The sequence below is a fragment of the Kistimonas ophiarachnellae genome (assembly GCF_057552235.1).
In genome coordinates this window covers 115,343-230,685 of sequence record NZ_BAAJPA010000001.1, presented here as the reverse complement: position 1 = coordinate 230,685, position 115,343 = coordinate 115,343, and the positions used below count along the sequence as shown (strand labels likewise).

The window sequence follows — 115,343 nt, the reverse complement described above, 5'->3', positions numbered from 1 at the left end:
CGCCGACAACCAGGATGACATAGGGTTTACGGCTTTCATCAATCACCAGCGGCTTGTCCGCCGGCTCAAGGATTTTGGCCAGTTCAACCTTGAGTGCCGCCATCAGGGCATCGGCGTCATCCAGCTCCTTATACTTAACCCGCTCCGTCAGGCCGGCCATGATGTCACGGGTGGCTTCCACCCCGACATCCGCCATCACCAGTTCGGTTTCCAGGTCTTCCAGCAGCTCGTCATCGATCTCTTTCTTACCGATGAAGAGCGTGGCCACACCTTCTACCAGGGAAGCACGGGTTTTGCTCAGTCCCTTCTTCATCCGGCTGAAGAAGCTACTGCCCGCCGTTTCTGGCTCCGGTTCAGTCTGGGGAGCCGGTTCAGTCTGGGGAGCCGGTTCCGGTTCAACCTGGGCAGCCAACTCTGGTGCCTTTTCAGGCTCAACGGGCTGGGCAGACTGCACAGGGGCCGGCGGTATCTCCGGCTCCACGGGTTTCGGCGCTACCACTTCCGCAGGCTGTTCAGGCGCTTTTTCAGCGACGGTGGGTTCTGCCGGAGCGGCAGGCTGACTCTCAACGGCCGTCTCACGCGCCTCAGACTCTGCCACTGAAGGCTGGTTTTCCGCAGCAGTGGGTGATTCCGGCGCTACAGGCTGTTCAGTTTCCGGCTGGCTCTCGGGCGCCGGTTGCGGTGCGACGGTTTCGTCTTTCTTGCCCCAAGGCCAGAAACGGCGTTTTTCCGCACCTTTTTCGTCTTTTTTGCCAAACATCGTCGTTACTTGATCATCGAGCTGAGTGGACGTTGCTGCGAACCCGGAATCGACGCAGATTCAGCGGCAGGCAGAAACAACGTGGGAAATAACCCGAATCATACCATTTGTGCCGCCAAGGGATGAAATTTATAACGTACGATCACTGACAATCTGCACACCCCGGAAAACACGTACACACCACACACTTGTGAACAACCAATACCAATATGCATGGCACTGAACTTTTGCTTATTGCCAGTGACAAATGTGTCGACATTTTAAATTTACAACCGAAAAGCATGTTTATATGGCCAGTTCTATCAGCTCCACTTCCCTTCAAACCGCTTCCCCGACCGAACCCTCCACATCTGGTAGGCTTAGAGCTTTATCGGATAAACAAGAGACCAATTGGTACCAATCTGAATTTGCGAACCTTCCTTTGGAATCGCTTCCGGAGCCTGTATATCCTCACCTGACCTCATGCTTCAGCCTGAAAGACCTAGCTGAACTTGGAAGAGTATCTAGAACAACAAGGGTTATTGCCATGGAAGCCATTTACAGGCGAGATGAAATTGATAAAGGTAAAACACTAAAGGCATTTCATACCAAGCAATTTGAACACCGTTTTCAGGATGCATTCAAGAGAGAAGTAAAAGATAAACGCCTCACAATGAACGAAATGGCTATTGCCAAAACATCATGCTATCGCTTAGCTTCACTTTGTCGAATCCATAGTATTTTGCCCGATAAATTCGCTAGCGGGTGCACCTTCACACTACGCCAAAACGCCCACACTTGTGAGTGGCTACATCCTTTAGGTGACGGTCGCCTGGCCGTATTGAGTAGCCATAAGGATTTGAAGGATCACACTGCAATACTGAAAGGTAACTTGAGCATTCTTTCTGGAGTTGGCAAACAGAGCGTTTTGTCATTTGAAGAGACAACGAATGCAGACGCAAGTAATGGGCCTTTCTCGCCTGCCGTTGTATTAGACGATGATCGTATAGCATGGTCTGACAGGAAAGGTATCAGTATTTGCAACTTCACGAAAAGGCAGGAAAAAATAACGTTCAATCCCATTAAATTTAATGGCAGCCCTCTGATAGAAAAGCTATCCAGTGATAAATTAGTGACGCATAACATGGAGGTTTTCCAAGTAGAAAAAAATGACCAAGTGAATCGGATACCTGGCTCATATAGAGATGTTTATTACGACCCTGAAAGTGATGAACATGAGAGAGATAATACGCTGAAAGGTGGCTACGATGTCGTCACACCAATGCCAGAAGGAAACAAATTCGTAGTGGCTACCAATTCATCTCATGGGAATCATCACTTCATACTTGAGTATGATCCTGAAAAGAATCGATGGAAACCACCACCGTTAAAACTGACAGAAGGAGATGCCTTTTTGCCTTGCACAAATATAATACTATTCATGAATAAAAAACTGATGGTTACAGGTCATGACAATGGCCTAATCTATATTTGGAAGTGCATAGAAAGCAAATGGTCACATATAAATTCAATCAATACGTCCGAGTATGTAAAACCACTCTGGCCGCCCTATGATGCAACTGGAATTGAAAGTCCCATAAATGCATTATCTGTTGAAGCCATGTTATCTTTACCGAATGGGGTATTAGTCACTGCAACACGTGGCGGATCCATTCATTTCTGGGATATCAACAAAAAAGAATATCCATTGTTACGTTCAATTGAAACTTATTTTGACAATTCCGATAAGTATTTATGCATAGAGAATCTCAATATCACACCAGAAGGACAATTGCTGGCAAGCTACCTCGATAATGGATCCATCGTCATCAGAGCTTTTGATTACACGGGTAGACCTCATGAGGGTTCACGTGCCACAGATAGCACGGCATGTGCTGCTTCCCCCTCCTTTAAGACAATATATATGGAGATAACCACTCCTGCCGAGAACCGCCCTGTGCCGGGTTTATCACAAGACAATGAGCACCCTGCTCGTTGCATAGACATTAAAAAAAACATCCCTGTTTCCTTGCGAAAGACAACAACGTATGTGGTTAATTTGGTACAGGAGGTTATATCTACCACTCTCTCTGATGAAGAGGAGCTTGATCTATAAACAATCAATAAGAATGCTATAAAAATAATCTTCATACATCTTCCCTGATATTTATTGTGACAAGGAACATTTGAATGTATGAAACGAAAGTGAAGCCCGTTTACAAAAGGTGTTTTCTCAACATTCATAAAACATAAGAGCCAGAACCGTTTTCTTCTATGATTCCAATAAAACATAGTGAGAGGTATCTGGCCTTTTTTAAGCATGGCAGAGGCCTGTCCGGATAGACAATGCGCTTTTGCCGCACAGGGACTTTTCAAGAAAAAGACCGATTCACGTGCGTCCAACCGGCAGATGCCAGTGGTTTGATCACGCTGGCACCCTGACCAATGTGTTCATATCCACTAACACGCCCTGAACGCGCTTAAGAGAAAACATACTAACTATCTAACGGGTTGACTAACTGTGTTGCCAGGAGGTTTTTGCTTAAATCAGGCGCTACCTGCTCGTCAGGACGTAGTCCCCCGGGAAATCTGGTTCATGGCACGCTGTGACTATCCTATGAACCAACGAATATTCAGGCCTGCTCATATCAAACAGGGAGGTACTTCATGGAATCGGAAGTCTTTATACCACAGGTTCGTTCACAGCCTGCTCTTTTGGACAAGGGGGAAAAAAATGAACGGCACGGCTCCGCTGACATACAGCAACACTGCGTCACTCCCAAGGTTGCCAATCAGGCGTCCGGGAAAACAAATACTACAGGCCTGGGTGCAAGAAAAAAGAGCAGGGTGCGTTTTAATTCGCCGTTTTTAGATTGCGAAGACAATAGAGAACAAGCAAAAAAATGGCATGATCACTTTAAGGAAAAGGCTAAGTCGCTTCTCGCATTGAAAGAGAAACTTGATGATTTTCACATGAATCTTTCCCCTGAGGCAATTCGAGGAAGTGGTTTGGCGGTAACGGGGGGGGAAACGATCGCCCACGCGGCAGAAAAATCATCAGAAAAAGACTTCTTCCGAGCATTCAAAGAAATCGTAAGAGACGATCTTTTTGATGCCGATGAAATGAGTGAAATTGAGCGTGCGTTGTGTGAGGCAACCCAATATAACGCTCAAGTTGTTCATGAGTTGCAACGCTTAATTGTCGAGTTATCAAATCGTCATATTAAAATATTGATAGGGGGTTACAATGACCTGAATAAAGTTCTCGTAAATATACTGGGTTCGGAAAAAGCAAAAATACCCGATGCGCCATTATTTATAGGCCGAGTCAATCAACACACCCCAATGTATAACGAAAGGCATGCCTTCTGTTCACCGGCAATCTCTCGTTGTCACCAGGCAATTAATGGCAATGAAGCGTTGCGTCAAAAACTTATAAATATCCTTAAGGAAAGAAAGTATGATAATTGTACACTGGAGGAGCTTGCAGAAAATGGCGAGCTAAAAAGTGAGGAAGTGGAGGTTATACGACGAAGCAGTATTTATGACAAGGAAAGAAAAACAATCATACGGACAACCAGTCGATTAAATAAAGAGCTATCAAGTATGCTGGGTAATATTTCAGCCCCTCGAATCTACGTTAACTCATCGGGTGACAAGACAACGCTTGAGTCAAAAGGTAATCTTTTTAACACATTGAAAGATGATTATAAAAATTTTGACAAGTTTTTCTCTAATATTAGAGTTGGCTTTTTATCGACAGAAAGAATGGCGATAGCTCTGGATGAATTCTGCCAAGAAAATAAAATCAGTTGCCTGGTTAATGTGTTTGCCAGGTCAGGCTCACTTCAGGCAGCGATGAAGAAAATCAATAGCAAGACAAAAGTTATCAGTATTGAAATGACTTCGCCGGATGAAAAAAAAACAGGCTCTAAAAAAAAGCAGGAGCGCCAGAGAGTTTTTTTTGAAAATGATGATAAAGGTGTCACCGTAGTAGAAAATATTTTAACGTATTTAATGGAAAACAAAACAATTATAACTAAGGAAACCTGCCTTTTTTCTGTTCATCCTGATATGTACCTGGAAGAGCCTATTCTTTTTAAGATTTTAAAGTTTTGGGCTGACAGCAATGGGGGGCTGATTATTATACTATCGAATATGCCTGATGAAATGCTGCCAGCTACAATTAAAGTCAATATGATTGAGGATCAAGGGCCATTCATTCGCAAGGTTTTCGAAGAACAGTATTATTACAAACCTAGTGTATTCACCCTGAACTCAAGCGAGGCTGCAGGTGAAAGCCTATCCCGTACACCAGGCTTGACCGGAAAAACGACGAGTCAAGCCAGTTTGAAGGAGGGAGCTTCAAATACTGGTGCTCGTTTCTCGGTGAGATATCAGTTCACCTCACCACTTCTTTTTAAGACACCCTATATATATCAGGATGCTAAGCATTCCTGTGCTGACGTTGAAACCATCTCGGGAAAGAAAACGACGTTTTCGGGAGTGCAAACAGTTTCACTTTTTGAAGAGCTGAGCGAAATCTTGACAAGAATCTCCCTTGAAAAAGAGAGGCTCGATAATTGCTGGGACAGCATGAATAAAATTGCATTGAATATTGACAAAAGCGCCAAAAGAGTGTTAGCGAGTTCAGAGAAAGCTGATAATTCTGCAAGGATGAATGTGAAAGATTTTGTTTATTCATATGTAAAAGCTGCATCTTATTTATTATATGACGCCAATCATCTAGAAAAATTTATACTGTTAATGAATTTGGTGGATAAAAATTGCCATGAGGGCGTTCCCTATTTTTTGGGGAAATATATCAATCTGGCAAAATTACATATTGATCTATTAATGAAGCTGTTTTCTTGCCTGCATGATTTTTTATTGAGCACTTTCGAAGAGGCCAAAATTCATGAAGGGTCTTTATTGCTTGAGCAATTCATGGATTACTGCAATGTATGCCTTACTAGTGAATATTACATATATCCTGAAAAGTTGCTGATATCATCTGAGCGTGGATGGTGGTATGACCAAAACCGAAAATGTGAAGAGGGTCCCACGAGGGATGTTGTTTACACGATTTTTGATTTTGATGAAGAGTTTGTTCAAATCGCAAGGAATAAATATTTTGATTCTAATGCATTAAATCAAGAGACGGATGGATCGGAAGTCAATCTCTTATCGTCTTTGGTGAATTGTAAGAGGAAAATGCAGGGCTTTTTAGAAAAGATCGGTATTAATCTTCCAGTAACCGTCAGGACAGCAAAAGCGATGCATGAATTCTGTAAAAATAATCATATTGAGTGTGTGGTTGATGTGTTCGCAGGTGTTGCCATGCTCCAGGCGGCTATGAAAAAAATAAACAGTGATGTGAAAGTTGTCAGTCTTGACAACCTTTCAGCAATTAGAGAACACCAGGACCATACCCAAAAAGGTGAGTACACAAAAGCATTCTTTCCAACGGATGATAGCGTAGGCGTCACTGTTGTAAAAGATTCTCTGTTGTATCTTGAAAATCACACCGATCTTATCAATAAAAAAAGCTGTTTGTATGTCGCTTTTCCTTTTCCTTTTGCGGAAGGATTAACAACACTTCAGGCTATATTGGCGTTATGGGCTGATAATGGAGGGGGGCTGATCGTTATCATTTCTGAACAGGATAAAGCAACCCTGCTTCCGGCTTCATTCCTTGATTTATACGATATGACTGACAGTCAAGAGCCACTCCCTGAACAGGTTACCGTGGAAATACCTGATATCAAGCCCCTGGTGTTTACCCTGACCCATAAGCCTTATACCGACATGTTTGAACTGGATGAGTGATTGGGGCAGCGACTCCGGCAGGCTTTTCCCGGCGGTTTATCGCTAATGAACGATCAATAGGTGTGAGGATGACCGGATTCTGCAGCCTCATACCCTACCACCAAACGGGCATTTCATACCTGTTCCGAAGCCATGCTAGAATCGCCGCCCGATTGCCAACTGACCTGAACGCAACATGAAACACACACGTGGCCGTCAACACCCCCATACCGGTGGCGGCCAGCTCCGCATTATTGGCGGTACCTGGCGCAGCCGGAAACTGCCCGTGGCCGATGTCGAGGGTCTGCGTCCCACGCCTGACCGGGTGCGGGAAACCCTGTTCAACTGGCTGACCGGCTGGGTCGCGGACGCACGCTGCCTGGACGCGTTTTCCGGTACCGGCGCCCTGGGCCTTGAAGCGCTATCCCGGGGCGCCAGCGAGGCGCTCTTTCTGGAATATTCCCCGAAAGCCGCGCAGACCCTGAAAAACAATCTGCAAACCCTGCATTCTGAAAACGCCCGGGTTGAGCAAACCGATGCCCTGCAGTGGCTCAGCCGCCCTGCCCTGCAGACCTATAACCTGGTATTCCTGGATCCGCCCTTTCGCAAACAACTGCTTCAGCCCGTATGCGAGCAATTGCAAGCCAACGGTTGGCTGGCTCAGGATGCACTGGTATATGTGGAAGCAGAAAAAGAGCTGAGCCCATTACCCGTACCCGCCAACTGGGAACTGTGGAAAGAGAAAAGCGCCGGACAGGTGATTTCCTGCCTCTATCGCGTTGGATAATGTTTTATCAGGCAGTGCGTTGCTCTGCCTGGACACAAGGTTATGGCATCATAACCCCGCAAATAGAAAATCATCCGAATAATCACTGCCAGGACTGCCAGCATGGGAACCTCTCACACTGCCGCTGATGCGCCGTTCAAGCCTGCCTGGTGGCTACCCGGGCCGCATCTGCAGACACTGTGGTCCCCCCTGCTGAAACGACAACCCATGCCTCCACGAACACGGGAAAAGCTGACACTGCCTGACGGGGACTTTATCAACCTGGACTGGTGCGGCGATGACCAGGGGCAACCGCTGATCATCCTGCTGCATGGCCTGACAGGCTGTTCACGCTCAAAATATATTCTCGGCTTGCAGGCTGCACTGCTGGCACAGGGTTATCAGAGTGTCGCCATGAACTTCCGCGGTTGCGGGGGAGAGGTGAATCATCACACCAAAGGCTATCACTCAGGTATTTCCGAGGATCTGGACGCTGTTGCCTGTCTGCTGGCTGAGCGCTATCCCAACCGCCCCTTAGGCGCTGTCGGCTTTTCATTGGGCGGAAATGTCCTGCTCAAATACCTCGGAGAACAACAGTCGGCTACGCCACTGAAGTGCGCTGTCGCGGTCTCCGTCCCCTTTGAACTTTCCCGAAGTTCAGAACGCATTAACCAGGGATTCTCCCGCGCCTACCGCAACCGGCTACTGCGCGACATGATTGGTTACATCTCCAGGAAAAAGCAGCATTTCCACCAACAACAGATGCATGAGCAGTTCAAAACACTGGAGGCACTGGGCGACGTCGAATCAATCAATACCTTTCAGGCTTTCGATCACCAGTTCACGGCGCCGCTGCACGGCTTCGAGAGCGGGGAAGCCTATTATGCCCGCTGCAGCTCCCGCCAGTTTCTGCCCTCTATCGCAATACCGACCCTGATCATTCACGCCAGGGATGACCCGTTTGTTTTCGCATCCTCCATTCCATGCGAAGGCGAACTCTCCAAATCGACGCAACTCGAATTAGCCCCCCGTGGCGGTCATGTGGGCTTCGTCACAGGCTCGCCCCTGAAGCCGCGTTACTGGCTGGAGGAGCGTATTCCTGCCTGGCTGTCAGAACAGTTCTCGCATCACACAGCCAAACACACGGCTGCTCACTTGTAGGTTTTCGTGGGCAGATGAGACTCCACCAGCCAGAGCAGCTTATCGATTTCACGGGACCGTGATGTCAGAAGATCCGCTGATATCACATCGCCCTGTTCATCAACGCTGCTGATGACCCGCACACACTCGCTGGTGAAAAAGGCCAGCCGTTCACTGATGACTTCAATATGCCGGTCAATGGAATCGACGTCATGGGGATAAGGCAATAAGCTGGAATGTTCTGCCGCCATCTGCACCGTGCCCCGGGGCTTAACGCCCAGTTGTGCGATGCGCTCAGCAATATCATCCGCTGTGTCACTGACACAGGTTGCCACCTCATCCAGCAAACGGTGGACAGAGAGAAACTCACGCCCCGCCAGCGTCCAGTGGGATTCCTTGATCTGGAGATAAAGATCTATCCCGCAGTAAAGCAGCTTCTGCAATGCCTCCGATGAGTGCAGCTTTACATTGTCCTGCAATGCTTCATAGGTATGCGTCATAAGACAAACTCCGTCATAACTCCCCCCCATGATCGTACCCAGGCCCATCCTGCGGAATGACAACACGGTTAATTAGCCGTTATCTCAGCGTCGCAAAAGGAAGCATTTAGGAGAAAACAGGCATTTGTGCAAAATAAATCCCTTTGTATCGAGCCAAGGCTACACAGCTGACAACCAATCCAGTGGTGAACGTTTCCTGCTATTAACAACAGATAGCCAGGGATAACACATCGATGAGATCAGTTTCCCGACTGAGAAAAACCACGTTCACTATCGTTGGACAACCACTTCAGGCCTTCGACCGGTCGATGGATGCGGCGTAAGTTTGTCGGTTGAAGAAACGTCCGGTGGCAGTATCGAAACCCCGGAAAACAATAGCGACGCAGGATCACCTCATCTCCCTGGGCAACCATTCAATGCGTTGAAAATGGACAATGTGGGCTTTCACTCAGATGATTCATGCATGAACCACTGGTTGACCGGCACATAGTATTCTTCCAGCAGCGCTTCAAAATCCTTCCGGGCCTCATCCGTGACGTAGGGCTTATCCAGCAGCAGCGCCTGGTAGATAGCTCGACGGATCGTATCCTTGGAAAACTGTCCCGCCCCGGCAGCCAAACCGGAACCGACAAAACTGACCCAGGAAACAATGACCAGCCAGAGATTATAGGCCAGTGCTTCCAGCTCCCGCTCATCAACCACCATCACGCCACTGTCAATCAGGCTGCGATAAATAGTGATAATCCTCTGCACCGCAAAACCGGCCAGTTTTTCATATTCACTGCGAAGTACTTCCTCTGCCGCCAGCCGCTGCATATCCCGATGCAGAAACCGGTAATGCCACATGGCCTGCAACGCTGATTCAAGGTAGTGCCGCTTGACACTGACATCCGCCTTCTGCCCCGGCGATGGCGGCGTCAGGAACGCCTGCACCTCGTTGGCATACTGAACCAGCAGTTCCTTGATGATCGCGGTCTTGTTGCGGAAATGGTAATAGAGGTTCCCCGGAGAGATCCCGAGATGCGCGGCAATATGGTTGGTGGTCACCGCTTTCTCGCCCCGCTCATTGAACAGCTCACGTGCGGCTTCCAGAATCCGTTCCCGGGTTTTAACTGCTCGGTCTGACATCGGGCCTCGTTATTTCAAAGCGATTGTAAGGTCTGTTGACAGTTTAGAGTAATTGCTCTAATTTTCTCAACACTCATGCGTAAAAACAGAACAATAACAAAATAAATGCCTGCACTGACGGCGGGCCGACAACGAGGATCACAGGATGGCAACCACGGCGGAATACCTGCAAACCAGCGAGGAAGAAACGGTGCATATGCAGTCGGTCTTCGCTATCCAGCAAAAAGCCTACCGCGCCAACCCCATGCCCACGGCCGAAGAGCGTATCGCGAATCTCAAGAAGCTCAAGCACGCCATCCTGGATAACCAGGAAGCGATAATCGCCGCCATCAACAAAGATTTTTCCGGCCGTTCCCGCGATGAAACCCTGCTCGCGGAAATCATGCCCATTGCCCAGGATATCAACCACACCATTAAGCGCGTCCGGAAGTGGATGAAGCCCAGCCGCCGCCGGGTAGGGCAACACCTGCAGCCTGCCGCTGCCAAGGTGGTTTACCAGCCACTGGGCGTCGTCGGCATCATGGTGCCCTGGAATTACCCGGTCCAGCTGGGCGTATTACCGCTGGTAGGTGCGCTGGCAGCCGGCAACCACGCCATGGTCAAGATGTCGGAGTTCACGCCTAATACCGCAGAATGTTTCGCCAGGATCATGGCGGACACTTTCCCGGCAGAACATGTGGCCGTCATCAATGGTGATGCAAAAATTGCCGCCGAGTTCTCCAAGCTGCCGTTCGACCATCTGCTGTTCACCGGTTCTACCCAGGTTGGCAAGATCGTCATGCGTGCCGCTGCGGAGAATCTGACCCCGGTAACTCTGGAACTGGGCGGCAAGTCTCCCGCGATTATCGGCGATGACATTCCCATGGAAGATGCTGTAGAACGCATCTGTTTCGGCAAGTCATTCAACGCTGGCCAGACCTGCGTTGCCACCGACTACGTACTGTGCCCACGGGATAAACAAGACGAGTTCATTGATACCTACCGCAGGGTGTTCAACCGCATGTACCCGACCGTGGCGGGTAATGAGGATTACACCAGCGTTGTTAATGAACGCCAGAAGCAGCGTCTGCAGCAACTGGTGACCGATGCCCGCAACAAGGGCGCGACAGTTCATGTGATTGGTGAAGAAAACATTGCCGATGGCAGCCGCCGGATGCCCCTGCATATCCTCACGAATGTCAATGATGACATGCCCGTGATGCAGGAAGAGATCTTCGGTCCGGTCATGCCCGTTATTCCCTACGACAGCCTGGAGCAGGCGCTGGAATTCGTCCGTGACCGTCCGCGACCACTGGCGCTGTACTATTTCAGTTATGACAAACTGACCCAGGAACACGTGCTGAACACCACCCATTCCGGTGGCGTCTGCATCAACGATACCCTGTTCCATGTGGCTGTGGATGACATTCCTTTCGGTGGCATCGGCCCCTCCGGGATGGGTCACTACCACGGCCACGACGGCTTCCTGACCTTCTCCAAGGCCAAGGGGGTATTCCTCAAGCAGAAGTTCAATGCGGCCAAGTTCATCTACCCCCCTTATGGCGGCAAACTGCATCAGCTGGTTCAGAAACTCTTCATTCGCTGATCCATAACCCCGTCGCTCCGGCATGACGCCGGAGCGATTTTTTTGCCGAGATAACAATAATATGAATAAACCGTCCCGGCCTGATGCCGTCACAGAGACAGAGTCCCTGCTGGTCAGCCGTCGCCGTTTTCTGAAAGTCGGCATGGTGGGCAGTGCGGTGCTGGTAACCTCCGGCCTTGCCGTTAACCTCGCACAAAAAGAATCGCCTTCCGCGCATCCCGGCTACCAGTGGTTGCAGCTTCAGGATGTCGCCTTTCTCTCCGCGATTCTGCCCGCTCTGCTGAAAGAATCGATCCCCGATGGGAACGAAGGCAAACCTGCCGTCATCCGAGGACTGCAACAGCTGGACGCCAATATTTTCCGCATGTCTCCCGAGGTACAGAAACTGGTGCGACAACTCTTTGATGTCGCCACCGGCCCTCTGACCAGGGGGATCACTACCGGTATCTGGCAACCGTGGGAACAGGTGACGCCCGCTGAAGCCGAAACCTTCCTGCAGCGCTGGCGCAACAGCCGTCTGTTCCTTTTCCGCATGGCCTACTCATCCATCAATCAGCTCAGCCTGATGGCCTGGCATGAGACCCAGCGCGCATGGCTGCACATCGGTTTTTCCGGTCCGCCGCACAGCAATATCCTGGTGACTGCCACCAATCGCTACTGAAACCACAAAATAACCACCCTGCCCACAGAAGCAGGGGGATTGATTGCCGACGTTTTTTGGGGAGTATGGCATGGCCATCAAAGACCTGTTTGCCGAAGGTGTGAAAAGCGGCTGGAAGGTGCACAACGGATCCCGCATGGAAGACGGGTCACAGTTTGAGGCGGATGTTGCCATCATCGGCACCGGCGCCGGCGGCGGAGTGACCGCAGAGATATTGAGCCAGGCGGGCCTGAAAGTTCTGCTGATCGAGGCCGGCCCGTTGAAATCCTCCAATGATTTCAATATGGACGAGAGCCACGCCTACGCGGACCTTTACCAGGAAGGGTCTGGCCGGATGAGCAAGGACGGCGCCATCACTATCCTGCAGGGGCGCTGCGTCGGCGGCACCACGGTGATCAACTGGACCTCCAGTTTCCGCACCCCATCACAAACACTGCAATACTGGGCCGATAATTTCGCCACCGAAGGCACCAGCGAGGCAGAGATGGCGCCCTGGTTTGCCCGGATGGAAAAACGCCTCAATGTTCAGACCTGGCAGATTCCCGCCAACGGCAACAATGACGTACTCAAGCGCGGCTGCGACAAGCTGGGTTATGACTGGAAAGTGATTCCCCGCAATGTCGCCGGCTGCTGGAACCTGGGCTATTGCGGAACCGGCTGTCCGACCAACGCCAAACAATCCATGCTGGTCACCACCATTCCCGGCGCACTGCAAAATAATGCCGAACTGCTCTATCTGGCCCGGGCGGAACATTTCCGTTTCAATGGCGATGCTGTCAGTGAGCTGGTCTGCGCGGGTATGGATCAGCACAGCGTCCACCCCACCGGTCACCGTTTCACCGTCAAGGCAAAACACTACGTGCTGTCCGCCGGCGCCATTGGCAGTCCCGGCCTGCTATTACGTTCCAATGCTCCCGATCCTTACCAACTGACAGGAAAGCGAACCTTCCTGCATCCGGTACCCATGGTCATGGCCGTCATGCCTGAGAAAATCGAAGGCTACTATGGCGCGCCCCAATCCATCCACAGTGACCATTTTCAGTGGAAAGACGGTGTGTCTGGCCCTGCTGGTTTCAAACTTGAAGCCACCCCGCTACAACCGGGCCTCGCATCGGCCCTGATGAAAGCCCATGGCAAGTTGCTGGCCGACAGCATGGCTGACCTGCCCTACACCGCCTGTACACTGGCCCTGCTACGGGACGGCTTCCACCCGGACAGCCCTGGCGGCCAGGTCATGCTGCGCAACGACGGCACCCCGATCCTCGACTACCAGATGACCGATTACCTCTGGAATGGCGTCCGCCGCGCCCTGCAGACCATGGCGGAAATCCAGTTTGCCGCCGGCGCCCGGAAAGTTCGCCCCATGCATCAGGACGCACCCTTCGTAGATTCTGTGGAAAAAGTCACCGACCTGATCAACACGCTGCCCATGGAGAAATACCGTACCCTGATCGGCTCAGCCCACGTCATGGGCGGCTGCGCCATGGGCGAAGACCGTTACCAAACCGTCGTTAACAGTCGCGGCGAGCATCACTACCTTGAGAACCTTTCCGTCATTGACGGTTCGGTCTTTCCTACCAGCATCGGCGCCAACCCCCAATTGTCGATCTACGGCCAGGCGGCGAGAATGGCCAGCCTTCTGGCTGGCAGACTGACCGGAGCGCCATCCGGCATCCCGGTTCAGCCGGTATAGAACATGAACTGCACCCCGGCGCGCATGAGGCTTCAGGGCGCCGGGCGACTTGTGCTATCGTCTGCCAGTCGCTACCATGCGCAGCCTTGTTATCCGGCGCTCCCCGTAACGGTTTATACTGGGGAGAAGCCAGGACGCAGACGGGCACACCACGAATACAGGACGATAAAGACTGATGAGCACCGTGATATACCCGGGCACCTTTGACCCGATCACCAGGGGACACGGCGATCTGGTCACCAGGGCCGCCAGGCTGTTCGACAAGGTCATCATTGCCGTTGCCGAAAGCCCGAAGAAGAAGCCCCTGTTTGATATGAAAGAACGGGTGGCCATGGCCCGGGACGTGACGTCCCACCTGGGCAATGTCGAAGTCTGTGGATTCAGCTCCCTGCTGGCGGAATTTGTCCGTGAAGCCAAGGCTGATGTCATCCTGCGCGGACTGCGCGCCGTGTCTGACTTCGAGTATGAATTCCAGCTGGCGAACATGAACCGGGTACTGGCGCCGGAAGTGGAAAGCCTGTTCCTGACGCCAGCCGAGCAGTATTCTTACATCTCCTCCACCCTGGTGCGCGAGATCGCTTCACTGGGCGGGGATGTATCCAAGTTTGTTGAGCCGCAAATCGCCGAGGCGCTGAACGAAAAATACGGCAGGGCCTGAACCTGCCGCCGTCCGGCGACCGGCATGAGAATAGAAGACCATGTCACTGATCATTACTGACGACTGTATTAACTGTGATGTCTGCGAGCCGGAGTGCCCGAACAGCGCCATCTCGCCGGGCGATGAGATCTACGAGATCGACCCGAACCTCTGCACCGAGTGCGTGGGCCATTATGATGAGCCCCAGTGTCAGCAGGTGTGCCCGGTAGACTGTATCCCGCTCGATCCCGACAACCGGGAGACAGAAGAGGAACTGATGGAAAAGTACCGCATCATTACCGGCAAGGCGTAAGCCTTGTCGGAGCCCATAGCGCCCGGGACTCCCACCCGCTTAATGCTGTTAGCCAGCTTATTGACAGATAAATCTGTATCAAACCAGCTCCGTTTCTGCCGTATCATCACGGTAGCTTGCTGACCTCGTTATATTCAACTCATTGAGTTTCCCTTTCCAGGCCTTGCGTAGACCGGATGAACACTTGATGCGTCCCAGCTTACACAGTTCAGTGGGTAGATTTTGTCGCAGCCATTCGGCCATGAGATTTTGTGCCCACGGCAATTGCTCAAAGTTTTGCCAGTTCCTTTCGTTTTTGATTGCCTGGAACAGCTCTTTCAACTCCATAAGCTTCTCAGCCATTTGCGTATTTTTAGCTTGTTCATCCCTGTAAGCCCGCCGAAACAGGCATTGCCCTTTCAGAAACTCTGCGGCAGTACGCCTTGGCGGATGAGTTAACAGCGTATGCATTCCCTCACAGATCATTATGAGTGAAGTACTCTCACCGTTAACTGCAGGAATGATTGTCAGCTGACGGCCACTATCGGCGGAAGGCAGACTTTCCCACAGTTCGCCAATTTCTCCTTGTATATTATTATTTTCATTATCTACATCTACCAGTAAGCCTTCGAGAGTAAGCATTGACATATTTTTATCCGGCTTTGTATCTTTCAGAGTGTTAAGATCGACGGAGTCAATTTGCGGACAACTCCACCATTTAACACAGTCTCCATGCACCGTAACAAGCTGACGTAACAGTTTTACTTGTATTGTCAGGTCACGACGGTTCTCATATGCAGCATTCACTTTATTGCAAATTTGCTGTAATTCTCTTTCTTGTTCCTTCTTTTTCAGCATATCCAGAAGAGTGACTTTTGCTGCCCCTCCTTTTGGGGTTGGCAGATCTGACTGACTTTCAGCCGGTTCCTTATAGATAAGTCGATATTTATATTTACCTTTTAATACGGATCCTACCATTTCTATGAAAAAACCTGAGTTTTTGAACTCCTTTTGAAAACTCGTCAGTAAGGTACCTGCTGTAGAATGATCTTCCAACAACACAGCTATCTTTTTATCAAAATCTTCAAACTCTGCTGGCATATGAACTGTTGTCACTCTATCGTTGCCATTTTTATCTTGACCAATAACAAAGAAACCCTTAAGTTCGTCCTTCTCAAGATACCCTCTCAATATATCACCATGAGTTGTATCAGGATCATCTTTTAAATAGCTATTCAAAGCATTAATCACTCTTCGACCAAACTCTTTCTTTTTATATTTATACAAGAGCTTTTCATTTTCTTGTTTTTTTACTGTACGCTCCTTTTCTTCCTTAGCTGTTTTTTTCAATGACATGACAGAACCGCTTAACTTAGTAAGTTGCCCCCCAAGACCTGAACCAGAGGGCTGACCAGAAGAGCTACTCTCACCAACTATGCGAGCATAAAATGCTTCTCCCGTCTTTTTCACACCCGTTAATTTAACAGCCTTCACAACAGATTCCCCAATCCCTCGCGCAACACTTAACCCCTTATCCATAACCAACACCTTCTTCATAAATAGATAAAGCCTCATGTATAAAGTAATCAGAAATATAACAGCAATAACCAATAACAAAGATTTACCAACATTCAACTCTGCACGCCGTTTTTATAAAACTGAACGGTTAGATACTGACAGATCCAAGATTGAAAAACCTGAAACACTGCATTACGAACAGATCAAATATAAATACAGCCAAATCCAAACGATAACAACACTAACATCTATAACTTATGCCGGAAAATAACAATTAACACATGGGATAAAAAATTCACACCAAGAATCAATACATTCAACAAAGATATAGAACCACTTTAAAAAATCACCACCTAACCTATAAACAAGCCATCAACAGACAACCTTTAAAAACCATTAAATACACTGTTACACATTCTCAGAAACACTTACATCAACAACAAAAAACAATTTTAAAAAACTGACATGTTAGTTAACTCAATAAAACCAATTCATAAATTGCGTGGTCATTACTTATGAGAGCTTATTTTCATGATGGTTAACAACAATGCGCAGACTTATGAAACAGCTCATTTGGAGAAATGTGAAAACATATTTGTTTAATCGTAACAGGAGAATGATCTATGCAACCTACTAAAGCATCTGGGCAAGCATACACAAAGATGGCTACACCCGCAGACCCCAAAGGCAAAGAAAAAGACACAACAAAATCTAAAATACCCACCGAATCTAATGAACAAAAACTCTTTAGATTAATGAGAGAATATAAGGTGGCTAGTTCTTACACTAAACATAAACAGCCGATCCTTCGCCAAATACAAGCAATAGAAGATATCAATTGCCGAGATCAAAACGGCCAGACTTTCTTAAATCTCGCAGCAGAACTGGGAGATGGAGATGCTGAAAAAGAGATTGTAAACGCCATAATGGCACAAACCCCCAACACTAAGTTAACTAACAAATTTGGACAAAATGCAATTCACAGCGCTGCCAGCCTGGGGCACACGGGTATACTGCAGCTACTTCTTGAGGACAAAAAAATCAAAGCCACGGTTGACACAAAAGATCTTAAAAAGAACACACCTTTGCAGCTTGCCGTAATGTGTAATCAAGTCGCGGCGGCAGAAATACTACTCCAGTACAAAGTCAATGCATTGAATGTAAACGAGCCCGGAGATACTCCCATACACATAGCCGCAAGAATGGGCTCAGTCGAACTACTTTCAAAGATGGCTGTCAAGCAAGTCCCCTACACAAAAAAAAATGGTAAGGGGGAAAGCGTTATATATGCAGCTTGTTTATCAGGCAGCAATGAGACATTACAATGTATTATAGATAATAAAAAAACAAAAATACCTAAAGATCTTAATAAGTCTTCCAAGCAAAAAAGAACTGCGGCTCATGCAGCCGCGATGTCCGGGAAGATTAAGATTGTGGAAACGCTGGTTAGCAAACAAGCCAGTTTTGCTGTTGCAGACAAGGCCAAGATGACACCACTTCACTATGCAGCTGCCGTACCAAGCCACAGCGCCAATCCCTCTGTTGTGCAAAAGATTTTGACTACGACCGTTAATCCTAACGCGGTCGACGAAAATGGCCAGACAGCACTACACAAGGCAGCCGCCGCTGGTAATGCAGCGTTGACTAAAGCATTGCTTACCAGCAATCTCGATCCCTCACTACGCGATAAGCATTCCCGCAACGCACTGGAAATTGCGATCAGTGAAGGTCATGAAAATGTCGTAAGTGTATTGGTCAGTCCGCAAACAGATATGAATAAGAGAGTTGATGTCAACGCGCAAAATAAAGATCACTATGCTCCGGTACACCAGGTTGTCCTCGCAGCCTCGTATGGTGATGAAGGCTCTTACCCCAAGATTATGACGCTTTTACTCAATGCAGGCGCAAAACCAGATGAGTTCGCCGGAGATGGTAAAACAGCATTGTGTCTAGCCTGTCGCAACGGTATGGTCGAAACAGCAAAAGCGCTTATCAGTCACAGTAGCAACTGTGCAGATATCAACAAGGAAAGCAAGCATGGTTACTCACCGTTGATGACCGCCAGCCTGAAACGACATACTGAATGCATTGATCTGCTTTACAGCTACGGAGCAGCATTCAATGATCTGGATTCACTCGGCAGGTATGTATTGGTCATGGTGTGCCACTCTCTTAGTAATGCGACAGAAGTCGTATCTAAGCTCTTATACTATAGAGCAACAGTTGACGTGGTCAGCATAGGGGATAGCGAGAAAACTCAAGATAAAAAAATCACTCCTTTAGCTGCCGCTCTTTTAGCCAGCCCGATGCAACCTGATGCTGTTTTATTTAATCTCATTGAGCATCATGCAAATGTGGGCAAGGTCATTGATAGCCTGGAAGGAAAAACACCATTGCATCTGGCTGCCGAGAAAGGGCGTTACGAAGTCGTCAAAAAAATGCTGAAATGCTACCATACCGTCAGACCTAAACACGTTGATATGCGCGGTTACACGGCTTTAGCCTATGCTATCGAAAATGGACATCATCACGTTGCGAATCTGTTAAAACCAACGCAAGTGCAACAAAGGTAATTTGATAGAGCATAGTGCCAGATAGATTTCAAAACACATCCTTATACTGAAATTTATCTGGCCTTTTATATCCTCTGGCCACTGGCAACAAATATAGGCTTAAAAATACCAGGACAGCGCTATCTGAAGATAATCATCCTGCCGTATAAATCCCATTTTACGCACACTGTAATAATCAAGAATTTCATCAGCGGCTACATTAATACTGGATTGTGGGGAATTCGGATTAATCAAAGCAGCTAATCTTGCTGCATCCTCGGATTTCAGCTCACGGCTATCCACCAGCACCAGGTTAATATTCAACAGCAGGTTTTCCGTTAACCGGGTATTGGCTTCCAGCGAAAACAAACGCTCATGGGATAAATGATCCCAGAACAGGCCTGCCAGTGCATAGCTGTTGTCGGCATCATTAAAGTTCCAGCGTGTCGCCAGCAGGATATCGTGCTCCATGTTACCCGCTGGCGCCAGGCGCTTGCGATCATCAAAGGCGTATTCGACCACCCAGCCCAGGTCAATACGACTGCCGAGGATACCGACCTGTGTATACTCAACCCCCGTCGTCAGTGCGGTGAAGCGGCGCCCCTGCCCGGAACGGCTGATCGCTTCCAGCTTCAGCACCCAGTCTGACAGGCTGTATTGCAACTCGAGCCCTGTCTGGTCAATGGTTTCATAAACCGGGATAAGCTCTGCCGCTGTCGGTACGCCCTGACCATTATCCCCCACTGCCTGTAACGTGAACCGGGGCTCACGGCTGGTACCGGAAAAATGTGACAGACCGATCTCCAGGTCACCCAGGCTGTGACTCCAGCGAGCGGCCAGATCCAGCCGATGCTGTCCGGCACCTGACGCATAGATCGCATCGTTACTATTCACAGGAACAGGAATTCTCAGTCGTCCGTCATCACCGGGAAAGGTCCGTTCACGAAACCAGGGCAAAACGAAAAGATCAACCAGGCCCCAGTCCCGCTCAAATGACAGGTTGACCATGGGCTGACCGAGCTTTTCCTCACCTTCAAACCCTTCCACCAGGTCCGTCTGGTTAATGATGTCCACCAGGTGAATACCCTCGGTGACACCCCAGAAGACCTTGCGGATACCGGTACGGAGTTCATAGTCATCAGCCACATGAATCCAGCTCAGCTCGCGGATATCCGCATGGGTGCGTTCTTCATCCACACTGTCGAGCCGGCCGAAGACGGAAACATTCAGACTGTCGAAGCCATCATTCCAGTCTTCGTAATAATCCACCGTACCACTGGCCGAGTAATGGCTGCGCGGCTGCCCCTGAAGCCCCTTGTGGAAAAACTGACGGGTCTCCAGTGACAACCTGCCAGACCATTCTTCCCCACAGGCCAGGACACTCCACAACCCGGCCGCCAGGAAAACAGCTATGGATCTGCAACAACCAACAGCACTCACTTATCGGGCACGCTTAAGACTGTTCTTGGTAAAATGCTTTTCTTTCAGCCCAGTGCCAAACGCATAACTGCTGAATAACAGCCGTGTACTTTTGCCCGTTTGATGATTGACCATCAGGCTGGTTTCAGGGCGCCAGAATTTGTCGTTGTACTGTTGATAACCTGACACCGTCATGGTTTTCAGCAGACTGTTCTTGCGATCATAAAAATCGATTTTATGCACACGCAGCTCATCGCGATCCAACCAGACGACCAGGCGTGAATAGCCCGAGTGTTTGTCCAGGGGAAACTGTTCCATAACATGGCAGGTCAGTGCCGACGCATCCTCACTGCAGGACTCCTCCCGCAGATACTTGTAGGTATAGTCATCCACATTCTGTGGATTCAGGTCTTCATAGGAGAACTCACTGCCAACAAACGGACCCGACTTGTTCCGGGAAACAATCCGCTTGACCCGTTTCACCGCGGGCAGATAAAGCCACTGCTCATCGTCATCTTCTTTACTGGCATGGGTCAGCAAGGCAGTGCCTTTCTGGTCTTTCGGAGACAGGAAAACCATCAAAGACTTGTCGTCTGAGTCTTGCCCTTCCAGCGTCATCTGGCGCAACTTTCGATGGTTTTCGTCACCACGGGCATTAATCAGCACCATCTCCAGCTCGGCCTTGCTGTCGACAAAACCATTCCCCCGGGCTTCCGCCTGGTGAGCAATATCCAGTCCTTTCTCTTCCGGCGTCAACGCTGATGTGGATAACACCGGTAACATGGCAGCCATTGCCGCTATCGCCGTAATCCGCTTTCCCATTCCATTCCTCCCAATCACACTTTTTTATAATTCTCGAGGGCTGCCCTGTTCAGGCCTGGTGACAATCACCAATTACGTCGCGGTATCCACTTCCCGGGCAGTGACAGCCGGTGCTGCAGTTTTCTTCGTAAGGGGTTCAGGTTTAGCACCACTTCTGCCCGACTCCAGCATTAACAGCAGGCTCGGCAGAAACAGGAAGTCAAAAAAGAGCGCCACCACGATAGTGATCGCTACCATCAGCCCGGTCAGCATGTTGGCGTTGAAATCCGATAAGGTCAGCACCAGGAAACCTGCGGTCAGGGTAATGGACGTAATGGTCAAGGCGGAGCCGACCTTGTGGAAAACATCGTGGATGGCGTCGGCGGGAGACAACCCGCGCTTTCTTCCCTTAATGTATTTACTGAGGAAATGCACTGTGTCGTCTACAACAATTCCAAGCGTCATACAAAAAACGACGGCAACCGCCAGATTCACTTCCTGTACGGCCATTCCCCAAAAGCCCATGGCCATGGCTGCGGGAAAGGCGTTGGGGATCATGCTCAACAGGCCATAGCGGAACGAACGTAGTGCCAGCATCAAGGTCAGTGAAATCAGAATGACCGCCACCACATTGCCATTGATCATGCTGTGGATATTCCGCTGACCGATATGGGCAAACATCAGTGACAATCCCGTTCCGGTCGCCTGCAGTTCCAGTGCGTTTTCAACAAACCACTGCTGTGCGAGCTGATCCAGGTCGATGATTTCCTGCGCCTTGAGATCCTTGGCAATCACATCCACCCGCAGGGCGGATTTATCAAAGGTCAGCTGGTTACTGAGATCCAATCCAAACGGCAGCGACAATTCATACAGCAGCTGATACTGGGAAGCTTCCTCACGGGTATCCGGCAACCGTTGCCAGGCCGGATCATCACCATGCATATTCCGGTTCAGTCGTTTGATGGTTTCCAGGTAGCTGGTGACATGCACGACGTCGTCCTGCTGCTTATACCACTCCTCGAATGCCTCTGCCTTAGTCAGAAAGGCGGGGTCATTGATACCACCTGACGCACCGGAATCCAGCGAATAGGAAATCACAGTCATACCTGCAACATTTTCCTGCAGGTAATCCGCTGCCTGGCGGATATCCGTGTCCTTGCTGAAATAATGCACAATGCTGTCGTTTAACTCGTTGCGGGGAATAAAGCTGATAATCAGGATGGACACGGCCAGAGTCGCGAGAAACACCGGTCGATGACGTCGGACCACAAAGCGACTGAATCCTGCGAGCAATCTGGCCGTTATATCCTGTGCACCATTCGCCGGCACCTTGATAGGCAGCCAGCGAGACAAGCCCAAGACAATCACCGGCAGCAATGTCAGGCTAAACACAAACGCGCAGGTGACACCGATAGCCGTAATCGTACCCAGCTCCCGGAACGGCGGGCTGTCACTGAAGTTCATGGCCAGGAAGCCAATAGCCGTCGTCAGGCTGGTCAGGAATATGGCCTGAAAATTAATTTCGATGCTCTCTTCGAGGGCAGCGTGCTTTGATAACCCGCTGCGCAAACCTTGCAGAAATACCACGAGGACATGGACACAGTCAGCCACCACCAGGGTCATCACCACCGTTGGCGCCAGGGCATTGACCTGGTTGATGGCCAACCCCATAAAGCCGGTAATCCCCATCGTGGTTGCCACGCTGACAGCAATAATGACAATCGTTGCCAGGGTACACGCCAGTGAGCGCATCAGCACCGTCAGCAGTACCAGGACAATGAGGAACATCACCGGCATCAGTGTGGTTGCGTCGTTCATGGCCATGTCGTTGAACGCCTGGTTCACCGCCGCCATGCCCATCAGGTGAACCTTGATGTCCGGATTTTCCGCTTCCGCCCGGGCCTTCATTTCCTGGGCCATCGCCATCACGCTTTCAATGGGCTCCCGCTGGTCTTCGGGCAGATTCAGGCGAATGTTGATATTGGTCGCCTGCCCGTCCTTTGCCAGGAGACGGTTGATCAGGGATTTCTGCGCCAGTGCCAGGCTCCGGATCCGGGCGGCATCTTCCGGCGTCAACGCCTCGGCATCCTCCACCAGGAACTCAACCAGCAGGTCATCCTCCCCGGCGCGGGTATGCTGATAATTGGTGACGGAGTCTACCCGCTGGCTGTAGGGAATCTGCCAGCTCTCCTCGGTCAACCAGGCAATCGTTCGCAGGGTCTGCGGGGTAAAGACATCCTTGCTGAGTGACTGGATGGTGAAAACGACATTGTCAGAACGGACGTAATCCTGCTCCATGGCGTCATGGGCCATCAGCTGTGGATTGTCGGGTTTGAAAAAAATTCGAAAGTTACTGTCGAAATACAGCCGGCTTATCCCTGTGGATAAAAGCAAACACAGCAGAATGCTGGCCACACCCAACCCTAACCGGTAACGCATCAAAAACCCGGCAAACCACCTGTCCATAAGCACTCCTGAATAAGAACAGGTGTTTTTATTACGAAAATAAAAATTATACATTGACCATTTGGGCAACCCTGCCCTGTCAGGAATTACGCATAACGCCTTCCCAGTGGTGTACTGCCCCTGATTCAAACCAGCGTCACGCCTGACAATCTTGTAATCGTCAGGAACTCTCAGTGAACTCATGGGGTCAGAATACAAACATGTATCTTGAGGCACGAGACAAAGTGAGACCAACAGACAATACAATCAAATCCGCCCCCCTCGAAACACCGCGTTCGTCCAGAGGGTCATCCAGCACCACGCATTCAGCCACGGAGGTTCAGGTCGTCCAACCCACTATGATCTTTCGTGACAGAATAAAATCCATATTCCATGACATATACAATGGTTTTAAGTCTATTTTCTACCGCGGTATCCGGAAAGCACCTCCAGAACAAAAGAACCTGCTTGATGCGCAGGAAGAGAAAATTACGGAATGTGAATCTGGAGTGGCATCTGCCGATGCTTCTGCGGAAGATGATATGCCAGTCGCTAAAACGAACACTGGTCCACTACCCAGTAAAGGCCCGAGTGGGTATCCCCCCAACGATAGCAGCAATGATTACCAAGGTTCAGATTCAGATTCAGAAGAGGTTACAGGGGGGCATGTCTTTGAGGAAAGAACATCAATTCATGCAGGTGGCGGTGCTGAGTCTAATATTCGCCAACTACTGATTCCTGAGGATTTTGACCAATATGTCACTATCAGCAAAATTTCAGTGAGAAAGTATTATGACCCAGATATCGAGCAGCTTGAGCAGCATATTTTTGAAAAGCTTAATGAACTGCCTGTCAATCCTACAGTGGATGACTGGGGGCAATTTACCCATATCATCAAAGGATACTGTGCCAATATGCTCAGATTGAAAGTGACGTTTTTGGAATGGTTATCAAGTTTTATCTGGAAACCCGATCCACAGAAAATGGATTTCTTAACACGGGTTGCGCAAACACTAAATGTATTCACTACCCAGGATAAATTTAAGCAATGGGCAGTTAGCCGAACGGAAGAGACTGACAGTTTATTTCGTGATGTAAACTTTAGGCTCAATCAGGTAGTAAATGAGTTGAATACTCAAGAACAATACGAACTACTTATCAAAACGGCTGAACCCATAGCACTGGATATCAGTGGTGGACAAGTTAAGTCAGAGAATTATGGACAAGATGAAATACAAACACTTGAAGAACATACTATGGAGATGATTGAGGATCAATTTTCAGCCTATATGGAAGCATGTGAGAAATCACCAAATAAAGGCTTGGTGCAATACAGCACATTGAGATTACCCAAAATATTCAATAGGGATATCGCCGGATTATCATACGACTTTCTAAATGAGGACGGTAGCAAGCGTCCCCCACCCAATAATAAGACGTGGGATGAATTAAACTTCGAAGAGAAACAGGCATTTGCCGTTGATGAAATTTCGCGACTCGCTAATGGTGATGAAGAGACAATGCAACATATCTGCAGGTATGCCAATCAGAATCCGACCATTGCCGTACAGAACGCTATTGCCATGGGACTTATGTGCCCGTCATTTGGAGAAGGCACACTGATTGCTGGCAGTGAAGGTTGGTCAATCCAGCTAAGGAAGGAGCAAGAATCCGATAAAATCATTATTACCTACAAAATACAGCGCAAGCCGGTTAAAGTATGGAACACCCTGTTTAATAAGACGCTTGTCATGGCAGATCTGCGCGGTAAAGATAAATGGGAGCATTCCTCGCAGGTAAAATTAAAATTTTCAATTGCCCTTGACCCCAAGGATCACTCCAGCATCACCTGCAGAGGTTTGCAGGGTATATTATTCCTCCCATAATGATTAATTCGCGCACAAATCCAACCAGGGAGAAGCGGGTTCCTGGATCAACTGGAAACCACCCGTTTTACAAATACAGAGTGGCTCAACCGGCTATTGTGCCTGCCGGGTGCCTTTGATGACCTGGATTGCCAGCAACTGATCAGCTGATACGACTGATGCCCCGAAATTTTCCATCCTCATCGTAGCGGATCTCGAACCGGCCGTAGATACCGTGATGAGACACAAACTCCAGCAGGATATCGTAAGGCACACTGACACTCTGCCCGTCGTCTGTATAGGCCTGAACCCGGTTCTTTTGCCCCATGTAAAATTGTTTTACCTGCTCAGCCGTCAGGTTAATCGTAACGATGGCCTTGTTGGTTGCCATGACGCTCCCTGTTATCAATCCTGCCTATCTGTAATCAAGCTTAAAAGAGTGGGCCGCCCCCGCAAACACTAATCAGAACACTGTCTGTGAAAACGGCTGCTTATTTCGAATCGAGATAGCGCAAAAAGTTCAGATTAACGCGACCTGCGGAAAGGATGACGCAAAAGACCTGAGCGGTTTACGTCATCCTGGCATAGTCAAAAAAGAAACCAATCAGCCCAGGGGACGGATACCAACGGCTTGACGTACCTTCGCCAGGCGGGCGGATGCTTCGTTACGGGCCTTGTCAGCCCCTTTGCGCAGCTCCTGTTCGACAAAACCGGGATCTTGCAGCAACTCCTCGTAACGGGCACGGGGACCTGCCAGGTGATCGTTCAGGTATTCAAACAGCTCCTGCTTCAGCTGACCCCAGCCGGCGCCTTCCTCGTACTGACGACGCTTGGCGGCAATCTCATCCGCTGTCGCAAAGGCTGACCAGATCTCAAACAGGGTGCAATCCTCCGGATCTTTCGGTTCACCGGGCTCCAGGCTGTTGGTCTTGATCTTCATGATCAGCTTGCGCAGTTTTTTCTCTGGCACAAACAGCGGGATGGTGTTGTTGTAGCTCTTGCTCATCTTGCGACCATCAAGGCCGCTCAAGACCGCTGTCGTCTCACCCACCACCGCTTCCGGCATGGCAAACAGTTCACCGTAGTGGTGATTGAAGCGACCGGCGATATCACGGGCCATTTCCAGGTGCTGGATCTGGTCCTTGCCCACCGGCACCTTGTTGGCATTGAACATCAGAATATCCGCCGCCATCAGTACCGGATAACTGAACAGGCCCATGGTGATGCCTTTGTCCGGATCCCTGGCGCCGCTTTCTTCATTTTTCTGCACAGCATCCTTGTAGGCATGGGCGCGGTTCATCAGCCCCTTGGCGGTCATGCAGGTCAGGATCCAGCACAGCTCAGGAATTTCCGGGATATCGGACTGGCGATAAAACGTCACCCGGTCAGTATCCAGCCCAAGTGCCAGCCAGGTTGCGGCAATCTCGCGGGCGGATTCATGTACACGCTCCGGGTCCCAGCACTTGATCAGCGCATGGTAATCCGCCAGGAAAAAGAATGATTCCGTATCATCCTGCAGGCTGGATTGAATGGCCGGGCGAATCGCCCCGACATAATTGCCAAGGTGGGGCGTACCGGTTGTGGTGATACCGGTGAGAGTTCTGATCTTGCTCATGGGTGACAATACGTTCCTGTCGCCAGTCGAGAAAGCTCGGAATTATAAGAGAGAGGCCGCAACAACTCCATGCAAAACCCGAAAGACTCGCTGTCAGAACGGATCAGAAAAGACGTCAACCATAGTACGTTATTGCCAAATACCGGAAACGCGCTATAGAGATACATGCATATTGTTTCTTTACTAGCAGGTAAGGCTGCCCGATTTATGATTCACCGTTCCAGATGCAGACAAGGCACTTTAGTCACCGCAGGTGGTCGAGATGCCACGAAGAATCTTATCCATGGCGCCACACCGCATAAGGAGACGAAAAGAGACATCCGGTCAGTGAATAGCTGCCCACTCTTTTTCAATGCCATAACATGGAATCAATTCAAAAATATCCAAAAACGTTCTCGTCAGCAAAAACGAGAATTTCCCGGGAAAATGATTCCTGAAACGATTGTACTGAACCGGTTCATGGCTTTTTCCTGCAACGTTAACAAAGTCGGTTGAGCAATACCTTAATTCCCGGACGGCACGGTTTCCTTGTTCAACACACAGGCAATTTCAGCCGCAAGGCGAGCATTACTTTTAATCAAACCAATATTCGTGGACAAGGTTTTACCGCCACTGGCGGTATGCAGTTTTTTCAGCAACCAGGGAGTAATGGCTTTGCCGCTAATACCCGCACTGGCCATTTGTTCCAGCGCCTGTGCCAGTATGCCCTCGACTTCATCAGCGGCCATTGCCAGCGTCTCATCAACCGGGTTAGCGATGAGTAATCCACCATCCAGCCCCAGTGACCAACGAGCCTGAAGGATGGAAGCAACCGTTGACGGGCTGTCGGCCCGGCAATCAACAGAAAATGCACTGTCACGAACATAGAATGCCGGCAGACTGTCAGTCCCGTAGCCGATGATGGTAACACCATGAGTCTCCAGGTATTCCCGCGTCAGGCCAATATCCAGAATGATTTTGGGCCCTGAGCAGACGACAGCCACGGGGGTTCTGGCCAGCTCCTGCAAATCCGCCGAAATATCAAAGGTTTCCTGTGCCCCCCGGTGAACGCCGCCAATTCCTCCGGTGGCAAATATACGAATACCCGCCAGTGACGCAATGATCATGGTTGAGGCGACTGTCGTTGATCCATTCCCTCCGGTCGCCATCAGCCAGGGCAAATCCCGTCGGCTGGCCTTATGCATACGTTGCCCCTGTCGGCCAATGCCATCGATCTCGGCTTCCGTCAAACCGGCTTTCAGTCGCCCATTCAGAATGGCGGTCGTCGCCGGTATGGCGCCGGCCTGTCGAACAATGGTTTCCACCGCATGCGCCATTTCTGCATTTCTGGGCCAGGGCATGCCATGACTGAGGATCGTGGATTCCAATGCAACCACCGGTCGCCCGGCATCCAATGCTTCGGCCACCTCTGGACTGATATCCAGGTATTCAAAATCCATGGCTGACCTCCATTCATACGGTCTGAAAAAACGCTAGATAAAAAGTGAATATAGGCACTGAATATTATTAGTTTTATCATTTATTGGGTTATCAAAACAAAGAAATGTTCATCAACAAATGATTTTCTGAAGCAATTGTTAATCAATACCTGAAACTGAATACTGACCTTATAAAACATGCAGATTAATTATTAGCACTAACAACCATAAGAGTGCTTTAATTTTTTTCAGTAACAATTAAAAAAATGGAACCGGATAACTTTGTTATTCCGGTGGCTTTTTGCAACCTGAAATAATGGTACGCAGGGACAAGTATGCAAAAAAAAAATACCGTTCGTGGCCGCAGCCGTCATTTTATCGGTCGGTTCAGCAGGCTATTGGATTCACTCCCAGAATAATTCATCCCCTCAGTCACTCTCTCAACAGCAAGAACACCTTTCAAACGATGGTTATAACCAGCCACCAACTGCTGATGGTGCCGAGATTGGAGACAGTGAAATCGCTGAACTCAATCAACTGATTGACAGTTTCAACGATGAACTGGCCCAGACCGTCGATGATGAGCCTTTACAGGATACCCAGTCGTTATCAATTACGCTCTGGACGCCAACCGATAATCTCCCTGCTGATGGCTTGTTAACGCTGCCGGAAGAAGTCACGGACAGGACCGCTATCAACATTGATTCAGACGAGCTTGATGTCATTGCAACCGGCGACAGCATCAACTTCACCCTGCCGGGCAATCATCAGTTTGACGCGGTGATTGAGAAAACAACCTACAACGGTAATGGCGACAAGACACTGACCGGTTATCTGGCCGACACCCAAAGCCCGGATGGTGGCACCTACCCTGTCATCATCACCCAGGGTGAAAACGCCAGCTTCGCGACCATCACCAGCCCTTACGGCAGCTATTCGATGGAAACCATCAACGGACAGGGCTGGATCTACAAGAATCCTCCTCGCTCCATGCTGGAAACCGCAGAGACCGATGCCATAGTCCCAATGGAAAGCGACCATCAGCACTGATGGATGACCCGGGCAGTATCGGACGATACCCGCATGATGTGAAGCCTAAAAAGAATTTCCGGTATTTGATGTCAAAGGAGATGGCCATGCATAACAGACAACACCCACACACTGACAGCCCGGGCATAACAACACGCCCCTGGCGACGACAACTGGCAGCAGGCATTGCCACGATGACGCTGAGTGCTGCACTTGCCACCCAGGCCATGGCCGAAACCTATCTTGACGCGATGATCCTGCATACCCCTGGCCTTAGCGAACGCTACAACGGTAACGCCGACACACGGATCAACCACCTGGTCAGTGTCACCAATAAAATCTATGAAGACAGCGGTCTGGATCTCACCCTGCGCCCTGTGCATATCAGGCAGGTGAGTTACTCCGATACGTCCAACGCCGGCACTGCCCTGAGCGACATGGCAAAGGGCCGTGATGCCGCTTTCTCAGACACCCGGACATTACGGGAACAACACCGTGCTGATGTCGTTATCCTGATGCGCCCCTACAGCAGTGCACACAAAAGCTGCGGCGTTGCCTATGTTGGCGGCATAGGCCGACAGGGTGACCTGTCCGCCTATAAAAAGTACATGTACAGCCACGTGACAGCCACCGTCTGCGGTGACTATGTCACGGCCCATGAAGTCGGGCATAACCTTGGACTCAGCCATTCCCGCGCACAGGGCAGCACCGGTACCTGGGATCACTCGGTAGGCCATGGCGTACAGGGAGACTTTACGACAGTGATGGCTTATCAATCCGCCTATAACGTGAACTACTGGTCTGGAAAAATCTACAAGTTCTCCAGCCCATCCCTCGACTGCCGGGGCAAACCCTGTGGTGTGGACAGAAATGATCCGGCCAATGGTGCTGATGCGGTCCATACCCTCAAGCATACGACACCGATTGTGGAAGCATTCTACCCCACGCTGAAAGCGCCCGACGCCGACCAGCAGGCAGGGCTTCAGGCTGCCGAGAATAAATACAACGAAGCTCGCCAGCGTATGCAGGCACTGCGTAATGAGCTCAGGGAAAGCCGCCAGCGCTTTCGTGAGCACATACAGAGTCTGAGGAATATTTTCAGCCAATGGCGCCGGGGACAATTGTCCTACTACCAGGCCATCAACCAGTGGCGCTCTGCAATCACCAACGCAAGGGAAGCGCTTAAGACCTACCGACTGATTCGCAAGGATCTGGCGCAGCAGCGTAAGGTCTTGCGTGCTGCCCGCATTGCCCTGGCCGAAGCGCGCAGAAACAGCGACAACGTCTGACACCATCGGAACACATCCCCTACCCGGCCGGCTTTTATAGCCGGCTATTTTTTGACCACCTTATTACAGCCTGCGTCTCCAGTACCGCAATCACAGTTATCCACATGTCATCCAGAGGCTTACCCAGCCAAACTGTTTACAACCTGTTCGTTGCTGTTATTGTGCGGCAGACGATCTCTTCAGCAAGGAAACACACCATGCCCGAGTTGCCTGAAGTCGAAACCACCCGACGGGGCATCCTTCCACATGTCTGCCACCACCGGGTGGAACAGGTCATTGTTCGTGAGCCCAGGCTCCGCTGGCCAGTACCGAGTGACCTGCCGGCTTTACTTGAAGGTCAGACCATCCATGACGTGCAGCGCCGGGCAAAATACCTGCTCCTGCCGACTGACAACGGTACACTGATAATTCACCTCGGCATGTCCGGTTGCCTGCGCATTCTCCCGGCAGGAACACCGGTGCTGAAACATGACCATGTTGATCTCCAGCTGGATTCTGGCAGTGTCCTGCGTTTTACCGATCCCCGTCGCTTTGGCGCCATGCTCTGGACAGGGGATAACATCAATGACCACCCGCTGATTCAATCGCTGGGGCCTGAACCCCTCTCTTCCGGGTTTTCAGGCAACTACCTGTACCATAAGTCACGCAATCGCAAACAGGCCATCAAGACCTTCATCATGGATAACCACATCGTGGTGGGTGTCGGGAATATCTATGCCAATGAAGCGCTCTTCAGAGCCGGTATTCGTCCGGACCGCCCCGCCGGACGCCTATCACTGGCCCGGTACCTGCGACTTGAGCAGGCCATCCGGGACGTTCTCGGCAGGGCGATCGAACAGGGGGGCACTACTCTCAGGGACTTCGTCGGGGGGGACGGCAAACCGGGCTATTTCCGCATTGAACTGGCCATGTATGGCCGGTCTGGTGAACCCTGTACTGCCTGTGGCACCGCGATCCGGGAGGTGAGGCTCGGGAACCGCTCAACCTGCTTTTGCCCTCAGTGCCAGCGGTAGTCGCCCGCGGGAACCGGAACACGCCTCTGTGGTCAAATACTCTATAAAGTATGCCGACGCCGTTGCGCCCGATTATGCAGAGAACGATCTTATTATTACTGATAGTTATAGTTAGCCTGGCCAGCACTGTCCGGGCCACGGCGAATAACGACAACCTGCTCATTAATCGTCTTGTCGTCTTTGGTGACAGCTTGTCGGACCAGGGAAAACTGTATCGTAAAATGAGCGCGGCTATCCCTGTCTCTCCCCCCTACTGGAATGGGCGATTCAGTAATGGTCCGGTCTGGACCGACATCCTTGCTGAAAAATACACACTGGTTAATGAAGCGGAAGGCGGCGCCGCAGCCGTTGACTATCGCCGTTTCAGCAGTGACTTGAAATACAAGGTGGCCAACACGCTGGATTACGAAATCGGCCAGTTCCTGAAGCGTTCATCGTTCAAGAGCGATGACCTGATCATTATCTGGATCGGTGGCAATGATTATATGAGCTACCACTGGACAAAGCCGGCTGACATCGAACGGATCGTTCTCGAACATGTTATCCAGATCCGGCGTATTCAACGCCATGGTGCAAAACACATCCTGGTCATCAACCTGCCCAATATGGGCAGGTCTCCGATCGCCCGTAAGGAAGGGGTGTCAGCACTGATGACGGATGTCACTGAATACCACAACACTTATATGAAATCCGTTTTCGAGCAAGCGTTTGATCCGGCCTTTGTCCGGATATTTGACGCCGCAGCGATCTTTGATGATTACTTCAATGCGCCGCAGGATTTCGGCTTTGTGAATGTCAGCAACGCCTGTTACACCGGTGATTACTGGGGGAGCCCCTGGAGCCAGGCTAAATCGTCGCAACCACTCCAACCAGAACAGCAGGCATTTATAGAGCATTTTCAGCCAATCCTTGCATCGCCCCCCCAACACCGGCTGTTTTGGACGAAAACACCCGAATGCCATGGGTACCTTTACATGGATGCCATTCATCCGTCCAAATTTGCCCACGAGCAGGCAGCCAGGCTACTGGATGCCGATATAAGACTACACTACAGCCCTTGATGGCGATCCGCCCTCCAACAAGAAGGCTCAACCAACGTCCTGTTGACGTTGGAAGTAAAACAACAATAACCATACCCGTTTCGTCTTCATACCCGGCGTGGCTATTCCATGATCGTCGTCACACGCGATATCAAACCGGAGTCAGCATTCGATGGGCCGTTCAGTAAGAAGCTATCTTATCGTTGCATGCATAGCATTTGGTTTTCCCCTGCCATCCGTGTCTGACGGCGCAATCATCAGGCGGCTGGTTATTTTTGGAGACAGCCTTTCAGACCAGGGCAACCTGTTTGAACTCTATAATAAACGCGTTCCCGTCTCCCCCCCCTATTGGCAGGGTCGCTTTAGTAACGGCCCGGTCTGGGCGGATAAACTGTCGGCGCATTACACCATAAAGAATATGTCCCAGGGCGGAGCAACGCTGGTCGACTACAAAAAATACAGCCTTGCCCTGACCTATCGCTATATCACTTACCTTGGTGAAGAGATATCCGAATTCCTGAAAAACGATCAATTCCTGCCAACGGACCTTGTCATTATCTGGATGGGGGGAAACGATTACGCCACGTTTAAATGGGTGAGTCCCAGGGACCGGCAACGTGCGATACGGGAACTCTACATTGAAATCCTGCGAATAAAACACAAGGGAGCAAAACAGGTCATCGTGATTAACCTGCCGGATATCGCAGAAACCCCAAGGGTTAAGGATAGCGATGCCGAGCTTTTCCACCGCATCACGCTTGACCATAACCATCGGCTTGTGACCACGCTGACCGGTAAGTTCTCACCCGAATTCCTGAGGATCTTCGATGCATTTACAGCCTTCAAGGATATTCTCGCGGCACCTAATGAATACGGCCTTGTGAATACCGATACCCCTTGTTACACCGGCGGTATATGGCGTCATCATCAGGATATCGGATCAGATAACACTGATGACCCCATCACCTGGCTGAGCAGACAGTTAACCCCATTGGTATTTTCGTCATTCCCACTTTACCGGGAGGGATATGCCTGCAAAAAACATCTCTTCTTTGATGACTTACACCCGACAACGTTAGCGCATGACATTATTGCCAATCAGCTGAAGCGGTTTATACAGGAAAATGACTAACCGGTTCTCAATCAGCCCTCATCATGACTGACAAAACTTGACAATCCATACCGTCGGGCAAGATAACTGATATAATTGAGACATAAATTGAATAATGATCCTATCCGGGCCGGGGAGGCGACAATCCCATGAAAAAGCGATTTCTCGCAGTAGTGACTACTCTTCTGACGACCATCCTGTTATTTACCTCGCCAGCACACGCCAATGAAGGCGACGTTCAAATGCTGGAAGTGAACAAAAATACCCTGCAGGCGCGTACTGAAGATCCCGGTTTCTTCACCATGACAACAGACCTAGTTCTGGCACGGCCTCTTCTGCTGGCAACAACCGCAGTGGGTACCGTGATTTTTATTGTCAGCTCTCCTTTCTCTGCACTGGGTGGCAATATCAACCAGGCCGCAGACAAACTCGTTCTTGAACCTGCCAAAGCCACGTTCGTTCGCTGCCTCGGCTGCTCCTACAAAGAAAACCATGATTTATAATCTGCTTGACCAATGACAATAAAAAGCGGCTTTAAAGCCGCTTTTTATTGTTTCAACGTTATACAGCGACGAGTATCACCAATACTGAAAGCCTTGGAATAGCGGGTTTCCAACCTGCCCTAAATACGCCAAACTACCCAGCCCCTTTCGCAACGCATAACTGATACCCTCATGACAACACCCATTGCCCTGACAATCGCCGGTTCTGACAGTGGTGGCGGCGCTGGTATCCAGGCTGATCTCAAGGCCTTTTCTGCACTGGGCGCTTACGGCTGTTCGGTCATCACCGCGCTGACAGCCCAGAACACACAGGGTGTTCAGGGTATTGCGGACGTCGAACCCGCATTCATCCGCCAGCAGATGGACTCCGTGTTCTCCGATATTGATGTGAAGGCCATCAAGATCGGGATGCTCAGTCGTACAGATAGCATCAATGCCGTCGCTGACGGGCTTGAAAGCCAGCGCAATAAACACATTGTGCTGGACCCTGTCATGGTCGCCACCAGCGGTGACCGGTTGCTGCAGGATGAAGCGATAGCCTCACTGAAACAACGCCTGATCCCGATGGCCAGCTTGATCACACCCAACCTGATGGAAGCCGCTGTCCTGCTCGATTGTCCGGTGCCGGAAACGTCCCGGGATATGGAGAATATGGTTGAACCCCTGATGGCACTGGGCTGCCAGGCTGTATTGGTGAAAGGCGGGCATCTGAAGGAATCTGAGAGTACCGATATTCTGTTCGATGGTACGGATATCTATCATTTACGTTCCCAGCGTATCCAGACCCGGAATACCCACGGCACCGGCTGCACCTTATCCTCTGCGATTACCGCCCTTCTTGCCAGGGACGTCACCCTGGTGGATGCCGTCAAAACCGCCAAAGACTATATTGCCCAGGCCATTGCCCAGGCGGACACCCTGACGATCGGCAAAGGTCATGGTCCTGTACACCACTTCTACCAGTGGTGGAACTGATTCAGTTGTTCACTCCTTATTCCTGACCACATATTCAGGTATGGCATGGTATCTGCATAGTCACTATCCGCCGTACCTGGACAATCTCTCCGGCAGACAAGCCGGCGGATCCTCAAAACCCGCCCGGATACCGTTCCAACACGGCCAACATTCACTGACTACACTCACTCCCCACACAAGAACGGGGCACATGCGCAAGAACCATTGAAAAAAGATGCTCTGACGTTGTGCAGTAGAGCGGGCCTTACCCACCGGCCACTCCGGATTACTCCCGATGATCTGGACATAAGGACAACATGAGGAGATCAGACCATGTCGACGCTTCGCTGTGGACTTATCCAACTGGGCCTGAAAGCAGATACCCGCGAATCACCAGAACAGATTCGTGACATCATGCTGGAGGCACACATTCCCTACATAGAGCAGGCCGGCAAGGCCGGCGTCCGGATACTCTGTTTTCAGGAGGTCTTCACCCAACCCTATTTCTGCCCGAGCCAGGATAGCCGCTGGTACGCAGCTGCCGAGGCCGTTCCCGAAGGTCCAACGACACGGCTCATGCAGGACTACGCCAGAAAACACCAGATGGTCATCGTCGTCCCGATCTATGAAAAGGCGATGACCGGCGTCTACTACAACACGGCGGCGGTCATTGATGCCGATGGCAGCTATCTCGGCAAATACCGCAAGACCCATATCCCGCAGGTCGCCGGTTTCTGGGAGAAATTCTTCTTCAAACCCGGCAGCTCCGGCTGGCCGGTCTTTGAAACCCGATATGGAAAAATCGGCGTTTATATCTGCTACGACCGTCATTTCCCGGAAGGCTGGCGCGCCCTGGCGCTCAACGGTGCTGAGATCATTTTTAATCCCTCCGCCACGGTAAAGGGGCTTTCCCAATACCTGTGGGAGCTTGAACAACCCGCCGCCGCAGCCGCCAATGGCTGTTATATCGCGGCCATTAACCGTGTCGGGACAGAATCTCCATGGGATATTGGTGAATTCTACGGCTCGTCTTATTTCGTTAATCCCCGGGGAACCATTGAGGCGCAGGCCAGCGCCACAGACGACGAACTGCTGATTCATGACCTGGATATGCAACAGGTACAGGATGTCCGTAACCAGTGGCAGTTCTTCCGCGACCGTCGTCCCGGCCAGTACCAGCGGCTGACCCAGCCTGAATAAGGAGACCTGCCATGACACTTTTGATCCGGGGCGGCACCGTCGCCAACCATGACCGTACCTTTCGAGCCGACGTTCTCTGTGAAGCAGACCAGATCGTTGCAGTGAACGATTCTATCGAGCCGCCAGCCGGTTGCGACATCGTTGATGCTGACGGTTGCTATGTCATGCCCGGCGGGATCGACCCCCACACCCATATGCAGTTGCCGTTTATGGGAACGGTGGCCAGCGAGGATTTTTACACCGGGACCTGCGCCGGACTGGCCGGCGGGACAACCAGTATTATTGATTTTGTCATCCCGTCCCCCGGCGAACGCCTGCTGGATGCCTATCACAAATGGCGGGGATGGGCCGAGAAAGCGGCTGCGGATTACACGTTCCATGTGGCGGTCACCTGGTGGGATGACAGCGTTTATGAGGACATGGGAACGCTGGTACGTGACCATGGCGTCAACAGTTTCAAGCACTTCATGGCCTACAAAGGCGCCATCATGGCGCCCGATGACATTCTTGTCGCCAGCTTCAGCCGCTGCCTGGAACTGGGCGCTATTCCCACGGTGCATGCTGAAAATGGTGAACTGGTCTGGCATCTTCAGCATAAACTTCTCAGGGAAGGACTGACAGGGCCTGAAGCCCATCCTCTTTCCAGGCCGCCACTGGTCGAAGGTGAAGCCGCCAGCCGCGCCATAAGGATTGCCGGCACATTGGGCACCCCCATCTACATTGTCCATGTCTCAACCCAGGATGCTGCCGATGAAATCGCCTACGCCCGCTCAAAAGGCATGAAAGTCTTTGGTGAAGTGCTGGCCGGCCACCTGGTGATTGACGACAGTGTTTATCGTGATCCTGACTGGACGACAGCCGCAGCCCATGTAATGAGTCCGCCTTTCCGCAGCAAGGAACACCAGGATGCACTGTGGAAAGCCCTGCAATGTGGCACCCTGCAGACCACTGCCACCGATCACTGCTGTTTCTGCAACGAACAGAAAGCCATGGGGCGGGATGATTTCACCAAAATACCCAATGGCACTGCAGGCATTGAAGACCGCATGAGCGTGTTATGGGATACCGGTGTGGACAGCGGTCGTCTTTCTGTACCTGAGTTTGTGGCAGCTACCTCGACCCACGCCGCGCAGATATTCAATATCTACCCCAAAAAAGGTGTGATTGCAGCAGGTGCAGACGCGGATATCGTGATCTGGGACCCCACCGCGAGCCGCACCATTTCAGCCAGCACCCATCATCAGAATGTCGATTTCAATGTTTTCGAAGGTATGACTGTATCGGGCGTTGCCAGTACGACGATCAGCCGGGGGGATGTTGTCTGGTCTGATGGCGAGCTGCGGGCAGATCCTGGTCGAGGCACTTACATCCAGCGCCCCGCCTACCCTCCCGTCTATGAGGTTCTGAAAAAGCGTGCAGACTCAAGTCCGCTACTGGCTGTCAGTCGATAAGATCAATTGATCTACCACCGGGTAACCTTAAACCAGAGGTTGCCCGGCGCTTAGGCCGTCAACTCAGGGATTGTCTCAGGCACGGTGAGTCCCAACCCTCTCAGCAGGGTTGTCACCAGTGTTCGATGCCCGGCCTGAACCTGTGATTCCCAGGATTGATCCTTCCCCCCCAACAGTTCGATCTGTGCGGCAAAATCCGCAAAGTGCTGGGTGCTGGACCAGATCATGTACATCAGCTGTCGACCATCCACCAGTTCAATCAGTTGATCCCGCTGCCACTGGTCTATTACCGTGACGCACTGATCCAGCCAGGGTTTCACGTCATGGGTAATGTAGTCGCTGACAAAGGGCGCGCCGCTGATGACCTCATTGGCCCAGAGGCGTGAACCTTCCGGGTTCTCCAGGCTGGCGCGGCATTTCTGGGTGATATACAGCATCAGCGACTGTGCCGGGTCATGTTCATAGAGAAATACATCCGCATCCTGCATCCAGGCCTGCGCCGTTGTCTTGAGAACTTCAAGGTAAAGATCCTGCTTGGACGGGAAATAATAATGCACATTCGATTTAGGCAGGTTGATCAGGCGGGCAATGTCACCCGTGCTGGTGCCTTTATAACCGTTGGTAGCGAAACAGCGAGTCGCTGCCGCCAGGATTTTACGAACATTCGCTTCCCGGATTGCCGCTTTGTGTGCAGTCTTCGGTACAGGCAGAACCCCACTTTTTTTTGTCATTATACTGGTGCTCATAATCCATGCCCCGCAACAGGATACGTTAAGGTATGGCTGCACAACGATCAGACAAACACACTGATACGACAACAGCCTGTTCTCTCACGGCACTAGTATTCCTCTTTAGTGATACCAGCGCAATTCCGGCATCACATAATATTCTGACCAGCAACCCGGGAATGGCACGCTACCTGCTTATGATGTTACCCGGGCATTTTGCGTCTATAACTGAAACACCGTGATGACAAAGAAGTGTTCTGATAGCGTCTTAACTCAAGAACAATAACAGGCTTTACACAAGCTGATTTGAGGAGCCTCCCCATGAAAGCCTTTGCGGATATCCGTGGCGGACGACTGGAACCAGCCGAATACGACAAAAACTTCGCCGACATCAAGCCGCCACTAACGACAATGCAGGCACAGGTAGAAAGTAGTCGCTGCCTGTTTTGCTACGATGCCCCCTGCATCAACGCCTGTCCGACAGGTATCGATATTCCCGGTTTCATCCGCAGCATTCAGACAGGAAATATTGACGGTGCTGCCAATACCATTCTGTCGTCGAATATTCTGGGCGCCAGCTGTGCACGTATCTGCCCGGTGGAAATGCTTTGCGAACAGGCCTGTGTCCGCAACCATGAACAGGAGTGTCGCCCGGTGCTGATCGGTCAGCTGCAGCGACATGCGCTGGATCACCGACATGATAAATCAGCACATCCTGCGCGCCGGAGCCCCTCCACCGGTAAGCGCATTGCCGTTATTGGTTCAGGCCCCGCCGGGCTGTCTGCCGCCTGGCATCTCTCCATCAAGGGTCATGAGGTCGTCATCTTTGACGCAGCAGACAAACCCGGTGGTCTGAACAGCTATGGGGTGGCTCGCTACAAGCTGCCACAGGAAACCGCCGATGATGAGATCCGTTTTGTGCTGGGAATAGGTGGTATTGAACTGCGCTGCGGGGTAGCCATTGGACAGGATATCTCGCTGCCGGAACTGCGCGAAGCCTATGACGCCGTATTCATTGCCGCAGGCCTGCAGGCTGTCAATAGCCTGGGGATTGATGGAGAAGCCTGTGAGGCAGCGTGCAACGCCGTCGACTACATCGCCGAACTACGCCAGTGCAACGATCTGGCTGAATTGCCCGTCGGACGACGGGTAGTTGTAATTGGCGCTGGCAATACTGCGGTGGATATCGCGACACAAAGCAAACAACTGGGCGCAGAGGAAGTTCTTATGGTCTACCGTCGTGGACAACAACAGATGTCTGCAACCGACCATGAACAATGTGTCGCCAAAGAACATGATGTCGTAATTCGTTACTGGGCCCGCCCCGTTCGCCTATTGAACGAAAAGGGTTTGGTAACAGGTGTCGAATTCGAACGTACTGAAAAAGATGATCAGGGTAATCTTTCCGGTAGCGGCGAATACTTTACCCTGCCCGCAGACATGGTATTCAAAGCGACCGGACAGGCGTTCACGCCTGAACCGTTCTATGACGGTGAAACCCTGCAACTGTCCAATGGCCGAATCCACATAGACGACCAGTTCAGAACATCACTGAAGAACGTGTATGCCGGAGGCGACTGCGTGGATCGTGATGAAGACCTCGCCGTTGTGGCAGTACAGCACGGAAAACTCGCAGCCCGTGCGATTGACCAGGATATAAAAAACAGGGAGGTACTCTGAACATGGCCGATTTATCCAGCCGTTTTCTTGGCATAGAGTCCCCCAATCCGTTCTGGCTGGCTTCTGCGCCCCCCACTGACAAGGCTTACAACGTCGTTCGTGCCTATGAGGCCGGCTGGGGAGGCGTGGTCTGGAAAACCCTCGGCGAAGATCCACCTGTCGTCAATGTCGCCTCACGCTATTCGGCGCATTACGGGCCGGACAGGCATGTCATCGGTATCAACAATATCGAACTCATTACAGACCGCCCCCTGCAGGTTAACCTGGATGAGATCACGCAGGTCAAACGGGACTGGCCGGACCGTGGCCTCATCGTGTCACTGATGGTGCCCTGTGAAGAAGAAGTCTGGCAGCGCATCCTCAGGCAGGTCGAAGCGACGGGGGCTGACGGTGTCGAACTCAACTTTGGCTGCCCCCACGGCATGCCAGAACGCGGTATGGGATCGGCCGTGGGTCAGGTGCCGGAGTATGTGACCATGGTCACCCGTTGGGCGAAACAACATACCCGCCTGCCGGTGATGGTCAAGCTGACACCCAATATCACCGATATACGCCTCTCGGCCCGCGCCGCCAAAACCGGTGGCGCTGATGCCGTTTCCCTGATCAATACCATTAATTCCATTACCCATGTCGATCTGGACAACATGGTCGGCGCCCCGGCGGTAGGTGGCAAGTCGACCAACGGTGGTTACTGCGGTCCGGCCGTCAAACCCATTGCCCTGAACATGGTGTCGCAGATCGGGCTTGATCCTGAGACGAACAGCTTGCCGGTATCCGGTATCGGGGGGATCAGCAACTGGCGGGATGCGGCAGAGTTCATTGCCCTGGGTGCAGGCAACGTGCAGGTCTGTACCGCTGCCATGCTGCACGGATTCCGCATTGTAGATGACATGATTGATGGCCTGTCCCGCTGGATGGACGACAAAGGCTACCAGTCCATTGACGACTTTCGCGGGCAGGCCCTGCCAAACCAGACGTCCTGGCAATACCTGGACCTGAATTACAAGACCATCGCCCACATTGACCCTTCACAATGTATTGGTTGTGGGCGCTGCTACGCCGCCTGCGAGGATACGTCCCACCAGGCCATTCGCTACACCCACAACGCGGGTATGCGTAACTTTTCAGTTATTGAAACTGCATGCGTGGGTTGTAACCTGTGTCAGATGACCTGTCCGGTGGAAAACTGTATTACCATGGTTGCCCAGGATACCGGCAAGCCCTATCTTAACTGGACGCAACACCCACAGAATCCTTATGCCGGAACGGACTGACAACGGTTAACCCGCTACCCACAGAATAATGAATGACAAGGGAGGCAGTCATGAGCGAACAGCGATCATCCATGAAAGCGCGTGGTGATTTCTTTGAACTGGAGGTTGGCGAGGACCTGAAGCAAAGTCCGCTGTACAACGACGATATTGCGCCAACCCGCCTGGCCGAACGCACCTGGAAGACCGGTCATGTCGCCTCCCTCTGGATCGGGATGGCCATCTGTGTTCCGACGTATACCCTGGGCGGCGTGTTGACGGCCTACTTTGGCCTGTCCGTCACCGAGGCGCTGGCAACCATTCTGCTGGCCAATCTCATTGTGTTGATCCCCCTGGTACTGAATGCCTTCAGTGGCACCCGGTATGGCATCCCGTTCCCGGTTGTACTGCGTTCGTCGTTTGGCCTTAGGGGATCCAACCTGCCCTGCCTGATCCGGGCCGTCGTCGCCTGCGGCTGGTTCGGTATTCAGACCCTGTTTGGCGGGCTGGCCATCCACCTGATGCTGTCAGCCCTGTCCGACAGCTGGGCAGCACTGGGCGGCACCGGTGAAGTGATTGGCTTCTTTTTGTTTCTTACCCTGAACCTGTACGTCGTTATGCGCGGCTCTGAAGCCATACGGAAACTGGAAAGTTTTTCCGCCCCCCTGTTACTCATAGTGGGTATTGGCCTGATGACCTGGGCGTTGCCGAAGGTCGATCTTGGTGCACTGTTTGCCACGCCCGCCAACCGCCTGGAAGGCGACAGTGTCTGGGGTTACTTTTTCGGCGGACTGACGGCAATGGTCGGATTCTGGGCAACGCTGTCCCTGAATATCCCTGATTTCAGCCGTTTTGTGCGTTCCCAGAAAGATCAGCTGCTGGGACAGGCACTGGGACTCCCATTAACCATGTTTTTCTTTGCGGCGCTGGGTGTGGTACTGACCGCAGCATCTCACACGCTGGTAGGCCAGACTATTTCAGACCCCGTCAGCCTGATTGGAAAAATCGACAACACACCAGTGGTGGTTGTTGCGATGCTGATGATTATTATCGCCACCATTTCAACCAATACCGCCGCGAATATTGTGTCACCGTCCAATGATTTCCAGAACATCGCCCCGAAACTGATTAATGAAAAAAGGGGCGTCCTGCTGACGGGCCTGGTGGGCGTCCTGCTGATGGGCTGGGAGCTACTGCGGAAACTGGAACTGATTACGTCTGATACCAGTGTCGAGGCCCTCTACACTGGTTGGCTGCTGGGCTACTCCAGTCTACTGGGTCCCATTGCCGGCATCATGATTGTGGATTACTTCATTATCAGGAAGCAGCAATTAAACCTGGTGGACCTGTATCGGCAGGGTGGCCGCTACCCATCGGTTAACCCGTCAGCCATGCTGGCCCTTGTGATTCCTGTCGCGCTGACAGTCACCGCCCTTGCCACCGGGTCCATGATGTGGTTTTACAACTATGGGTGGTTTACCGGATCCCTGCTGGGTGGACTGCTCTATTATGCCCTCAGCCAAACACAGACACCGATAGAACCCACTCCGAACGATGATGACGAGAATTCCCGTCGAACCGCTTCAGAAACCCGCAGCGAAGCGTTGAGCGCTGAGGTCATTTAAACCATCAGTCGGATTGCCTCACCGGGTAATCCGGCTCTTTTTATACCTTGCATTAATCCGTGCATTTCCCCCTGTTCATGACTAGGATGTCCGGCAACTGCATTGCTGACTGTTCACTCTCACCATGAATGTTTCCGACCTGATCACCGCCAACCAGTCCTTATGGCAGGATTACACCCGGCACGCTTTCGTCCGACAGCTGGGAGAAGGCGCTTTGCCCGATAGCGCCTTTCGCCACTACCTGATCCAGGATTACCTTTTCCTTAAACACTTTGCGCGTGCCTATGCACTGGCAATTTATAAGTGCGACAGTTTTTCTGCGATGCAGCGCCCACTCTCGGCATTGAGGGGCCTGCTGGAACATGAAACCAGCCTCCATGTCGCCTACTGCCAGGAATGGGGTATTTCAGAACAGGATCTGGAAAATATCGAGGAAGACTGTGGCACTGTCGCCTACACCCGTCTGGTGCTGGATATCGGGCAATCAGGGAGCCTGTTAGAACTGTACGTCGCGCTGGCCCCCTGCGCACTGGGTTATGCGGAAATCGGCGCCTGGCTGCCGAAGCAGGCATTTACCGCCCGTGACAATAATCCCTATGTCGCCTGGATCGATATGTACGCCGGGGAAACCTTCCAGCAACTGGCTGTGGATGAAACCCGTTCACTGGATGCCATGATGAAAGAGATTCCTTCTGAAAGTCAGCAGGGACGCAGGCTAAACCGGATATTCCGGGACGCCACCCGTATGGAAATCGCCTTCTGGGAACAGGGTTTACAGCAGGCCTGCTGATCAGGCCGGGCCGTTGGACGTCACGATATTGCGCAGCTCAGGAATCGATTTAATCACATAATCGGGCTGGGCATCGTGCGTCCATGGTTCATTCTGTGGATTAAACCACACAGTACGGATACCCAGCTGCATGGGCGCGAGAATATCGTTCTCCGGGCTGTCGCCAACATGGAGCATTTCGCTTGCTGTCACTGACGCCTTTTCCATCGCCATCTGATACATCAGCGGATCCGGTTTACTGCTGTTGATATCCTCAGCTTTCAAAACGAAATCAAAAAAACGCTCAATGCGTAAATTGGCCATCTCGATATTGCCATTGGTCAGCGCCGCAAGCATGTAATGCTCATTCAGGTATTCGAGGGTTTCCAGCACTCCGGGGTAGTAAGCAATACGCCGCCGCCACTGGCTGAAAACCTCAAAAGCCGCTTCCGCACCACTGACAACTTCTTCCCGGGAATAACCCGCCTGTTCCAGCGCCATCTCCATCGCGATGATACGGGCTCGACTCACCTGGTGCCGAAATTCCGGGTGCCTTTCCCGGAACTGGTTCTTCATGGTATCCAATCCATCAAGATCGTAGTGATCCGCCAGTTTCGGATAGTTGTCGAGTAGCCAAGTGTAACACTGCCGAACCGCTTCCTTGATGACGACCAGGTTATCCCACAGGGTATCGTCCAGGTCGAAGGTAATCAGTTTGATGGTCATTCGTCGTCCTTTTTCCTCGCCCGCGGGTGCGCCTTGTCATAGACATTGGCCAGGTGCTGAAAATCCAGGTGGGTATAGATCTGGGTAGTGGATATATCGCTGTGTCCTAACAACTCCTGCACAGCCCGCAACTCGCCACTGGATTCCAGAAGATGGCTGGCAAAGGAGTGCCTGAGTTTGTGCGGGTGCAGGTTAGCCTCCAACCCCTGTCGTATTCCCCACTCTTTCACCCGGACCTGCACCTGGCGCCGACTGATGCGCTGGCCGCTACGGGCAATAAATACTGCGCTTTCTCCATCCTGCGCCAGGTTACATCGGGCCGTCAACCACTGCTGCAACGCGTTACGCGCCTTGCTGCCAACAGGCACAATACGTTCCTTGTCGCCTTTACCCACAACCCGCACAACCCCTTCATCAAGATCCAGGTCCTTTAGGTCCAGCGTGACCAGTTCCGCGAGACGTAAACCAGAGGAATAAAACAGTTCCATCATGGCATGGTCCCTGAGAAATAAAGGCGAATCAGCCGCAACATCCAACACACTGGAGAGCTGATCCGTATCCAGTGTATCCGGCAGCTTTTTGGGACGCTTCGGAGCCTGTACCTGCAAAGCCGGGTTGTTCTGGCACACACCTTCGCGTATCAGGAAATCAAAAAACTGTCGTACGGCAGATAACCAGCGATGGAGGCTACGGGGGGATAACCCTTCACGCTTCAGTGCCGCCAGACTGCGCCGAAGATGTTCAACCGTCAGTGTCGGCCACGCTTCAACACCCAACGCCGAAGCCAGCCGCAGGAATTTCTGGATATCACGCTGATACGCTTCGCAGGTATTCGCAGCTAACCCTTTTTCATAGCGAAGAAAATCCAGGTAGGCGTCAATGGCACGATTCATCAACGATGAAGCGGCTTTCTGATTGGTATCACCTTCGTTGTTTTTTATTGTGTCATTATGCGTTTCGGCTTTTTCAGAAGCACTGTCCGAGGCTTTGTCCGACGCACTCACATCAACCGTCCAAGGATGCGCCCCAGGGCATCCGCAATAAAACGAACAAAAAGCGTATCAACGCCTGCACGGAACTGGTCGGTCTGCCGGCTGGCCAGTGCCAGGATACCCAGCCGCTCGTGATAGTGAAGCGGAGTCACTGCCGCTGAGGCCACCGTGCTGGCATGACCGGGAAACAGGAAAGTCGCTTCATCAGCACGCAGCTTCCCGCAGACCGTTCGATTGCCCTGCACATTGCGGCTTAACAGATTCTGCACATGCCGGCTGAGATCCCGCTCACGACACACCCGCACCCGCGTTTCCAGGGGATGATCACTGATCAGGATGAACGTGCAGAGATCAATGCGAAAATCGTGCAGCAGACTGTCTTCGAGCGTGTCCGCCACCTCGTCCAGCGTGTCGGATTCCATTAACCCCAACAGTAATCGACGGCACTGTTCAAACAACTGGTCATTATCGCGGGCGATGTTGACAAGGTTACCCAGTCGCTGGTTCAACGTCTGGTTACGTTCACGCAACAGCGTCACCTGTCGTTCAACCAGGGATATTGTATCGCCACGCTGGTGAGGGATAGAGAGTTCGGTCAGCAGGTCATCACGGTGGTGGAAGTAATCCGGATTCTGCCTGAGGTAATCTGCCACCTCGTCAGCCGTCAGCCCTGTGGTTGACGTCTGTTGCCCCTGTTTGTCCATGGATGACCCTGTGTTCCTAACCGTAATGATCAGGGAAAATCATACTGAGGATCAGGTCGTTTTGCATCAAACGGGCTGATTATCGGTGACGTACGTTTATATCAGCAGCGGCGCTTACCATACTTGCCAAATTTCCTGCGGCAGTCTTTATACCAACAGGGCGCCTTAACGTACCAGGGTTTGGGTCAACAACTGCTCCAGTACGGCAAAGCGCTCATCAATCCGAAACAGTAATTTTTCCAACCGGTTGAGTCGCTCCGCCTGTTGATCCAGCCGGTGTTCCAGCTGATCAAAGCGCAGTGCCGACTGACTGCGCGTATCCTCTACAGATGCCATCGACTGTTGTAACTGAACCAGACGCTGTTCAAGCTGGCGGAAATGCTTGTCGACTCGCTGGCCGAACTGTTTGCGCTCATCCAGTAGCTGACGGGTCACTTCCTGTATTAACACGGCGACTTTGTGGGTATCATCGTAATTTACTCCCCGATTCAGGGCGTCACTGTCCTGCGCCATGCCTTCACCTCCGTTGTAAAACCACGCAGTGAGCATAACAAAACGCCACCTTCTGACACTGACGATCAGGTGAGTATCTCTGGCAACTTTCAACCCATGGTCGAGGTGTGAAAACAGTAGGAGCGACAATAATGACGCAACAAGACAGGCATGAAAACAAGAGGATCCTTGACGAAACCGGCGCTTCCCTGAAACCTTTGACTGCTTAAAATCTTCGTCCGGTTCCGACAAGGCCGTTGAATGTATACGGATTAAAGCGGAATTGGCATAACGACCGCGTCAGCCGCCACAACAAACACACCTGCCGGGAAGTAGTTGTTATTGTTACTGCCCGGCAGAGTACTTTAAACGCTACAAACAGTCCCTGGAGCACCTATATACGCGTCTGACCTTCATAAACCCGGGTAGCCGGCCCCGTCATCATGACCGGGTAACCTTCACCTTTCCAGGTAATGGACAGCGAACCGCCAGGCAATGTAACCGTCACGGTTTCTTCCAGCATCCCCCGTAATCGGCCCGCCACAACGGCTGCACAGGCACCGGTGCCACAGGCCAGCGTTTCGCCCACACCGCGTTCATAAACTCGCAGACGTATCTCGGAAGGATTAACGATTTCCATAAAACCGGCATTACAGCGTTCAGGAAAACGGACATGCCGGTGGATCACCGGGCCGAGCTTTTCGACTGGTGCACTGTCTACATCTTCAACCTGCAGCACCGCGTGGGGATTGCCCATGGACACCGCTGCAATCTCCAGCTCCCGTCCATCAACTTCCAGGTTGTAGGTGATCGACTGCCGGTCGGTTTTGAAGGGGATATCCCAGGGGTCCAGTATCGGCTCCCCCATGTTGACGGTAATATCACCGTTCTTTTCGACCCGGAGTTCAATATTGCCCCTGGCGGTTTCAACCCGGATCAGTTCCTTGACGGTCAGCTTCTTATCGCGGACAAACCGGGCAAAACAGCGAGCGCCGTTGCCGCACTGTTCGACTTCGCCGCCATCGGCATTGAAAATCCGGTAACGAAAATCCATCTCCGGCCGGCCGGGCGGCTCCACCAGCAGCAGCTGGTCGAAGCCGATACCGAAGCGGCGGTCGGCCAGGTCACGAATCTGCTCAGGGGACAGACGCACACTCTGGGTGACCATGTCGACCACCATGAAGTCATTGCCCAGTCCGTGCATCTTTGTAAACCGTAACAGCATAAGGTCCCCTTCAGGGCAGCAGAGACTCCGCCGCCAGCAGTGCTTCCAGTGTTTCCCTCTGACGCACCACGTGGTACGCCTCGCCATCGACCATTACTTCCGGCGGCCGGCAGCGCACATTGTAATTGGACGCCATTCCCATACAGTAGGCGCCGGCAGAGTGGATCGCCAGCAGGTCGCCTTCTGTCAGGCTGAGCATCCGCTCCTTACCGAGGAAATCGGTGCTTTCACAAACCGGGCCGACAATGTCATAGCTCTGCGCTTCGCCATCGTTCAGTTTGACCGGCTGGATATCATGCCAGCCGCCGTAGAGCGAGGGCCGGATCAGGTCATTCATCGCCGCATCAACGATGGCAAACTGTTTGTGCTCCGTATGCTTGAGCATTTCAACCCGGGTCAGCAGAATGCCTGCATTGCCAGCAATGGAACGGCCGGGTTCCAGAATCAGTTCAAGATTACGACCGCCCATTCGCTCGCGGACTGCAGCCAGGTACTCACCCGGTGCAGGCGGCTCCTCGTTCTGATAGGTAATACCCAGACCGCCCCCCAGATCCAGGTGACGAATGGTGATGCCTTTCTCTGCCACGCGGTCAATCAGCCCGAGCAGCAAGTCCAGCGCATCCAGAAATGGTGCGATAGTGGTGAGCTGGGAACCGATATGGCAGTCCACGCCACTGACCTCAAGGTTAGGCATGGCAGCTGCTTTTTCATACACCGCCTCAGCCCGCTCAATGGCAATGCCGAACTTGTTCTCTTTCAGGCCGGTGGAGATATAAGGATGGGTCCTGGCATCCACATCCGGATTGACCCGCAGCGAAATGCGGGCCACCTTGCCAGCCTCGGCCGCGACCGCCTGCAGGCGCTCCAGCTCCGGTTCGGATTCCACATTGAAACAATACACACCGGCTTCCAGCGCCCGGGCCAGCTCATCAGCCCGCTTGCCCACACCGGAGAACACCACCCGCGCCGGATCACCACCGGCGGCGATGACTTTCTCGAGCTCACCGACCGACACAATATCAAACCCGGCACCCAACCGTGCCAGCACATTCAGCACCGCCAGGTTGCCATTGGCCTTGACCGCATAGCAGACCATGCCGGGCATGCCTTCCAGCGCCCGGGCGTAGGCGAGGTAACGGGCTTCCAGTTCCGCCCGTGAATAGATGTACACCGGCGTACCAACCGCCCCGGCAATCGCACAGACCGGCACACCCTCGGCGTAGAGTTCGCCGTTCTTATAGGTAAATGGGCTCATGAAACGGCTACTCCCCCCGCAGCGTTACATTGTCCTCCACCGACGCACCGGCCTGCAGAGACTGGGACGCTTCCGGCAGGTAAAGCGGGCCTTTCTGGCCACAGGCTGAGAGCATGAATCCCAGGATCGCCAGCACCATTACGCGTTTCATTGAGGACTCCTGTACATGAATATCGTATTAGCCGTGAAGTATACCTGCCACATTGCGGTGTGGACAGGCATTGCCAGCGGTACGACAAGCGGTTAAGTTTGCCCGCTGATTTGCCGGACAACCGGCCTGTTATGATTACCGTGGCCGGTTCAATACCGGACCGTTAGTGGAGCCCCCTCACCATGATGAGTGAAAATGCCTTCAACCACCGGCTGGATGACCTGATGGTCGCCATTGAAGACGCCATTGAAGAGAGCGGTCTGGATATCGACTATGAAACCTCCGCCGGTATCCTGACCCTGACCTTCGAGAATAACAGTAAGATTATCCTGAGCCGTCAGGGCGCCATGCGTCAGCTCTGGGTTGCGGCCAAAAGTGGCGGGTTTCATTTTGATTTCAATGAAGAGCAAGAAGAGTGGGTCTGCGACAGTAATGGGGAAACACTCACACAACTTCTGAATCGCTGTGCCAGTGAACAGATGGAAGAGACTGTCAGCCTCGTTTTTTAACGAGGCTGGTCATCTGGAAACGAGTAATGTGTCAGTTATGCGATGACTTTAGTCAGTAACATATGCATTTATTCCTGATCACTGATTCTATCCGCCACCCGGCTTAATAACTCTGGCGGCAGGATACTTTCCAGTTCTGCACACGGTTTCAGGATCAGTGACGGACTTTCAGAAATGGCAATCATCCGCTCACCGTGCTTAAGATTCCTAGCTGCCTGAAACGCCAAAGATCCATCAGTCTCACGATTCAATCTGCATACTGGCGATACGACTACCAATGTCCTTTGGTGCAGGTCGGGTATCATTTTTTTAGGTAGAAAACCGGGCAGCACTGCAGCAGGCTCAGGCAATACCACCTCATCCTCTGACATTTCTCCGATGGATAGATCGCCCGGCGCCATCGCCTCATGCTCATTGTCATCAAACTGGTCAATCACCGTGGCCAGTTCAGCCACCGTCAGGCTGTTATGCTCCTGCAGCAATTGAGCAACATAACCTTCGGCGACAACGGGCCGATAGCCTTTCTCAATCAGCACCGGGGTTAAGACGCAGACGACCACTTCCCGATCCTCCCCAACCAGCTGGCAAAGGGGTTGTTTCTCCTGGAGAAGCTCCTCATAGCGCTTGTCACTTAGGCCCGGGGAATCATCACCGAGGAAGAACAAATCATTATCGCCCACATCCTGAAGGAAATTGTCTGCAAAAAATTCGTCCTGATGCACAAAGGCCCTGTTATCACTGTCTCCAGACATCCCCTCTTCCATACCATGCTGGTGATCAGAGAGCGGCCTGGTTTCAGGCATCATTTTCTTGAAGAGCGCAGACATCCGTTTCATGTCATCCCTGTCCGATGTAGGCTGTTTTTCCGGTACGTATCCTTAAATCTAGTGCAGGGTCTGCCAATTGCCTGAGAAATCAGTAGCCTTGATGTCTGGCAAGTTATCCGCTGGCGCTTCTCTTATAATCAGGCCTCCATGACATAAGAGAGAGGCCGTACCATGCTCAGTGAAACGATGATTAGCCGCCTGAATGAGCAGATTAACCTGGAGTTCTACTCTTCCAACCTGTATCTGCAGATGAGCGCATGGTGTGAATTCCACGGGTTCGAGGGCAGTGCCAAATTCCTTCGCTCCCACGCAGCAGAAGAAATGACCCATATGCATCGCCTGTTCAATTACGTGAACGAAACAGGTGCGATGGCCCAGGTGGGTGCAATCAGTGCACCGCCGGTTTCGTTTGAGAATATTGCAGACGTATTCCGCAATACCTATGAGCACGAGTGCCTGGTGACCCGCAAGATCAACGAACTGGCCCATACCGCCTTTACCGAACAGGATTACTCCACATTCAACTTCCTCCAGTGGTACGTGGGTGAACAGCATGAAGAAGAAAAACTGTTCAAATCGATCCTGGATAAAGTGGAAATGATCGGCATGGAAGGCAAGGGCCTGTTCTTCATTGACCAGGAAGTGGGCCGTATGGATACAACACATCCTCACGCTGAACACGCTGGCGCCTGATTATCCTCCCGCCTGCAGAGGGTAAACCCGGTTTATTCTCTGCAAATGCCATGAACGCCCCCCTCGTCCCCGCCCGGGAAAATCCTCGCGTGTGTACGCTGGTATTGCGCGGCTTTTAGTCTTGACAAGGCTTCCAGCGCCTGTTCCTCACCTGATGAAGCACCAGCCTGTTTAACGGGCTGGATTTTAATAGATACTGCTCAATACTTTTCCTTTATCCAGCAGTTACCTTACGCTCTCTGCTTTATCTCCGGCTTCACGTCCCTTATCGTTGAAACCATCACCGTCTATTTTTCGTATCTGTCCAGACAGGTACCTGACAGGGGTAGTGTTTATGTACGACTCGGTTAAAGATTATTACGGCAAGGTGCTGCAGAGCTCCGACGACCTCAAGACCAACGCCTGCTGCACAGGCGCGGAACTACCCGCCTATATCCGTGAGGCACTGAGCGACATTCACGATGAAGTGCTGACCCGTTACTACGGCTGTGGCCTGATTGCACCGCAGCAACTCAAAGGCTGCCATATCCTGGACCTAGGCAGTGGTTCCGGTCGTGACTGCTATGTCCTGTCGAGACTGGTGGGTGAAGATGGCGCTGTCGTTGGCGTTGATATGACGCCGGAACAACTCGAGGTCGCCAACCTCCATATTGATTACCACACCGACAAATACGGCTATAAACAACCCAATGTCCGGTTTCTGGAAGGATACCTTGAGCGGCTCCATGAACTGGATTTGCCGGACAACAGTTTTGATATCATTGTCTCCAACTGTGTCATCAACCTGTCCCCTGACAAACCGGCGGTTTTACGCGAAGCCCTGCGCCTGCTCAAGCCCGGTGGTGAATTGTATTTCTCCGATGTCTACGCCAGCCGCCGTGTACCAGCCGAACTGCTGGAAGACCCGGTACTTTACGGCGAATGCCTGAGCGGTGCGCTCTACTGGAATGACTTCATCACACTGGCGAAACAGACCGGTTTCCTTGACCCTCGCCTGGTGGAAAGCAGCCCGATTACCATTGAAAATCGCGCAATTGAAGAAAAAATCGGGCATATCGACTTCTGGTCCGCTACGTGGCGCCTGTTCAAACTGCCAGAGCTTGAATCAGCGTGCGAGGATTACGGGCAGGCCGTGATTTACAAGGGCACCATTGAACACTGCCCGAAGCAGTTTGTACTGGATAATCACCATGTCATTGAAACCGGCAAGGTGTTCCCTGTCTGCGGCAACACCTGGCAGATGCTGCATGAAACACGCTTCCGGGAACATTTCGAGTTTATCGGGGATATGTCCACCCATTACGGAATCTACGCTGACTGCGGGACACCGGTACCTTTTGAACAACAGGCAACCACCGAAAGCAGCGGCGGTTGTTGCTGACGACGATCTGCGGGCGTGCCACCGGCGGGCTCGCATGCTGCTTCAGGAAAGACGGAAAACGCATGGAATTGATCGCAAAAGAACAAGCCCACGGCCACGACTGGTACTACACGACAGACGGATCACCCAGGGGATATATCGAGCCTCACGCCCTGCGTGAACTGTGGTTTCATACCGGCACGGCCTGCAACCTGGCCTGCCCCTTCTGCCTCGAAGGCTCCAGCCCGGGTGACAACCGCCTGCAGCTGATGAAGCTGGACGACGTGCGTCCGTTTATTGATGAAGCGGTCAACCTTGGGGTCGAACAGTTTTCCTTTACCGGTGGCGAACCCTTTGTTGCCAAAGACATGGTCAAGATTCTTGCCTATGCCAGCCGATTTCGTCCCTGCCTGGTACTGACCAACGGGACAGAACCGGTATTGCAGCGGCTTCACCAGATTGCCACCCTGACCAACAGCCCACATCCGGTCTCATTCCGGATCAGCATTGACTACCCCGACCGAGAACAACACGACAGCGGCCGTGGCAACGGGAGTTTTGATAACGCCCTTAAAGGCCTTAAAGCACTGCATTCGCTCGGATTTCATGTATCCGTAGCCAGACAAATGGCGTCGGACGAAAACACCGATGCCGTCACTGCCGAATACCGGGCACTGTTCAGACAACACCAACTGCCGGACGATCTGACACTGGTCGCCTTTCCCGACTTCATGCCTCCCGGCAGCGCTCCGGAAACACCCCAGATCACCGAACACTGCATGACCCATTACCAGACAGCTGAAAGTCGCCGGCATTTCATGTGTGCATTCAGCAAAATGGTGATCAAAACCAGGGGACTGATGAAAGTCTACGCCTGCACCCTTGTCGATGATGATCCGGAGTACGACCTGGGCAGTACACTGACCGAAAGCCTGAATCAGCGGATCAGCATGAAGCACCATCGCTGCTTCAGTTGCTTTTCCTACGGTTCTTCCTGCAGCGAAATGACAGATTGAGGTGGCCTGTGAAAAAAATGGTTTGGCTCCTGATGCTTTCACTGGCGACACTGGTCACCGGCTGTAGCTGGATGCCCTGGCAGCGAACGTTCCAGCCAGCGTCATTCAGCGATTTACCCGGGTGGAACACAACACAGGCCGAAGGGCTGAAAACCTCGCTGATGCATAGTTGCGCGGTCTATCTAAAACGTTCAGGACCTGTCAGTGACAATGCCCTGTTTGGCACCTATGAACAGTGGCAGCCTCTCTGCGACCAGCTGGCAGAAACCAACGGCAGCGAACTCACAACATTCTTTCAGGGTAACTTTGACGTTTACCGTGTAGCACCCTGGGAAGACGGTCTGTTTACGGGGTACTACTCCCCTCTGCTTTACGGCAGCCGTCAACAGTCAGAACGCTATCATGTTCCACTGATCGACAAACCTGCCGATCTTGTGATGTTCAATCCCAAAGACTTTGGTATGGAAGAAGACGCTGTGCTGAAAGGCAAGCTCAACCGGGGCTGGCTGATTCCCTACGATGACCGTGAAGGCATCAACCGCCGCTTTGCCAAAGGGCATTACCGGGATGATGTCGTACTCTGGGTGGACGATACGGTTGACCGGTTCTTCCTGCAGATCCAGGGCTCCGGCTTTGTGCAGCTGGATACCGGCGAACAGGTTTACGTCCGGATCTCCGGTCGCAATGGTCACCCCTATTATGCCATTGGCCGTTACCTGAAGCGGGAAAGCCTGCTGGAAACCGTCACCATGCAAAGCATCCGGCAATGGCTGAAAGATCATCCGGACCGGCTGGAAGAAGTCCTCTATCAGAACCGGGATTTCATCTTTTTCAGCGAAAGGCCTGAAGGCGGCCCGATCGGTGCACAGGGCGTCGTGCTTACCCCGGACCGCAGCGCCGCCGTTGACCGCAGCGTCATCCCCCTGGGCACACCACTGTGGCTGGAAACCACGCTCAGCAAGGATGGTAGCCACTGGGCCCATGCCATGACGGCCCAGGATGTCGGCTCAGCCATCAAGGGCAAAGTACGTGCTGATATCTTTTTTGGCGCTGGCGATGACGCCGCAGACAAAGCCGGCCATCAAAACGCCGGTGGCAAGCTGTATGTCTTTGTACCGCGAACAGAAGAAAAGTCCCGATAAGCGCTGCCATCGCAGCGCTTACCACGCTGCGAGTCAGGCCATTTCCAGGATTTTATCCACAAGCCGGTTAATACCGGTTGCCGCCTCACTGATACTGCCGGCCAGCATGTAGGCCGGCGTTGTTACCAGTTTATTGTCTTCATCAACCACAATATCGTGTACCGGGCAATCCACATGTTCAGCGCCGGTTAACCGGATCGCTTCGGCGGTTTCACCGTCATTGCCGATCGTACAGCGAACACCTTTTCCAAACAGTTTGCCGGCCATGGCCGGTGCTATACAGATCAGGCCAACCGGTTTCTTCGCCTCTGCAAAGGCCTGTACGGCATTTGATACATCAGCCTGTACGGTCATATCCGCGCCGGTCAGGGCAAAATCCGAGAGATTCTTTGCCGCACCGAAACCACCGGGAACGATCAGTGCATCATAATCTGCAGCCTGGCATTCGGCTAAATCACGAATATTGCCGCGCGCCAGTCGCGCAGCTTCCACCAGTACGTTGCGGGATTCAGGCATCTCCTCACCGGTCATATGGTTGATGACATGGTGCTGGGGAATGTCTGGCGCAAAGCACTGGTACTCCACACCATTCTGGTCGAGCCTCAACAGGGTGATGACTGACTCATAGATTTCTGAACCATCAAAGACGCCGCAACCGGAGAGAATCACTGCAATACGTTTGTTCATAGGGACTCCTCACTTCAAGAGATTGTCTTCAAGAAACGTCAGTAACCGGTCTTCCGCCGCCCTGGCCGAGACCGGATGATAGGAATTCATGGCAGACGGTGCATCAAAGACATGTTCAGCCGTCGGGAAAAGCCGGGTTTCCAGCGGGTAACCACTCGCCTTGTAACGATCGAATACATCAACACATTCCGCGGTATCAATGACGGTATCCTGACCGGCAAGAAACACTAACGTGGGTTGCTTCACCATCCACTCACCGCGAAACCGGGCCGGAAAACCACAATAGGGATAATAGGCCGCCACCGCCCGGACACCGTCCAGTGCCTGCGTATCCTCATCGTCGGAACCATGAACTGGGTCGGGGCCATAAGCCAGGGCGTCCAGCACCGTCCAGCCGCCATGGGAGTAGCCGAGCAGGGCCAGCCGGTCTGCCGCCACGTACGGCAGCTTCCGGACATGCATCAGCGCCGCCCGGACATCCACAACCCGTTCATTCCCCCAGAGCGCATGCCCCTTACAGACCGGACGTGGCGTCAGTTTTCGACCGCTGAAACTGTCCACCAGGATCGCCACATAACCATTATCCCGAAGCCACTCTCCCCGGGGCCTTGAGATTTCTGGTTGCGGCCCGCCACAACCGTGGAACACCAGCACTGTCGGGAATGGCCCGTCACCTTCGGGCATATAAATTTCATACCAGGGCGAAAGCAGGTCATTGACCGCCTCGCGGGTGCGGGACTCAGGAAAAAGCGCACGGGCATACGGCCAGAGACCAGCCACCATTCCGATGATGACCAACAGGAAGAGTCCCACCGCCAGCCTGCGTTTTATCCGATACGTCATCTGAAGCCTGTTCCGCTGTTATTCTGCCAACACCATACTAAATCCCTCTCAAAACAGCCATGTGGGAACCGGTTCCATAGGGCGATTGTCCAATACTCAGACCAGCCTGATACCCCCGGTGATGCACCAAAGGTCAGTACCTCTGCTTCACGAAAGCTGGTAGGCTGTTACCCATTCAGTACAGAGGAGAGAGACAATGGCAGCGGTACGGTGGATACTTGGACGCCTGATTTTACTGCTCAACGCCCTGATTCCCGTGGGCAGTGTGAAGCGGTCGCCAGAGGCACAGGCCATTGTTGACCGGGAAACAGCCAGTCTTGTGCTCTACCAGTTTGAAGCCTGTCCTTTCTGCGTGAAGGTTCGTCGCGGCATGAAACGACTGGGGCTCAAGATCGAAACTCGGGATGCCAAACGCTGTCAGCAGGCGCGTGAAGAATTGCTTCAGGGCGGCGGCAAAGTGAAAGTCCCCTGCCTCCGCATTGAAAAGGAAAATGGTGAAGTCCGCTGGATGTACGAATCCTCTGATATCATCAGCTACCTGGAACAACGCTTTGCACCGGGCCAGGAAACCGTGACTCAGTGCCGGGCGGCCAGCCGCTGAGAAGCGACCGCTTCATCCAGCGAATCCCCTTTACGTGACGTCATGAAGCAGCTGCTTGCCATCGCAATGACAGCTGCGGTCATCATCAGCAGTAAGGGTCCCTTGTCGTACCCCATCTGGCTGAGCAGTTCCAACACGTAAGGGGTTCCCCCACCAAATACACAAACACCAATGTTCAAACTGACCGCTACGCCGGTATAGCGAACCCGTGTGTCGAACAGTTCGACAAGGGCTGCTTCATAGCACCCATTACCAATGGCTGCAGGCAACAACGTCAACAACGCCACCAGCCAGAGCTGTCCATCTTGCAGGGCGTTGAACGCGGGCCAGGCGACCAGCAGCATCAACAAACCACCGGCAAACAACATCCGACGACGCCCCAGGTAATCAGAAAGCCAGCCTGATAGCAGGGTCATCAGAGACAATCCCAACATAATCGCCGTAGAAACCAGGTAAATGGACCCTTCAGACAGGTTCAGATGCCTGCTGGCATAGGGGGTAAGAAACAGATAAAACGACACCATGGTCGCCGCCGAAGCAATCAGTCCCACCCCTACAAGAATTGCACGCCCATGAGACTGGAACAGATCCTTGACCGGTATCCGCGCCACCGTCTGCTCCTGAAGAATACGGGTGAATGCCGGCGACTCTACAATCCCGCGACGGAGGAAATAGCCCAGGATGCCGAGCAGACTTCCAAGGACAAACGGTATCCGCCAACCCCACGTATGAAGCTGCTCGGCCGACAGAAACGCATTCAACAGGACTCCGGTTGTAGACGCCAGCACCAGCCCCAACACGGCTGAAGCAATAATGGCCGATGTGAGCAGCCCTCTCCGCTGGGGTGAAACATGTTCCGCAGCAAAGACCAGCGCGCCGGGTAATTCTCCACCGACAGACAGCCCCTGCATCAGCCGCAATCCTGCCAGAAGGACTACAGCCATGCCCCCAATCGCGTCATAGCCTGGCAGCAGCCCTATGCCCAGCGTTGCAATGGACATCATGATGATAGAAAGCCGGAACAACTTCTTTCGTCCCAGCCGGTCACCAAAATGGCTGAAGATAATACCGCCCAGGGGACGAATGAAGTTTCCACCGGAATAGATGGCAAACATCCACAGGACACCGGTGTCACTGTGAGCCGGCAGGAAGACATCGGCCAACTGGCTGGCAAACAGCAGCAGGATGGCAAAATCAAAGAACTCAAGTACAGCCCCGAGGCATGTAATAAAAACCAGTTTTTTGAGCATTACGGTACTGAAAACGTCAATGAACGGAATTAAAGGCTGGAAAGGGCAATGACAGATACGAAATGAATAGCGTAGTGCAATTACTCAATCTAACACGGTGGCGATGTGAACTGTGCAGAAGGAAGCCTGACGAACAACAGTGTTTCAGCTGTCAACGGCGCTCAGCTGCATGACGTATTTCGTCACGGCGGTGCTTGATCAGCTCTTCCAGAATCGCGATATTGGCGGCATTTTCAAGCATGTGGATATCCTTGTCCAATACGCTCAGGCGCTCCTGGTCCCGGGCCGAGAGGATGGCATCCCGAAACGAAATGACGGCACTGGCTTCCGCCAGCATGCTCTGTTGGTCATGGTGACCATCCGTGTGGTGGGCCCAGTCACTGATTCGCTGAAGAACAGAAAAATAGAATTCATGGTGGGACAACCAGTAAAGCAGGCCGTGATGGGGTTCTTCCGATGATTTCCGGTCGGGCATTTTCATAGCGCCTCCATGCTCATTCTTCTTCAGACAGGCTGACCCGCGAAGGTATGGATGCTGCCGCACCGGTCATCAGGTGGCTTTCAATTTCAAGCCGGTGGGTCTGGATGTCCCGCATCCAACCGGGCAGTTGGGCAGCATGGACTCCCTTGAGTAATCGACGTTCCTTATCCAGAAGTTTTTTCAGGCTGAGCTCAACATCCTCCAGCGTATCGACCAGTGCATCGGCACAGGCTTTACGCTTGGCCAGGAAAACAGCCCCCAGCACCGTTGGCTTGTCACTGACCGGACGACAGCTGTCCCTGAGCGCCTGATCAAACTCATCCATCAGTTGCTTCCGGTCCCTGGCCGCAGCCTGGAAGGCCTGCCAGTGTATTTCCAGCGCCTCATCGGCACTGACCAGCTGTTTTCTGGCCGTTTCATTAATCACAAATTCCGGCAATGAGCGCGCATCAACAGGGCAAGGCATCACCTCGGGCACAGACCGGGGCTGCACTTCAGGCACCAGTGAGGCTGCAGGTGAGACCATTGGCTCAGGTAATTTGGCCGGCAGCTCCGGACTAGGCAGTGTTGCGGCAGGTTCTGATGGGGAAGGGATATCTTCAGACACCTCAAAGAGGTCATCCTCAGGGATGGAGGGGTCGATATCACCCGTGAAAGACAGGCCATTACCCGGCTCCAGGCTATCTGGATGCTCGGCCCCCTCCGGCAACGGACTCTCTCGAAACCAGTTTGTCGGGGCTAATGTTTTTAAAAAATCTTTCATTGCCACGAAATCCCTTTCTACGGGAATCCTGATCCCGCAGATAATCGCTCAACATGCTCACTAAGGGGTTTTCGACAGCAACGCCGGAGGCTTCACCTATTGGTCATGATTCTGAAAATATGTTTCAAAAAGCTGGCGCTTTCCGCCAATGACTACTTTTTCTTATGATCCTTCTGTACTTTTTCCAGACTCCTCTCTACCTCTCGCACTTGAGACTGGATACCACGAACATCAAACGAACCGTCAGTATGCTTGTTTAAGGCATGCAGCACTTGTTTCTCTGTTGTTTTATAGATTTCTAACGTTTTGATGACATCACTGGCAGCCTCGTTCAGCTGGGGGCCCAACTCATCAAGTTGCTGCTTTATGTATTCCATGGTGTCATTCTTTTCTGATGCATCTAACTCTCTATCATTGGGCAGCTTCCGTAACTGCGTCATACAGTCGATGTAATCATCGTATATCATGTCAAAAAACTTCCAGCACGTTACCACTGAATCACTTAATGTCTTCAATTGCTGGTATTGCATTTCTACTGTCAAGGTATCATCACTTGCAAGCTTGGATTCCTTCGTGGATAAGGCAGGACGTCTAGAATCTGAATCACCAGCGTCTGCATTGCCACGCCACCACTGTTTCAGGCGCTTTACCAGTGCTCCCGGCGAATGACGTTGCCACCAGCCCGGCATAGCATCGCTTTTGGCTTCTGGTTCCCTTGAATCAGTTTCAGGTAATTGCTCCGCAACACGAGACGAATTCGCGTTCCGGTTGTCGGTTTCTGATAAATTGCCATCCGTCAGTGGCGAATGCTGAGTCGTTTCAGGCTGATGCTCTGGAACCGCAGATTCTCTGAAAGAACCTGCTGTCTCAGGACTTTCTGCAATAGGATCAGCGATACCGTCAGTTAAGATCCGCTCCGTTTCCAGAGGCTCGCTGGCTGCCGTTTCCCGAGAAAAAGCCCGCTCTAAAACCGCTGCCTCCAGTGCTTCGAATGTTCGAATATTCCTGTCCCGAGAAAGCGATTTCAGCTCATTCGCTACGGTTTGCTCATCACCAGGCGGATACCCAAAGGCTTCCATTCCCGGTTTGAGGATTCGCGCGAGCTCGTGCCACTCCCAATCACCCAGGTTGGCTAACTGCTCATGATGACACTCACGCAGGTTTCGATACGCTTCATCCAACGATACTTCATTGGTCCTGCGCCCTGGTACATAAGGCGTTGATGCTTGCGCAGGTCTCTGCCATTGAGGCGAAGGTTGCTGATAATAGTGAGGTCTTGCTGGTGCTGGAGAAACGGTATGAGAATGCAGGGCGATATTAGGTGGATAGCCGGTTGGCAGTGGCGCAGGAGGCATCAAGTTAACCACCTGGTAACCGGGTAAAACATACAACACCCGTTTATTGCAGGGCATCTGAACCGTTACCACAGTATGGGCAACGGTTGCAGGCTGAAATCCTTGTTGCCCGGTTAATCGTCCCGGGGGCGGGTTAATGCCATATCCACTCATTGCCTTTCCATCCCTGGTATTGGCCACTTCTTCTGATTGTAAGCCAGCCACCGATCATTCAAATACGACTAATGTATTGTTTTTAAAGGACAAATATAATTTCCTGATATAAGAATAATTATTTATTTCTCTCTGTTATTAAAACCCGGGCGTCTGGCCTCCCCGGTCAACAGCTTGTCCCCAAATGTCCGGATATCCCCCCGCCCCTGTCGGTAGAATTTTCAACGAACCAACCTGCCCGTTTTCCGGGCAAAGCATCCATATAGACACACCACAAAAATAACAACGGTGCCGATGTGAATAACAACAAGACCCGAATTATACCGGGACTGACGCTGGCGGCAGTCCTGACCACGCCTCAGGGCGTGGCGCTTACCTTTGAAACCGCTGACGGTGAGATCACCGGTAGCCTGAACACCACGCTAAGTGCCGGCGTCAGCGTCAGCATGCAGGATCCGGACAGCAAGCTCTATACCTACGGGGAAAGTAAAGATCTCGACATCAAGCCCGGCAGCGGCACAGGCCCCAATGCGGACAACGGCCGACTGAACTTCAGGAAAGGGGATGTCATCTCCAACCAGTACAAGGGCCTGACGGAACTGACACTGGAATATCAAAATTACGGTTTCAAGGGCAGCGTCAAATACTGGTACGACCATTGGCTGGAAACCAAAAGCGGCCACTATACCGATTTCGACGACAGCGGTTTTGATGACCTGGCCCGTTTCAGCGGTATTGAAGTACTCGATGCTTACGGCTGGACCTACTTCGACCTGGGCGATATGCCTGTGGATATCCGCTTGGGCAAGCAGGTACTCAGCTGGGGGGAAAGTACGTTTCTGCAGGGGGGCGTCAATGTTATCAACCCTCTGGATGCCGCAGCTTTTAACAGACCAGGCGTTGAGATCAAAGAGGGCTTGCTACCCGTCGAGATGCTGTATGGCAGCATCGGCCTGACACCGGCAGTAACCCTGGAAGGTTTCTACCAGTTCAACTGGCGTCCCACCGTGCTGGACGGCTGCAACACCTTCTTTGCATCAACCGATGCCATCCAGCCGGGCTGTGGCCCCATCTATACCCAGGCAGCCCTGTCTAACGAGGAAGAGGAGAATATCGGTGGTACGGGCGGTAACACCATCATTGACCGTACTGCCGATGACCTGCCCGGTGATAGCGGCCAGTGGGGAGCGTCACTGAAATACTATGCAGAAGCCCTCAATGGCACCGAATTCGGCCTGTATTTCATCAATTACCACAGCCGAAATCCTTACCTGGACGCCACCAATGCAGATCCCTCGCAATACCGTCCGATCGGCATTGGACCTTCTGGCGACATCGACTTCTATGCGCCAACCCACCCCGCTGGCGCCGGATTCATCCAAGGTGCCACCTACAATGCAGTCTTCCCGGAAAACATTCGCCTCTATGGCCTGAGCTTCAATACCAGCCTGGACAGCGGTTGGTCACTGAGCGGTGAACTGACCTATCGCCCGAACATGCCGCTGCAAATCAACATCAATGACCTGCTGGGCGATGCTGCAGCCGGCGGAGATGGCGCAGCTGACTATGGCCAGGCTGCCCAAGGGCATGTGCGTAAACCGGTCACCCAGATGCAAATGACAGCGATCAATACCTTCCCGCAGGTACTGGGTGCGTCCGAACTGGCGCTGGCAGGTGAAGTGGGTTTCATGCATGTCGGTGCGCTGGGTGATGACAACCGTTATGGCCGCTCTGCCCTGTTTGGTCCCGGTGATGATGGCACAGGAATCTGCAATACCAGCGACGATATCACCGATGAATTTTGCACCAATGAGGGCTACACGACATCCGACAGCTGGGGCTACCGCCTCAACGCCACCCTGGTCTACAGCGGCGTAATGCCCGGTGTCACCCTGAAACCTTCGCTGTCGTTCCGGCACGATGTTAACGGCTACGCCTATCAGCCCGGCGGCGCCTTTGAGGAAGGCCAGATGGCCACCACGCTCAGCCTCGGTGCCATTTACCGTGATGACTACAAGGCCACACTGTCGTACACCAGTTTCTTCGGCAACAACAAGTACAGCACCCTGGACGACCGTGATTACATGAGTTTCAGCGTCAGCGCCAGTTTCTGACCATGGGAGAAAAAGAATAATGCAATCTGTCGATACTCTGATTCGAACCGTGATTTCTGCCAGAACGCTGGCGTTAAGCGCTATGCTGGCACTGACACCACTGGCACAGGCCAGCTCAGAAACCTCCGCAATGGATCAACTGGGCCAGTCGCTGACACCGATCGGCGCCGAAAAGGCCGGTAACGCGGCTGGCACCATTCCAGCCTGGACCGGCGGCCTCAAGCCGGAACAGGGCGCCATGCAGGCCGACGGGAATATGGCCGACCCATTTGCCGATGACCCGGTACTGTTCACCATAACGGCCGACAACCTGGATCAATACAGTGATCAGCTGACTCCCGGACAGCTGGCGATGTTCAAGCGCTATCCGGACACCTTCCAGATGAAGGTCTATCCCACCCGGCGCAGTGCCAGCTACCCGGAAGCCGTCTACGAGGCAACCCGCAGTAATGCCGAAAACACGTCACTGCTGGATGGCGGTAACGGTATCACCGGATTAGCGAACGGTGTCGCCTTCCCACTTCCGGAAAACGGACTGGAAGTGATCTGGAACCATATGCTGCGCTACCGTGGTGACAGTATGGATCTGACTCTGAGCCAGGTCATTGCTGAAGCGGATGGTGATTACCGGGAGATTACCAAACAAACTATCTGGAACTTCTTCCCAAGCATTACTGATTTGGAAGACGAGTCAAACCTGCTGTTCCTCTATAAATCCAAGGTACTGGAACCCGTCAGGATGGCCGGTGAAGTGACACTGGTACACGAGCCGATTGACCAGGTAGAAGAACCCCGTCGTGCATGGAAATACCTGCCAGGCCAACGTCGTGTACGTCGAGCACCAAATATCGCTTATGACAACCCGGCTACCAGCAGCGACAACCTGAAAACGTCTGACAACCTGGACATGTTCAACGGCGCGCCAGACAAGTATGAATGGACGATGAAAGGCAAAAAGGAAATATTCATTCCCTACAACAGCTATGCACTCTACGACAAAAACCAGAGTAATGCGGATATCATCCGCCCCGGCCATATCAATCCGGAACTGGCTCGCTATGAACTGCATCGCGTCTGGGTCGTCGAGGCCACACTGAAAGAAGGTCAACGCCATGTCTATGGCAAGCGTACCTTCTACATCGATGAAGATACCTGGCAGGCGTCCATCATTGATCTGTATGATACTCGTGACCAGCTCTGGCGGGTCGGCATGGCCCACGCCATCCAACTGAATCCGCACCAGGTGCCCTGGCTGGTGACAGAAGTCTTCTATGACCTGCACTCCGGCCGTTACATTACCAACGGTATCGCCAACAGTTACAAGAAACCGCTGGTGTTCGGGCAGCTGGCCAGTAAATCCGATTACACGCCGGCCGCCATCCGCCGCTGGGGTCGATAAGCAAACTTTACCGGAGCAGCCCCCTGTGACAGGCGGCTGCTCTAATCGCTCTATGGCTTCCACAATAACCATAAAACAGGTAACCCATGGCAAAGAAACTGCTGATCTCAGGCGCGGTGGTTGCCGGTCTCGCCATTGCCGGTACGCTGCTGAATGACCATCTGAAAACACCGAAAGCCTACGACGTCCCGCCACTGAGTGAATGGCGTCCCGACGGCCCCCGCCATTCCGCACCGGTACATCCCGTGCTGGGTATAAACGACACTTTCCGGTCACTCCATGCCAGCACACGGAATTCGGATGAAGTGCTGACAGCGACGGCGCCTAAAGTCAAGCTGGACTGGGTAGTGGAAAAACATCTGTTTATTACCGAAGGTCCCTCTATCGACCGACAGGGCAATCTATACTTCAGTCCGGTCACGCCTTCGGAGCCTGTGGTACTTGTCAGTCTGGACGGAGAAACCGGTGAACGACGGTGGACAATTACTGGCAAACCGCTGTCACAGGGCGGCGGTACACCGCTGGTGCTGGATGACCCGGATAACCCGGGACAGCAGATTATCTACCTGACACTCTACGAACGGGCACTGGCTGTGCGTCAGGATGGCAGTGTGATCTGGGATGTTCCGACCGGCCTCAAGGAGCCTGTTCTACAACCCGGCGATGATCGTAATACCCATAACTTTGGCGCGAGCTATCACCCCCGGTCAGACAGTATTGTCGGCCTGCTGATGGACGGTTCCGTATTTGCTCTGGATCGTAAAACCGGACAACCCATTCTGGCAGAAGCCTTCACCGTACCAGGCGCACCCGCCAAAGGGGCCTCGACCGGTCGCCCCGGCAAGTGGGTCAGTCAGCGCACCGATAAGGTCATGAAAAAAGTCTTTGGTGAAGATCCCCAGGTCGGTGGACGATTCAGCAAAGTGGCGGATGTGCTGTTTGGCGGCGGTGTAAAAATCGCCAACTATTTTTCCATTGACCCGGTGACAGGTCGTTTCTTTATCGCCGCAACCGCTCCTGATGAGGCCGATGGCACCATTGATGGCCTTGCAGAGAATGGCGCCCTGTACGGCATTGACATGGTACCTGCCGGTAATGGGCAATACCGTCTGGAAGTGGCTGCCAGCACCTGGTTCAAAGGGGGCACCGGTTCGACACCCGCACTGCGGGCTGATGGTACCCGCGTATACGTTTCAGACGACAATGGAAATGTGATTGCCTTTGATCAGTCTCTCAACGAGCTCTGGCGGCAATCAGTGGGTGAACAGATTCTTGCGTCTATCACCGTGGCGTCCGAGAACAATGAACTCTATGCCATCACTGCCGGTGAACTGTTCAAACTTCAGGATCGTGGTGATAAGGCCGATGTCATCTGGCGCGCCAGCCTGGACATGTACCCGGAAGTCTTTGGCCAGAAAAACCTGAATATGCTGACGGCTTCCATAACAGCGAATGGCATTGCGGTGATACTGGGTGCCGGTTTTGAAAAAGGCACTGTGCGACTGCCTGTCTCGGTCGGTGTCGGGTTACTGGATCGTGAAACCGGTCAAGTGCTCTCCTATACCGAAGGTGTGGAAGAATCGGTCGCGACCACCATTACCGGTCCCGATGGCGGTTTCTACATGGCCCATTCTCCGATCCGACGTGCCGTGAGCCGTGCCCTGTTAGGTCCATTGGTAAAACCATTGACAGGCGGCATAGCCCGATACAAACCGGTACGTAACGACCTTCTGGTGCGTGATGCGGTGTGTGCCGCGGCTATACGCCTGCAGAATGCCTCCCGATATCAACAGGATGCCCCTGCATCCAGCGAAGCGGATGCGATTCAGGCGAATGTGTTACTCAGACAGGCCTCTCAGGCCGTTACAGCAGCCATTCAGGAACAGACACTACTCCCTGAAAACGCCACCTCATTGCAAGCATCATTGGCAGCCATCAATGCACAAAACCCGCTTATGGCAGCAGAACAGGCCAATGCCCTTTGTACAATCGTACAGGGTGCTACCGCTGAGCCAGGTTCAATAGTCGCCAGCCTGTAATGTAATGCGGAGAACCCGTCTGGTCGCCCGTGCCAGTGGTATAAGCAAATATGGCCTTCACGCCCCAGGCACCCGTCGGTGCCTCGGTCACCGGGGGTACTGGTCGCCCTGTCTGACGCCATGAACTACCGCGACCGACGCAGCAAGCTTCAAAACCTGCCACAACCGACTTCCGAAGCCCTGCGTCCTGATTATGGCCGAAATCAGAAACGTAAACTGGGGCTTTTGGGTGATACCGCCTTTCAACGCTTCCTGAAAAAAAACAGAAGGCAGCTATCACCGAAAACCTGAAGCTGCACCAGGACTGTTCCATGAAGGAGATCTCACTGGCCTTTTCACTGCCGGGCAATGACGCGCACCTGGAAAAACACCTTCGCAGTTTTGCCAAAAAAAATGGCTGAGAGACCTCCGGCAATTTTCCCGTGAACAAAAACCCAAACAGGATTTTGATACCGTACGAACCCATCCAGAAGACCTAAAAAAGCTGTTGACACAATACGCCATTAAACGGGTGGGAGATGTCGCCCACAATGATATGTTTAGCGCCGGGAAATCCGGAACGACAAGGCTGGCGTTGATTGGGGCATTCAGCGGTATTTTCTTCCTGCCCATGCCGGGGGTTGCGGCTGACGCCCCGTGTGTCGGCCTCAGTGTGTCCAAGGGAGTAGCAGTGCGTGAGCGCCGCGTTTTTACACAGCAACTGACGGATATCATCGAAAAAGAGCCAGACGATGATCCGGAGAAAATCGCCTCGCATAACAGTCTTCACGGTATGATTAACAGCTGGGTCAACCTGTTGTCATCTACTGCATAAATCCTGTGGCATCTGGCATCATGCGTCAGCAGGAGGAGTCTGCTTCTTCGTATACTGAACATACATCTTTGTCAGATCGACTCGGTTACTACCAACAGGCGCGAGAGGTTTAATCCTTATAAGCTTATCTACGCCTGAGGTATCGCCACCGAGTGCATCCAGTTCTAAATTTATGTCCCCCCAAGTCCTATCTGCTATCGCCATAAAATCACCGCCAATTGTCTCTTCTTGATTTGAACTCGGCTTGGGGGTTGTTTCTTTTGGAACCATCAGGAAATACTTATCTTCCTCGTTTGTTTTTCGCGACATGGTGATTCCATGTGACAACTTAACTTTAGCGCGCAATATGTCCATTTTTACAGGATGGCCATCCGTTGTGTAATAAACATCAACATCATTGATTATATCCAGCTGGCCGTACTTTTGCTCATCATAATCAACCATTTTTTGGGTCACGTCTGGTTGACTCGCTTCCAGCGTAGACAATGCGGTCGTCGACACTTTGGTATCCAGACTCTTTGCCGGGGCACCATCCTCAGATTCTGGCCGCCCTGAACCAAGGCACCTTATCTTCAATTCCGGATTGGCGAACATTGCAGAATCATGCAGTACTGCAGTTTCTACAAGGTCTGCCGTAATAGCCCGGGAATTTTCTGAGCCATTCATTTCCCCTTTTTTAAGCATATTAATAATGCAAACAGTATCAGGCACTTTATATTCACCTGTTAACAGTTTTTTGATTACTTCCTGTCTTGTTTCTTCCGCTATTGTTTCTTCCGGCATCGGTTTGTTTTCTTTTTTCGGCGTCTTCGACAAAAGCTTGGAACCAAAAGAGGTTATATTTCTTTTCAAATTACCAAGCCTACGATTGGAACCTGAAGAGGTGCTCTCTTCTCTCAGCTTATTTGACGAAAGCAGGTAACTTAAATAGCGGCTCTCATTTGTAAGGTTCAATACCCTGCTATCTGAAGGTAAGCGGAGTTCAGTCACGACTCTTGCCTGGTTCGCAAACGTTTCATCATGTCTGAAAAGCCGGAACATATCGGAACCATAGTTCTGCCTTAAATCAATCCCTTTTAACCCTCCTATCGTACTACTTTCCAACTTGTCATAGAGTCTTTGAGCGCCTGCAACGTCAGAAGGAAAATCAAACTTTGAGCTTTTTTGAGCCTCCAGTGCCTTTTCACCACCGGCAAACAGATACGTGTTGCCATATGCGCTGATAGCTTCATGGCCCTCAGCATCCACAAATTCATTATATTTCGGAGGAAGCTTGTATGTTCCCCCTTCCATGACCTGATCTGATACAGATGTTGCTGCGTCAGCACCCGCGACACTGCTGGAAGTGTCACTTTGACGATTGGCTTGCGGTTCATCTTGCAGACTGCGAGGTTGTGCCATAGATGCGCTGTTTTCATGGCTGGCTTGTTGCGATGGTTCGCTTGTTGCAGGGATCGCAGTATTTGAAGCGCTCGCATGATTCACATCTATTATATCGTCAGGTGCATCCGATCTTTGGCTTGGTGGAACATCTTGTGAAAGTTGTTCGTCCGTAGTACTTTCAGATTTCTGACTCGTATCATCTTCACCATCAGTACCAGAACCTGTTGCCCTAACCTCTAGATTAAGCCTATCAGGAGCAGCAACCTCCCCAGACTCCAGCACCTCAAAACAATCACCATCACCATCAACAACACCTCTGTCATCTAAACCGTCAGGCTTCTGTTGCCCTTCGAAGGCTGATGACAACTCTGCAAGCATATCGACATCACCAGAAGGCTGTTGTTCAGAACCCACTGCACTTACCTCTGGTAGCTCATTTGGTGCCAAAAAAACCTCTTGTTCATCTGTGAGACTTACTAGTGGCAAGGCTGTTGTTTGCTGATTTTCGGCTTCTTCTTGAGTATCATCTTCCAAAGAATCAATGATCCTGGTACTGCGGCGCGAGATAGACGCAGCATAATTTTCATCGGCTTGTTCTGATAGCAGCCTCAAAATGCCAAGTTCATCCTCCCACTCCAACTCAGCCTCTCCGTCCTCATCAGTAGACAGGCCAGATCTTGACTCTACTAAAGCCGTGGCTAGCTGGCTGAAGGTGCCGGACAAGATGCTACCCACCCCTGATGTTATCCATTTATACGATTTAGCTAACCGCTCCACGACAATAGCTGTTCTTTCAGACGGTTCCGGAAGCTGCGGCTGCACCACCGGGGGAACTGTCACTAAATTCCCCGGCGCCATCATTTCAACACCGTTTTCATTTTGTTCAGGATCTGGATCTGTTTGTGAATTAGCGGGGGTTAAAGATCCATTCTCTGATGGAATGACTTCTTCTTCGCGAAGCGGGGATTCATTCGTAACCTCTTCACTTGCAGCATGCTCTTTTTCCACGCCAGGCACCGGATTGAGAGATGATACTTGCCCTTGCGAGGACTGAGGCTCTGGCGTCTCTTTGTTTTGTGCCTCTTCCGCAACATCAGAGTGAGACATTTCTTCTGGTTGAGCGACAGAGTTAATCTCTGCTTCCTGCTCTGGGATTACTGATGATAATTGAGACTGCGCTACCTCATCAGGAACTGCTTCGATGCCAGGAAATGCAGATAATGCCGTTACAGTCGTAGGTGAATAAGTGGTAGGGCTCGCAACAAACCACCGATTAAGGATTGGCATATTAGAAGCCAGTCTTCTCAACCAGCTGCCCTCTGTTACTGTTGTTATTTCGGGAATCGCCTGAGGCCCAGATTCGGAATTTGCGCGAATCTGTTCCTCAAGCACTTGGTCATCTTCATGATCTTCTGTACTGATTGCAGTTTCTGAGTTGGCGAGGCTTAAAGGTATATTCTCAGTTTGCTCAGGCTCAACACTATGCTCAGCTGGCCCTGCTGGCATAGCAGGCCCGTTTTGTTCAGATCCAGTATCAACCTCTCCATCCTCATTTTGCTGTTCTTCCACGATAGGTGGTAGCTGACGATGAGTTTGGCGATTAGCTGATGTTTGCCCTTGCGAGGACTGAGGCTCTGGCGTCTCTTTGTTTTGTGCCTCTTCCGCAACATCAGAGTGAGACATTTCTTCTGGTTGAGCGACAGAGTTAATCTCTGCTTCCTGCTCTGGGATTACTGATGATAATTGAGACTGCGCTACCTCATCAGGAACTGCTTCGATGCCAGGAAATGCAGATAATGCCGTTACAGTCGTAGGCGAATAAGTGGTAGGGCTCGCAACAAACCACCGATTAAGGATTGGCATATTAGAAGCCAGTCTTCTCAACCAGCTGCCCTCTGTTACTGTTGTTATTTCGGGAATCGCCTGAGGCCCAGATTCGGAATTTGCGCGAATCTGTTCCTCAAGCACTTGGTCATCTTCATGATCTTCTGTACTGATTGCAGTTTCTGAGTTGGCGAGGCTTAAAGGTATATTCTCAGTTTGCTCAGGCTCAACACTATGCTCGGCTGGCCCTGCTGGCATAGCAGGCCCGTTTTGTTCAGATCCAGTATCAACCTCTCCATCCTCATTTTGCTGTTCTTCCACGATAGGTGGTAGCTGACGATGAGTTTGGCGATTAGCTGATGTTTGCCCTTGCGAGGACTGAGGCTCTGGCGTCTCTTTGTTTTGTGCCTCTTCCGCAACATCAGAGTGAGACATTTCTTCTGGTTGAGCGACAGAGTTAATCTCTGCTTCCTGCTCTGGGATTACTGATGATAATTGAGACTGCGCTACCTCATCAGGAACTGCTTCGATGCCAGGAAATGCAGATAATGCCGTTACAGTCGTAGGCGAATAAGTGGTAGGGCTCGCAACAAACCACCGATTAAGGATTGGCATATTAGAAGCCAGTATTCTCAACCAGCTGCCCTCTGTTACTGTTGTTATTTCGGGAATCGCCTGAGACCCAGATTCGGAATTTGCGCGAATCGGTTCCTCAAGCACTTGGTTATCTTCATGACCTTCTGTACTGGTTGCAGTTTCTGAGTTGGCGAGGCTTAAAGTCATACCCTCAGTTTGCTCAGGCTCAACACTATGCTCAGCTGGCCCTGCTTGCATAGCAGGCTCAATTCGTTCAGATCCAGTATTAGCCTCCCCATCCTCATTTTGCTGTTCTTCCTCGATAGGTGTTAGCTGACGACGAGTTTGGCGATTAGCTGATGTTTGCCCTTGTGAGGACGGAAGAATGGTGGGAAGTTGGGTGGCGCCTTGAGCAGGTGCGGTCTCTACTTCCTGAGACGCCTGAACCTGTTTAGCTGCTAGTATGCAATGGATAATGTGGACCGCAACTGGGTCTGGCACCTCATCTTGCTTCAGTTTTGGCACGTTTTCCGGATTCAGTTTTGTGCATAGTTGTTGATATATTGCTAACTGTCGCTCAGTCAGTGAGCTTTTAACTTGATCGAATTTCTTGGCAAATTGAGCCTCTACCGCTTCAGACATTGTTGCTGATGCAGCGGTTTTTTTAGCTAATTCCCCTAGAAAAGTTTGATCCTCTTCGCTCACTTTCATTATCCCTAAAGGTAACGTTTCAGGGATAAACCGACTGAATACCACTATTTCCTGATTTGATAATCCTTCAGTATTTTTTTTTCCAAACAAGGGCTCCAGCGAAGCTTTAATATCCGCAGGACTAAGAGATTTAGATTTAGATTCTAATTGCTCAAGTTCAGCGGTCAGCTGTGCGTCAGTTATATCAGGCACTTGGTACGAAACGGGTCCTTGCTGCGGTGTAACTGTTTCAGTTACCTGGAGAGGTTGTCCAGTACCCTGCCCCCCCCCTGCATTTGATCCAACAGCGACTGCAGCAGGCCTTGTGCGAGAAGGCGCAGTCTGACTACCAGGTGCAGTCGCTAGGCCAGCTTGGTCTTGAGGTTGATTTACCCCGCCAGCTCCCCCAACAGCGCCAATGGTTTGAACGGTTGAAACTGGGATCTGAGGGGGCTGTGGAGTAGTGTCATCACCCTGAGCGTTTTCAGGTAATGATCCATCCGGAGCGCCTGAGGTACCCTGACCACCTTCATCTGGAGTGGGTTGGTGGGTTAATTCTGGATTTTCACGCTGCTGACCTTCGTCTCCTGACTGGAGGAGAGATGTTGCACCAGGTACAGGTGTGGGACTACGATCCCCAAGACGAGTCTCTATGACTTTTGCAAATTCCTCATCTCGATTTTTCTTTCCCAATGCAATGACACTCTCTACATCCTTTTCCACAGATATCGTATATTTGCCACAGCAAAAAAATGTTGCATAAATAAATGTACCCATGACCCTCATTGCACGACTTAACCAACAACTCCCTTCATCTTTACTTAAAACGTTCTTGTAGTTACAAGCTTGCGCAATTGAATACGTTATTGGAGACTTATCCATGCTGTTATTTCACCTCTTGAATGGCAATACCGGATATCAAATCAGAGCCATAAAACATGGCAACTCTATTGATACGACCCTGATAACCAAAACAAGTTCCACCAACATGAAAAACGAGTTACACACTAGATACATTGTCAGAAAGGCTAACCATTGCGTTAGCGATATAAGAGTGGATAAATAGTCAAACACGCAAACAGAGTAAAACAACAAGCACGCATGACCCGAGGACATGCACTGATTAAATGAACTGCATCATTCTGACCTGCAAGTCAGAATTGATCCATATCTGAAAACAGGTTTTAGAATTTATCAACCACTCGTTCTACTCTCAGCATCTGATATTTCATTCAGCACACCCATAACCTGAAGGAAAATAATTGGAAACAAAGACATAAGTAAGCTTACCTGTGTTTGATCCAAAGTATTCAATAATTCTGAGTATTTTCCAAGAATCCCAGCGAACACTACGAGCCCATTTCTCGTTGATGCTACATTTCCAGGTCCCCGTAAAAACAACTGTAACATTGCAGTAATATCAGCCATTGATATTGGCATTTGGCCACCCAGCAAAGATGGAACAAATCTCATCACCTGTTGAACGGCTTCATCTGATATGCCTGGTATAAATGTCCTCAGGTTTGCCTGCATATTTCCACGTATACCTTCCAAAGCAGCCTCTTGCTGTTGGTGTCCAACAGAAGAACCTTCTGCTGGAGCAAGAAAACCCATAATTGTAGCCAAATTGGAAAGCCATTGTACTAAGTCCGGATTTGAATTTGTAATTTTCCCAAGCAAAGTACTTAACTGCTCCACTTGGTTGTCATCCATTGAACCAAACCGATTTGCGTATATATCCAACATATGTGTGCATACCTTAATGGCCTCCTGAACACCACTGCCTCCTAGCAGGCCCGTTAGAGGAATATCTGTGGCAGGGAGAGGAGAGGACATCGTTCCGCCATTGTGACTTGGAATGAAGGACAGCACTAACTGGATTTCTTCATCAGTGATACCCTCAACGTGGGTGCGCAGTTTTTCGACTATGTGTTCTGTCTTACAGGCAATGGACTCTTCACTCTCACTATGAACTTCAGGGAATAAAGTGCCAGCATCTCCTTCCTGGAGCAGCAAACGCCTTTCTGTGGGTACAGAGGTGGTCAAACGATCCTGAATGGATTTTACAAATGCTTCATTAGGATGTTGACGTGCGAGCGCAATAATTTTCTGTACATCTGCCAGCCTGGATACCTTATAACCACAACAAAATACCGCATATAAAAACGTACCTGTAACTTTAAAAGCGGTTAAAACACAGCAATCCCCACTATCTTTGCTTTTAATTTTTTTATAATTACAGGCTTGCGAAATTGAAAATAAAACTGGAGAGTTATGATTCATTTTTTAACCTCTAACATAGAAACAACCAGAAACTCATAAGAGAAACTCTTAACATATAAGATTTAGACATCAACAATCACAAAAATTCCCAACGACTATCAAAGAATCATATTTTACGCACCTATGACAACCCTTAAAGCAACAGATCAGATATTAGTCACAATCAAAAACATTTATGTTAGCGATTCAAACATTCCAAAATACTCAGCAAACTTTTAGGCACTTACATATAAAAGCATAAAGAACAAGCATGCAGTGTAAAACAAACAAGATAGCAAGCTAAATAAACCCTATTATTTCAGTTACACCGGCTCTCTTATTTCAGCTATAAAATACGCTCTATCCCTCAATGTACTCACAAAAACAAGGAGACTTTCATTGCCATGTACGAATTCACCTGAATTAATACTCAGCCATTCATCCACTCTCGCAATATACTCTTTATAATACCTAAACCCTGCTCTCTTAATTTCCATATCTGTAGCAGCTTGTTTAATGTATTTCAGCAGGCTCGCTGCTTTTTCTGAACGGTCTGAAGGAATAGCGTCCCCTGAACGGATTCCAATTCATTCATTAAATGCTTTTACTAACAAAAAAACGGGCTCCAAAAGGAGCCCGGTTTCAATGTCTGGTCAGGCCGGAGAAAGGTAGCCTGACCAACATTTCCGGTTAGATGCGGCTCAGCAGGGTGCCGATCTTGTCTGCGTGGTAAGCCAGGGTTTCTTCGCTGGGCTTCTTGATGCTCTTGTGCGTCAGGTAGACCAGCAGTGCCATCTGGGCAGTCAGGCGGTTTTCGGCTTCGTCGAAGATCAGGGAGCTTGCGCCGTCCATCACTTCACGGGTGCACTCGCGCTGGTCGTTGGCAGGCAGGCAGTGCATGAACAGGCAGTCTTCGCCGGCTTTCTTCATCAGTTCTTCAGTGATCACGTACTTCGGCATGAAGGCTGCCAGACGCTCTTCCTTCTCCGCTTCCTGACCGAACCAGTAGAAGCTGTCCGCGATCAGGATGTCACAGCCTTCCACTTCATCAATGTTGTCAGTCACGGTCAGGCGGCCGCCGGAAGTCTTGATGTTTTCGTTAGCGATATCCTGCCACATCTGGGGCGCCTGGTACTTCTTGGGTCCGATGTGTTTGAAGTGCATGCCGAACTTGGTGCAGGCAAACATCAGGGAAGAGCAGACGTTGGTGGCATCACCAACAAACGCTACGGTCAGGTCTTCCAGCTTACGGCCTTCCGGCAGGTGTTCCATCATGGTGAACAGGTCAGCCATGATCTGGGTCGGGTGCAGCCAGTCGCACAGGCCGTTGATGACCGGAACGGTGGAGTATTCCGCCAGGCCGGCAACGGTCTTGTGATCGTCAACACGGGCCATGATCACGTCGCACATCCGGGACAGAACGCGGCCGGTATCCGCCAGGCTTTCCTTGGCGCCCAGGTGGATATCCTTCGGAGACAGGAACAGACCGTGGCCGCCCAGGATAGTCGCTGCAGTCTCAAAGGACACACGGGTACGGGTGGAAGGCTGTTCGAAGATCATGGCAACAGACTTGCCGGCAAACAGCTGGGGAACCGCATTGGCCTTGCGGGCTTCTTTCAGCATGCCCATCAGTTCCAGGATGTCGGTCAGTTCCTGGCGGGTGAAGTCCTGAGTCTTGAGGAAGTGTTTGAGTTCAGGCTTGTGCAGTTCAGTGGCGCTGGAAGATGGCAGTTTCATGGTAATGCTCCTACTTCTATGGTCTTTAAAGTCGGGATTGTTCGCTTATCAATGACCCGCACTGGTACCGAAGGTCGCCGCTGCCGGTCGTTGTTCGTTCTGTTGGTTCGCATCATAGGCTTTCGATAAAAGTCGATATTGATCGAGATCAAAAGTCGATATTTATTTTAATAATTTTGATAAAACCCCATAACAAACGAAGACCAACTTCGCACAACACTTATAAAAGATACAAAAACAACCTCAATATGATCAAATAGTGAACAAGTAGCCATCATCAACAAAATATAAATCGATTTTTATTGGAAAAATATCGAAATGTGATCTGCATCAAGATTCGATATTTGTGGACATTTATCATGGCTGCCATCAACAAAGAGGCGGCGGCCCACAGATGGACTTCTACCTCTGATGCACGAATTGTCCGGCGTCGGACACCAGGAAAGGATTCAAGGCAAACCAGACCGACGCCAACGGCTTTCTGATCACTGTTCACCTGACTGGAGATGCATGATGAGTACGGAGTCCACGGGAAAAATGGGGCTTGCCAGCCTTACCCTGTTCAGTGTCTGTGCGGTGCTGGTCGTTGACGGCCTCACCGCCTCAGCGTCGATTGGCCCTTCCTCGATTACCTGGTGGTTGATCACCCTGGTACTGTTTGTCATTCCCTACGGCCTGATTTCCTCTGAGCTGGGTACCACCTACCCCGGTGAAGGCGGCATTTATGACTGGGTCAAACGCGCCTTTGGTTACAAGTGGGCCGTTCGCACTACCTGGTTCTACTGGATCAACGTCGGGCTGTGGATGCCGGCGGTTTACATCATGTTCGCGGGCATGTTCGCTGAGATGTTCTTCCCGACCATGAGCCTGCCGATGCAAATCGTCATCTGTATCGCCCTGACCTGGCTGACCATCTGGATCTGCAATATTTCTGTGGATGCCGGTGTCTGGGTCACCAACCTGGGTGCACTGTTCAAGGTGGCAGTGATTGTCGTATTGGGCGTCGGTGGTTTCTGGTATGCCAGTCAGCATGGCGTTGCCAACGAGTTCACCCTCAGCAGCATGACGCCTTCCATTGATTCCGGCCTGGGCTTCCTGCCTGTCATCATCTTCAACCTGATGGGCTTTGAGCTGATCGCCTGCATGGGCAGCGAAATCCGCGATCCCCGCCGGGATATTCCCAAGTCCATCCTGATCTCTGCCGCCATTGTTACCGGCCTGTATGTCTTCGGCACCATCGGCATCCTGATGGCGCTGCCTGTGGAAGAAATCGGCCTGGTTGCCGGCATCATTTCCACCCTGCGCACCCTGTTCGGTGACGGCGCCTTTGGCCAGTTCATGGTGTACGGCATCGGCTCCCTGGCCCTGCTGACCTTTATCGCCAACATGGTGACCTGGACCATGGGCGCCAGCCGTGCCGCCATGGAAGCCGCCCAGGCCGGTGAGCTGCCTGCCATCGTCGGCAAGGAAGATCCGAAACACCGCACCCCGATCGGCGCCAACACCATCACCGGCATTGTCTCCACCGTGGTCATCATCCTCTACGGCCTGAGCTCCGGTGAAAGTGACGAACTGTTCTGGTCCGTCTTTGCCTTCTCTTCCTGCATCTTCCTGCTGCCTTACCTGTTCATGTTCCCGGCTTACCTGAAGCTGCGCATGACCGATCCGGATGCAGAACGCCCCTACAAGGTACCCGGCGGTATGAAGACCCAGGTCGCCCTGAGCGTCATCTGCTTCCTGTTCATCGTCCAGGCCGTCGTACTGTTCATCTTCCCGGACATCGCCAACGGTAACGTCGACTGGGCCTACAGTGCGCCTGTGGCTATCGGTATCATCGCCACCATCGCCATCGGTGAATGGATTCTGGCAGGCGCCGTCAAACGCATGATTAACGCCCCGGCATAAGCCCGGGGTCGTATAACCGAAAACGACAATAGCGACTTATTAAGGAACACAACCATGACCACTACCTACAAGACCACACCACGCGAAGACGGCTTCCGGATGCCCGGCGAACACGAACCCCACGCAGGCATGTGGATGGCCTGGCCGGAACGGACCGACAACTGGCGCTACGGCGGCAAACCCGCACAGCTGGCATTCGTCAACGTGGCCAAAGCCATTGCCGAAGTGACTCCGCTCACCATGGCAGTGTCCGCCGGACAATACGATAACGCCCGCAACCTGCTGCCTGACCACATCCGCGTGGTGGAAATCACCACCAACGATTCCTGGATGCGGGATATCGGACCGAGCTACGTGGTCAACGACAAGGGTGAACGCCGTGGCGTTGACTGGGAATTCAACGCCTGGGGCGGCCTGGTAGATGGCCTCTACTTCCCCTGGGACCGTGATGACCAAGTCGCCCACAAGATCTGTGAAATGGAAGGCGATGGCCATTACCGTGCGCCGATCATCCTGGAAGGTGGCTCTATTCATGTAGACGGCGACGGTACCCTGTACACCACCGAAGAGTGCCTGCTGCACCCTAGCCGTAACCCGGATCTGAGCAAAGAAGAGATTGAGCAGGTTCTGAAAGACTACCTGAGCATCGACAAGGTCATCTGGATTCCACAGGGTCTGTACAACGATGAAACCAACGGCCATGTGGATAACCTGATCCACGTCGTCCGTCCCGGCGAAGTCATCCTGTCCTGGTGCGATGATGAAAATGATCCACAGTACGAAATCTCACAGAAGGCCTACGAGGTATTGAGCAACACTACCGATGCCCGCGGTCGTCAGCTGGTGATTCACAAGATGCACGTCCCCGGCCCTCTGTTCATCCGTGAAGACGAAGCCGGTGGCATTGACGCCTGCGAAGGTATGGAACGTGGCGCCGGTGAACGGTTGGCGGGTTCCTACGCCAACTTCCTCATCACCAACAAACGGATTATCCTGCCCCTGCTGGATCCTGCCCGTGACGACGATGCCCGCGCCCTGCTGGCGGATCTGTTCCCGGGTTACGAGATTGTCGGTGTGGATGCCCGTGAGATCCTGCTCGGCGGCGGCAACGTGCACTGCATCACCCAGCAGGTACCTGCCGTGTAAACCCCGATGCGGAACCGGCCTGCCCGGTTCCGCCTGCTCAACGTTTTTGACCACTGTCGTCAACTGGGAGACCATCATGTCAGCTGCCCGCCGCCTGACCCGTCGAGACATCACGCTGTTCACCATCAGCGCCATCCTCACTATCGACGGCCTGGCAGCGGCGGCGGCCATCGGCATCCAGTCACTGACTTGGTGGCTACTCTCCTTTCTCTGCTTTGCAATTCCCTATGCCCTGATCAGTGTGGAACTGGGCACCTGTCGTCCTTCCCGGGGCGGCATCGTTCACTGGGTAAAACAGGCGTTTGGCCCCCGCTGGGCCGCCCGCACCAGCTGGTTGTACTGGATCAACGTTGCCCTGTGGATGCCTGCTGTCTTTATCATGATGACCGGCGTTTTTTCCCAGCTGTTCTGGCCTGAGATGCCACTCACTGTACAGATTATTTTTGCACTGGTTGCAACCTGGGTAGCCGTCGCGATCTGCTGCCTTTCTCTGGATACCGGCAAATGGGTGCCGAATATTGGCGCCTGCTGCAAGATTCTGATTGTGCTGTTGTTGGGCATCGGTGGTGTCGTCACCGCCCTGCGCGACGGCATTGCTAACGAAATTACCCTGACTGCCCTGATGCCCCAATGGGATGAAGGCCTGCAGTTCTTTCCTGTGATTATTTTCTCCATGGTCGGCTTTGACCTGGTCTGCTGTGCCGGCGACGAAATGAAAGACCCTCGTCGTGATCTGCCAGTATCCATGCTGGCCGCCGGTGTCATTATTACGGTGTTATATCTGTTTGCCGTTTTCGGCATGCTGGTTGCGCTCCCTGTGGACGAAATCGGTTTGATTTCTGGCCTACTGGCGACCCTGGAACGGTTGTTCGCACCATTACCCGGCAGTGACTGGCTGATTATCCTGCTTGGCCTGCTGGCCCTGTTCAGTTTTGTATCCAACATCGTCACCTGGAGCCTGGGTTCCAACCGCGCCGCTGCCGAAGCCGCCCATGACGGGGAACTGCCTGCGGTGTTTGGTATTGAACATCCCCGCCACGGCACACCGCTGGGGGCCAGTCTGTTGACAGGTGTCGTATCATCAGCGGCGATTCTCCTGTACGGTTTCATGGCCGGCTCGGCCGAACAGCTTTACTGGGGATTATTCTCTTTTGCCAGCCTGATCTTACTGCTGCCTTATCTGCTATTGTTCCCGGCGTACCGGGTGCTTAAAAAACAGGCCGGCCACAATCCCGATGGCTGGCAACTGCCAGATAATCCGTGGCTGGTTCGCCTGGTCACCGTGCTGCCCCTGCTGTTTACTGCGCAGGCTGGCGTATTTTTCGTGTTACCCCCGGGACGTTTCGACATACCCCATACCCTGTCGACACTCCTCGGGCTCGTGATTGTTATTGGTATTGGTGAATGGGTGTGTCGGAACGAGGCTTCACCCGGTAAGGAGGTTTTGGGTGAGTGCGCTGTTGATTGAAGCTCATGACATGGACAAGGGCGGAACTGCCAGCAGCCCTGGCCGTAAGCATCAGGCCCGGAGTCTGGAGCGGCGTCTCAAGATTCTGGCGGCCGGCCGCGAGCTGGTGACGTCGGAATCCATTACCAGCCTGTCGTTGTACGACGTGGCACGGGTTGCGGACATTCCGCCGTCATCGGTTTACCATTTTTTCCCCAAACTGGAAACGCTCCTGCAAGCGCTATCCGTGGAAGTGTTCGAAGCATTTGACCAGTGTATTGCTGAACCCATTGAGGCGGATGACATCAAACACTGGAGCGACATTGGTCGCACCCTGGAAAAACGGATGCAGGACTATTACCGCGGAAACGCCATGGCCCGCGCCCTGATTCTCGGCCAGCATCTGCATAGCGATATCCTGGCGGCAGATCATCAGCATGACGATGAAATGGGACGGCGAATTCAGGCTATTTATGCGCAGTTCTACCAGCTGCCACCTCTGCCGGAAAGCTACAATATTTTTGCCATTGCCCTGCAGGTGGCAGACAAAGTTTATGCCATGTCCCACCAGGAATATGGCAATATTACCGACACCATGGCGCGGGAAGGCTGGCGCGCGGCCAAGGCGTACCTGAGCCTCTATCTGCCAGCACACTTGCCGCGTCGCGATACTGTCGGATAATTTATCAGCGAATAATAATAACCGGGTGATCATCGCTGCTGCGACGGAGTTATTGCTATGACGATCCCTTTTACCGGTTCGCCATCAGGCGACAGCGCATTACTCATCACACTGGGTGATGCGATCAGTGATACGGTTAATGATCGTGTGCATCAGGCGGACGAGCTGATCACCCGTGCCCGGATTCCTGCCGTGCTGGAACTGGTGCCGGCTTTTACCACCCTGACCGTGCACTACGATCCCTGTCGACTCACTTATGAGGCATTGTGGTCTGAGATTGAACAATGCCTCAGCCATCTTTCGGATCAATCCCGGCATTCGGCTCGAGTGATTGAGATCCCGGTTTGCTATGACAACGCGTTTGCCCCTGACCTCGCCGAGGTGGCGTACTATAGTGGTCTGACCCCGGAAGACGTCATCCACCGTCATTGCCAGGGTGAATACCGGGTGTATTTTCTCGGATTCTCCCCGGGTTTTCCCTTCCTTGCCGGCATGGATCCCGACATCAGTTGCCCGAGAAAAAAGTCACCACGCCTGAAAATTCCTGCCGGGTCGGTAGGCATTGCCGGCGGCCAGACCGGCATTTATCCCATGGAAACACCAGGTGGCTGGCAACTGATCGGCAGAACACCACTAGAACTGATCAATTTTAACAACCCGGCTCCAACCCTACTGCAACCCGGCGACCAGATTCGTTTCAAGGCGATCAGCCGCGATACCTTTGAACACTGGGAGGATACCTGATGTCCTTAACCGTTGAGGATGGCGGCATACTCACCACCGTGCAGGATACGGGGCGGCCTGGTTTTCGCCATCTTGGGATTCCGGTCTGCGGTGCAATGGATAGCCTGGCAGCTCGCATCGCCAACCTGATGCTTGCGAATGAAGCGTCATCCCCATTACTGGAATACACGCTGACAGGACCAACGCTGCGCTTTAATGATGACACAGTAATCTGTCTGGCAGGGGGGACTGTCACTGCCCGACTGGAAGACCAGCCTGTGCCGTGTTACCAGCCTGTTGTCGTACAGGCCGGTCAAACGCTGAAACTGGGCCCCGTTCGTCAGGGCTGCCGCGGCTACCTTGCGATAAAAGGTGGAGTGCATGTTGATCACATCATGAGAAGTGCCAGCACATACCTGCGTGCAGGTATCGGTGGCTTTCATGGTCGCTCCCTGGAGGCTGGGGATAACCTGCCCTATATCCCTTACTCCTTATCCCCGACACTCAGCATTGACTGGTTCCCAAGCCAGGACTTGATGTACGACACTACTTCTCGACCTGTTCGGATCTTGCCCACAACCGATCATGATCAATTTTCAAACGACAGTTGGCATACATTGTTCAATCAGCCGTTCGGCATTGATAATGCCTCGGATCGCATGGGATACCGGCTGACCGGCCCCACTATTATCCGGCAAGATCAGACAGAAAGGCTGACACAAGGGGTCACTATCGGCACGGTCCAGGTTCCTCATGACGGCCACCCGATCATCCTGATGGCCGACAGCCAGCCAACCGGTGGCTACCCTGTGCTGGGACAGGTGATCAGTGTCGATATCCCCCGACTGGCCCAAATGAAACCCGGCGATAACCTGCGCTTTGAGCCCATCGAGCTGGACGACGCTCAGTCGCTACTAAGAGCACAGGAACAATACCTGCAACGCCTGAGTATTGCGGCAGGCTACAAATGGAAGGACATCGTGAATGCCTGACACGCTGGATATCAACTGTGACCTGGGGGAAGGAGCGGGCAACGATAAAGCCATTATGCCGTATATCAGTTCGGCAAATATTGCCTGTGGTTTTCATGCCGGTGATCCACGCCTGATGGCAGAAACGGTCAAACTGGCACTGGCACACAATGTGGCGATTGGTGCTCATCCCGGGTTTCCGGACAAGGCGGGATTTGGCCGTCATGAGATGTCTATTCCGACAGAAGACATCCGCCAGCAGGTGCTCTACCAGATGGGTGCATTAGCGGCGATTGTTCATGCGGAAGGGGGCCGGTTACACCATGTAAAACCCCATGGCGCGTTGTATAACATGGCCGCCCGTGATACGACGCTGGCCCAGTGCATTGCCCGGGCCATCGCCGATCTGAACCCTGACCTGGTACTGGTTGGGCTGGCTGGCAGTGAACTGGTGAAAGCAGGGAGCGCCCTCGGTCTTAAGGTTGCGCATGAAGTGTTTGCCGACCGAACCTACCAGAGTGATGGACAACTGACGCCCCGCAGCCAACCCAATGCCCTGATAGAGAGCGATGAAAAAGCGCTGGCCCAGATCCACGACATGGTAGTCAATCGTTGTGTAACAACCGTTGATGGCAACACTATCCCTGTCCAGGCTGACACCCTGTGCCTGCATGGTGATGGCGCGCATGCACTGGCTTTCGCCCAGGCAGCCCATGGGTTTCTGACACAGCATAGAATCACGATTCAACCGCCTTTCTGTACATATTCATCGCATTAATAGATGGCTGGACACAGGCAAGCGGCTACCCGATAATCCGCGGCATTTCATGATGACCCCAGACTCCGACATGGCTGAAACAACAGTATCAACAACCACCGCGCCACGTACCCGACGCAAGCCACAGGCGCGCAGTCTGGAACGGCGACGGGCCATACTGGACGCCACCCGCGAGTTGCTGGAAGCCACCACTATCAGCGAACTGTCCCTGTACCAGGTGGCAGACAAGGCGGGCATTCCTCCCTCCTCGCTGTATCACTTTTTCCCCAAAGTGGATGCGCTGCTGGGCGCACTCGTGGAAGAGATATTCACCGAATTCGACACCCTCATGAATAAACCGCTGGATGTTGATGCTATCCATCACTGGACGGATATCACCCGCCAGCTACAGGCGCGTTTTGTCGCTTATTACCGGGAACATAAATATGTGCGGGATCTGATTCTGGGGCAGCACGTGATCAGCACCATCCGCCATGCGGACTATATGCATGATGACCTGCTTGGGCGTCGAATCCGGGAATACCATGAACAGCTGTTCCAGCTTCCCCCCTTGCCAAAAGCCTACAATATTTTCGCAGTCGCCCTGCAGGTGGCCGACAAGGTTTATTCCATCTCCTACCAGGAGTACGGCAATATTACCGGGGAAATGGCGCGGGAAGGACGGCGGGCAGCGCAGGCTTACCTGGGGCTGTACTTACCTGAGGTAATGGCCAAACGTGAATGGCAGCGCGCCTAGTTAATTAACTCGATATGTTTCCCATAAATAGGTATTGATGAGTCACGCTGCAAACTGGCATTTTCAAAATTTTTAGGATCTTCTCTTCGAACATACGCCTCAAGATCAGCCGGTTCGAAATAAGTCGTTATCTTGATAAACTTATGCCGTCGACTAAGTTCATCAAGATCATCGTATATAGATAAATAATAACGGCTATTAACAGGAGGGAAGCGAAAAAGAAATTTTATAGAAAAACCGGATTGATGCTCACGCTCACGCCAACTCTTAATCGAGCAAGCTATTCCACCTTTAGATTTCCATTTCAAAACATTCGCTCTAATTCTTTTTTCCTGCATAGAATTGATGTGATCAAACACGGCTTGCCGCGCAGGATCATCCGGAAAAGCCCAGGTTAATTCGATATATTTCCCATCAATAGGTATTGCTGGAAAACGTTGCAAACCGGATTGTCTAAAGTTTTTTGGATCTTCTCCTTGCACATACGCCTTAACCTCATTCTGTTTGAAATACGTCGTTACCCAAATAAAATTGTACTGCCGACGTAGCTCATTAAGGTCATTGTAGACAGGCAAATAATCACTGCTATCAACAGGAGGGAACCAAAAATGAAATTTTATTGAGAAATCGGATCCCCCCCTAACAGAGCAAGCTATTCCTCCTTCAGGTGTCCATTCCAAAACAGCCGCTTTAACTCTTTTTTCCTGCATAGAACTGATGTGATCAAACGCGGCTTGCCGTGCAGGATCATTCGGAAAAACGCTGGCTGAAGCAGTGGTGATCGCCGGGACAGGAGCACTTCTGACAGGAAGCGGAAGATGCCTGACAGTTCCTTGCATCGCAATCATTGAATCGGTTCCAGGCCGAAATCTGGGGAGTAATGGTCCAGGCATCATTGGAGGCCGTTGACCACCGAAACCTGAATTACTTCCAGGCCGAAACCTGGGACGTAATGGCCCAATCATCATCGGAGGCCGTCGAACACCGAAACCTGAATTACTTCCTGGCCTAAATCTGGGGCGTAATGGTCCAAACATCATCGGAGGTCGTTGACCACCGGGACCTGAATCACTTCCGGGTCTAAATCTGGGGCGTAATGGTCCAAACATCATCGGAAGTCGTTGACCACCGGGACCTGAATCACTTCCGGGTCTAAATCTGGGGCGTAATGGTCCAAACATCATCGGAAGTCGTTGACCACCGGGACCTGAATCACTTCCGGGTCTAAACCTCTGGCGCAATGGTCCAGACATCATTGGAGCCCATTGACCATCAAAACCTGAATTCCTTGCGGGTCTAAACCTCGGGCGTAATGGTTCAGGTATCATTGGAGCCCGTTGACCATCAGGACTTAAATCACTCCCGGATCTAATTCCGGGGAGTAATGGTTCAGCTATCATTGGAGTCCGCTGAGCATCGGCATTAGAGCTAAAGGATACGTGAGTTGGATGCGACGGTCTTGATGCCTGTATTTGGGAAGTCTCCGGTTGCCGACCAGGATGATCCCCAGTCGTTTCGAGAACAGAAGTAGCAGACTGTGTAGATTCTAAACCACTGGATATCTTCATTTCAGACAAGGCAGCTTCCCTGAAAAAGGTGCGCTCCAAATCTTCTACAGCTATTGCAAAAGGCATGGGTATACCTTTGCTCGTAACAGTCGAACCTGTATAAGGTTGAGTCAACGGTCCTGACTGCTGAGAGGAACTGGCTGATGTAAGCCTTACAATATCACCAGAACCCCTGGCCACTGTGTAAATAGGTAGCCCGGATTGCATATGGCCTGCCATTACCGAACCAGACAAGCCAGTAGTACAGTATTGCACAACCTGCTCACCTGTCATGGCTCCCGCACCCGAAGGAAAGGACACGTCTGCTCTTCCTGCATCTCTTTCTACAAACGAAGAACCCCGCGTTTCTGATAACAATAACGGTAAATTGGTTAATGGCTCTGGAGCAGGCGGAGTATCACTCATAGACAGTCGCTGCCAGAAATCTGACATCAAACTTCCTGCAGTCTGCGCACTCGTTAACGCAGTATCTCCCCGGGAGTCACTTGACCTGGGAAATAATTCATACACGGGGTAATCCTGCTGAGCAGCACCTTGATATTCAGGCGCTCCAGCCATGCGCTCATGCTCCGTAATGGCCATATTGTCAGGGATATATTGGAATCGAGAGCGGGTGTTTATGCCCATAGCGCCCCTTTCCTGAAGCCTGATATCCTGCCCTGACGTGGCTCCAGGCCAGAGGAATGCCTGATTAAACCCGGAGTATACACCTGAGGGCTGAGTAGTAGCGGTAGCTGGACTACGCCCAGTTTGATGGTCGATTACTATACGCCTTTCAGGCTGCCGGCTTCCTTCCATATCAATGACTCAAAAATCATCGCGCTTCAAACATTTTTGAATCTACCTGCGCAAGTTCACTGTTCATAAAATAAATCAGGCGACCTGCCCGGGTTTATTCAGCGTTTCCAGAGACTTATTAAAGGTACCAATAATATTATCAAGAATACCTTGATGGAGATCCTTTGCATTATCTCTACACCAGTCCACGACATCTTGATAAAAATCGCGAACGCCCTCACCTTCCTTATTTGCAGCTTCGACATCACCATTCAGATACTGTTCCACGGCTAAACATAATTCATTGGATTGATACTTAATAGAATCAGCATTGTGTTTTAAAACTGCACTGAAAAAATTCACATTAGCTCTATGTACTTCCCTAAGTGGATGATTCATCAATCTATTAATATAATACACACATTGCTTTACTGTACCGCATTCATGCTTTTTTTCATCTTGATATAACTGTTCTCGCCCCACACCCGGGAATACTTCTTCAGATGAACCCAGCCATTCAAACAGGTCCATTATCCTTGATTTCGCAACATTAAGAATTCCCAAAAAATCGGAAACCGCCTCAGAATTTTTTTTAAGCCCCTTCTCTGTACATACATAGAAATTATTTTTACCTTTATAACATATATATTTTGAATTATCTTTCGTATCAAGAGACGACCACAATGCAACAATATCAATAGCGTGATATTTGCTACGCGATTTATCTGGCTTGTCAGTTGGAACCGCTTTTTTAGCTTTATACTGCCGGCTTTTTGGTTTCACTGCCGTATAACCAGGTGTCTTTTTGGGCTCTCTTTTTTTTCTTCCATGTCTTACAGTTGTCCATTCAGACTGCGGCTCAACCTGCTCATCTCCATGGCTTAGCGGCAAAAATTCGCCCACTGCCCCGCCCTCTGCCCTATCCTTCAACGGAGGCTTTTCTTCCTGTGTAACGACCAGCGGCGGGGCGGCTGCGCCAAGCGCTGAGAGATCATCATCCGGTTTCAGGCATGGCGTTTTTTCCTCTGAATCGCCTTTAGACTGACTAATGGACACATAGGCTTCAGCCTCAGCGTGCGGTTCTTCATAATTCACTATTTCACCTGAAAATGCCTGCAATGTTCCACTTATCAAATTAAACGACAGCCCCCTTTCCTTTGAAACCTTTTCACACAGCCTATGCACAGACACCCAATATTTACGCATATTGCTTTCTGAAAAATAGTCATGATACTCATTAAGCACTTCATAAAGAAGATTCAGTAAACTGCCACAAACAGCCTCATCAAGACAAATCAAAGCCTCCATAAAATTCTTTTCATGATTATAGAGTTTCAAGAAAGGCGAGGATTGAATTGATCCCCACTGATCATTAAAAGAACCAATAGAAACAGAATCGCCCGGGGCAGTCGGAAACTGTGTTTTTTTGGCACTTTTCTCATCCAAATCAGACAAACCAGATAAATCGCCAAACCGATTATTGATTTGTGAGATAACATCCACAAACGCCTGTAACTGCACAGGCTTCACCCCAGCACCATAAACGAACTTCCCCTCGACGTCTAAACCAATGTCCCATTCATTTTCAAGCTTCTTGCCTGAATATTCCATTTCAAAAATCTTCACCGACAATGAATCCAAATCACTAAGATAATGTGTACACTCTGTTGCTTTGGCAATTTGTCGCTGGAATTTTTTATAAACAACAGTTGGACTAACTTTTTCAGTCCTGGCACGAACCTGACTTCCTGATGCGGGCGGTCGAGCTGATGCTTTTTTCATGAATCCATACTCCCTGTAAAAACAATGCTATTCGCAAAGCCTACACACGCCACTATTCAGATCACTGACAAATCCGCCAATAACTCTAACTTTTTCACACTCATGTAAAAAAACAGGAAGGCCGTGATCTTTACGACTGGATGTCCAGCCTGCCGCCCGGGCTTTCACCTGCATTCCCCCCTCCACCCGGATGAACTTGTCTATGCTGTTATTGCCGGTCAGGCATCTTCCAAAAACCACAGGATGTAAAGCATGCCAGCATTCGTCTTTTGTTCACGTCCCGTTCCAGGTAACACGCCTCAATCCAGCACACTCAACAACACCATCCCACTGACCCACTGAGAACTGCCCTGACGCCTTATGCTGACCGAACGGAACATTCTCTGTTATTCCGTTGTTCTGGAACTGTTTTTTGGTATCACCGGTATTGTTGTCGCGCTATGCAGTGATTCCCGTGCAGTGATGCTGGATGGGGGCTACTCGCTGCTCTGCACGCTGACGATGCTGGCCAACGTTAAGGTAGCCAGGCTGGTGAACTTACCGATTTCTGCACAACGTCCTTTTGGCTCTGCCACGCTCGAACCCCTGATGCTGCTTTTTGAGTCCCTGATATTGCTGGCCCTGTGCAGTGTGCTCTTGTCGGTAGCCGCCTATCAGATTGTTCAGGGGGGTAACCTGCCCGGGTTTGGCCTGGCACTTATCTACGAAGTGTTCTCAACCCTGGTCGGCGGCGCAACCGCCGTTGTGTTCCTGCATCTTCATCGAAAGATGCCTTCACCGCTTATCTACTTTGAATACCAGGAGTGGGTAGTAGACGCCTCGGTAAGCGCAACCGCCATGGCGGCATTTGCGCTGGCCTGTTTCATGGGAGATACCCACCCGGTTACCCCCTATATCGATTCTGTACTGACCTTGTTACTGCTGGTTTTCCTGATTCGCTTACCCGTGGCAACCCTGCGCAAAAATTTTCGCCAGCTGTTGCTGCAGGATATTGCTGAACCAAAACTCTCCCACGCCCTGGAACAGGCGCTGGCCGCCACGGCATCAGAAATCGGACTGCAGCACTATCAGGCACACATCATCTGGCTGGGGCGCTGGTTATGGGTGAATATTGAAATCGGGATACCTGCAGATAACAGTACGCTGTCCAGCAACGATGTCCATCAGTTTCGGACGGCGGCCGAGCAGACGCTGCTGGCACTGGCAGGCCACTATCAACTCAATATCGTGATGTCGCCACAGCGCTCCGTCATTTCCTCATAAAAAAAACAGGCTAATCGCCTGGAAACGCCTACTTTTATAGTTCTCTGAAACATGTGCATCAACATTCGTTCTGTATATGTCGTTCTCAGGGCTGTGAATAAGCCATTTTATGCAGGGAGACAACGCCAAATGCCTATTTATCCTGCAACGACACATGAGGTCGTCTCAACACTCAATGGGCAGCCTGACCAGTGGACTGATTCCTCTTCATCCGCCCCGTCCAAGGATCATTTTATTCAACGGGATGGCAAAGTATTCGCCGGACAACACCTTATTCTTGATTTGTGGGAAGCCACACCCCTCAACAACCTGGTCGTGATGGACAACACCCTGCGGGAGTGTGTCGATGCGTGCGGCGCTACCCTGCTGCACATCCACTTACACCATTTCACTGTGAATGGCGGAATTTCAGGGGTAGCGGTGCTGGCGGAATCCCATATCAGTGTTCATACCTGGCCAGAAAGGCAGTTTGCCGCCTTTGATATCTTCATGTGCGGTGACGCCATGCCAGAACAGGCCATCGCCATTCTCAAGCGAACCTTTTCTCCACAACGTGTTGATATCCACCAGGCATTACGAGGTATCGTGCAATCATGAACCTGTTTCACGAAACACTGCTGGATGATTACTGCCAGACATTCGCCATTAACAAGCTGCTCTTCGAACGCAAAACCGCACACCAGCACCTGGTAATTTTTGAAAATACCCGCTTTGGACGCATCATGGCGCTGGACGGCATTATCCAGACTACCGAGGGGGATGAGTTCATCTACCATGAGATGCTCACCCATGTCCCTCTCTTCGCCCACGGGAACGCCCGTGATGTCCTGATTATTGGCGGCGGGGATGGGGGCATCCTGCGAGAAGTCGTGAAACATCAGGCCGTTCAGCACATTACCCAGGTAGAGATCGATGAAGACGTCATCAACACCTGCCGGGAATACCTGCCAAATCATAGCCAGGGGGCATTTGATGATTCCCGTCTCGAACTGGTTATTGATGACGGCATGGCGTTCGTCAATCGTACGCGGCAGCGCTACGACGTCATCATTTCCGATAGCACCGACCCTATCGGCCCCGGCGAGGTCCTGTTCAGCTCAACGTTCTATGAAAGCTGCAAACAGTGCCTGAAACCCGGCGGCCTGTTTGTCGCCCAAAACGGTGTGCCCTTCATGCAACCGGACGAGTTAACCACATCCACCCAACGCCTGCAGCCACTGTTTGCTGACACCACTTTTTATACGATTGCTGTACCGACATATGTCGGCGGTCTTATGGCACTGGCCTGGGCAACCAATGATACCTCCCTGCGTGCCACATCGCTGGATACACTGGCATCACGCTACCACTCAGCCGGCATTACAACACACTACTATACGCCGGCGTTACACCAGGCGGCTTTTGCCTTGCCAGCCACGCTCCTGTCGTTGATGGAAACACCATGAATGCAATCACCATTGCCCCGACAGCTGCCGGGGCCAAGTGGAAAAAACTGGTGCATGCTTATGGCTCCCCCTTGATGGTGATTGATTGCGCCAGGGTGCTAAAACAATACCGGCAACTTTGCCAGGCATTACCCGGTGTGCAGCACTTTTTTGCCGTTAAATCACTGCCAAACCTGTCAGTCCTGCAATCGCTGGCGCAGGCGGGCGCCGGTTTCGACCTGGCCAGCAGCGGGGAGATTGATTTACTGCACCAGGTACCCGTCTCTCCACGCCAGACGATTTTTACCCACCCCATCAAACGGGATATCGATATACGGGCGGCGCTCCGGTTTGGCTGTACGACATTTGTTGTTGATAACCCGATGGAAATGGAAAAATTGATTCCCTATCGCCAACGGGTTGCCTTGCTGTTGCGACTGAGTTTTCCAAACCCCTCATCAGCCATTGACCTTTCCAGGAAATTTGGCTGTCCGCCCGAGCAGGTGCCGCTGCTGCTCACTCTGTCACAGCGTATGGGGCTCACAGTAAAAGGGCTTTCCTTTCACGCAGGCTCACAGTGTCCGCATCCGGATAACCATGTCAGCGCCATACTGACCTGCGCCGGACTGATCCGCGATTCTGCACAATATATGAAAGGACGACAGCTGGCTGTTCTCAATATTGGCGGTGGTTTCCCGGTTCCTTACCTTGAGCCCGTACCCGATATTGACACCTTCTGTCGCAAAATACGCACGGCGATGGCGGCACTGCCAGATCATGTGCAGGTCCTGTCAGAGCCCGGCCGTTACCTTGCTGCTCCCGCCGCGACATCTGTCAGTTCAGTGATGGGTATCGCACGCCGGCAAGACAGCTGCTGGTATTATCTGGACGATGGACTCTATGGTTCTTTCAGTGGCCAGATCTATGACCACAGACGCTATCCCCTGACGGTTTTCAGTGATCAATGCCGCAGGGAAAAAGCGGTCTTGTCAGGCCCGACCTGCGACAGTATTGATGTGATCGCCGAAGATATTCTCTTGCCCCGTCTGGCAATGGGAGACCTTGTGACAGGACACCAGATGGGCGCTTATACCATTGCCAGTGCGACAGACTTCAACCTGTTCCCGCGGGCGCGTGATGTCGTCATCAACCCGCCAGGTGAAGCAGGCATGAACCTGTCTCTTTGATTACTCCATCAGGCCGCCGATTAACCAGCCACTATTGCGTCCGGAGGCACCAAACCCGGGATACTCGGCTTCTACAATGGCAATGGTCAGGGAGGGATTGTGTTTCTTCAGGTAGTAAGCGGTCCATAATCCGGTAAACCCTGCTCCTATGATGGCAACATCAACAGACAGCGAGGATTCAAGGCGTGGACGCGCCTGACGCTGGATGGCAGGGTCATCCATCCACAGGCTGATCGGCGTTTTCATCAGCGATACCTCATTATCATTATTCTTTGATGAAACACGGGCTGCCTGCCAGCGTGACTGGCAGGCGGGAACCGGCCTCTACTCTAGCCGGTTCAGCAGATCACACAATTAGCTGGCGCGCTTCGCCTGGTTCCAGGCGCGGGTAACGGTACGAACAATACGCTTTTCCGGTGCTTTTACGACAAACAGCGTATTCAACAAGGTTTCCGTCGGATAGATGCCCGGATTATTACGCAGGGTCTCGTTCACGAACGGTGTCGCCTTCTGGTTGGCATTGGCGTAGGCCACCGTGTTGCTGATATCCGCCGTAACCTTTGGCTCCAGGATATAGTTCAGGAACTGGTAGGCACTGTCAGGATTCGGCGCATCTTTCGGCATTGCCAGAACGTCATACCAGACTGCAGCACCTTCTTTGGGCACAAAGTAACGGATATCCATGCCATGCCCTTTGGCTATTTCAGCGGCCTGCAGCACACCACCGGAATAACCCAGAACCGCGCACAGCTCGCCACTGGCCAGGCCATCCACAAATTGTGAGGAGCTGAAATAACGGACATGAGGCACCAGCTTGGCGAGGTGTTCTCCGGCCTGTTTCCAGTCTTCAGGATTCTCGCTGTTGGGATCCTTGCCCTGGTACACCAGGATAGATGCCAACACATCCATGGGATCATCCAGAATGGCCAAACCACAGGCGGACAGCTTGCTGGCATTCTCAGGCTCCAGGATCATGGACCAGCTATCCAGCGGCGCATCATCACCCAGCACTTCCTTCACCTTCTCGACATTGTAACCAATGCCGGATGTACCCCACATGTAAGGAATGGCATACCGGTTATCCGGGTCAAAAGCCGCCAGCTTTTCCATCAGAATCGGGTCGAGGTTCTGCCAGTTAGGAATACGACTTCTGTCCAATTCCTGGTAAACACCGGCCTTGATCTGGTTGGGGATGAAATAGCTTGAAGGCACCACGACATCAAAACCGGACCGACTGGCCAGCAGTTTCCCTTCCAGCATTTCATTGCTGTCGTACAGGCTGTACGTAACATTGATACCGGTTTCGGTCTCAAAGTCAGACACCGTATTCTCAGCAATATAGTGGGACCAGTTATACACATTCAGGTGGGACGGTTCCTGCGCAACGGCAGACACGGCCAATCCCACACTCACTGCAGCCAAAACACCAGAAATCAACGCTTTCAACGATAGACACTCCTGTTGAAACGACACAACAGACACAATGGACCCGGCTGGTGATCAAGAACAATCACGGCATCGGGTCCGGTTACGGGTTTCAGTAGTGCTGGAAACCTTCCAGCACATTGACGGTATTGGTGCCCAGGGCGTCTACCGCATAGCCGCCTTCAAAGACAAACTGGGTGGGCAGGCCGAGTTCGGCGATTCGTTGCCCCATGAACGTGTACTTTTCGGCATCCAGCTTGAAGCTGGAAATCGGATCGTGTTCATAACTGTCAAGCCCGAGCGACACCACCAGCACATCCGGCTGGAAACGGGCGATACGCTCCAGTGCCACCAGCAATGCCGGTTCGTAGTCTGCCCAGGTGCTGTTAAGCGGCAGTGGCAGGTTAAGGTTGTATCCCTTGCCATCACCCGCGCCGGTTTCATCCTGATACCCGAGGTAATGGGGGTAATCCCACGCGGGGTCGGCATGGATGGAGGTAAACAACACATCGGCCCGGTCATAGAAGATTGACTGGGTGCCGTTGCCGTGATGGTAATCCACATCCAGTATCGCGACGCGCTGGCAACCGCTGTCCCGGTATGCCTGAGCTGCAATGGCGGCATTGTTCAGGTAACAGTAGCCACCCATCTGGTCACGTCCGGCGTGATGACCCGGTGGACGACAAAGACTGAATACTGACTTTTCCCCTGCAGCAATCTGCTGCTGGCCCGACAGGGCACACTCTACGGATGCCCAGACGGCCTCCCAGGTACCGGCCATAATGGCCGCAGTCAGGTCCGCGGAGTAATACCCCAGCCTGCCCTCAATGTGTGCCGGACAGATTGACCGGAAACCGCGGGCGGGAAAACAGTAAGGCATCGCCTGTGTCGTATCAGGGAACAGGGCATGCCATTCGTCCCAGGCGCTACGCAGGAAGGCGACATAATCAGGGTCATGCACGGTCAGCACAACATCGGTATCAAACTGTGCCGGCGCCATGACAGGCCCGAGCCCCCGCGTCTCAATGGCCTTGAGAACAATGTCGGTACGCTGGGCGACCTCGAAGCTGGGTACCAGCTCACCACTCAGCACTTCTTTGACATCGCGGTGCAATGCCTGCTGGTCAGAAAAAAAGGTGATCATTATGCAGTGAGTCACTCTTGCAGGGCGATAAAATCCGGCGCGCAATGCTATAGAAACGAGGTACTTTCGTATAGCCTCTTTACGCGATACACGGATAACACTCTGCACCGGGATACGACTCTGTTATCCTAGCGATTCCAGCCGTACCGGTTGAACGAGATGAGTAACGACGATTTTTCCTTCTTCCTGCAGGAAATGCAGGATGTCAGCCCCCTGAAAACCAAGACTAAGGCCGATATCCGGAAGACCGCAGAGAAAACCCCCGGTCAGCAGCAGCGCCGGGAAGCCGCCCAGCAGGAGCTGCATGATCCCAACTTTCTGTCACTGGAAAACCCTGTCAGGGTCAAACCCCATGACATGCTGGTATGGAAACGGGACGGTGTTCAGGAAGGCGTGTTCAAGAAATTACGCCTGGGCAAATACCCGGTGGATGCCCGTCTTGACCTGCACCTGAAGACCGCCAAAGAAGCGCGGCTTGAGGTTTTCCAGTTTATTAATGATTGCCGCCGGTTTGACCTGCGTACCATCCTGCTGGTCCATGGCCGGGGTGAACAGAGCAATCCGCCGGCCAAACTGAAAAGCTATGTCTTTACCTGGCTGCCACAGTTCGAGGAAGTGCTGGCATTCCACAGTGCCCAACGCGAGCATGGCGGCAATGGCGCAGTCTATGTACTGCTCAGGAAAAGTGAAGAGAAAAAGCAGGAAAACCGCGAACGGCATTTGCGGCGCCGGTAATGCCTGTTGACTGGTTAATCTGAAAAACCCGCCTATAGTTGCTTCTCTGTAACAGCGTGGACTCTCATGATGACCCGGCGTCAATACCGCCGCCGGGTCATCATGGCAAGCCCGTTTTTCCCGGCCGCAGGTTACCTGTCTCGTTCTGTTGTTTCTGCGGCGCCTTTCTCCAGTCTTTAATCCTCACAGCCTGCATTGCAACGACTCAAGACAACAAAGGCACGTAGCGCACGCTTCTGACTGGATTATGAAGGAATACGCTATTTCTCAACCCGAATGACGGCTATTGCGGTGACCGGATTAACTTACTGAATATAACTTCTCGGCACCTTGCCGCGCACCTGTGCCCAGTCCAGTTTCTGACTGGTATACAGCGTGATCTGCCTGACCCTTCTGGGTGAATCAAAATCTGCCAGTTTCAACAGCATATCACCGTCATTGCGCATGCCATTCAGACGACCGATCTCACCATTGATGATCAGCTTCTTGCCGTTTTTGAACTCCACCTGCAGGTCATAAAAGTCACTGGATCGGTAACTCGCGGTCTGTGCATACAGTTCCACGCCGACAAGCGGCTGGCTGGTATCAACGGCTATGCTGCGCCGGGTGCGCTTACCCCAGGAGCCGGTTCTGGGGGACACGGTCCGTACGGTATAACGGCCATCCCATTCTTTAATGCTGGTGTTGCCGTTTTTTTTCTTCTTTTTCATCCCTGTAGAGGATTCCAGCATCGCCAGCGTATTGCGCATGACCTTAATCTGTTGTTTGACCTGCTTGCGATTAATCGATCCGTCTTCGTACTGGCGGACTTTCTTCACCAGCACCCTGGCTTCATTGCGAAGCTGGATGGCCTGGTCTTCCATGGACATCGCATAGACAGGGGGAATAGCAAAACACAGGAAAAGAGAAACTACCTGCAGGTTCAGGTGTCTGGTCAATGGCATCGTAAACCCGATCAATGTTGTATTAAGAATTCAGCGTGAGTGGCTCTGATACCCCGCGTATAGACGGCAGGATCTGAGTAAAGCCAATCCGGCGGGGCGACTATAAGCGGCTGAATCTTAACCAAACCTTAACAGGTTCCATCATTATCAAAACATACCCTGTGGCAAACAGGGTTTCCTATAAAAGGCCAGAGTCACACGACCTGCCAAGAGACACCTCACAGACATCCAGCGTCGTCTCACCCTGCAAACGTTTCCACAAACGGGGGAAACCGGAGAGTGATTGCGGAACAAGACTGCCCTTCAACTCAGGATTCACCGGTTGCCAGACACCATTGGCATCTCTTTCCGCCACCAGAAAACGAAACGGATGGATGGCATGGACCCCTAAACGCAAATCGGTAGCAATCAAATGACCTTGTGTTTCATCGAGACTGTAAAAACCACCGGTAAACCAGTTCAGACGATCCAGCGACGCCAGCTCTGGCGCGTCAGCAACGGATTTACCCGGGAACTTAATCAGCTGAATATCCGCCTCATCATCCAGCAGTGAGGCAAGACCTTCATAATACTGATCGCCCTCCAGCACCATCACCCGCCAGAGCACGATATTGAACGGCGTAGGTGCACTGAAAACCGGCTTGCCGCTTAAGCCCCCGGCAGCCAGCGTCGTATCCAGCCGCTCATGGATCACGCCTTTTGCCACGAGAGACAGCACCAGATAACCGGCACTCAACAGCAGCCCCGCCGAATTCCATCGCAAAGCATTATGGGTTCCCCATTTACACAGACATAGAAGCACCCCGACCAATAACGGCAAGGTATACAACGGGTCAATGATAAACATTGAGGATAGGGCAACCGGCTGTGAAGGCCACGGCCAGAACAGTTGGGTGCCATAAGTGGTGAACGCATCCAGCAATGGATGGGTAATCAGGCACAGCCAGATCATCAGCCACAAACGCAGAAAACCCGGCCTGACCGATGAGAACCATCGATACACGGCAGCAGCCAGTACGATTGAAAACGGTGTCAAAAACAACAGGGAGTGAGAGAAGCCGCGATGTCTGGTCATATCACTGACCGCATCGCCCCAGCGAATCAGGTTATCAAGATCCGGCAAGGTACCCAGGACCGCTCCCCACAGGAACGCCTTGCGACCATATCGGCGGCCTGCAACGACACCACCAACGGCAGCGCCCAGTAATGCCTGACTGACTGAATCCATGGATTAAAATGCTTCCTCTGTTACAACAGTCACTGGAGTAACATTACTCCAGCCACCATTCTGCCCCACTTTCATTATCAATTCTTAACAGTTTGGGAAACCGGTGTTTAATACTGTTTCCCCAGGTATCCACATAGAGGTTTAACGCGATAGCCGGTTTGTTACCTGATGCCTCCTGCAGGCGGTGCGTATTATCCTGATCGGGGAAAAAATATTGAGCGGGGTGATACTTTTCAAGTTTTCGCTTTTTATCCAGTATGGCGATCCTGGTGCCTGTATTTTCCAAATTGTCGGTATAACCATACAGCTCCGTCATTTCCCCATTAACCAATATCGGCCCACATTCCACATTATGATCATGGGTAACGGTTTTTTGTCCGGGGCAAAGAATAATCGCAACTATGGCAAACGGCGCGGTTTTATTTCTGAATTCAGCGTAATCATCACTCCGAAAGATCACTTTCCTCTGATAGGCCTTGCTACAGTCAGTCGTAATCAGGCTGGAAAAATGAATGGCGGAAACTTTCAGTGTTTCACCTAGATGTCGCCACACCCATCGGGGGATCTCTTTGCCGGAAACCGCATTGTTGACGCCTTCAGCAATAAGACGAGATACCACTTCTGGAAACTGCGTTTTCATAGTATCCGAACTGTCAGTTCCATTCACACCGAATGGAAATACAACCAGAACCCACATTATTAAAACTAACCTTAAAAATACCTTCATGCTGTTTGTCCGTTTGCTTATGACGGGCAAATCACGTCTACAGACACAGAGTATTAATGCAGATTAATCTGGTAATACTGTATAGCCGAGATACTGCATTTTTTCCGGTAACTGCACCCTTGGCTATTCTGATTGTCAGCAAAAGGTTCTCTATTTTTTATTGCATGAATTAGTCTTTCTCGACGCCAGCCTGTCGATATCTGGCCGGTGTTGTCCCTTCCCAGCGCCGGAAAGCACGGCTGAAACTGCTGGTATCGTGGAATCCTAACTGCCAGGCAATTTCACCCAAAGAAGGCTCGGACTGTTTGAGCAACCGGCAAGCCTGCTCATGGCGAATGCTGTCCAGCAGCTGTTTATAGCTGTGTCCTTTTTCACTCAACTTACGTCGCAGGTTACGCACACTCATGTTTAATGCTGCCGCTACCCGCTCCTGATTAGGTTCTCCATAGGGCAACAGTTCACAGATTTCACTGCGAACCCGGTCAATAATATCGGCGGCCTTCATGCGTGCCAGGTAACCGGAGAGCACTTCGCCATTCACTCTCGCCAGTTCAGGGTTAGCCGTCAGCAGTGGATAGTCGAGAATTTTGCCGTTAAAGATCAGGCTGGTTTCAGTGCTGTCGAACGTGACCGGACATCGCAGGAATCGCTCATAGGGTGCCTTATCACGAGGTTCCGGCCGCCTTACGCATACACCGACGTATAACTCCGCCGGGACATCAAAGGTCCAGCTACCCATATTCACCGCACAGGCCAGAAAGGCATCCATGGATTCATAAGAGGGATCGGGCTGACCTTCCGGGGTTTTGAAGATCATGTGCAGATGGCCATTATCTTCCCGTATTTCCAGCACTACCGCCGTACTGATCACCCGGGAAAAACGCTGCATGATGGCAACCGCCTCCCGCAGTGTACTGCTTGCCTGAACCGCATAACTGAAGGCATGCAAGGCCGTGGGGGTGATATGCTCCGCCAGGTAAAGGCCAAACCCTTCTTCCCCGGTCGCCTCAACTGCCAGCTGCCAGAGCCGGGTCATGCAGGACATGGGCACCCGCGCACCGGGCTGACTGAGCAGGGAAGGATCAATGCCTGCCTGCTTCAGCAAGGGCTGCGGCTCAATACCGAATGACTGGATGGTACGGGCAACCGCCAGCGTCCAGCTGCTGAGCGTTGTCGGCTCTGAAACCGGGGACGTTTTACCTGTCTTTTTATTGTCGGTGACTGCCTGCATTGATTGTCCGCCTGGGTCAAAAGGTTGTCCCGGAATGTCCATACGGAAACAGGAGTGACTATATAAAATACCGCCACATCAGAACAGGAAAACCTGTCTGCCACGAACAACAATAATGAACTGACAAGAGGTCTCCTGCGTATGCGTTTACCCCGCTTCGTCCGGTATGCCGCACTCGGCAGCATCGCACCACTGCTCTTCGCCTGCTCAAGCCACGACCCGACAGCAGAGCATGCTTCTGACACGGCGTTAACACCCGAATCCCATGTCCATCCTGTCCTGAAAGCACATAGCGCCGAGTTCGAACGCAAGGTTTACCAGGTGACCGAAGGCGTCTGGAGTGCCGTCGGTTTCGGATTGGCGAACTCGATTCTGATTGAAGGCGACGATGGCGTCATTATTGTCGATGTTATGGAAAGTCGGGAAAACGCCGAAGCCGTCATGGCGGAATTCCGCAAAATCACGGACAAACCCGTCAAGGCGCTGATCTATACCCATAATCATGCCGACCACGTATTCGGCGGTCTGGGCTTTGTGCCGGATGGCGATATCGACGTTTATGCCCACAGCACAACTAATTACTACATTGACCGTATCATTAATCAGATCCGCCCCGTCATCACCAACCGCAGTGGTCGTATGTTCGGCAACCTGCTGGAAAAAGGCGACGATGGACTCGTTAATGCCGGTATCGGCATGGCAGTGAACCAGGGGCATGGTGGCGGGGCGCCGACCCTGATTCGTCCGAACAAAACCTTCAATGATGAACTGGATATTGAAGTCGCAGGCGTCAAGATCAAACTGGTACACGCCCCCGGCGAAACCAATGACCAGATCTTCGTCTGGCTGCCAGAGAAAAAGGTGCTGATGCCGGGTGACAATATCTACAAGGCATTCCCTAATCTCTACACCATCCGTGGCACGCTTTACCGGGATGTACTGGGCTGGGCTCACAGTCTGGATAAAATGCGGGATATGCAGCCAGAGCATCTGGTTCCCAGCCACACCCGCCCCGTCAGTGGGCAGGCTGTCATTGCCAACCTGTTGACCGATTACCGCGATGCCATCCAGTACGTCCACGACCAGACCATCCGCGGCATGAACCATGGCATGACGCCGGATGAACTGGTCGAAACCGTCAAACTGCCCAAGCACCTGGCAGAACATCCTTACCTGCAGGAACTCTACGGTACGGTTGAGTGGTCTGTCCGTAATATCTTCAATGGTTATCTGGGCTGGTTTAACGGCGATAGTGCCACATTATCACGTGCATCCCAGAAGGAGCGTGGTGAGGCCATGGTCAGCTTGGCCGGTGGTGAAGAGAAACTGCTGGAAAATGTACGACAGGCGTTGGCCGATGATCGCAACCGCTGGGCTGCTGAATTAGCCAACTATCTTCTGTTCATTGATCCGGAACACGAGCAGGCGCGACTATTGAAAGCCCAGGCGCTCAGGAAACTGGGTAAAGCCAGCATCAGCCCCAACGGCCGGAACTTCTATCTGACTCAGGCTCTGGAGCTGGAAGGTAAAACCCATATGCCCAAGCAGGAAATTACCCCTGAAAACCTTGAGTTGATCAAAACCTTCCCGGCGAAAAATTTCCTCTCGGCCATGTCTGTTGCCCTGGATCCCACCAAGAGTGAAGCCACGAATAAACGACTGAGTTTCACTTTCCCGGATGTGGATGAAACCTGGACCCTCCATGTACGTCGTGGCGTTGCGGTGCTCAATGAAGGGCTTGATCCGGAAGCAGAGCTCAATATCACGGTGAACAAGGATAACTGGGTAGAGCTGGTCACTGGCGCCAGAAGCTTCCCGGGCACCGTTGCCTCCGGGGATCTTGAGATAGACGGCGGTATGCTGAAACTGCCCGAATTGATCAGTTTCCTGACGATGTTTGATCCTGCCGCCTGACACCTCTGCATAACAGTGGGCCTATGGCCCACTGTCCCTGCCCGAAATAACACGACATGTATTGTTCATCACAGCCTGTTGATTCTGCACTATACTGGCTGACGATTATCAATTCCTGATCCTGTAGCTGCCTGCGAGTATCCAGCCTTTCCTGCCTGATTATCCGTTCCTGTTAGTTAACCTTCCGTCAGGGAGTGTGCCGCATGACTGCTGACCATCGCGCGATCCTGTACCTGATAGCATGCCTCTCAATATTTACCTGTTTTTCACTCACGGTGCATGCGGCCCTTCAGCAACCCGGTACGGATCGGCTGATTATCAAATACGCACCACCGGTGACCCATGCGTCAGAAGCAGAGACGGGTGTTATCACTGCCGCCGGTAATGTGCCACACCTTGAAGGGGAGTCGGTCAGAGTTGTACGTGCTATTGCCACAGGCGCCAATGTCATGCAGCTGGAAAAGCGTCGTACCGTGCAGGATATGAACACCATCTGTCGTTCATTAGAGGAACAACCTGGCATCCTGTATGCCGAACCTGATCACATCATGCACCACCATGCGACACCAAACGATCCCCTCTATAACCACCAGTGGCACTATTTTGAACCGGTTGGCGGCATCAATTTGCCCGCAGCCTGGGATCAAACAACCGGCAGCGACACAGTCACTGCGGCGGTGATTGATACCGGTGTACTCAATCATCCTGATCTTATTGAGAACCTTTTGCCCGGCTATGACTTTATCAAAGACATTGAAGCCGCGGCTGACGACAGTGGCCGGGATCCGGATGCCTCCGACCCCGGCGATTACACACCTGCCGGATTCTGTGGCTTCGACCAGTACGGACTCCCCAGCCCACAACGGAATACCCCCAGCAGCTGGCACGGTACCCATGTCGCGGGCACCATTGCCGCAACCGGCAACAATCACGAAGGCGTTACCGGTGTCAGCTGGCACAGCCGGATTTTGCCTATACGCGTACTTGGCCGCTGTGGCGGTTACACCTCAGACATTACGGATGGCATGCTCTGGGCAGCCGGCATTCCGGTAGCCGGCCTGCCGGACAACCCGCACCCTGCCAAGGTCCTGAACCTGAGCCTGGGGGGAGAGGGTTCCTGTACACGGGCTTACCAGGATGCGATCAAGCAGATTCGCGCCAAGGGCGCCACCATTGTCGTCGCCGCTGGTAATGAGAACCGGGATGCCCGCCACTCCTGCCCCGCCAACTGCGAAGGTGTCATCACGGTTGCGGCCACAAACCGCGATGGCGCCCGGGCCTACTACTCCAACTTCGGTACCGATGTGGATATCGCCGCACCGGGCGGTGAGCTGGATTACCCGGAAAACGGCATACTCTCCACCTACAACACTGGCACCAACCATCCGGCCAACTACGCGTATGCTTCGCTCGAAGGCACCAGCATGGCAACGCCCCATGTGTCCGGGGTTGTCGCTCAAATGTATGCTGTCAACAGCCAGCTGACGCCCGATCGGGTCGAGGCCATTTTGAAGACCACGGCGCGCGAGTTCCCCACCGGGATAAACAATGCCTGCACAACCGGATTATGTGGCGCGGGTATCGTTGATGCTGCAAAAGCGGTTGATGCCGCCGCCGGAGTACCAGACGATGCCGTTAATAGCCTCAGAAAAGGCATTGCCAAAAGTGCATTGACCGGTACCCGGGAAGTACCGTTGGTTTTCGCCCTGGAGATTAGCAAGCCTGTCACGGGCCTGACCTTTACGCTCTCTGGCGGCAGTGGTGATGCCGATCTCTACGTCAGTCATGGACATCCTCCCACACTGACTGACCACGACTGCGTTTCCGCGCTGGCGGGTAACGATGAACATTGTCGTATAGATCATGCCAGCGCCGGCACGTGGTATGCCATGGTCTATGCCTACAGTCCATTCAGAGGCGTTTCACTGCTGGCCGATTACGATGATGAAGAGCCGCAGGATGAACAACCTGCCGAATTCAGCAATACTGCCAGCATGCTCATCCCTGACCGGGATAATCGTGGTGTGACCAGCACGCTATACGTGTCGCGGACAGGTATCGTAGGAAGATTGACCTTGACGCTGGACATCAGTCATCCGTTCCGTGGTGATTTGCGTGTCGTTCTGATCAGTCCAACGGGTAACCGCTATTTGATCAAGGAAGAAAGTAGAAGTGAAGCTGGCGCTGATCTACAAGGCTCGTGGCATATTTTCGCGCACAATGAAAATGCCCAGGGAGTCTGGAAGCTACAGGTGTCGGATCTCTATTATCGTGATAGTGGACGTATTAACGCCTGGAAACTGACGTTTTAATCAACTCAGACTTTAGGACACAGACGTTAAAATCGACCAACCATGCCTACAATGGCGGTATTACTTTTTCCTGCCTGTCATATAGTGCCGGTCCTGTGTATCAAGCACGAATAATTCTGCATCAGGATATTGGCGCATGACTTCATTTAGTGATTTTTCCGGGTATTCCTCCAGCTCACCGTCAGGACCAACGATGCTGCTTACCTTTTCATTGAGATCACAAACAACAATCTTGCAGTTTTCGTTGGCAGCCATCAGGCGAATATCAAGTTGTTCTGCGTAATTGCCCTGCTGCTTTAACAAATCAATTTGTTCTTCAAATAAAAAGGCAATTTCCGGATCAAAGTGAAGCTTGCCATTGCCTTCCAGGCATTTTTTCCCCTCTTGATGGGACCGGTTTCTTAACGCCATTATGTTGGAGTGACCACGTAGCTTTGTCATACCATCATAAAAACAATCGCCATCCCGAACAGTTTGAACAAAATCACGATTGTACTTCTGTAATATTGCTGTCGCTTTCTGCTCTTGCCTGGCAATATTTTCCTGGTAAACAGCGTCTGCATTTTTGCTTAAAGCAATCGCGAGGGATATGTCCGGGTCATCTTCTTTAGCAGTAGAAATGTCTGGTTCCAAACTACGACGTATGGCCTCTTCGGTATTCTTCTGATCTATGGCATTACGCCTTTCCTGATCCGTTACCTCAGTCTTCCTGCTGCGCTCTAATGCCTGCTGGAGTTGGTAATCAGGCGTTTCATCACCCGAGGGTATCCCCCCCACTATAGGAGCATGTGACAAATAGGATTCAGGACCCTCAGCATAACCATCATCATCTGTACGACGAGCATCGTACGGATGTTCACTTTCATCGACATTCAATAAGTCAGATGCATCACTAATATCACTGGCTGTTTCATAATCCGAATCAGCGGTATGATGTGTCGAAAGCGTTGCCTGATTACTTGTTTCCTGCCGAACTTTAATCGTTGGCAATGCCTCACTACCTTGTATGTTCCTCACAGAAGGAACAACTCTCGCATTAACATCAGCGACACGCCGCTCTTTTAAGTTTTTTTCTACTTTAGGTGTATTTAATTCTTCCTCCATGCTCTTTTTATAATCAGAGGCAAAGAAGAAGTATTTAACATGATTTACCAGGTAAGAAAAAAAACCTTTCACTTCAACCAGTTTATAAACACGTCTTCCATCTGGTGTATTTACCCTTTGCATATCCAGGGAACGCCACTTGCTTTTGTCACCTTGGCCATTCCATTTTTCCAGTACTTCAGCAGAAGACTTTAATACGCCAGATATATTTCTAAACATTATAATAAGCTCTCAAATCATTCCATTGAACAATCATTAATTGAAAAAACTATAACGATTAAGTACAGCCTAAAGCACCGCACTCTATCTAAGAATAAGACAAAAGTCGCTCTGTCAGAATACAAATGAAACAGAGAAAAACACCGGCCAATCAATAAGACTATTGAAAATGGCCGGTGTATTTACAAGACTTTATTCTTGCTCATTACTGACAGTCTGATCGCTCTCCTCGGACTCCCTGTGCGCTTTCACCCGGGCCATCACCTTACGAACAACCCACGGGAATGCTGCCAACAGAACAAAGGAGGCAATCAGGCCTGGTGTTAAAATACCGCTGACACTTAATTCTTCCACCTGCCCCAGCTGAGCACCGGCATTCACATACACCATGGTACCGGCCAACATGCCGACCTGGCTGACCCAGTAAAACGTCCAGGCCCTGATCGGTGTCAGCCCCATCACCAGGTTGATGATAAAGAACGGGATGGCGGGAATCAGACGCAGGGTAAACAGGTAAAATGCGCCGTCTTTCTCAATGCCGTCGTTGACGGTTGCCAGATAACTGCCGAATTTCTTCTGCACAGATTCCTGCAACAGCGCCCGGGAAAACAGGAAAGCTAACGTAGCGCCCATCGTACTGGCAAACGAGATAACCAGCAGCCCAATCCAGAACCCGAAGATCGCCCCCCCGATCAGGGTCATCAGTGCCGCACCGGGCAGGGAAAGCCCTGTCACCGCTACATAGGTCAGGAAGAAGATACCAACGGTTAACACCGGGTTCTCCTGGTACAGCTGCTGGAAAAAGTCCCGGCTCAGGTACTGCTGTAAATCAAATACATAAAAGACGCCAATGGCCGCAACAACCGCCAGTAACAACAGCACTCTTTTCTTGTTCATCATCCTAATCCTTGCAATGACCGGTACACTAACCGCCGTTACATTCCTCTACGAATCTCGTCCGACGATGGATTCACGCCAACATGCCTCTTTAATGCAGTATTGATGACACGCCAGATCCGCACAAGCGCGGTTATTCTGCCACAATACGTACAAAACCATTCAGCTTGTCCGGCAAACGCTTCATAATAGCGCAACCGTTCCGGGCATCCTGTGACGCATAAGGAAGTAAACCGTGAAACCTGTTCAGCGTGCTTTTCCCTCCACCCGACCCCGTCGTATGCGCTACGATGATTTTTCCCGTCGCCTTATGCGGGAAAACCGTCTCACGGTGGATGACCTGATCTACCCGGTGTTTGTCCTGGAAGGTCAGGGTCAACGTGACCACTGTACCCCCATGCCGGGAATTGAGCGTCTGAGCGTTGATGAACTGATCAAGGATGCGGAACGCTGGGTTGAGCTGGGTATTCCGGCAGTCGCCCTGTTTCCTGTCACGCCGGCCGGGAAGAAATCGCTGGATGCCCGGGAAGCCTGGAACCCTGACGGACTGGCCCAGCGCGCCGTCCACGCCTTGAAAGAACGGTTCCCGCAACTGGGCGTGATCACGGATGTCGCTCTCGACCCGTTCACCACTCACGGACAGGATGGCATTATTGACGACGACGGTTACGTCATGAACGATGAAACTGTTGACGCGCTGGTGAAACAGGCGCTGTCCCATGCAGCAGCCGGGGCCGACATTGTTGCCCCCTCCGATATGATGGATGGCCGTATCGGCGCCATTCGTGCCGCCCTGGAAAAGGACAGCCATACCAACACACGGATTCTGGCCTATTCCGCCAAGTATGCCTCCAGCTACTACGGGCCGTTCCGCCATGCGGTCGGTTCCGCGACCAACCTGGCCGGCGGCAACAAGTTCAATTACCAGATGGATCCCGCCAACAGTGATGAGGCCCTGCATGAAGTGGCTCTCGACCTGCAGGAAGGGGCGGACATGGTGATGATTAAACCGGGCATGCCTTACCTGGACATCGTGCACCGGGTCAAAACCGAGTTTAAGGTACCCACCTTCGTTTACCAGGTCAGCGGTGAGTACGCCATGCATATGGCGGCCGTACAGAATGGCTGGCTGGAAGAAGAGAAAGTCATGATGGAATCCCTGACCGCCTTTAAACGGGCCGGCGCCGACGCCATCCTGACGTATTTTGCCGTGAAAGCGGCGGAGCTGCTCTCAGGCAACGCCTGACGGTCGCTCACCGGGGGATTGTTATACTCTAAGGCTGGCTTACGACAACTGTCATCACGAGCCGGCCATGTACGCTGAAACACCTGACATCAGAACAAGCAGGGAGGACCCATGACAGAAACGGCCAGTTCCACTGAACAGGCGACTGCTGATATTCCGGCTCCTCCGGTCATCAGCGATCTGGACAACCCGGAATACTACATCAACCGGGAACTCAGCCATTTGCAGTTCAATATCCGGGTGCTTGAACAGGCACTCAATGAAGACTATCCCCTGCTGGAGCGTCTGCGTTTCCTGTTGATATTCTCCAGCAACATGGATGAATTCTTCGAGATCCGCGTCTCCGGCCTCAAGCAGCAGATAGAATTTGCACGGGAACAGGTCGGGCTGGATGGTATGCAGCCTGGCGAAGTCCTGAAAGAAATCAGTCGGCTGACCCATGAGCATGTCGCCCGCCAATACGCCATCCTGAATGACGTTATGCTGCCGGCCCTGGCTAATCAGGGTATTCGTTTTATTCGCCGTCATCAGTTGACGGAGAAACAGGCATCCTGGGTGAAAAACTTTTTCTTCCAGCAGGTCATGCCGATCATCAGTCCCATTGGTCTGGATCCCGCGCATCCCTTCCCACGGCTGGCCAACAAGATCCTGAACTTTATTGTTGAGCTGGAAGGGAAAGACGCCTTTGGTCGTGAAACCGGTATGGCGATCATCCCGGCGCCACGCTCTCTGCCCCGTATTGTCCAGCTGCCGGATCACCTGTGTGAAAAAGGCGGCGAGAATTATTTATTCCTGTCGTCGATTATCCACCAGCATGCGGAAGACCTCTTCCCGGGCATGACCATCAAGGGCTGCTACCAGTTCCGGATTACCCGCAACAGCGACCTGAGCCTGGATGATGAGGTAGACGACCTGGCCTCGGCCCTTCAGGGCGAGTTGCTGGCCCGTCGTTATGGCGATGCGGTACGCCTGGAAGTCGCGGATAACTGCCCTCGCCCCCTGGCAGATTTCCTCCTGCGGCAGTTTGCATTAACAGAGAATGAATTGTACGAAGTTAACGGCCCCGTTAACCTGACGCGCCTGATGGATGTCTGCAATTCACCCACCCATACTGACTTGCAGTTCCGGCCGTTTAGCCCGGGCTTCCCCAAGGGACTTCCCAAGAACAGTGATCGTCTGTTTGATACGATTGCGCAGGAAGATGTTTTACTGCTGCATCCATTCCAGACGTTTACTCCTGTGGTCGATCTGCTACGTCAGGCCGCCAAGGACCCACATGTTCTGGCCATCAAGCAGACTCTCTACCGAACCGGCGCCAATTCAGAGATGGTGGATGCCCTCGTGGAAGCGGCGCGACATGGTAAGGAAGTCACCGTTGTCGTGGAAATCCGCGCCCGCTTTGATGAAGAGGATAACCTGAAGCTTGCTCGCCGACTTCAGGAAGCAGGAGCCATCGTCGTCTATGGCGTGGTTGGCTATAAAACCCATACCAAGCTAATGCTGATTGTCCGCCGGGAAGGACGTCGGATTGTCCGTTATGCCCACCTGGGCACCGGTAACTACCATGCGGTCAATGCACGACTGTATACCGACTACAGCCTGATGACCTGCGATAAAGACCTGACCAACGACGTACACAAGGTCTTCCAGCAGCTGACCGGTATGGGCAAGGCGGTACGGGTTAAAAAACTCTTCCATGCGCCATTCACGCTAAAGAAGAACCTGATCGACCTGATTAACCGGGAAGCCGAAAATGCCCGGGAAGGACGACCTGCCCGCATCATTCTCAAGGCCAATGCATTGACCGAAGCCAATGTGATCAAAGCGCTCTACAAAGCCTCGCAGGTCGGCGTGAAGATTGACCTGGTGATTCGCGGGATCTGCAGCCTGCGCCCCGGTATCGAAGGGTTATCCGACAATATCCGGGTTCGCTCGATTGTCGGACGTTTCCTGGAACATACCCGTGTGTATTTCTTCCAGAATGACACCGAACCCAAGGTATTCTGCTCCAGCGCCGATTTGATGATCCGTAACCTGGATCACCGGGTGGAAGCCTGCTTCCCGATTGAGAACCCCAAGCTCGCTACCCGTGTCAAAAAGGAACTGGACCTGTACCTGACGGATAACACCGGTAGCTGGAAACTGCTATCAGATGGCAGTTATGAGCAGAGCCGACCAGTAAGGAATCAGAAATCCAGAAATGTCCAGCAGGCGTTACTGGAAACGCTGGCAAGCTGACTTGTAGCGCATCTAGATGACCTGCCTGATTGGCAGGTCATTTTCTCGTCATCAGGCGGCAGCAGGTGCCTGTCCCAGCTGCAGATCCGAAGGGTACACAATGGCAGCCTGACGTACCTTGAGATTCAGTCGACGCCCGAATTCAGAGAATGTCTGCCCCGGCTGTTTCGCCACATTCTCCACTGCACAATTAACCATCCCGTAACTGAGCGCAAGACGTCTGACTTCTTCTTTGGAAGCGGCAGATATTGTGCCATCAGACTCGATTTCCTGCTTAACCTTCTCAGTAGCATCAGCCAACCGTTGCTGTATGTCGCTCAGCTCATTCACCAATGGCATCAGTTTGGCCGTGCTATGCTTGCCTTCACGCCGCAGAGCAAGGCATTCATTCATGGATAAATCGGCCTGCTGATCCTTATTGCAAACACCCGCATTAAAGTAGCCATTACACTGTTTCGCTCTCTTTCTCTGATCCTTCATCCAGTCTGGCTTCACATCGGCGGAAGGTTCAACATAAGCGTGTTCATACTGTAAGCGTGCAGCAGCCAATTCCTGGTTAATCTGATTATTTTTGTTTTCAAAGGTATTGGCTACCAGCCTGAGGAAGAACCACCAGACAAGGCCAAGCCCCCCCAGGGCGACAGGATTTGGAAATGCATCCTTGAGCAAACTGGTAGCATTCAATCGAGCGCCAGCTATCAATGCCCTGCTGACACCGGCTTCATGAAGCCGGTAAGGAATACGGCGGACATAGTAAGCGAGATAAGCCTTAAAAGTCTCTAATGAGACTTTGGTACATTGTTTAACAACATCATCTCTTCTCTCCTGGTTTGTCTGATGCACCAAAGCCTTCATATTGATACCCGCTGCAGCCCTGAATGCTAATGCTGCAATACGTGTATTGGCTTTTTCGACACGCTCGGTATTACTCTCCCCGGATTGAGGATCAAGCGCAGCCATATCTTTGGCCAGTACTTCAAGCACCTTCTGCTTATCCATTTCGGATGCTCTCAGACGCTCATTAAGCAAACCCTCCTTCAAAGCAGGACTGAAAAGGAATGAGCGAATATTTCGTAAAGTGGATTGCGGATGTTCTCCGCCACGATTATCAATAAAGTTCATGCCTAACGATGCCGGGTCATCAGGCGTTGTGTCATCGTTTGTTTCCTGATCTGATTTTTTATCCGGATCAAAAAGCCCCAACTTGTCGAGATAGTCAATATCACGCTCAATATTATCTTCAATTCTTGAGCGATGTACGCTGAGCAACGCTAAAAACTCTGCTACATATTTACCACTCTTCCCTACACGTTCCTCTTCTCGTCTCAATTCAGCCATTGCCTTGGCATACTTTATGGCATCTTCTACAGAATCCTTAGCCTTGATTTTAAGCGTATTCGCTCTTTGCGCTGCACGATCACAGTCAAGCATCGAATTGAACATATTCGTAAAACCGATTTCTCCCGCCAGGAAAGCAAGATGTTTCAATTGTTTTTTCTCCAGGGCAATCCTTTTCGTTTCAAGTGCCTTTACTCTTTCATTTCGCTCTTCCTCTGCAAGGTCAGCTTGAGCGCCAAGTTTGTCTATTTCATTGTCCAGAGATTCTAATTCGATTTGAGTTTTTTCTGACTTGCGACGATGCCATGATTTTCTGATACCCAGAACGATCATATCCAGGGAAAACCAGAACACCAAAGTACCTATTGCGGCCAGAATATAAATAGGAGCCCCAATGATGCCGGTCAATGCAAGCCCTATCAGTGCCCCAATCAAAATATCAATCAGGTTAAACAACATGTTTCGCTTGTTTCTCATGAGCCATCGCCCGGCAGAGCGGCAGGACCTCGTGAAACGTTCACAAAACGAATCCTTCCGTTCTAATGCTGCTTGACAAAAATAGTCGAGGTCAGTCTCATCAAGCCCCCGTGTTATTACCTCTATCGCTTCGCTTGTATTGTCATAGGTTACACCGTCCGGCTCATCCGCTGGACCTCTGTCATGGCAATATCGGATATTATAACGGGTTATCGTTGTATCAATGGATAACTGTGGCATTAAGTTACCATGAGGCTCCGTATCTGATGGCGCAGTATGATAATGAGCGTTTTCATCCCCGGAAGAATTTTGATCATCATCTACACTGGATGCTTCTGAAGAATCGTCTGCATCACCATGAACCAATGGAACGAGCTCATAAAATTTCAGTTCATTTTTTATATTTATAATATCCATTGGTTTTAATGTTTTTTTACTATCCAGCCCACAAGCCGTCCACACGTCATTAATATATTTTTTCAGTTTCTCCAAACCTTTACTTTCGTAGAGAAAGTAATCCTTTTTAAACCCATCCTCTTCCAGCATTTTATTAACCAAAAACAGCTTCAGAAACTTTTTACTGAAAGATACTGGAAATCGACAGGTTTTATTCGTAAGCGAGTAATAAATTAATTTATCTGCATCCCATCCGCAGTATTTATCCAGTTTTTTAATGACGTCATGATCAACGATTTTCTTGCATCCCCGGATGATAAATTTATCGCCCTGACTTTCCAGCTCACAAACACCCGCTAGGGCAAACGCCGCGGCTATTTTCATATCAGACGGGATTACCTCACATTCGCGCTCATCAAGCGCAATGGCCTGCGCCCCTGGTTTACCGGCATTTGCATAAGCACGGTATATATTCAATGCGAGTTCTGGTTTCACTTCATTAATGGAGTCGACATGACGAAAACTCCATACAGGTGGGGAGTTCGGCGCATGAGAGTAATCGGCAAACGCTTTTTTGCCACTGAGGGAGGCAGGCAGGTTTTCAAAGGCGGATTCAGACCGTTTACGCCTCTCAGGAGCCATACTGGGTGTCGTAGCCATATCGGACCCTCCGTATGTCTAATACACTTCTGCCAAAAAAGGACGTGGCGTCATTCAAAAGAACGACTCAATCCCTACCTCAAGAAAATCGATTCCCTCTATAGTCTTTGAAAGTGGTGAGGCGTGAATAGTTCCCGTTTTTCAGGAAAAAAAGTCAAAAATAGCGATAACCTGATGATTAATATGACTGTACTTACCATTAAGTTATAAGAATCAGTGCGATGAATCACTAACAGCCCTGTCCAGCTTGCGAAAAGCAATTGCTTCAGCAATATGGCTCATTACCACAGTATTTTCCCCACCCAAATCGGCAATGGTTCTGGCAATTCTGACGATTCGATGGGTTGCCCGGGCCGATAATCCCAGCTGTTCAATCACTTTCATCAATTGCATTTCTGCCTCTTGCGTCAAGGGGGCGTAATTATCTAATGCCTTTGCCGTTAACTGACAATTCAGCATTCCCTGTCTTAACCACTGTCGTTCCCTGGCTTTTTGAACACGGGCCAGGACGATATCTGAAGATTCCTCCGGGACCGTCTTATCCAATAATTCCGTAGCCGCTAACCGCGATACCTCCAGATGCATGTCAATCCGGTCCAGCAGCGGACCGGATAACTTACGCCGATAGCGCTGAATCTGCTCAGGGCGACAGACACAGGCATGATGTTTATCACCAAGATAACCGCAGGGGCAGGGATTCATCGCCGCCAGCAACTGGAACCGTGCCGGGAACAATGTCTGCCGCGCCGCCCTGGAAATACAGATTTCCCCGGACTCCAGTGGCTGACGCAGCATCTCCAGCACCCGGCGTTCAAATTCAGGCAATTCATCCAGAAACAACACCCCATGGTGCGCCAGCGTAATCTCGCCCGGTTTAGGACAGGAACCCCCACCCACCAGGGCTACCGATGACGCGGAGTGATGGGGCGCCCTGAAAGGACGCCGGCGCGAATAAGGGCGGGAACCATAACCGGCCACAGAGTATATAGCGCTGACTTCAACGGCCTCCTGCTCGGCCAGCAGTGGCAGGATGCCCGGCATACAGCTGGCCATCAGCGTTTTTCCCGTGCCGGGCGGACCAAACATTAACAACCCGTGCCCCCCGGCAGCAGCAATCTCCAATGCCCGCCGGGCCTGCGGCTGCCCCCTTAACTCGGCCAGGTCACGGTACCCGGTTCTGCAATCCGCAGGTGGTATTTCTCTCTTTCTGACGGGCTCCAGGGGACTCGTTTCAGTAAAGTGCCCCGTCACAGAAAGCAGCGATCCTGCCGCAAATACCTCCGCCTCCTGGTAGTGAATAACCTCATCAGCATTGGCCTGCGGCACAATCATCTTTCTTCCCGCCTTATGACAGGCTATGACAGCCGGCAGCACAGCACTGACAAACCGAACCTCGCCAGATAATGCCAGTTCACCCAGGCATTCAAACTGTGAAAGCCCCTCTGCCGGTACCTGACCGGAGGCAACCAGAATCCCGAGAGCAATCGGCAAATCAAACCGCCCACCTTCTTTAGGTAAATCCGCTGGCGCCAGGTTGATCGTGATCCGTCGTGCCGGGAACTCAAAACCGGCATTGATGATCGCACTGCGTACCCTGTCCTTGCTCTCCCGCACCGCGGTTTCAGGGAGGCCGACAATATTGAGGCTGGGCAGGCCATTGGATAAGTGCACCTCTACCGTTACCGGAGGCGCATCAATACCGTGACGTCCACGGGTATGAATAATCGCTAGCGACATCCGTTATCCTGTTTACTTTGTTGAATTAGCGTCTGGCAGGCCTTCACCCTGAAGACCAGAGAGGCAGGAAGTATTGAACAGGATCAGGGAATTGCAATGTCACAGGGGAGAGGAAGGAGAAAAACCGTGGTTTTTCTCCGGAACAGCACTCAAGAATCAGATTCGGTAGGAAGCGCTGGAACATCTTTGGCAGAAGATACGGATTTTTCCAGTTCCGCCACCCGGTCTTCCAGTTCCTCCAGCATCTGCCGGGTGCGCTGCAATACTGCGACCTGAGCGTCGAACTCATCGCGGGTCAGCAGTTCCATCCGGGAAAAGGCACTGTGGAGAATGGCCTTGATGTTCTTTTCCAGATCATCCCGAACCGGTCCTTTTTCGCCAGCCAACAGGGTGTTCAGCTTACCGGCAATGGAAGTCACAAATGCGGCCTTGTCGATCATCTTGCAGATACACCCTCTATTTCATACGGGATAGCGTTGATTCCGGGGATAGTTTTAACCCCGTGAACAGTAAAATTCCAAATAATCGCAACAGGATATCCCCATACCCTGTTGCTCTCAGGCAGCCATCTCACTCAGCCACCGCATCCTTCTTAAGGAAAGGGAATGTATCGTCTGACGTATTCCTGCGCAAGCAGGACTGGCGCATTTTCATTGCAGCACTTTACGTGATCTCTGCAAGGCCAAGGCATATCA

At 51.8% G+C, this 115,343-nt stretch carries 94 protein-coding genes (1 of these 94 cut by a window edge); 52 read left to right on the top strand and 42 right to left on the bottom strand.

The window, feature by feature from the left end; genetic code table 11:
- Nucleotides 1-760, bottom strand: partial view of a signal recognition particle-docking protein FtsY gene (gene ftsY / locus AC27K1_RS00940; protein WP_487147610.1) — the 5' portion only. Its footprint begins 599 nt before the window's first position; 760 of the gene's 1,359 nt are visible here — the first part of the coding sequence; its start codon is at nucleotides 758-760; its stop codon lies beyond the left edge, outside the window.
- A 526-nt stretch (nucleotides 761-1,286) separates the two neighbouring features.
- On the opposite strand from ftsY, the gene AC27K1_RS00935 reads away from it, so the two are divergent.
- The 4 genes from AC27K1_RS00935 (at nucleotide 1,287) to AC27K1_RS00920 (ending at nucleotide 8,474) form a co-directional block, all read left to right on the top strand.
- On the top strand, nucleotides 1,287-2,855 hold the full coding sequence (locus AC27K1_RS00935) for a hypothetical protein (RefSeq protein ID WP_487147609.1): 1,569 nt from the start codon (nucleotides 1,287-1,289) through the stop codon (nucleotides 2,853-2,855).
- A gap of 551 nt (nucleotides 2,856-3,406) precedes the next feature.
- Nucleotides 3,407-6,568 (top strand): hypothetical protein, encoded by a 3,162-nt coding sequence (locus AC27K1_RS00930; protein WP_487147608.1) that lies wholly within the window; start codon nucleotides 3,407-3,409, stop codon nucleotides 6,566-6,568.
- Nucleotides 6,569-6,743: 175 nt separating this feature from the next.
- Nucleotides 6,744-7,334 (top strand): 16S rRNA (guanine(966)-N(2))-methyltransferase RsmD, encoded by a 591-nt coding sequence (gene rsmD, locus AC27K1_RS00925; RefSeq protein WP_487147606.1) that lies wholly within the window; start codon nucleotides 6,744-6,746, stop codon nucleotides 7,332-7,334.
- Between the two features lie 102 nt (nucleotides 7,335-7,436).
- The gene (locus AC27K1_RS00920) at nucleotides 7,437-8,474 is read left to right on the top strand and encodes a hydrolase (protein WP_487147605.1); all 1,038 of its coding nucleotides are present in this window, start codon (nucleotides 7,437-7,439) and stop codon (nucleotides 8,472-8,474) included.
- On the opposite strand, the gene dps is transcribed toward AC27K1_RS00920, so the two are convergent.
- A complete protein-coding gene (gene dps / locus AC27K1_RS00915) occupies nucleotides 8,465-8,953 on the bottom strand; it encodes a DNA starvation/stationary phase protection protein Dps (protein WP_487147604.1) in 489 nt (162 codons plus the stop codon). The genes AC27K1_RS00920 and dps overlap by 10 nt on opposite strands.
- A 444-nt stretch (nucleotides 8,954-9,397) precedes the next feature.
- Nucleotides 9,398-10,081, bottom strand: coding sequence for a TetR/AcrR family transcriptional regulator (locus tag AC27K1_RS00910; RefSeq protein ID WP_487147602.1), 684 nt, complete (start codon nucleotides 10,079-10,081; stop codon nucleotides 9,398-9,400).
- A gap of 145 nt (nucleotides 10,082-10,226) precedes the next feature.
- Here AC27K1_RS00910 and AC27K1_RS00905 point away from each other — a divergent pair, with 145 nt between their 5' ends.
- From AC27K1_RS00905 to AC27K1_RS00885, 5 genes are all read left to right on the top strand, one after another.
- The gene (locus AC27K1_RS00905) at nucleotides 10,227-11,666 is read left to right on the top strand and encodes a coniferyl aldehyde dehydrogenase (RefSeq protein ID WP_487147601.1); all 1,440 of its coding nucleotides are present in this window, start codon (nucleotides 10,227-10,229) and stop codon (nucleotides 11,664-11,666) included.
- A 61-nt stretch (nucleotides 11,667-11,727) separates the two neighbouring features.
- A complete protein-coding gene (locus tag AC27K1_RS00900) occupies nucleotides 11,728-12,327 on the top strand; it encodes a hypothetical protein (protein ID WP_487147599.1) in 600 nt (199 codons plus the stop codon).
- Nucleotides 12,328-12,397: 70 nt separating this feature from the next.
- On the top strand, nucleotides 12,398-14,020 hold the full coding sequence (locus tag AC27K1_RS00895; protein ID WP_487147598.1) for a GMC family oxidoreductase: 1,623 nt from the start codon (nucleotides 12,398-12,400) through the stop codon (nucleotides 14,018-14,020).
- Between the two features lie 175 nt (nucleotides 14,021-14,195).
- Entirely contained in the window at nucleotides 14,196-14,678 is a 483-nt protein-coding gene (gene coaD / locus AC27K1_RS00890) for a pantetheine-phosphate adenylyltransferase (protein ID WP_487147596.1), read from the top strand.
- A gap of 40 nt (nucleotides 14,679-14,718) precedes the next feature.
- Nucleotides 14,719-14,970, top strand: coding sequence for a YfhL family 4Fe-4S dicluster ferredoxin (locus tag AC27K1_RS00885; RefSeq protein ID WP_395182100.1), 252 nt, complete (start codon nucleotides 14,719-14,721; stop codon nucleotides 14,968-14,970).
- A 78-nt stretch (nucleotides 14,971-15,048) separates the two neighbouring features.
- Here the strand turns inward: AC27K1_RS00885 and AC27K1_RS00880 are convergent, their stop codons facing one another.
- Nucleotides 15,049-16,488: an FHA domain-containing protein gene (locus AC27K1_RS00880; RefSeq protein WP_487147594.1), complete on the bottom strand. Its 1,440-nt coding sequence runs from the start codon at nucleotides 16,486-16,488 to the stop codon at nucleotides 15,049-15,051.
- Nucleotides 16,489-17,090: 602 nt separating this feature from the next.
- On the opposite strand from AC27K1_RS00880, the gene AC27K1_RS00875 reads away from it, so the two are divergent.
- A complete protein-coding gene (locus tag AC27K1_RS00875; RefSeq protein WP_487147593.1) occupies nucleotides 17,091-19,040 on the top strand; it encodes an ankyrin repeat domain-containing protein in 1,950 nt (649 codons plus the stop codon).
- Nucleotides 19,041-19,139: 99 nt separating this feature from the next.
- Here AC27K1_RS00875 and AC27K1_RS00870 read toward each other — a convergent pair whose 3' ends face one another.
- The 3 genes from AC27K1_RS00870 to AC27K1_RS00860 form a co-directional block, all read right to left on the bottom strand.
- Nucleotides 19,140-20,408: a hypothetical protein gene (locus AC27K1_RS00870; protein WP_487147592.1), complete on the bottom strand. Its 1,269-nt coding sequence runs from the start codon at nucleotides 20,406-20,408 to the stop codon at nucleotides 19,140-19,142.
- Nucleotides 20,409-20,459: 51 nt separating this feature from the next.
- Nucleotides 20,460-21,260: an outer membrane lipoprotein-sorting protein gene (locus tag AC27K1_RS00865; protein ID WP_487147591.1), complete on the bottom strand. Its 801-nt coding sequence runs from the start codon at nucleotides 21,258-21,260 to the stop codon at nucleotides 20,460-20,462.
- A 72-nt stretch (nucleotides 21,261-21,332) separates the two neighbouring features.
- On the bottom strand, nucleotides 21,333-23,705 hold the full coding sequence (locus tag AC27K1_RS00860) for an efflux RND transporter permease subunit (protein WP_487147590.1): 2,373 nt from the start codon (nucleotides 23,703-23,705) through the stop codon (nucleotides 21,333-21,335).
- Nucleotides 23,706-24,043: 338 nt separating this feature from the next.
- Here AC27K1_RS00860 and AC27K1_RS00855 point away from each other — a divergent pair, with 338 nt between their 5' ends.
- Entirely contained in the window at nucleotides 24,044-25,570 is a 1,527-nt protein-coding gene (locus tag AC27K1_RS00855; RefSeq protein ID WP_487147588.1) for a hypothetical protein, read from the top strand.
- A 142-nt stretch (nucleotides 25,571-25,712) separates the two neighbouring features.
- Here AC27K1_RS00855 and AC27K1_RS00850 read toward each other — a convergent pair whose 3' ends face one another.
- The 3 genes from AC27K1_RS00850 to AC27K1_RS00840 form a co-directional block, all read right to left on the bottom strand.
- Nucleotides 25,713-25,940: a DUF2835 family protein gene (locus tag AC27K1_RS00850; protein ID WP_487147587.1), complete on the bottom strand. Its 228-nt coding sequence runs from the start codon at nucleotides 25,938-25,940 to the stop codon at nucleotides 25,713-25,715.
- Between the two features lie 213 nt (nucleotides 25,941-26,153).
- Nucleotides 26,154-27,164, bottom strand: a complete 1,011-nt coding sequence (locus AC27K1_RS00845; RefSeq protein ID WP_487147585.1) for a tryptophan--tRNA ligase — start codon at nucleotides 27,162-27,164, stop codon at nucleotides 26,154-26,156.
- A 503-nt stretch (nucleotides 27,165-27,667) separates the two neighbouring features.
- Entirely contained in the window at nucleotides 27,668-28,603 is a 936-nt protein-coding gene (locus tag AC27K1_RS00840) for a pseudouridine-5'-phosphate glycosidase (protein WP_487147583.1), read from the bottom strand.
- Between the two features lie 336 nt (nucleotides 28,604-28,939).
- On the opposite strand from AC27K1_RS00840, the gene AC27K1_RS00835 reads away from it, so the two are divergent.
- The 9 genes from AC27K1_RS00835 (at nucleotide 28,940) to hydA (ending at nucleotide 38,172) form a co-directional block, all read left to right on the top strand.
- Nucleotides 28,940-29,632, top strand: coding sequence for a hypothetical protein (locus AC27K1_RS00835; RefSeq protein ID WP_487147582.1), 693 nt, complete (start codon nucleotides 28,940-28,942; stop codon nucleotides 29,630-29,632).
- An 86-nt stretch (nucleotides 29,633-29,718) separates the two neighbouring features.
- A complete protein-coding gene (locus AC27K1_RS00830) occupies nucleotides 29,719-30,900 on the top strand; it encodes a reprolysin-like metallopeptidase (RefSeq protein WP_487147580.1) in 1,182 nt (393 codons plus the stop codon).
- Nucleotides 30,901-31,097: 197 nt separating this feature from the next.
- Complete coding sequence (mutM, locus tag AC27K1_RS00825) at nucleotides 31,098-31,913, top strand: bifunctional DNA-formamidopyrimidine glycosylase/DNA-(apurinic or apyrimidinic site) lyase (protein ID WP_487147578.1); 816 nt, start codon at nucleotides 31,098-31,100, stop codon at nucleotides 31,911-31,913.
- 74 nt (nucleotides 31,914-31,987) lie between these two features.
- Nucleotides 31,988-32,974 (top strand): SGNH/GDSL hydrolase family protein, encoded by a 987-nt coding sequence (locus tag AC27K1_RS00820; RefSeq protein ID WP_487147577.1) that lies wholly within the window; start codon nucleotides 31,988-31,990, stop codon nucleotides 32,972-32,974.
- A 151-nt stretch (nucleotides 32,975-33,125) separates the two neighbouring features.
- Nucleotides 33,126-34,085: an SGNH/GDSL hydrolase family protein gene (locus tag AC27K1_RS00815; protein WP_487147576.1), complete on the top strand. Its 960-nt coding sequence runs from the start codon at nucleotides 33,126-33,128 to the stop codon at nucleotides 34,083-34,085.
- A gap of 128 nt (nucleotides 34,086-34,213) precedes the next feature.
- The gene (locus tag AC27K1_RS00810) at nucleotides 34,214-34,567 is read left to right on the top strand and encodes a hypothetical protein (RefSeq protein ID WP_487147575.1); all 354 of its coding nucleotides are present in this window, start codon (nucleotides 34,214-34,216) and stop codon (nucleotides 34,565-34,567) included.
- Between the two features lie 171 nt (nucleotides 34,568-34,738).
- On the top strand, nucleotides 34,739-35,542 hold the full coding sequence (thiD, locus tag AC27K1_RS00805; RefSeq protein WP_487147573.1) for a bifunctional hydroxymethylpyrimidine kinase/phosphomethylpyrimidine kinase: 804 nt from the start codon (nucleotides 34,739-34,741) through the stop codon (nucleotides 35,540-35,542).
- Nucleotides 35,543-35,854: 312 nt separating this feature from the next.
- Entirely contained in the window at nucleotides 35,855-36,721 is an 867-nt protein-coding gene (locus AC27K1_RS00800; RefSeq protein ID WP_487147572.1) for a nitrilase-related carbon-nitrogen hydrolase, read from the top strand.
- An 11-nt stretch (nucleotides 36,722-36,732) separates the two neighbouring features.
- Nucleotides 36,733-38,172 (top strand): dihydropyrimidinase, encoded by a 1,440-nt coding sequence (hydA, locus tag AC27K1_RS00795; protein WP_487147571.1) that lies wholly within the window; start codon nucleotides 36,733-36,735, stop codon nucleotides 38,170-38,172.
- Between the two features lie 50 nt (nucleotides 38,173-38,222).
- Here the strand turns inward: hydA and AC27K1_RS00790 are convergent, their stop codons facing one another.
- Nucleotides 38,223-38,918, bottom strand: a complete 696-nt coding sequence (locus AC27K1_RS00790) for a TetR family transcriptional regulator C-terminal domain-containing protein (protein ID WP_487147570.1) — start codon at nucleotides 38,916-38,918, stop codon at nucleotides 38,223-38,225.
- 303 nt (nucleotides 38,919-39,221) lie between these two features.
- On the opposite strand from AC27K1_RS00790, the gene AC27K1_RS00785 reads away from it, so the two are divergent.
- From AC27K1_RS00785 to tenA, 4 genes are all read left to right on the top strand, one after another.
- A complete protein-coding gene (locus tag AC27K1_RS00785; RefSeq protein WP_487147568.1) occupies nucleotides 39,222-40,580 on the top strand; it encodes an NAD(P)-dependent oxidoreductase in 1,359 nt (452 codons plus the stop codon).
- A 2-nt stretch (nucleotides 40,581-40,582) separates the two neighbouring features.
- Entirely contained in the window at nucleotides 40,583-41,854 is a 1,272-nt protein-coding gene (gene preA / locus AC27K1_RS00780) for an NAD-dependent dihydropyrimidine dehydrogenase subunit PreA (protein WP_487147567.1), read from the top strand.
- 50 nt (nucleotides 41,855-41,904) lie between these two features.
- Entirely contained in the window at nucleotides 41,905-43,455 is a 1,551-nt protein-coding gene (locus AC27K1_RS00775) for an NCS1 family nucleobase:cation symporter-1 (RefSeq protein WP_487147565.1), read from the top strand.
- 124 nt (nucleotides 43,456-43,579) lie between these two features.
- The gene (gene tenA, locus AC27K1_RS00770) at nucleotides 43,580-44,245 is read left to right on the top strand and encodes a thiaminase II (protein WP_487147564.1); all 666 of its coding nucleotides are present in this window, start codon (nucleotides 43,580-43,582) and stop codon (nucleotides 44,243-44,245) included.
- Here tenA and AC27K1_RS00765 read toward each other — a convergent pair whose 3' ends face one another.
- The 7 genes from AC27K1_RS00765 to lptM form a co-directional block, all read right to left on the bottom strand.
- Complete coding sequence (locus AC27K1_RS00765) at nucleotides 44,246-44,950, bottom strand: HAD family hydrolase (RefSeq protein WP_487147562.1); 705 nt, start codon at nucleotides 44,948-44,950, stop codon at nucleotides 44,246-44,248.
- Nucleotides 44,947-45,954 (bottom strand): tyrosine recombinase XerC, encoded by a 1,008-nt coding sequence (gene xerC, locus AC27K1_RS00760; protein WP_487147560.1) that lies wholly within the window; start codon nucleotides 45,952-45,954, stop codon nucleotides 44,947-44,949. The genes AC27K1_RS00765 and xerC overlap by 4 nt, the downstream gene beginning before the upstream one ends.
- A complete protein-coding gene (locus tag AC27K1_RS00755; RefSeq protein WP_487147559.1) occupies nucleotides 45,951-46,646 on the bottom strand; it encodes a DUF484 family protein in 696 nt (231 codons plus the stop codon). Before AC27K1_RS00755 ends, xerC begins: the two co-directional genes overlap by 4 nt.
- A gap of 165 nt (nucleotides 46,647-46,811) precedes the next feature.
- Complete coding sequence (locus tag AC27K1_RS00750; RefSeq protein WP_487147557.1) at nucleotides 46,812-47,159, bottom strand: hypothetical protein; 348 nt, start codon at nucleotides 47,157-47,159, stop codon at nucleotides 46,812-46,814.
- A 373-nt stretch (nucleotides 47,160-47,532) separates the two neighbouring features.
- Nucleotides 47,533-48,363, bottom strand: coding sequence for a diaminopimelate epimerase (gene dapF / locus AC27K1_RS00745; protein WP_487147555.1), 831 nt, complete (start codon nucleotides 48,361-48,363; stop codon nucleotides 47,533-47,535).
- Nucleotides 48,364-48,373: 10 nt separating this feature from the next.
- Nucleotides 48,374-49,618, bottom strand: a complete 1,245-nt coding sequence (lysA, locus tag AC27K1_RS00740) for a diaminopimelate decarboxylase (protein ID WP_487147554.1) — start codon at nucleotides 49,616-49,618, stop codon at nucleotides 48,374-48,376.
- Between the two features lie 7 nt (nucleotides 49,619-49,625).
- Nucleotides 49,626-49,769 (bottom strand): LPS translocon maturation chaperone LptM, encoded by a 144-nt coding sequence (gene lptM / locus AC27K1_RS00735; protein ID WP_345197321.1) that lies wholly within the window; start codon nucleotides 49,767-49,769, stop codon nucleotides 49,626-49,628.
- Between the two features lie 182 nt (nucleotides 49,770-49,951).
- Here lptM and cyaY point away from each other — a divergent pair, with 182 nt between their 5' ends.
- Nucleotides 49,952-50,278, top strand: coding sequence for an iron donor protein CyaY (gene cyaY, locus AC27K1_RS00730; RefSeq protein ID WP_487147553.1), 327 nt, complete (start codon nucleotides 49,952-49,954; stop codon nucleotides 50,276-50,278).
- A 68-nt stretch (nucleotides 50,279-50,346) separates the two neighbouring features.
- Here the strand turns inward: cyaY and AC27K1_RS00725 are convergent, their stop codons facing one another.
- On the bottom strand, nucleotides 50,347-51,114 hold the full coding sequence (locus tag AC27K1_RS00725) for a hypothetical protein (RefSeq protein WP_487147552.1): 768 nt from the start codon (nucleotides 51,112-51,114) through the stop codon (nucleotides 50,347-50,349).
- Between the two features lie 162 nt (nucleotides 51,115-51,276).
- On the opposite strand from AC27K1_RS00725, the gene ftnA reads away from it, so the two are divergent.
- From ftnA to mltA, 4 genes are all read left to right on the top strand, one after another.
- A complete protein-coding gene (ftnA, locus tag AC27K1_RS00720) occupies nucleotides 51,277-51,798 on the top strand; it encodes a non-heme ferritin (RefSeq protein WP_487147551.1) in 522 nt (173 codons plus the stop codon).
- Between the two features lie 334 nt (nucleotides 51,799-52,132).
- Complete coding sequence (locus tag AC27K1_RS00715) at nucleotides 52,133-53,179, top strand: methyltransferase domain-containing protein (RefSeq protein WP_487147549.1); 1,047 nt, start codon at nucleotides 52,133-52,135, stop codon at nucleotides 53,177-53,179.
- 62 nt (nucleotides 53,180-53,241) lie between these two features.
- Nucleotides 53,242-54,174 (top strand): radical SAM protein, encoded by a 933-nt coding sequence (locus AC27K1_RS00710; protein WP_487147548.1) that lies wholly within the window; start codon nucleotides 53,242-53,244, stop codon nucleotides 54,172-54,174.
- 17 nt (nucleotides 54,175-54,191) lie between these two features.
- A complete protein-coding gene (gene mltA, locus AC27K1_RS00705) occupies nucleotides 54,192-55,316 on the top strand; it encodes a murein transglycosylase A (RefSeq protein WP_487147984.1) in 1,125 nt (374 codons plus the stop codon).
- A 33-nt stretch (nucleotides 55,317-55,349) separates the two neighbouring features.
- Here the strand turns inward: mltA and elbB are convergent, their stop codons facing one another.
- Nucleotides 55,350-56,003 carry an isoprenoid biosynthesis glyoxalase ElbB gene (gene elbB, locus AC27K1_RS00700; RefSeq protein WP_487147546.1) on the bottom strand — a complete coding sequence of 218 codons (654 nt, stop codon included), beginning with the start codon at nucleotides 56,001-56,003 and terminating at the stop codon, nucleotides 55,350-55,352.
- Nucleotides 56,004-56,012: 9 nt separating this feature from the next.
- Nucleotides 56,013-56,846 (bottom strand): dienelactone hydrolase family protein, encoded by an 834-nt coding sequence (locus tag AC27K1_RS00695; protein WP_487147545.1) that lies wholly within the window; start codon nucleotides 56,844-56,846, stop codon nucleotides 56,013-56,015.
- A gap of 196 nt (nucleotides 56,847-57,042) precedes the next feature.
- On the opposite strand from AC27K1_RS00695, the gene AC27K1_RS00690 reads away from it, so the two are divergent.
- Nucleotides 57,043-57,447: a glutathione S-transferase N-terminal domain-containing protein gene (locus tag AC27K1_RS00690; protein ID WP_487147544.1), complete on the top strand. Its 405-nt coding sequence runs from the start codon at nucleotides 57,043-57,045 to the stop codon at nucleotides 57,445-57,447.
- Here AC27K1_RS00690 and AC27K1_RS00685 read toward each other — a convergent pair.
- The 4 genes from AC27K1_RS00685 to AC27K1_RS00670 form a co-directional block, all read right to left on the bottom strand.
- Complete coding sequence (locus AC27K1_RS00685; protein WP_487147542.1) at nucleotides 57,423-58,697, bottom strand: MFS transporter; 1,275 nt, start codon at nucleotides 58,695-58,697, stop codon at nucleotides 57,423-57,425. The genes AC27K1_RS00690 and AC27K1_RS00685 overlap by 25 nt on opposite strands.
- Nucleotides 58,698-58,848: 151 nt before the next feature.
- Nucleotides 58,849-59,178 (bottom strand): hypothetical protein, encoded by a 330-nt coding sequence (locus AC27K1_RS00680; protein ID WP_487147541.1) that lies wholly within the window; start codon nucleotides 59,176-59,178, stop codon nucleotides 58,849-58,851.
- A gap of 13 nt (nucleotides 59,179-59,191) precedes the next feature.
- Nucleotides 59,192-59,941 carry a hypothetical protein gene (locus tag AC27K1_RS00675; RefSeq protein ID WP_487147539.1) on the bottom strand — a complete coding sequence of 250 codons (750 nt, stop codon included), beginning with the start codon at nucleotides 59,939-59,941 and terminating at the stop codon, nucleotides 59,192-59,194.
- Between the two features lie 152 nt (nucleotides 59,942-60,093).
- Nucleotides 60,094-61,449 (bottom strand): hypothetical protein, encoded by a 1,356-nt coding sequence (locus AC27K1_RS00670; protein ID WP_487147538.1) that lies wholly within the window; start codon nucleotides 61,447-61,449, stop codon nucleotides 60,094-60,096.
- A gap of 296 nt (nucleotides 61,450-61,745) precedes the next feature.
- Here AC27K1_RS00670 and AC27K1_RS00665 point away from each other — a divergent pair, with 296 nt between their 5' ends.
- The 5 genes from AC27K1_RS00665 to AC27K1_RS00645 all read left to right on the top strand — a co-directional run bounded on the left by AC27K1_RS00665 (nucleotide 61,746) and on the right by AC27K1_RS00645 (nucleotide 67,815).
- Nucleotides 61,746-63,563 carry a DUF1302 domain-containing protein gene (locus AC27K1_RS00665; RefSeq protein ID WP_487147537.1) on the top strand — a complete coding sequence of 606 codons (1,818 nt, stop codon included), beginning with the start codon at nucleotides 61,746-61,748 and terminating at the stop codon, nucleotides 63,561-63,563.
- A gap of 19 nt (nucleotides 63,564-63,582) precedes the next feature.
- The gene (locus tag AC27K1_RS00660; protein ID WP_487147536.1) at nucleotides 63,583-64,962 is read left to right on the top strand and encodes a DUF1329 domain-containing protein; all 1,380 of its coding nucleotides are present in this window, start codon (nucleotides 63,583-63,585) and stop codon (nucleotides 64,960-64,962) included.
- 86 nt (nucleotides 64,963-65,048) lie between these two features.
- Complete coding sequence (locus AC27K1_RS00655; protein ID WP_487147534.1) at nucleotides 65,049-67,001, top strand: PQQ-binding-like beta-propeller repeat protein; 1,953 nt, start codon at nucleotides 65,049-65,051, stop codon at nucleotides 66,999-67,001.
- 78 nt (nucleotides 67,002-67,079) lie between these two features.
- Nucleotides 67,080-67,292, top strand: coding sequence for a hypothetical protein (locus AC27K1_RS00650; RefSeq protein WP_487147532.1), 213 nt, complete (start codon nucleotides 67,080-67,082; stop codon nucleotides 67,290-67,292).
- Nucleotides 67,293-67,488: 196 nt separating this feature from the next.
- Nucleotides 67,489-67,815, top strand: coding sequence for a hypothetical protein (locus tag AC27K1_RS00645; RefSeq protein ID WP_487147531.1), 327 nt, complete (start codon nucleotides 67,489-67,491; stop codon nucleotides 67,813-67,815).
- Nucleotides 67,816-67,833: 18 nt separating this feature from the next.
- Here AC27K1_RS00645 and AC27K1_RS00640 read toward each other — a convergent pair whose 3' ends face one another.
- The 3 genes from AC27K1_RS00640 to ptcA form a co-directional block, all read right to left on the bottom strand.
- The gene (locus AC27K1_RS00640) at nucleotides 67,834-73,065 is read right to left on the bottom strand and encodes a hypothetical protein (RefSeq protein ID WP_487147529.1); all 5,232 of its coding nucleotides are present in this window, start codon (nucleotides 73,063-73,065) and stop codon (nucleotides 67,834-67,836) included.
- A gap of 417 nt (nucleotides 73,066-73,482) precedes the next feature.
- Nucleotides 73,483-74,571, bottom strand: coding sequence for a hypothetical protein (locus AC27K1_RS00635; protein ID WP_487147528.1), 1,089 nt, complete (start codon nucleotides 74,569-74,571; stop codon nucleotides 73,483-73,485).
- Between the two features lie 669 nt (nucleotides 74,572-75,240).
- Nucleotides 75,241-76,287, bottom strand: coding sequence for a putrescine carbamoyltransferase (ptcA, locus tag AC27K1_RS00630; protein ID WP_487147527.1), 1,047 nt, complete (start codon nucleotides 76,285-76,287; stop codon nucleotides 75,241-75,243).
- A gap of 510 nt (nucleotides 76,288-76,797) precedes the next feature.
- Between ptcA and AC27K1_RS00625 the strand changes: the two genes are divergently transcribed.
- The 8 genes from AC27K1_RS00625 (at nucleotide 76,798) to AC27K1_RS00590 (ending at nucleotide 84,675) form a co-directional block, all read left to right on the top strand.
- Nucleotides 76,798-78,192, top strand: coding sequence for an APC family permease (locus AC27K1_RS00625; RefSeq protein WP_487147525.1), 1,395 nt, complete (start codon nucleotides 76,798-76,800; stop codon nucleotides 78,190-78,192).
- A gap of 54 nt (nucleotides 78,193-78,246) precedes the next feature.
- Nucleotides 78,247-79,338, top strand: a complete 1,092-nt coding sequence (aguA, locus tag AC27K1_RS00620) for an agmatine deiminase (RefSeq protein WP_487147523.1) — start codon at nucleotides 78,247-78,249, stop codon at nucleotides 79,336-79,338.
- 76 nt (nucleotides 79,339-79,414) lie between these two features.
- The gene (locus AC27K1_RS00615) at nucleotides 79,415-80,806 is read left to right on the top strand and encodes an APC family permease (RefSeq protein WP_487147521.1); all 1,392 of its coding nucleotides are present in this window, start codon (nucleotides 79,415-79,417) and stop codon (nucleotides 80,804-80,806) included.
- Complete coding sequence (locus AC27K1_RS00610; protein WP_487147519.1) at nucleotides 80,787-81,467, top strand: TetR/AcrR family transcriptional regulator; 681 nt, start codon at nucleotides 80,787-80,789, stop codon at nucleotides 81,465-81,467. The genes AC27K1_RS00615 and AC27K1_RS00610 overlap by 20 nt, the downstream gene beginning before the upstream one ends.
- 57 nt (nucleotides 81,468-81,524) lie before the next feature.
- The gene (pxpB, locus tag AC27K1_RS00605) at nucleotides 81,525-82,211 is read left to right on the top strand and encodes a 5-oxoprolinase subunit PxpB (RefSeq protein WP_487147517.1); all 687 of its coding nucleotides are present in this window, start codon (nucleotides 81,525-81,527) and stop codon (nucleotides 82,209-82,211) included.
- Nucleotides 82,211-83,182, top strand: coding sequence for a 5-oxoprolinase subunit C family protein (locus AC27K1_RS00600; RefSeq protein WP_487147516.1), 972 nt, complete (start codon nucleotides 82,211-82,213; stop codon nucleotides 83,180-83,182). The genes pxpB and AC27K1_RS00600 overlap by 1 nt, the downstream gene beginning before the upstream one ends.
- Complete coding sequence (gene pxpA, locus AC27K1_RS00595; protein WP_487147514.1) at nucleotides 83,175-83,939, top strand: 5-oxoprolinase subunit PxpA; 765 nt, start codon at nucleotides 83,175-83,177, stop codon at nucleotides 83,937-83,939. Before AC27K1_RS00600 ends, pxpA begins: the two co-directional genes overlap by 8 nt.
- Nucleotides 83,940-84,009: 70 nt before the next feature.
- Nucleotides 84,010-84,675: a TetR/AcrR family transcriptional regulator gene (locus tag AC27K1_RS00590; protein WP_487147512.1), complete on the top strand. Its 666-nt coding sequence runs from the start codon at nucleotides 84,010-84,012 to the stop codon at nucleotides 84,673-84,675.
- Here the strand turns inward: AC27K1_RS00590 and AC27K1_RS00585 are convergent.
- Both AC27K1_RS00585 and AC27K1_RS00580 read right to left on the bottom strand, forming a co-directional pair.
- Nucleotides 84,672-85,523, bottom strand: a complete 852-nt coding sequence (locus AC27K1_RS00585; protein WP_487147510.1) for a hypothetical protein — start codon at nucleotides 85,521-85,523, stop codon at nucleotides 84,672-84,674. The two genes, AC27K1_RS00590 and AC27K1_RS00585, sit on opposite strands and share 4 nt — an antisense overlap.
- A 1,593-nt stretch (nucleotides 85,524-87,116) precedes the next feature.
- Complete coding sequence (locus AC27K1_RS00580; RefSeq protein ID WP_487147508.1) at nucleotides 87,117-88,802, bottom strand: hypothetical protein; 1,686 nt, start codon at nucleotides 88,800-88,802, stop codon at nucleotides 87,117-87,119.
- Nucleotides 88,803-89,162: 360 nt separating this feature from the next.
- Between AC27K1_RS00580 and AC27K1_RS00575 the strand changes: the two genes are divergently transcribed.
- From AC27K1_RS00575 to AC27K1_RS00560, 4 genes are all read left to right on the top strand, one after another.
- Nucleotides 89,163-90,065: a cation efflux transmembrane domain-containing protein gene (locus AC27K1_RS00575; protein WP_487147506.1), complete on the top strand. Its 903-nt coding sequence runs from the start codon at nucleotides 89,163-89,165 to the stop codon at nucleotides 90,063-90,065.
- 129 nt (nucleotides 90,066-90,194) lie between these two features.
- Nucleotides 90,195-90,662: an adenosylmethionine decarboxylase gene (gene speD, locus AC27K1_RS00570; RefSeq protein WP_487147504.1), complete on the top strand. Its 468-nt coding sequence runs from the start codon at nucleotides 90,195-90,197 to the stop codon at nucleotides 90,660-90,662.
- Nucleotides 90,659-91,510, top strand: a complete 852-nt coding sequence (gene speE, locus AC27K1_RS00565) for a polyamine aminopropyltransferase (RefSeq protein WP_487147502.1) — start codon at nucleotides 90,659-90,661, stop codon at nucleotides 91,508-91,510. The genes speD and speE overlap by 4 nt, the downstream gene beginning before the upstream one ends.
- Nucleotides 91,507-92,676, top strand: a complete 1,170-nt coding sequence (locus AC27K1_RS00560; protein ID WP_487147500.1) for a type III PLP-dependent enzyme — start codon at nucleotides 91,507-91,509, stop codon at nucleotides 92,674-92,676. The genes speE and AC27K1_RS00560 overlap by 4 nt, the downstream gene beginning before the upstream one ends.
- Here the strand turns inward: AC27K1_RS00560 and AC27K1_RS00555 are convergent, their stop codons facing one another.
- From AC27K1_RS00555 to AC27K1_RS00545, 3 genes are all read right to left on the bottom strand, one after another.
- Nucleotides 92,677-92,922, bottom strand: a complete 246-nt coding sequence (locus AC27K1_RS00555) for an FAD-dependent oxidoreductase (RefSeq protein ID WP_487147499.1) — start codon at nucleotides 92,920-92,922, stop codon at nucleotides 92,677-92,679.
- Between the two features lie 108 nt (nucleotides 92,923-93,030).
- Nucleotides 93,031-94,122, bottom strand: a complete 1,092-nt coding sequence (locus AC27K1_RS00550) for an extracellular solute-binding protein (protein ID WP_487147497.1) — start codon at nucleotides 94,120-94,122, stop codon at nucleotides 93,031-93,033.
- 91 nt (nucleotides 94,123-94,213) lie between these two features.
- Nucleotides 94,214-95,245 (bottom strand): histone deacetylase family protein, encoded by a 1,032-nt coding sequence (locus AC27K1_RS00545; protein ID WP_487147495.1) that lies wholly within the window; start codon nucleotides 95,243-95,245, stop codon nucleotides 94,214-94,216.
- Between the two features lie 159 nt (nucleotides 95,246-95,404).
- Here AC27K1_RS00545 and smrA point away from each other — a divergent pair, with 159 nt between their 5' ends.
- Nucleotides 95,405-95,980 carry a DNA endonuclease SmrA gene (gene smrA / locus AC27K1_RS00540; RefSeq protein ID WP_487147494.1) on the top strand — a complete coding sequence of 192 codons (576 nt, stop codon included), beginning with the start codon at nucleotides 95,405-95,407 and terminating at the stop codon, nucleotides 95,978-95,980.
- 305 nt (nucleotides 95,981-96,285) lie between these two features.
- Here the strand turns inward: smrA and AC27K1_RS00535 are convergent, their stop codons facing one another.
- The 4 genes from AC27K1_RS00535 to AC27K1_RS00520 all read right to left on the bottom strand — a co-directional run bounded on the left by AC27K1_RS00535 (nucleotide 96,286) and on the right by AC27K1_RS00520 (nucleotide 100,110).
- Nucleotides 96,286-96,924: a hypothetical protein gene (locus AC27K1_RS00535; RefSeq protein WP_487147493.1), complete on the bottom strand. Its 639-nt coding sequence runs from the start codon at nucleotides 96,922-96,924 to the stop codon at nucleotides 96,286-96,288.
- A 178-nt stretch (nucleotides 96,925-97,102) separates the two neighbouring features.
- Nucleotides 97,103-98,152 (bottom strand): metal-dependent hydrolase, encoded by a 1,050-nt coding sequence (locus AC27K1_RS00530; RefSeq protein WP_487147491.1) that lies wholly within the window; start codon nucleotides 98,150-98,152, stop codon nucleotides 97,103-97,105.
- A 43-nt stretch (nucleotides 98,153-98,195) separates the two neighbouring features.
- The gene (locus tag AC27K1_RS00525; protein WP_487147489.1) at nucleotides 98,196-98,849 is read right to left on the bottom strand and encodes a cupin domain-containing protein; all 654 of its coding nucleotides are present in this window, start codon (nucleotides 98,847-98,849) and stop codon (nucleotides 98,196-98,198) included.
- Nucleotides 98,850-99,048: 199 nt separating this feature from the next.
- Nucleotides 99,049-100,110, bottom strand: a complete 1,062-nt coding sequence (locus AC27K1_RS00520; RefSeq protein ID WP_487147487.1) for an AraC family transcriptional regulator — start codon at nucleotides 100,108-100,110, stop codon at nucleotides 99,049-99,051.
- Between the two features lie 141 nt (nucleotides 100,111-100,251).
- Between AC27K1_RS00520 and AC27K1_RS00515 the strand changes: the two genes are divergently transcribed.
- On the top strand, nucleotides 100,252-102,024 hold the full coding sequence (locus tag AC27K1_RS00515) for an alkyl/aryl-sulfatase (RefSeq protein WP_487147486.1): 1,773 nt from the start codon (nucleotides 100,252-100,254) through the stop codon (nucleotides 102,022-102,024).
- A gap of 203 nt (nucleotides 102,025-102,227) precedes the next feature.
- Nucleotides 102,228-104,336: a S8 family serine peptidase gene (locus tag AC27K1_RS00510; protein WP_487147484.1), complete on the top strand. Its 2,109-nt coding sequence runs from the start codon at nucleotides 102,228-102,230 to the stop codon at nucleotides 104,334-104,336.
- A gap of 60 nt (nucleotides 104,337-104,396) precedes the next feature.
- Here the strand turns inward: AC27K1_RS00510 and AC27K1_RS00505 are convergent, their stop codons facing one another.
- Nucleotides 104,397-105,659: a hypothetical protein gene (locus tag AC27K1_RS00505; RefSeq protein ID WP_487147482.1), complete on the bottom strand. Its 1,263-nt coding sequence runs from the start codon at nucleotides 105,657-105,659 to the stop codon at nucleotides 104,397-104,399.
- 192 nt (nucleotides 105,660-105,851) lie between these two features.
- Nucleotides 105,852-106,556 carry a TVP38/TMEM64 family protein gene (locus tag AC27K1_RS00500; protein WP_487147481.1) on the bottom strand — a complete coding sequence of 235 codons (705 nt, stop codon included), beginning with the start codon at nucleotides 106,554-106,556 and terminating at the stop codon, nucleotides 105,852-105,854.
- A gap of 235 nt (nucleotides 106,557-106,791) precedes the next feature.
- On the opposite strand from AC27K1_RS00500, the gene hemB reads away from it, so the two are divergent.
- Both hemB and ppk1 read left to right on the top strand, forming a co-directional pair.
- Nucleotides 106,792-107,802 (top strand): porphobilinogen synthase, encoded by a 1,011-nt coding sequence (gene hemB, locus AC27K1_RS00495; RefSeq protein ID WP_487147480.1) that lies wholly within the window; start codon nucleotides 106,792-106,794, stop codon nucleotides 107,800-107,802.
- Between the two features lie 111 nt (nucleotides 107,803-107,913).
- Entirely contained in the window at nucleotides 107,914-110,040 is a 2,127-nt protein-coding gene (gene ppk1, locus AC27K1_RS00490) for a polyphosphate kinase 1 (protein ID WP_487147479.1), read from the top strand.
- Between the two features lie 51 nt (nucleotides 110,041-110,091).
- Here the strand turns inward: ppk1 and AC27K1_RS00485 are convergent, their stop codons facing one another.
- From AC27K1_RS00485 to AC27K1_RS00475, 3 genes are all read right to left on the bottom strand, one after another.
- Nucleotides 110,092-112,911 (bottom strand): hypothetical protein, encoded by a 2,820-nt coding sequence (locus AC27K1_RS00485; RefSeq protein ID WP_487147477.1) that lies wholly within the window; start codon nucleotides 112,909-112,911, stop codon nucleotides 110,092-110,094.
- A 213-nt stretch (nucleotides 112,912-113,124) separates the two neighbouring features.
- Nucleotides 113,125-114,648, bottom strand: a complete 1,524-nt coding sequence (locus tag AC27K1_RS00480) for a YifB family Mg chelatase-like AAA ATPase (protein WP_487147476.1) — start codon at nucleotides 114,646-114,648, stop codon at nucleotides 113,125-113,127.
- Between the two features lie 149 nt (nucleotides 114,649-114,797).
- A complete protein-coding gene (locus AC27K1_RS00475; RefSeq protein WP_487147474.1) occupies nucleotides 114,798-115,088 on the bottom strand; it encodes an accessory factor UbiK family protein in 291 nt (96 codons plus the stop codon).
- Nucleotides 115,089-115,343 lie beyond the last annotated feature (255 nt).

What these genes read in the sequence shown, in the direction of transcription:
- AC27K1_RS00830 (WP_487147580.1), top strand. Translation starts at nt 29,719, where the DNA reads ATGCATAACAGACAACACCCACACACTGACAGCCCGGGCATAACAACA.
- AC27K1_RS00640 (WP_487147529.1), bottom strand. Translation starts at nt 73,065, where the DNA reads ATGGGTACATTTATTTATGCAACATTTTTTTGCTGTGGCAAATATACG.
- AC27K1_RS00895 (WP_487147598.1), top strand. Translation starts at nt 12,398, where the DNA reads ATGGCCATCAAAGACCTGTTTGCCGAAGGTGTGAAAAGCGGCTGGAAG.
- AC27K1_RS00765 (WP_487147562.1), bottom strand. Translation starts at nt 44,950, where the DNA reads ATGACCATCAAACTGATTACCTTCGACCTGGACGATACCCTGTGGGAT.
- AC27K1_RS00685 (WP_487147542.1), bottom strand. Translation starts at nt 58,697, where the DNA reads ATGCTCAAAAAACTGGTTTTTATTACATGCCTCGGGGCTGTACTTGAG.
- mltA (WP_487147984.1), top strand. Translation starts at nt 54,192, where the DNA reads ATGGTTTGGCTCCTGATGCTTTCACTGGCGACACTGGTCACCGGCTGT.
- AC27K1_RS00670 (WP_487147538.1), bottom strand. Translation starts at nt 61,449, where the DNA reads ATGAGTGGATATGGCATTAACCCGCCCCCGGGACGATTAACCGGGCAA.
- AC27K1_RS00575 (WP_487147506.1), top strand. Translation starts at nt 89,163, where the DNA reads ATGCTGACCGAACGGAACATTCTCTGTTATTCCGTTGTTCTGGAACTG.
- AC27K1_RS00560 (WP_487147500.1), top strand. Translation starts at nt 91,507, where the DNA reads ATGAATGCAATCACCATTGCCCCGACAGCTGCCGGGGCCAAGTGGAAA.
- ptcA (WP_487147527.1), bottom strand. Translation starts at nt 76,287, where the DNA reads ATGAAACTGCCATCTTCCAGCGCCACTGAACTGCACAAGCCTGAACTC.
- AC27K1_RS00885 (WP_395182100.1), top strand. Translation starts at nt 14,719, where the DNA reads ATGTCACTGATCATTACTGACGACTGTATTAACTGTGATGTCTGCGAG.
- mutM (WP_487147578.1), top strand. Translation starts at nt 31,098, where the DNA reads ATGCCCGAGTTGCCTGAAGTCGAAACCACCCGACGGGGCATCCTTCCA.
- AC27K1_RS00625 (WP_487147525.1), top strand. Translation starts at nt 76,798, where the DNA reads ATGATGAGTACGGAGTCCACGGGAAAAATGGGGCTTGCCAGCCTTACC.
- ftnA (WP_487147551.1), top strand. Translation starts at nt 51,277, where the DNA reads ATGCTCAGTGAAACGATGATTAGCCGCCTGAATGAGCAGATTAACCTG.
- AC27K1_RS00785 (WP_487147568.1), top strand. Translation starts at nt 39,222, where the DNA reads ATGAAAGCCTTTGCGGATATCCGTGGCGGACGACTGGAACCAGCCGAA.
- AC27K1_RS00555 (WP_487147499.1), bottom strand. Translation starts at nt 92,922, where the DNA reads ATGAAAACGCCGATCAGCCTGTGGATGGATGACCCTGCCATCCAGCGT.
- cyaY (WP_487147553.1), top strand. Translation starts at nt 49,952, where the DNA reads ATGATGAGTGAAAATGCCTTCAACCACCGGCTGGATGACCTGATGGTC.
- AC27K1_RS00535 (WP_487147493.1), bottom strand. Translation starts at nt 96,924, where the DNA reads ATGCCATTGACCAGACACCTGAACCTGCAGGTAGTTTCTCTTTTCCTG.
- AC27K1_RS00810 (WP_487147575.1), top strand. Translation starts at nt 34,214, where the DNA reads ATGAAAAAGCGATTTCTCGCAGTAGTGACTACTCTTCTGACGACCATC.
- AC27K1_RS00520 (WP_487147487.1), bottom strand. Translation starts at nt 100,110, where the DNA reads ATGCAGGCAGTCACCGACAATAAAAAGACAGGTAAAACGTCCCCGGTT.
- lptM (WP_345197321.1), bottom strand. Translation starts at nt 49,769, where the DNA reads ATGAAACGCGTAATGGTGCTGGCGATCCTGGGATTCATGCTCTCAGCC.
- elbB (WP_487147546.1), bottom strand. Translation starts at nt 56,003, where the DNA reads ATGAACAAACGTATTGCAGTGATTCTCTCCGGTTGCGGCGTCTTTGAT.
- AC27K1_RS00710 (WP_487147548.1), top strand. Translation starts at nt 53,242, where the DNA reads ATGGAATTGATCGCAAAAGAACAAGCCCACGGCCACGACTGGTACTAC.
- AC27K1_RS00660 (WP_487147536.1), top strand. Translation starts at nt 63,583, where the DNA reads ATGCAATCTGTCGATACTCTGATTCGAACCGTGATTTCTGCCAGAACG.
- AC27K1_RS00590 (WP_487147512.1), top strand. Translation starts at nt 84,010, where the DNA reads ATGGCTGAAACAACAGTATCAACAACCACCGCGCCACGTACCCGACGC.
- AC27K1_RS00880 (WP_487147594.1), bottom strand. Translation starts at nt 16,488, where the DNA reads ATGGATAAGGGGTTAAGTGTTGCGCGAGGGATTGGGGAATCTGTTGTG.
- dapF (WP_487147555.1), bottom strand. Translation starts at nt 48,363, where the DNA reads ATGCTGTTACGGTTTACAAAGATGCACGGACTGGGCAATGACTTCATG.
- AC27K1_RS00935 (WP_487147609.1), top strand. Translation starts at nt 1,287, where the DNA reads ATGGAAGCCATTTACAGGCGAGATGAAATTGATAAAGGTAAAACACTA.
- AC27K1_RS00690 (WP_487147544.1), top strand. Translation starts at nt 57,043, where the DNA reads ATGGCAGCGGTACGGTGGATACTTGGACGCCTGATTTTACTGCTCAAC.
- AC27K1_RS00510 (WP_487147484.1), top strand. Translation starts at nt 102,228, where the DNA reads ATGACTGCTGACCATCGCGCGATCCTGTACCTGATAGCATGCCTCTCA.
- AC27K1_RS00475 (WP_487147474.1), bottom strand. Translation starts at nt 115,088, where the DNA reads ATGATCGACAAGGCCGCATTTGTGACTTCCATTGCCGGTAAGCTGAAC.
- AC27K1_RS00675 (WP_487147539.1), bottom strand. Translation starts at nt 59,941, where the DNA reads ATGAAAGATTTTTTAAAAACATTAGCCCCGACAAACTGGTTTCGAGAG.
- AC27K1_RS00790 (WP_487147570.1), bottom strand. Translation starts at nt 38,918, where the DNA reads ATGAGCACCAGTATAATGACAAAAAAAAGTGGGGTTCTGCCTGTACCG.
- smrA (WP_487147494.1), top strand. Translation starts at nt 95,405, where the DNA reads ATGAGTAACGACGATTTTTCCTTCTTCCTGCAGGAAATGCAGGATGTC.
- AC27K1_RS00905 (WP_487147601.1), top strand. Translation starts at nt 10,227, where the DNA reads ATGGCAACCACGGCGGAATACCTGCAAACCAGCGAGGAAGAAACGGTG.
- AC27K1_RS00580 (WP_487147508.1), bottom strand. Translation starts at nt 88,802, where the DNA reads ATGAAAAAAGCATCAGCTCGACCGCCCGCATCAGGAAGTCAGGTTCGT.
- AC27K1_RS00755 (WP_487147559.1), bottom strand. Translation starts at nt 46,646, where the DNA reads ATGGACAAACAGGGGCAACAGACGTCAACCACAGGGCTGACGGCTGAC.
- aguA (WP_487147523.1), top strand. Translation starts at nt 78,247, where the DNA reads ATGACCACTACCTACAAGACCACACCACGCGAAGACGGCTTCCGGATG.
- AC27K1_RS00635 (WP_487147528.1), bottom strand. Translation starts at nt 74,571, where the DNA reads ATGAATCATAACTCTCCAGTTTTATTTTCAATTTCGCAAGCCTGTAAT.
- AC27K1_RS00750 (WP_487147557.1), bottom strand. Translation starts at nt 47,159, where the DNA reads ATGGCGCAGGACAGTGACGCCCTGAATCGGGGAGTAAATTACGATGAT.
- speE (WP_487147502.1), top strand. Translation starts at nt 90,659, where the DNA reads ATGAACCTGTTTCACGAAACACTGCTGGATGATTACTGCCAGACATTC.
- AC27K1_RS00480 (WP_487147476.1), bottom strand. Translation starts at nt 114,648, where the DNA reads ATGTCGCTAGCGATTATTCATACCCGTGGACGTCACGGTATTGATGCG.
- coaD (WP_487147596.1), top strand. Translation starts at nt 14,196, where the DNA reads ATGAGCACCGTGATATACCCGGGCACCTTTGACCCGATCACCAGGGGA.
- speD (WP_487147504.1), top strand. Translation starts at nt 90,195, where the DNA reads ATGCCTATTTATCCTGCAACGACACATGAGGTCGTCTCAACACTCAAT.
- AC27K1_RS00930 (WP_487147608.1), top strand. Translation starts at nt 3,407, where the DNA reads ATGGAATCGGAAGTCTTTATACCACAGGTTCGTTCACAGCCTGCTCTT.
- AC27K1_RS00600 (WP_487147516.1), top strand. Translation starts at nt 82,211, where the DNA reads ATGTCCTTAACCGTTGAGGATGGCGGCATACTCACCACCGTGCAGGAT.
- AC27K1_RS00920 (WP_487147605.1), top strand. Translation starts at nt 7,437, where the DNA reads ATGGGAACCTCTCACACTGCCGCTGATGCGCCGTTCAAGCCTGCCTGG.
- AC27K1_RS00815 (WP_487147576.1), top strand. Translation starts at nt 33,126, where the DNA reads ATGGGCCGTTCAGTAAGAAGCTATCTTATCGTTGCATGCATAGCATTT.
- AC27K1_RS00865 (WP_487147591.1), bottom strand. Translation starts at nt 21,260, where the DNA reads ATGGGAAAGCGGATTACGGCGATAGCGGCAATGGCTGCCATGTTACCG.
- AC27K1_RS00900 (WP_487147599.1), top strand. Translation starts at nt 11,728, where the DNA reads ATGAATAAACCGTCCCGGCCTGATGCCGTCACAGAGACAGAGTCCCTG.
- AC27K1_RS00695 (WP_487147545.1), bottom strand. Translation starts at nt 56,846, where the DNA reads ATGACGTATCGGATAAAACGCAGGCTGGCGGTGGGACTCTTCCTGTTG.
- AC27K1_RS00845 (WP_487147585.1), bottom strand. Translation starts at nt 27,164, where the DNA reads ATGAGCAAGATCAGAACTCTCACCGGTATCACCACAACCGGTACGCCC.
- lysA (WP_487147554.1), bottom strand. Translation starts at nt 49,618, where the DNA reads ATGAGCCCATTTACCTATAAGAACGGCGAACTCTACGCCGAGGGTGTG.
- AC27K1_RS00500 (WP_487147481.1), bottom strand. Translation starts at nt 106,556, where the DNA reads ATGAACAAGAAAAGAGTGCTGTTGTTACTGGCGGTTGTTGCGGCCATT.
- AC27K1_RS00855 (WP_487147588.1), top strand. Translation starts at nt 24,044, where the DNA reads ATGATCTTTCGTGACAGAATAAAATCCATATTCCATGACATATACAAT.
- AC27K1_RS00820 (WP_487147577.1), top strand. Translation starts at nt 31,988, where the DNA reads ATGCAGAGAACGATCTTATTATTACTGATAGTTATAGTTAGCCTGGCC.
- AC27K1_RS00585 (WP_487147510.1), bottom strand. Translation starts at nt 85,523, where the DNA reads ATGATTGCGATGCAAGGAACTGTCAGGCATCTTCCGCTTCCTGTCAGA.
- AC27K1_RS00725 (WP_487147552.1), bottom strand. Translation starts at nt 51,114, where the DNA reads ATGAAACGGATGTCTGCGCTCTTCAAGAAAATGATGCCTGAAACCAGG.
- AC27K1_RS00715 (WP_487147549.1), top strand. Translation starts at nt 52,133, where the DNA reads ATGTACGACTCGGTTAAAGATTATTACGGCAAGGTGCTGCAGAGCTCC.
- AC27K1_RS00840 (WP_487147583.1), bottom strand. Translation starts at nt 28,603, where the DNA reads ATGGATTTTGAATACCTGGATATCAGTCCAGAGGTGGCCGAAGCATTG.
- AC27K1_RS00910 (WP_487147602.1), bottom strand. Translation starts at nt 10,081, where the DNA reads ATGTCAGACCGAGCAGTTAAAACCCGGGAACGGATTCTGGAAGCCGCA.
- ppk1 (WP_487147479.1), top strand. Translation starts at nt 107,914, where the DNA reads ATGACAGAAACGGCCAGTTCCACTGAACAGGCGACTGCTGATATTCCG.
- AC27K1_RS00655 (WP_487147534.1), top strand. Translation starts at nt 65,049, where the DNA reads ATGGCAAAGAAACTGCTGATCTCAGGCGCGGTGGTTGCCGGTCTCGCC.
- AC27K1_RS00800 (WP_487147572.1), top strand. Translation starts at nt 35,855, where the DNA reads ATGTCGACGCTTCGCTGTGGACTTATCCAACTGGGCCTGAAAGCAGAT.
- tenA (WP_487147564.1), top strand. Translation starts at nt 43,580, where the DNA reads ATGAATGTTTCCGACCTGATCACCGCCAACCAGTCCTTATGGCAGGAT.
- pxpB (WP_487147517.1), top strand. Translation starts at nt 81,525, where the DNA reads ATGACGATCCCTTTTACCGGTTCGCCATCAGGCGACAGCGCATTACTC.
- AC27K1_RS00530 (WP_487147491.1), bottom strand. Translation starts at nt 98,152, where the DNA reads ATGGATTCAGTCAGTCAGGCATTACTGGGCGCTGCCGTTGGTGGTGTC.
- preA (WP_487147567.1), top strand. Translation starts at nt 40,583, where the DNA reads ATGGCCGATTTATCCAGCCGTTTTCTTGGCATAGAGTCCCCCAATCCG.
- AC27K1_RS00545 (WP_487147495.1), bottom strand. Translation starts at nt 95,245, where the DNA reads ATGATCACCTTTTTTTCTGACCAGCAGGCATTGCACCGCGATGTCAAA.
- AC27K1_RS00680 (WP_487147541.1), bottom strand. Translation starts at nt 59,178, where the DNA reads ATGAAAATGCCCGACCGGAAATCATCGGAAGAACCCCATCACGGCCTG.
- AC27K1_RS00505 (WP_487147482.1), bottom strand. Translation starts at nt 105,659, where the DNA reads ATGTTTAGAAATATATCTGGCGTATTAAAGTCTTCTGCTGAAGTACTG.
- AC27K1_RS00525 (WP_487147489.1), bottom strand. Translation starts at nt 98,849, where the DNA reads ATGTGGGTTCTGGTTGTATTTCCATTCGGTGTGAATGGAACTGACAGT.
- AC27K1_RS00875 (WP_487147593.1), top strand. Translation starts at nt 17,091, where the DNA reads ATGCAACCTACTAAAGCATCTGGGCAAGCATACACAAAGATGGCTACA.
- thiD (WP_487147573.1), top strand. Translation starts at nt 34,739, where the DNA reads ATGACAACACCCATTGCCCTGACAATCGCCGGTTCTGACAGTGGTGGC.
- AC27K1_RS00615 (WP_487147521.1), top strand. Translation starts at nt 79,415, where the DNA reads ATGTCAGCTGCCCGCCGCCTGACCCGTCGAGACATCACGCTGTTCACC.
- AC27K1_RS00775 (WP_487147565.1), top strand. Translation starts at nt 41,905, where the DNA reads ATGAGCGAACAGCGATCATCCATGAAAGCGCGTGGTGATTTCTTTGAA.
- hydA (WP_487147571.1), top strand. Translation starts at nt 36,733, where the DNA reads ATGACACTTTTGATCCGGGGCGGCACCGTCGCCAACCATGACCGTACC.
- AC27K1_RS00850 (WP_487147587.1), bottom strand. Translation starts at nt 25,940, where the DNA reads ATGGCAACCAACAAGGCCATCGTTACGATTAACCTGACGGCTGAGCAG.
- AC27K1_RS00485 (WP_487147477.1), bottom strand. Translation starts at nt 112,911, where the DNA reads ATGGCTACGACACCCAGTATGGCTCCTGAGAGGCGTAAACGGTCTGAA.
- rsmD (WP_487147606.1), top strand. Translation starts at nt 6,744, where the DNA reads ATGAAACACACACGTGGCCGTCAACACCCCCATACCGGTGGCGGCCAG.
- AC27K1_RS00515 (WP_487147486.1), top strand. Translation starts at nt 100,252, where the DNA reads ATGCGTTTACCCCGCTTCGTCCGGTATGCCGCACTCGGCAGCATCGCA.
- AC27K1_RS00860 (WP_487147590.1), bottom strand. Translation starts at nt 23,705, where the DNA reads ATGGACAGGTGGTTTGCCGGGTTTTTGATGCGTTACCGGTTAGGGTTG.
- pxpA (WP_487147514.1), top strand. Translation starts at nt 83,175, where the DNA reads ATGCCTGACACGCTGGATATCAACTGTGACCTGGGGGAAGGAGCGGGC.
- dps (WP_487147604.1), bottom strand. Translation starts at nt 8,953, where the DNA reads ATGACGCATACCTATGAAGCATTGCAGGACAATGTAAAGCTGCACTCA.